This window comes from Pseudofrankia coriaricola, assembly GCF_032027725.1.
Classification (GTDB): domain Bacteria; phylum Actinomycetota; class Actinomycetes; order Frankiales; family Frankiaceae; genus Pseudofrankia.
Genome location: NZ_JASNFO010000073.1, coordinates 1 through 102,182 on the forward strand (window position 1 = coordinate 1; position 102,182 = coordinate 102,182).

Sequence of the window (102,182 nt, forward strand, 5' to 3'; positions counted from 1 at the left end):
CGGCACCGCCAGCTCCCCGCGGCCCGCCCTGGCCAGCCGCCCCGCTGTCATCCGCTGCCTAAGCAGGTGCAGCTCGACCTCGCTCATGGTGCCCTTCAACCCGAGCAGCAGCCGGTCGTTGTACTCATCCGGATCGTAGACCCCGTCGGTGTCGGCCAGCAGGACTCCCGCCAGCGAGCACAGCTCGACCAGCTGATGCCAGTCACGTCCAGCGCGGGCCAGCCGCGACATCTCCAGCCCCACCACCAGGCCCACATGCCCCATGCTGATCTCGGTAACCAGGCGGGCGAACCCCGGCCGCTCGACCACCCCGGCCGCCGAACGCCCCAGATCCTCGTCGATCACCAGCACCCGCGACGACGACCACCCCAGCGCCACCGCCCGCTCGACCAGCCCGTACTGCAACCGGGTCGACTCGCCGTGATCGAGCACCTGCTGACGGGAGGACTGGCGCACATACACCACCGCCAGGCGATCCCGATGCCGGCCCTGGACTTTCCCGATCTCACGCTCACACAGCAGCATCGACGTCACCGCCGTCCCGCCCGCCGCTGCCGACCGCCCGACCCGCCAGCCGCTCCACCAGCACGATCAGGACTGCGACTGCCTCCCGCCGGCTCGGCTCCGGCAGCAGCGCCCACGGCATGCCCGCCGGGATCTGGGGAGGCCGTCTGATCCGGTGCCGTCCACAACGCACCGCCTTCACACCGCTCACGGGCCCGTAGCTGATCGACCACTTCGACCAGCCGCAGCAACCCCTCCCCACCGATAATCGGCGCGTCAGCGCCACCCTGTCCAACTCTCCCTGCACCGCGGCAAGCCGACTGAGGGCGTCTGGTCCCAGCTCAAACGCACCACCCTGCCGAATCTCGCCGCCCGCAACCTCGACCAGGTCCTGCGGACCGTCAAACACGGCCTCAAACAGATCCAGTACCGGCCCGAGCTGATCCTCGGATTCCTCACCGCGACCGGGCTGACCTGGGAAGGCCTGCGATCAACATGACCCCACACATTAAAGATCAATATGCCGACGTGAGGTGACGAGCAATGCCGTCGATCTGCCGCTCGATGCGGAGCAGGACGGCGAGGATCTCGGCCTGGCCCTCGACCAGGGCAGCGAACGAGTCCTCAGCGGATGCGCTCGCCGCAGAGGCGGCTCCCGGCGCGGGTTGACCGAGCAAGATCGACAATAGATGGTCGGCTGGCCAGTCCAGCGCGCGGCAGACTGCCGCCAGTGTGGCGTCTTGGACGCGGCGGCGACCAGCTCCGTGCTGCAACACGCGCAGCGTCGCGACCGATACTCCGGCCTGGTCGGCAAGCTCCTGTTGACCGACTCTGCGGGCGGTCATCCGGGCGTTGAGCGCCTGGGCGACGGCCCGCCAGTCCTCGCGCGGCGTGCGTACCGGCCGCTCCCCGTTCTTTGCCACAAAGCAAACATTATCGTTTCCGGGCTCAGGCGAGAACATCGCGACCCTACTACCTGCATTTCATCCAAAGGCGCTATCCAACCATTGGATACCCGCTCGACGAGCGCTCGGCGAGCGGCGCATCGTAGTCACATACTCAATACGCCCGGATCGTCCGGGCGAGGGCCTTTCCCTTGGAGGTGTGGCGCGGTGGCGATTCCTCGCAGGATTCCGGTGGCGTTCGCGGATGTGTTCCCGAACGGTGCCTACGTGCTGGGTGTGGAGCCGTCGAACGACTTCGAGAAGATGCGCGCCAAGGCGCCGGATCCGCAGGAGCTCGACAAGGAGACCGGCGTGCGGCTGTGGGTGGTGCGGGTCATGGATGCGGATCCGACGGCGCGGTCGGCGGAGCTGAAGGTGAAGATCGCGGCGGAGGTGGCGCCGGTGCCGCCGGACCCGATCCCGGGTACGCCGTTTCGGCCGGTGGAGCTGGTCGGGGTGCTGGTGATTCCGTGGGTGGACACGAACGGGTCGCGTCCGCGGCAGATGTTCGCGCTGCGGGCCTCGGGCCTGCGGCCGGTCACGCCGTTGCCGGCTCGGCGCACCCAGGGAGCGGCGGCGTGAGCAGCAAGCGCCCCTCGCCCACCCGGCTGTCGGCGCACCTCGCGGTCTGCGCCGGGGCATCGGTACACGTCTACACCTATGACGACCGGTCGCCGATCCTGACGCTGTCGACCGGGGATGTCACGGTCACGATCGCGTTGTCGACGACCGATCTCGACTCGACCGCGATGCGGTTCGCGCGGGACCTGGCGGACGCGGCGGTGCGGTTCGTCGAGAACTGCCAGCTTTTCACCGCAACCCCTGGCACCACCGAGGCCGGCGAAACGTCCGGCCCGGTGTCGGCGGCGGTTCCGTCGGTCTCCCGCGCGGCCTGATAGCCGCGCTTTCTCACGGGTTTCCCGGGGCGCCGGCCTGAATCGGTGCCGGCGGCTCGGGGCCTGCCCTGTCTTTCTTTCACGTTTCCTTGCCCTGGCTTTGCCCTGCCGTGAAACGGGTGGTATTCGTCATGCCCAGAATCAACGGGGACCGCCGTATCCCGTCTCTACCCGCGCGACACGACACGATCCGCGTGCCGCTGTGGATGGTGCTCGTCGGCCTGGCGGCCCGGCTGTGCGGCCGGCTGGTGATGCTGCTCGTGCGGCACCCGTTCACCGTCGCCCTGCTGGTCCTCCTGACCGCGTTCTACCGGAGCACGGGTCTGCTCGGCCTGGGCGCGCTGGCCGGCGCCGTGCTGCTCGTTGCCGTCGTGTGGCGGCTGGTGCATCGGTGCTCGTTTGACCGGGCGGCCCGGTGGACCTGGGGTCGGGTCCGGCTCGTGGCCGTCTACCGCCGTAAGTGGCGGGCGGCGACGGTGCATTGCGGTCTGGCGATCCAGATTCCGGCGTCGAACGCGGAGCGGGTGACCTTTGACGAGTACTTCCCCCGCATCCGCGCCTTCCGCGCTTCGGCCGCGGTGGAGTCGCTGCGGGTGGAGCTGCTGCCTGGCCAGACGCCCGACGTCTGGGCGGAGCAGGCGGAAGCGCTGCGGCACATCTACCGGGCGCGGGCGTGCCGGGTCCGTGCGGAGCGGGTCGGGTTCGTCTGGGTCGACTTCTACCGCCGCGACCCGCTGGACACCGTCATACCTCCTGCGCCGGTCGACGGGTCGGACGGCACGGGCGATCTGGGGAACCTGCCTCTCGGCCGGCGGGAGGACGGTGCCCCGTGGCTGCTGCCGCTGCGCGGCTCGCACGTCCTGGTCGCCGGTGCCACCGGCTCGGGCAAGGGCTCGGTGCTCTGGTCGCTGATCCGCGCCCTCGGCCCAGCGGTCTCGGCGGGGCTCGCCGAGCTGTGGGTGTGTGACCCGAAGGGCGGCATGGAGATGGCGGCGGGCGCTCCGATGTTCACCCGGTTCGCCTACGACCTGCCCTCCATCGCCGATCTCCTCGACGACGCGGTAGCCCGCATGCAGACCCGCGCGGACGGGCTGCGGGGCGTGTCCCGGCTGCACGTCCCGACCGTGGGCGACCCGCTGATCGTGGTCGTCGTCGACGAGATCGCCGCGCTCACCGCCTACGTGACCGACCGCGATCTCAAGAAGCGGCTCTCGGCCTCGCTGCCACTGCTCCTGTCGCAGGGACGGGCGCCGGGCGTGGTCGTGGTGGCCGCGGTCCAGGACCCGCGCAAGGAGACCCTGCCATTCCGCGACCTGTTCCCAGTCCGCGTCGCGCTGCGCCTGGTCGAAGCCGACCAGGTCGACCTCGTCCTCGGCGCCGGTGCGCACGAGAAGGGCGCCCGCTGCGAGGACATCCCCATCGACCTCCAGGGCACGGGCTACGTCGCCGAGGATGGCGGCGCCGAACCGATCCGGGTCCGGGCGTCCTTTCCCGATGACGGCGAGATCCGCCGGACCGTCGACCGCTACCGCGTCCCTGCCACCGGCTGGATACCAGAACTCACGGCGATGCCGGCGCGTCCGCAGCTACCAGCGCCCGCCGTCTGGCCCGACGTGGTGGAGATCCTCCGGGCGCGTGGCTTCGGGGATGTCCTCGGCCTCGACCCGCCCGTCCGCCGGCGACGGCTCTCATGGCCACGACCCAAGACACGCGGCCGGCACCCCGCCGCCCGTGGTCGGGCGGACGGCTGGGTTCCCGACCTGACCGAGTACGGCGACCCGTGGACCGACAAGTGACCGCCGTGGACCAGGACGACGCCGACCTCGGCCCGGCCGATCCGGCCGCCGGGGAACCGCGGCCTGGGTCACGACTGGCCCGGATGCGCCAGCCACTCGCCCGCCACGTCGTCGAAGCGGTCGCCGTCGAAGAAGGCGTCTGCGTGCGGCCGATAGCGCTGCGCCGCGTCGACCTCGACACCGGCGAAACCACGATCATCCCGGCACCCTGCGGCGCCACCCTGGCGTCCAAGTGCCCACCGTGTGCCGAGCGGGCACGACGGCTACGGATGGCGCAATGCAAGAGCGGATGGCACCTCGACGACGAACCGCTACCCCCACCCGACCCACCGTCGGACGAAGCCAAGGACCTCGGCCGGTTCCGCGCCGACCTCGAAGCCCTCCGCAAAGAGTCCGAGCAGGCCGGCGACACGGCCAACGTCGCTGACATCGACGGGGTGATCGGCCATGTCGACGAAGCCCTCGCCGAGCTCGGCGTACGCGGGAAGGCCGCTCCGGACAACCGGGAACGACCACGGCGGACCCGCTCGACCCGACGGCGCCAGGACGCCGCGGACCTGCCCCGGCTACCCGTCGACAAGCGGACCGTCGGCCGGACGTACACCGCGCCGGACGGCACGGCCTGGCGGCCGTCGATGTTCCTCACCCTCACCTGCGACACCTACGGCCGCGTCCTGACCGACGGCACACCCGTCGATCCGGACTCGTATGACTACCAGCGGGCGGCGCGGGACGCGATCCACTTCCCGAAGCTGATCGACCGGTTCTGGCAGAACCTCCGCCGCGCTGTGGGCTGGGACGTCCAGTACTTCGCGGTCCTGGAACCACAGCGACGGCTCGCGCCGCACGTTCACGCCGCGTTCCGCGGAACCGTTCCCCGGATCGTGCTGCGCCAGGTCGCGGCCGCGACCTACCACCAGGTCTGGTGGCCACCCACCGACGCGCCCGTATACGCGCCGGACGGTCCCGATCTGCCTACGTGGGACGAGCAGACCGGCAGCTACGTCGATCCGGTCACTGGGGCGGAGCTGGTCCCGTGGGACGAGGCGCTCGACGCGATCGGCCCAGACGACGAACCGGCCCACGTCGTCCACTTCGGACCTCAGATCCGCGCGGACGGCATCACCGCCCACTCGGCCACGACCGGCAAGCTGATCGGCTACCTGACCAAGTATCTGACCAAGTCGTTGGACGGCTGCCATGCGAGCGAGACGGACCGCCAGCGGGCACACGTCGAGCGGCTGGCGGCGGCGCTGCGCTATGAGCCGTGCTCCCCGATCTGCGCGAACTGGCTCCTGCATGGGATCGCACCGAAGAACGCCCGGCCCGGCCTCGCTCCCGGACGGTGCAAGGGCAAGACCCACCGGCGGGAAACGCTCGGCTTCGGTGGCCGGCGGGTCCTGGTCTCTCGAAAGTGGTCCGGCAAGACCCTCGGCGATCACAAAGCCGACCGGATCGACTTCGTCCGCGCCCAACTCGAAGCCCTCGGCCACCGGCCCGACGGCGGCAGTCCGGCAGAGCAGCCGGTCGCCAACTCGGCGAACGCGCCACGGCTGGCCTGGGAACTGGTCAGGCCCGGCGACCAGGATGCGCCCCGACGCGAACATCTGATCTTGCATGCGATCGCGAACCGACAACGCTGGCGCGCGCAGTTGACACCCCCGGACGCGACCGGACCCCCGGGCCGAGACCGGCCATCCGCGGCCTGACCCGCCATCCGCTCCGACCCTCGCGCCCGGGAGAGACCGCCGTGACCAAGCTCCTACTGACCCCCGCAGAGGCAGCCGAACAACTCGGCCTCGGCCGCTCCACCGTCTACGAACTCCTCGCCACCGGCGAGCTGGAATCGATCTGCATCGGCCGCGCCCGGCGCATCCCACATGACGCGCTCGTGGCCTACGTCGGTCGGCTCCGCGGCGGCCGGGCCGGTGCCGCATGAGACCCGCACCATGCGGGCGTCCGCGCGGACCTCCCAGGCCGGGCAATGGGGGGTGGGGTATGGAATTCCTTCTTCGAAGTCCCGGAGCCGAAGCCCGGGGACCCCTACCTTTGACCCACCCCCCATGAGCCGCGGGCCCGTACCGGCACTCCGTCTGACTCCAGCGCCGGCAACGATACGGGCCACCACCGACAAAACGGCGACCGTCACTCGTCAGCAGGCGGCGCCAGGTCGGGGCGGTGCTCGGCAATCCAGCGCTCGACGTCCTCCGCGCGCCAGATCCGGCCGGCGGCAAGATCGGCGACCGGCTTCGGGAACGTCGGGTCACTGCCGGCGATCTGGCTCACGCGCTGCCGGCTCACACCCAGCCGCTTCCCGACCTCGGCGGCCCCCATGAGGTGATGCACACCAGAACCGTACTTGACGGTTGCCTACCCGGCATCCACACTCGATGACAAGGCACTAGGCAACCGTCAAGTGCCGAACGGAAAGGCGGTCCCGGCGGGTGCGCCAACACCCAACCGGGACCTGAGACCCCACCCCTTGCTGCACAAGGAGCGAAGCCCTATGCCCATTTTCTCTTCCGGCGGCTTCGGCGCGTGGCGCACCCCCGGTGACGACTCGCCGCTCGTCTCGACGCAGACGACCGACACCGGCCACGAGCTGACGATCCGCCCCGGCGCCGACATCGGCGACCTGGTGGCGATCCTCGCGGACCTCCCGCCCGACGCCTTCTTCACCGAGCACTTCGGCGACATCGACGTGGTCCTCGTCTTCCGGCACCTGCCCGGCGCCTCGGCGCTCGTCCCCGCGGGTGCGATGCCCTCGACGGACCCGACGGCGGCAGGCGTCTCCCGCCCGTAGCGGCACCCCTGCCTGCCCCACCCCCCATTTTCTTCCGTTCTCTGGCGGCATTTCCAGCTGTCGGGGTGTCGGACGGGTCCAGGGTCGGCCGAAGGCCGATCGCGTAGCGACGCGCAGCGCCCTGGACGCGGCCGGCACCCCGACAGACCATCCCTCCGCCCAGAGAACGGAACCCCCACCGACGCCCGGCAACGACACCCGCACCCGGCGCTCAATTCCGTTCTTTCCGGCAAGGAGCTTCGAATCGTCATGCCCGAAAACAGGCCCGACCCGTCTGCCAAGGACTCGGCGGACTACCGCCCCACTGCGGCCGAGTTGACCAAGGCGCGTGCCGAAGTGGCCCGCTACCCGCTCGACGCCCAGTACTCCTATGCCTGCGGCGCCCTGCGGTTCGTCGCGGAGGAAGTCGTCGCCGGACGCGCGGACGAATTCACCATCGTGGCCGCCCGCTACGCACTCGCCCTCGCCGAGGTGGCGCGGGAATCTCCCAGCGACCGACAGGAGATGGCCTGATGGCCGCGCGCAAGGCACGCCGCGGCGATGGCGACGAGACGACCAACCAGGACTCGGTAGCCAGCGTTGACGACGGCCAGACCTCAACCGAACGAACGCGACGCAACCGCCGTGCGCATGGCGAGGGTTCGGTGTTCTGGCGCGAGGACCGGAAGCGCTGGGTGGTCGAGATCGACTACGGCATCGTGAACGGCAGGCGCAAGAAGGTGCCGCGCTACTTCAAGACCCAAGAGGAAGCGATCGAAGCCCAGCGGGAGGCGCGGCAGGCTCAGGCCGACGGGATCGCGAGTCTCGATCGTCGCGCCCGGTTCGGTGACTTCCTGACATACTGGCTCGACGAGGTGGTCATGCCGTCCGAGCGGGCGTTGTCGACGAAGTCCAGCTACCGGGACAACGTCGAGAACCACGTCCGGCCCGGCCTCGGGAAGATCCGCGTCGTCGATCTCAAGCACGAAGACGTTCAGCGCTTCCTGAACGGCAAGGCGGCGGCCGGCTACAGCACCTCGACCATGCGCACCCTGCGAACGATCATCTCTCAGGCGCTCGACGAAGCGGTCATCACGGAGAAGGCGTCCCGCAACGTCGCGAAGACGGTCCGCGTACCCAAGGCACGCAAGCCACGCCGTCAGGTCTCGGCGCTGAACCGTGACGACGGCCTACGGCTGCTCGCGGCGGCTGAACCGACCCGGTTCTACGCGGTCTATGTCCTGCTCGCAATGGTCGGGCTACGTCGCGGAGAAGTGCTCGCGCTGCGCTGGCGCGACTTCAACGAGAGCGCGGGAACCCTCCGCGTCGAACTCCAGGTGACCCGCGTCCGCGGCGTGCAGGGCCTGATCGTCGGCCCGACCAAGAGCCGCGCCGGGCAACGCACGATCGCGCTGCCCGAGAAGTGCATCGACGTCCTGAAGTCGCATCGGTGCCGGCTCGCGGCCGATCGGCAGGCGGCCGGCAAGCGCTGGAAGGAGAACGGCCTGATCTTCCCGAACACCATCGGCCGTCACCAGGAGCCACGCGCGCTGAACACGCACCTGTCCGCGCTGTGCAAGGAGGCGGGCCTACGCCACCTCGGCCCGCACGCGCTCCGCCACACCGCCGCGACCATGGCCTACGCCCTGGGCGTCGACTGGAAGCAGATTCAGGCGATGCTCGGCCACACGATGCTCTCGACCACGATGGACATCTACGTGACATGGTCGAGGACGTCAGCCGCGACGCGGCGACCAAGCTCGATGCCTGGTTCGACACGGCGGACGACGCCGAGGACCAGGAGGACGACGAGCCGAGCGACCCGGACGACAGGGCGGAAGCGGGCTGACAGCCCCTAGCCTGTCAACTTGGCTGTCAAAGAGCAGAGCCCCGCGCTGCCTTGCGGCTGCTGCGGGGCTCTGACCTGTCTCGACCAGACGTGCGCTCGGAGGGACTCGAACCCCCAACCTTCTGATCCGTAGTCAGATGCTCTATCCGTTGAGCTACGAGCGCGTCCTACGAGTCTTGCGATGTCTGCCACCCCTGGCGGCTGACTGGTAGCAGCTTACAGCACGGACCGGGTGACGATCGAACCGGTACGGCGGGGCTGAGGCCTCGGCCCGCAGGGCATCGGCCAGGGCTGCTACCGGTGTCGGCGGACGACGACGAGGCCGGAGATCAGGCCGTCGGCCGCGATGGTGGCCGCGATGGCGACGTCCACCTTGCCCTGCGGGGCGGCTCTGGTGGTGCCGGCGACAGGGGTGGTCATGACGGCGGTGCCGACCAGCAGGCCCAGATTCCAACCGAGGCCGAGCAGGACAGGGCCGAGCAGGACAGGGGCGGTGGTGAGCACCACGACCCGGGCTTGCGGGGGCGAAGTGCGGGGGTATGGCGGTCCAGAGGGCTTGCTCTGGCCCGGCAGTCAGCAGGCTGACGGCCGCCACGGCAGTGGTTGAGACGGCAGCCGTGGAGATGGGAGATGGCGGCGGCACCAGTGGCGACGGCGGTCACAGGGCTTGCCTCGTCGAATGTGGCGGTCCGCCAGACCGGACGCGGGAGGGGCAGCCACCACGGTTGATCGAAATCCTCCGCCGCGGGTCGACCAAGGATCGACACAGCGACCGCGGAAAGATGCCCATCCGGCACCGCGCGTTGACCCAATGAGACAGGAAGCCGGCGGTGCGGGAGTTTCTTGCTTCCGGTTTTCGTCAGGCGACGACGTCCGTCCAACGATCATCTATTCGCGGCTGGATGATCCTCGTCGGGATTCGACGTGGGGACCGCACAATAGGTGAGGGTCTTCGTGGTCACGCGCCGGGTCGCCCGGCGAAGCCGTAATATCAGTCGCGGTCTGGCGTTTATGCCGACCTCGCGAGCGGGAAGGGAGCAGCGCACATGCCAGATCTGGGCGCCCCGGAATTGATCATCATCGCGGTTGTGGTGCTGGTCCTGTTTGGCTCGAAGAAGCTGCCTGAGGCCGCGCGCTCGCTCGGCCGTTCCATGCGCATCTTCAAGTCCGAGGTCAAGGCCATGGGCGACGAGGGCGGCGCGCCCGCCGCCCCGGCCGAGGCCGCCCCGGCCGCCGCCATCGCGGCACCCGCTGCGCCAACGCCCGCCGACAACACCGTCCCGGCGGCCACCGCCGCCACCGCCCACCCCGCCGAGGCCACCGTGGCCGCCGTGGTGACCGACAGGGCGGGCAGCGCCAGCTGACGTCCGCGCCCCCGAACGGCGGCGCCGAACGCGGCGGCGCGGCGCGGCGCCACCATCCCGCTCCGCGACTACCGCACGTTTCCGGCGACGTTTGCGCACCCGGCCCTCGCCGTTGAAGATCGCCAGGACTGTATCGAGATCCGAACCTGGGCCCTCGCCAGGTTCGTATCTCGATACAGTTCCGCTGATCAAGCTCACGGCGCGGCGATGACACTGCGCGGCCTTGGCCGGAATCGCGCCCCACAGCCCGGTAGCAGTTTTTGGTTAATGGTCACGTGCACCGCCGCGCCACCGGCGTTCGCCCGGCAGCATGCGACCGATAGATCACCTCCCATGTGTCGTCGCAGTCGCGGATCCCGCCAAATCACGACCGCGACGACACATCCACGGCGATCATGAATGATCGCGGGTGGGGAAGATCTTGGCTGCCGCGCGGAACCGCAACGCCGACGCCCGACCTTCCGGCGTCAGTGCTCGCCGCACCGAGATGGTCATCACCGGAGCGGCCGACCTCGGTCGGGATGGCGGAAAGATCGGCATCCAAGCCTGCCCAGGCGGCCACCGCACCCTGTTGCCAGGGCATCCGCTTCCCAGGGCATCCGCGTTGACGCAGCGCCCCCCATGGGGGAGAGAACTCCGTTGCAGGACAGAGCCCCAGCTGGGCCGTGGCATCCGGCGGCAGTCAGAGGCGCCAGCCAAGGTGGCCGAGGTCGCGCGCCCGCCGGCTGGCGTCTCCTTGACACGTCAGACTGAAACGACGTTCTATTATGCTACGTCCCATCGACCAGACCAGGGAGTGCCCGTGGCCGCCCGGTACACGATCATCTCGGCCGACACCCACGCCGGCGCGAACCATGAGACCTACCGCGAGTACCTCGACTCGGCGTTCAAGGAAGACTTCGACGCCTGGCGCGGAAAGTACAAGAACCCATGGAAGGATCTCCGCGACACCGACCTGCGGGTCCGTAACTGGGATGACGAGCGGCGCGACCGCGACCAGCTCTCCCAGGGCGTCGTCGGCGAAGTGATCTTCCCGAACACGGTGCCGCCGTTCTACCCGGGTTTCGTGCTGTTCGCCGGCCCGCCGACTGCCGAGGAGTACCGCCACCGCCGCGCCGGCATCCACGCGCACAACCGGTGGCTCGCGGATTTCTGCGCCCGCAAGCCGGCGCAGCGCGCCGGCGTCGGGCAGTTCTTCCTGAACGACATCGACGACGCCATCGAGGACATCACCTGGATCAAGGAGCACGGCCTGCGCGGCGGCGTGCTGCTGCCGAACGTCGCGCCCGACGTGAAGTGGGTGAAGCCGCTCTACGACCCGGAGTATGACCGGCTGTGGGCGACGATCCAGGACCTGGAGATCCCGCTCAACCTGCACGGCGGCACCGGCTCGCCCAACTACGGCCGCTACTCGGCCACGCCCGCGCTCATGATCAGCGAGGTGGGCTTCTACGGCATGCGGCCGTTCGTCCACCTGCTGCTCTCCGGCATGTTCGAGAAGTTCCCGCGGCTGAAGTTCGTCATCACCGAGTCGTCGGCGGCCGGCATCCCGCCGCTGCTCAAGCAGCTCGACGGCGTCCTGGAAAGCATCCGCGGTGGCGCGATCGGTGAGCTGAAGTACCGCAAGGAGGACGCGATCCCGCGCTCGGCGACCGAGTACTGGCAGCAGAGCTGCTGGTCGGGCGCGAGCTTCCCCCGTCCCGCCGACATCGCCGCCCGCGACGTGATCGGGCACGACCGCTTCATGTGGGGCAGCGACTACCCGCATGACGAGGGCACGTCGCCGTTCACTCTGGAGGCCATCCGCCAGGTGCTGCACCACCTGCCCGAGGCCCAGGTGCGCGACATCCTCGCCGGCAACGCCGCGAGGCTCTACGACTTCGACCTCGACGCCCTCGCCCCGCTGGCCGCCCAGTACGGCCCGACGGTCGAGGAGGTCGCCACGCCCCTCGGCGCCCTCCCCGAAAACGCGAACAAGGCCCTCCGCGACGCCCAGGCCCAGCTGGTAGCCGCTTAGACGGCCCTCGGGCCTCCCGGTCAACGGGCGAAGGCCCCGCGGCCCAGGTTCTCCTGGGCGGCGGGGCCTTCGACGTCCCCGGCCAGGCCCCGCACGGGCGCCGCTACCCGGCCCACCGCCACCGAGGCCCCCTCCAGCTTCACCCCATGATCATCAGCCGCCCTGCGCAGGTAGCCTCCATAACGGATGGTCCAACCAGTTCGACCGGCGGCGGAAAGCGCGGGAGACTCGGGGCGTGCAATCTCCCGAGCTACCCCGGTACGGCGAGGGTTCGCTGGCGGAGCTGGTGCCGGCACTCATGCGCGTGGTCGGGGCCGGGGGTTTCGCCGAGGCGCCTCGGCTCGGTCTGGGTGAGGCGCGTTCGGCCTGCCTGCTCCTCGTGGACGGGCTTGGGGACGAGCTCGTGGTCGCGAACGCCGATGTCGCGCCGACGCTGGCCGCTCACCGCGCCGCGGCCCTGACGACCTGCTATCCCTCGACGACCGCGACCAGCATCACCTCGATCGGCACCGGCCTCGCGCCGGGCGAGCACGGGGTGGTCGGCTATCTCTGGGAGCCCTATCCGGGCGCCGAGGGCCTGCTGAACGCGCTGCGCTGGCAGTTCCAGGGCCGAGACAGTTCGGCGCTGGACATCGTCGTGCCTGAGCGGACACAGCCCGAGCCGACTGCCTTCGAGCGGGCCACCGCGTCCGGGACCGCCGTCACGGTGGTCTCCTCGTCGCTCTACCGCGACTCGGGACTGAGCCGGATGGCGCTACGCGGCAGCCGGTTCTCCGGCGCGTCGACCTGGGGCACCCTGGTCGCGCGCGTCGTCGAGGCACTTCGTGAGCCGGGCTTCGTCTACGCGTACGTCAGCGACCTGGACACCACCGGGCACTCCCTGGGCCCGTCGTCACCGGGTTGGCGGGCGCAGTTGGCCCTGGTCGACAGGCTGGTCGCGACGCTCGCCGAGCAGCTTCCCGCCGGCTCGATGCTCGTCGTCACGGGCGATCATGGGATGGTCTCCGTCAACGAGGACGATCACGTGAGCCTGGATGGGCGGCCCGACATGCTGGCCGGGGTGCGCGCGATCGGCGGCGAACCGCGCGCCCGCTACGTCTACGCCCGGCCCGGCGCCGCGGGCGACGTCCTCGCCGCGTGGCGCGAGGCGCTCGGCGAGCGCGCGTGGGTGATTTCGGCGGAGCAGGCGGTCGCGGACGGCTGGTTCGGGCCAAAGATCACCGATCAGGCCATCCCCCGCCTGGGCGACGTCATCGCGGCGGCACGCGGCACCAGCGTCCTCGTCCGCCCCGACGCCGAACCCCGCCTGACCGCCATGCGAGGCCACCACGGCTCCCTCACTCCGGCCGAACAGCTCATCCCGCTGATCCACTTCTCCCACTGATCCTCCTCGGCGATGGGCCGTGCGCGACCGGAAGTGGATCGGAGTGCGTCACATCCGAGGTGAGCCGGCGTGCCGGGGCCGCTAGCGTCCTCGTCATGACCTTGGGAGAGAGCGGGCCGGCGGATGGCCGCGTCGCGCGTTGGCGGTCGCCGCTGTTCACCCCGGCGAACCGGCCCGACCTGATCGCCAAGCAGGCCCGGTTCGGTGCCGACATCGTGATCGTCGACCTCGAGGACGGGACGCCGCTGGGCGCCAAGCCCGAGGGCCGCGACGGCGCGGCCACCGCGGTGCCGAAGCTGCGGGCCGAGTTCGGTGGCGCGGTCATGCTGCGGGTGAACGGCGTCACCGACGCGGAGAACTTCGACGCCGACCTGGACTGCTACGCGGCGCTCGACCTTGACGGCATCGTCGTGCCAAAGATCGAGACGGTCGAGGACATCGATCGCCTCGACGAGGCGCTGCGCACGCGCGGGTTGACCGACCGGGCGGTGATGTACGGGCTGGAGTCGGTCGCCGGCGTGCACCGGGCGGCCGAGGTGCTCACCCATGCCGCCAGGAACGCCCGCGTCGACGCGGCGTACTTCGGCGCCGAGGACTTCATCGCCGACCTCGGCGGGCGGCGTACCCGGTCGAACGCCGAGGTGCTGTACGCCCGCTCGCAGGTGGCGATCGCCTGCCGGCTCGCCGGCGTCGTGGCGCTCGACCAGGTGACCACCGCGATCAACGACCGGGAGCGGTTCCTGGAGGAGGCTTCGTTCGCCCGGGACCTCGGCTACGGCGGAAAGCTGTGCATCCACCCGGGCCAGGTCGCGATGGCGCACGAGGCGTTCACCCCGTCGCCCGAGGAGTACGACCGGGCACGCCGGCTGCTCGACGCCTACGAGGAGGCGCAGCGCGAGGGGCGCGGCACGATCAACTTCGAGGGCGGCATGGTCGACGTCCCGCTCGTCCTGCAGGCCCGCCGCATTCTCGCCATCGGCGGCTAAGCGCCAGGCGGGAGGGGCCCAGGGGCCGAGCTCCGGAGATGGCCAGCGCCGGACGGCCGGCCCTCTCCCAGCCTTCGCCCGGGTCGGGCCGATGATCGCCGACCCGGCCCGGGGATCGAAGGGCCAGAGGACCCGCGGGATCCGTCAGCCCGCGGGATCCGTCAGTAGGACCGGGGCAGGCCGAGGACGTGTTCGGAGATGTAGTTCATGACCATCTCCTGTGAGACCGGTGCGATCTTCATCAGTCGTGACTCGGCCCAGAAGCGGCCGACCGGGTATTCCGTGGCGAAGGAGAAGCCGCCGTGGGTCTGCATCGCCCGGTCCGCGGCGAAGAAGGCCGCGTCGGAGGCGAGGAACTTCGCGGAGTTCGCGTGTTCCCCGCAGGGGCGGCCCTGGTCGTAGCGCCAGGAGGCCTGCCGGATGACAAGCTCGGCGGCGGCGAGGCGCATGTGTGCCTCCGCCAGCGGGAAGGCGATGCCCTGGTTCTTGCCGATCGGGCGGCCGAAGACGACCCGCTCGTTGGCGTACTGGGTGGCGACTCGCAGCGCGGCCTTGCCGATGCCGAGCGCCTCGGCGGCGATGAGAATGCGCTCCGGGTTCAGGCCGTCCAACAGGTACTTGAAGCCCTTCCCCTCCTCGCCGACCAGGTCGGACCCGTCGACGCGCAGGCCGTCGTAGCGCACCTCACAGGATCCGACGGCGTTACGGGCGATCTTGTCGATCTGGTGGATGTCGACCTCGGGCCGACGCAGGTCGGCGAGCAGCAGCGTCATGCCGTCCGTGCGCTTGCGGACCTCCTCCAGCGGGGTGGTCCGGACCAGTAGCAGCACCTTCTCGGCGACGTGGCCCTTGGTCGTCCACACCTTCTGGCCGTGCACGAGGTAGCCGTCGCCGTCGCGGACTGCCCGGGTGGTGATCGACGTCGTGTCGGTGCCGGCGTCCGGCTCGGTGACGCCGAAGGCGACCTGCAGCTCGCCGGTCGCGACCCGGGGCAGGTACTTCTCCTTCTGCGCCTGGGAGCCGTATTTCACGACCGGGTTCATGCCGAAGACGGAGATGTGCAGCGCGCTGGCGGCGTTCATCGCGCCGCCGGAGGCCGCGACCTCCTCCATCACGATGGAGGCCTCGGTGATGCCGCCACCGCCGCCGCCGAACTCCTCCGGGATGGCGGTGCCGATCCAGCCGGCCGCGGCCATCTCGTTGTGGAACTTCCAGGGGAACTCGTGGTTCTTCTCGTGCTGGCGCCAGTACTCGGCGTCGAACCCCTTGCAGATGTCCCGCACGGCCTCGCGGATGGCGGTGTGCTCGGGCGGTTCCTCGAACTCCATGGAGACTCCCTCACTCCGTCTCGGCCGCGGGGCGGCAGTGCATCATCGCGGACCGGAACGCGCGGCAGACCAGCTCGTCGTGCTGGTTGAAACCGTCGTGGCGGAACTCCACGATGCCGACGCCGGGGCGCGAGCTCGACAGCCGCGCTTTGGTCACCTCGGTGATGACGTGCAGGGTGTCGCCCGCGAACATCGGCTTGGGGAACTCGATCGAGCCGAAACCCAGGTTCGCGACCGTGGTCCCGAGCGTCAGCTCCGGCACGGCGAGCCCGACGACGGTCGCGACCGTCATCATCGAGTTCAGCAACGGCCGCCCGAACTCGGTCCTGGACGCGAACTCGTGGTCGAGGTGCAGCGGCTGCGGGTTCATCGACAGCGTCGTGAACAGCACGTTGTCGGTCTCGGTCAGCGTCCGGGTGATCGCGTGGTGGACGACCGTCCCGACCGGAAGCTCCTCGAACCAGGAACCCATCCTCCGGCTCAGCGCACTCGCCTCCTCAGGTCCGGTGCCGGGACGTTCCAGCACCCGAGACCACACATGGTTGTACGGGCCGGCCGGGACTGGCCTCGTCCCAGGCTGGCCCTGTCACGCCGTCGGAGGGCCATAGGACCCACTACAGCACGCCGACGGACCGTCGCGCCCCCGGAGAAGTCAGGCGTACCGCCGCGGGTCCGGTCGGGCTCCCTCTCCACATCCGATAATTATCATCTCGTGGTTCGGTAAGCACCATCTCGTGAGCCGGTAGTCACGTCCCAGGATCGGTCAGTCCCGCGCGCTTCTACGCGGCGGCTGTGAGGCCGCCATCGGCGGCGGACAGCGCCGCGATCTCGGCTGCCGAGGCGTTGCCGCCTGTGACGATGACCGCGACGCGCTGGCCGGCGAAGTCGCCCGGACGGGCGAGGATCGCGGCGAGCGACGCGGCCCCCGCCCCCTCGGCCAGCGTGTGCGCGTCGCTGGCGAGCAGGCGCTGGGCGTCGGTGATCTGGTCGTCGTCGACGAGGTGGAAGCCGGCGAGGCCGGTACGCAGGACCCGCTGCGGCAGCTCGTAGCCACGGCCAGTGGCGAGGCCGCAGGCGCTGGTGCGGATCGGGCGGCACACGCAGCCGCCGGACCGCCACGAGTCGTGCGCGGCCGGCGCGCCCGACGACTGGACGCCGATCACCCGGCATCGTGGCGCGAGCCGGGCGGTGACCAGGCTGGCGCCGGCGGCCCCGGTCCCGCTGCCGATCGGGACGATCACCGCGTCGAGGTCGGGCCGCGTCTCGATGACCTCGAGATAGGCGGTGCCGACGCCGGCGATGAGTTCGGGGGTGTCACCGGGGCTGACGAGCAGCTGGCCACTCTCGGCGGCGATCTCCTCGGCGCGGGTCTGAGCGGCGGCCATGTCCGGGCCGTGCAGCTCGACGCCGGCCCCGAGAGCGCGCAGCGCCCGGACCTTCGAGGCGGCGGTGCTCGCCGGCATGACGACGGTGCACGGGGCGTCGAAGGCGCCGCTGGCGTAGGCCATCGACTGGGCGTGGTTGCCGGTCGAGTAGGTGATCGTCCCGCGGGCGCGCCGCTCGCGCGACATGCTGGCGAGCAGCGTCAGACCCCCGCGCACCTTGAACGCCCCGGTTGGCTGGACGTTCTCGTGCTTGATGTAGATGGTCACGCCGATGGCGGCGTTGAGCGCCGGATAGGTCCACATCGGGGTGGCGGGCAGATGGCCGGCCAGCAGGTCCCGGGCAGCGGCGATGTCGGCGAAAGTCGGAAGGGCCCGGGAGGCAGGACGGTCGCTCATGTGGCCATGGTCAGCCGTCGTCTCCTATTGGTCCAATGCCAGATTTCGTCTAAAACTATCGATGACGTTGATACGTTGACCTCGTGTTGGACGTGACCAGGCTGCGGGTGCTGGTCGCGGTCGCTCGCCACGGCTCGGTCACCGCCGCGGCCCGAGCCCTCCGCTACGCCCAGCCATCGGTCAGCCACCACCTGGCCCGGCTGGAGGCGGAGACCGGCAGCCAGCTCGTCCAGCGCGTCGGCCGCGGGATTCGACTGACCGAGGCCGGCCTGGTGCTGGCGGAACGGGCGGAGGAGATCCTCGGCCGGCTGGCCGCGGCCGAGGCGGAGCTCGCCTCCTACACCGGTCTGCGGGCCGGCCGCGTCCGTCTGGCCGCGTTCCCATCGGCGCTCGGCACGTTCGTGCCCATGGCCGCCGCGGCGTTCGCCGCCGACCATCCCGACGCGGAGCTACGTCTTACCGAGGCCGAGCCGCCGGACGCCGTCCGCATGCTGCGAGCCGGTGAGGTGGACGTCGCCCTGCTCTTCAGCTACTGGGACCCGCCCGTGCGGCACGAACAGCCGGACGCACCGTCGCCCGGCGGGCGGGCACCGGGAACGCCGCCAGCGCGGCCGACGCTGCCAGGCCGGCCGACGGCGCAGGCGAGATCGACGTCGCCGACGCAACCAACACTGCTGACGTCGCTGGCGCCGAACGACCGGCCGTCGCCCGACCCGACGAGGATCGAGCCCGAGGACGACGGCCTACGCCGGATGATGCTGCTCACCGAGTCGACCTACCTGGTGACTCCGGCGGGCCTGTCGGGAGACCGGTTGGCCGACCATCGCGACCATCGCTGGATCGCGGGCTGCGAACGGTGCCGCACGGCGCTGCTGCGCTCCTGCGCCGCGGCGGGATTCAGCCCCGACATCGCCTTCACGACCGACGACTACCTGGCCGTCCAGGCACTCGTCGCCGCCGGCCTCGGCGTGACCACCCTGCCCGGCCTGGCCCTCCAGGCCCACCGCCACCCCGACGTCCGGGCGACCCTCCTGCCCGGCCTGACCCGCGCGGTCAGCGCCGCCGTTCACGGCGAGCCGCCCGACCCGCCGGCCACCGCCGCGCTCCTCGCCCATCTCAGGACCGCCGCCACCACCTGGGCGTCTCTGAACGTGGCCAAGGACTGACGCCGCCGCCGCGGACGTCCGCCCGGCGGCACGCGACCGGTTGATCATCACCAGTGGCCACCGCCGACGACGCTGGTACCGGCCGTGGGGCCGGTACCAGCGTCGGGCTTCCCGTGCCGGGCTCGACGGACGGGCCGGCTAGCTCGCCGGCTTCGTCAGGTCGTAGACGGTCTGACTCCCGACGGTGACGGAAGTGAACGTCTCCTGGACCCAGCTGGCGATCTGGGCGTTGGCACCGCCGCCGCCTCCGGGGCCGCCACCGAAGCCGCCCCCGCCACCACCGCCGAGGTAGTAGTGGATCTTGCCGTCGGCGACGTACTGCTTGAACTGGTCAAGGGTGAGGACCTCGTCGCTGCCGCTGAAGCCGCCCATCGCCATCACCGGAAGGCCGCCCGTGGCGAGCTCCAGCGACGCGGCGCTCTGCGCCGAGCCCACCGCGGCCACCCAGCGATACCCGTCGGACCCGCTGGTGAGCAGCTGAGTGACCGCGCCGTCAGCCTGCTCCTCCATGCCACCGCCGAAGCCAGCGCCACCACCGAAGCCACGTTCCTGACCGGTCAGGTCGCCCTCCTGGCCGCTCGTCGCGCTCCCCTGGCTGTTCGGGGCGCCTTCCTGGCCACTCGGCGGCGCACCCTCCTGACCGTTCGGGGCACCGCTTTGACCGCTCGAAGCACCCTCCTGGCCGTTCGTGGCGCCCTGCCCCGGCGCGCCGCCGCCACCGGGACCACCGCCCGAGCTGGGCCCGGCGAGCGGAATGGAGCCCGTGTGCGGCACCGAGGCCGTTTCGAGCGCGTAGGCGGTTGGCGCGCCCAGCGTCCCGAAGATCACCGCGGCCAGGGCGAGCACAGCCGCGGACCGGCGGACGGGTGACCTCCGCAGAACCGGCCAGAGCAGCAGCGCGACGGCGCCGACCAGGCCGACGACGAGGACGGGGATCCGCAGCCAGCTCTGCCAGTCGGTGCGGCCGAGCAGGACGTAGCTCCAGACCGAGGTCACACCGACGCTCAGGGCCAGCAGCACCCGGCTGACGATCTCGTTCCTGGTTCGCCACAGTTCACGGGCGCCTAGGGCGATCGTTCCGGCGAGGCCGGGGGCGAGCGCGACCGTGTAGTACTCGTGGATGGTGCCTTCCATATAGCTGAAGACAACGCCGGTCACGACCAGCCAGCCGCCCCAGAGAAGCAGCGCGGCACGTGCCCGGTCGGTGCGGGCGGCTCGCCGGGTCGCCCACAGCCCGCCGACCAGCAGGATCAGCGCGGCAGGAATGAGCCAGGAGATCTGGGCGCCGAAGTTCTCGTTGAACAGCCGGCCGAGGCCGGCCGTCCCACCGAAACCGCCCCCTCCGCCCGCGCCGGCACCGGGTGCCCCGCCGAAAACGCCACCCACCGCGTCGGACGCGGCCGAACCGTAGCCGGCCGCCCCGCCCGCGACGCCGAGGCCACCCGTGTACTGCTGGCCGGTTGATCCGAGCGCGGACAGCGCCTCCGAGGCCATCCCGCCCGGACCGCCACCGCCGCCGTTGCCATCACCGCCGAAGATCCGGCCGAGCCCGTTGTAGCCGAAGGCGAGGCCGAGCACGCTGTTGTTCCCGGAGCCGCCGATGAACGGCCGAGAGCTCGCCGGCCACAGCACGGTCGCGAGCACCCACCATCCGGCACCGACGATCACGCCCGCTGCGCCCGCGAGAACGTGCCCGATCCGAGCACGCAGCCGGGTCGGCGCGGCGATCAGGTAGACCAGCGCGAACACCGGCAGCACCAGGAAAGCCTGGAGCATCTTCGTCAGGAACCCGAACCCGACCGCTAGGCCCGCCAGCCCGAGCCACCGCCACGAGGCGACCTCCAGCGCTCGCGTCACGCAGTAGGCGCCGACGACGAGCAGCAGGACGAGGAGCGCGTCCGGGTTGTTGAACCGGAACATCAGCACCGCCACCGGCGTGAGCGCTAGCAGCGCCCCGGCGGCGAGCCCGACGGCCGGCCCGGCGACCCGCCGCACGGCCGCGTAGAGCAGGCCGACGCTCGCGACGCCGCACAGCGCGTTCGGCACGAGCATGCTCCAGCTCGAGAACCCGAACACCCGACCGGAAAGCGCCATCATCCACAGCGAGGCGGGCGGCTTGTCGACGGTGATGTAGTTCGACGAGTCGATCGAGCCGAAGAACAGTGCCTTCCAGCTCAGCGTGCCGGCCTGCACGGCGGCCGCGTAGAAGCTGTTGCCGTAGCCGGACGCGCCGAGGTCCCAGAGGTACAGCACCGCGGTCGCGGCGAGCAGGACGAGCAGCGCGGGCCGCGCCCACCGCGGGTCCTCCGGCCGGCCGCGCACGAGCCGGGTGAACCGCCCCGGCCGCCCGGCGGCCCCACCGGAGCGAGCACGCCGCGTCCCGCCACGACGTGGCGGCGCACCGGGAGGCGTCTCGCCGGGAGGCGGGTCCACGACGGGCGGCTCCGCGACGGCCGGGCCGGCGACGGGCGAGCCGGCGAGCCTGTGTCGTCCCGGCCAGGTGTCCACGACGGCGACCTGGCTCGGGTCCACGGGATAAGGGTGGTCGGCCACCGGGTTCTGGCCGGCGGAGTATCGAGGAGCGCCCCAGGCGCCCTGGTCGGAGGTCATGATTCCTGCTCTGGCTCGCGCGGACGGACGGGCTGGAAAAGGCTGCCGGGCATCGACTCGCTCGGCCGATCCACGTGACGGTGGGGGATGTCGGAGTGGCCGCCACGCCGCGGGTGGAACACCCAGGCGCGGAAGGCGACGAAGCGCAGCAGCGTGGCCGTGAGGTTGGCGCCGATCAGCACGGCAAGCTCGAGCGCCCGCCCCGCGTCGGGAGCGAACACCTTCAGGGCGCCGAGGGCGCCGCTGGTCAGTGCCAGGCCGAGGCCGAAGACGACCAGCCCTTCGACCTGGCTGCGGGCGCCGACACCGCGTATGCCGAACGTCACTCGACGGTTGGCCGCCGTGTTGGCGACCGCGGTGAGCAGCAGCGAGACAAGGTTCGCCCCCTGCGCGCCGAGCGGGGCGCGCAGCAGGACGAACAGGACCAGGTAGGCGGCGGTGCTCGCGACCCCGATGGTGCCGAACCGCGCGAGCTGCTGGATCAGCTGCCGCTGGCCGGACGTCTCGGGCGACTCCGCCGTCAGCGGCGCGCGGCCGAGCTGGGTACGCAGTTCCCGGATGGGCAGCCGCCCGGACGCCAGTGCCCGGCCAAGGCGCGCGATTCCACGCAGGTCGGTGAGCGCGGTGGCGACGATGTCGACGCGGCTGTCCGGGTCGTCGACCCAGTCCACCGGCACCTCGTGGATCCGCAGCCCGGACCGTTCCGCCAGCACCAGTAGCTCGGTGTCGAAGAACCAGCCGGTGTCCTGCACCAGCGGCAGCAGCGCATGGGCGACGTCACCGCGGATCGCCTTGAAACCGCACTGCGCGTCGGAGAACCGGGCCGACAGCGCCCGCCGCAGCAGCAGGTTGTAGCAACGGGAGATCACCTCGCGCTTCGGGCCACGCACCACGCGAGCACCCGGCGCGAGCCTCGTCCCGATCGCCAGGTCGGAATGCCCGGAGATCAGCGGCGCGACCAGCGGCAGCAGCGCGCCCAGGTCCGTCGACAGGTCGACGTCCATGTAGGCGAGCACCGGCGCCTGGGACAGGCCCCAGGCCGCGCGCAGCGCCAGGCCGCGGCCCTTCGCGTCGAGGTGGAGAACCGCTACCTCGGGAATCCGCGCCTCGAGCTCGTTCGCCACGGCCAGCGTCCTGTCGGTGCTGGCGTTGTCGGCGATCGTGATTCGAAAGGGGTATGGAAATGTTTCGACGAGGTGACGGCGCAGCCGGGTGACACACGGCTGTAGATCGGACTCCTCGTTGTACACCGGGATTACCACGTCCAGTAGGGGACGCGCCTCCGGATGAGGAGGTCGAGCCAGAATGTGCTCGACCATCGCGGTGGTGCCGCCTTGCGGATGCACTGTCGTGGCCATGGCCCCAGGTTCGGTGCCAGTCCTGTGTTCTCCATTGCGGCCACCTGTGCGCCGGCTGTGAATGCTCCACCGCACGGCCGTTCTCCTTTTCCTGAACCCCCGGAAGACGCATGGAAAACGTGACGAAACAACGCGGAGAGGAGGCCGGCGCCCGGTGTGGTGGACATACGGGCGGCGATGGCGAAAATATGACAGGAACCACCGGTCCGCACACAGAACGAGCAGCCCGCGACCGCCGGTCCGGGGCCGATGACCCGTGATGGGGGCCCACGGATCAGGTGGACTCACGGCAGGGCCGTGTCGTCAGCCGAGCATGGAGATCGGCGGATGGCCCCACTCGGCGCCCGCGGTCCCGGCGACGGCGGCCTCGGCCCCCGCGCCCCCGGCGTCAGCGGCGGCGCCGCCTGCGCGCCTCGGCGCCGGGGCCGAGCCCGGCGGCGCCCCCGACCGCCCCGCCGGGGCGACCAGGGTGGGCGCGATGCCCAGGTCCGAGGCCGAGGCCGAGGCACCAGCGGCGTCGACCGCGTCGACCGTCGTGCACATCGCGCCGGCTATGCCCGCGACCGCCGGCGGCAATGGCGCCTGGGTGGTCGGAAGGACGACGGTGAAGACCGTGCGGCCGGGGACGCTGGTGACGGCGATGCGTCCACGGTGGGCCTCCACGACGGCGGCGACGATCGCCAGTCCCAGCCCGGTGCTGCCGGCGGTGCGCGATCGCGACGAGTCGCCCCGCGCGAACCGTTCGAAGACGTTGGGCAGTAGCTCCGCCGGGATACCAGGCCCGTCGTCGGTCACCGAGAGCCGGATCTCGCCGGGCTCCGGGACGTCCGTGGCCGACCGCGCCGCGGGCACCGCGGAACCCGCGGCGGACCCCCTGGACCGCGCCGCCGATGCCCCGGACCGCTCCGCCGTCGGCGACCGGCTGCTGCCAGTGGGCGCCGAGGCGGGCGAGGACGACGCGGACACGGCGGCAGCGGGGCACAGTTCGAGGGCGACGGTGACGGATGTGCCCGGCGGGGTGTGGGTACGGGCGTTGGCCAGCAGGTTCGCGAGCACCTGGTGCAGGCGGGCCTGATCACCGCGGACCGTCACCGGCTCGGGCGGGAGGTCCAGGCGGAAACGATGCCCGGGCGCGGCGATGTGCGCGTCGCTGACGACGTCGACGACCAGAAGGGACAGGTCGACGCAGCCATGCTCCAGCGGGCGCCCCGAGTCCAGCCGGGCGAGCAGGAGCAGGTCCTCCACCAGGGCGGTCATCCGTTTCGTCTCGGACTCCACCCGGCTCATCGCGTACGCGATCTCCGGTGGCACCGAGGCTCTCGTCGGATCGGCGGAGCCAGGGTTCCGGTCGCCGATCCGCCGTGTGAGCTCGGCGTAGCCGCTGATCGCGGCAAGCGGCGTACGCAGCTCGTGGCTCGCGTCGGCGACGAACTGGCGGACCCTCGTCTCGCTGGCGTGCCGGGCGGCCAGCGCCGCGCCGACGTGGCCCAGCATGTGGTTCAGCGCCGCGCCGACCTGGCCGACCTCGGTCCAGGGATCGGTATGGACGTCCGGAACCCGGACACGCAGCGTGACCTCGCCGCGGTCCAGCGGAAGCTCCGCGACCTGGGCCGCGGTCGCGGCGACCCGGCGCAACGGCCGCAGCGTCCGCCGGACCGTCACCGCGCCGATCACCCCGAGGAGCAGCACCCCACCGACGGCGACACCACCGGCGACGATGAGCAGCTGGTTCACGGTGGCGTCGACCTCGGCGAGCGACTGGCCGCTCACGACCACGACGCTGCCGTCGGGCACCAGCCCGGCCGTCACCCGATAGTCGCCTAGGTCACCTAGCGTAACGGTCTGGACCGTCCTGTTCGCGGGAACGGCGGCGAGCCTGTTCGCGGGAACGGCGGCGAGCTTGTCCGCGACGTCGGCGGCGAGCTTGGTGATGACGTCGTCCTTCCCCAGGACGGCGGCGGTCTCGACCTTGCCGTTGACGACGAGGGCGGCGACGGTGCCGAACGTCTGGCCGCGCTGGCCGAGGAAGTCAGCGGCCGTGCCCTGCCAGGCCGGCGCGTTCGTCCCCCGCTCGAACAGCGTGCCGGCGCCGGGGTCCGTCGCGCCGGAGGCGGGATCGCTGGCACCCAGCCCGTCGCCGCCGGCCGGCGCCTGGTTCGGGTACCCCAGCACGTTGCCGGAAGGCAGCGGCCCAGTGGAGCCCGGCGGCGGCTTGCGCCACCTGTCGTCCACCGCCAGGAGACGGCCGTCGACCTGCTTGACGAGGTAGGACCGTAGTTCGAGGGCGGTTACTCCGACGATCGACGCCGAGACGGCCGTCAGCAGCAGGATCAGCAGCGCGAGCAGGCGCGCCCGCAGGGACCATCGCCAAGGCGCGAGCATCCGTCGCGGCGCACGCGGCGCACGTGCGGAACGTGATGATCGCCGCGGGCGGGACAACCACCGCGGGCGAGACGACTGCCGTTCGGCCGCGGCGACGTTCACTCCGACGTCGCCGCGGGCGTCCGGTTCGCCGGCGTGGCCGACGCGGCCGACACGGCCGACGCGACCGGTCGGAGCACGTAGCCCGCGCCGCGCATCGTGTGGATCATCGGCTGGCGGCCGGCGTCTATCTTCTTGCGCAGGTATGAGACGTAGAGCTCGACGACGTTTGCCTGGCCGCCGAAGTCGTAGTTCCACACCCGGTCGAGGATCTGCGCCTTGCTCAGCACGCGGCGCGGGTTGCGCATGAAGTAGCGGAGCAGCTCGAACTCGGTCGCGGTGAGGTGGATCTCCGTGCTTTCCCGGTAGACCTCTCGGCTGTCCTCGTCGAGGCTGAGGTCGCCGACGACGAGGACGTTGCGACGGGCCGCGACCTTTCCGTGCACCCGGCGCATCAGCCCGCGCAACCGGGCGGCGAGCTCCTCGATGCTGAAGGGCTTGGTCACATAGTCGTCGCCGCCGGCGGTGAGCCCGAGAACCCGGTCCTCGACCGCGTCCTTGGCGGTCAGGAACAGCACCGGGATATCGGGGCGGACCGACCGCATCGAGCGCAGCACCGCGAGCCCGTCCATGTCGGGCAGCATGATGTCGAGCACGACCGCGTCGGGCTGGAACTCGTCGACCATCCGCAGCGCTGTCTTCCCCGTGCCGGCGCCGGCGACGTCCCAGCCCTCGTAGCGCAGCGCCATCGTCAGCAGTTCGGTCAGCACGGCCTCGTCGTCGACGACCAGCACACGCAGCGCTCTGCCGTCGGCGGCCCGCGGCTCGAACGACGCCCCGCGCGCGCCGCGCGGCCCGGCGGGCTCCATCGACACCACCGCGGCGGAGGCGTACGGCGCCGATCCAGCCGCGAGCGCGGCGGCTGGATCGGCGGCGGGCGGGAGGCCCGGCTCCGCCTCGGGTGCGACGCCACTGCCAGCGCCCAGGACGGTGGTCGGAACCGGTTCGCGCCATGCCATACCCAGAGATTGGACCCACTGTCTGTGGACTTCCTGAGCCGTCCCTGTGAAAGACCTGTGGACCGGGCCAACCCACCCGAGCGTGGACGTTAAGGCGCCATCAAGGAGCCGCCGAGGGGCCATCGCCGACGACTGCCCTGAAGATCCGCCGTGGCCCCTCTAGTCGTGGACGGCGGCGGTGCCGATGGCGGGAGTGGTGGGTTGCTTGGAGCCGCCGGCCGGCTCGACGGTCACCTTCACCGACCTCACGTTGCGCTGGAGCTGGAGGAGGCGGGTCGCCCTGCCGGCGTTGCCATCGACGACGGCCGCGGACTTGACACCATCAGGTGTCGACATCCACAGCTGGTACACCCGGTTGTTTGGAAGCGGCGGCAGGTCGCGGACATCGACGTACGCCCGGTCACCGAACGGGATCACCGCGATGGTCCCGCCGCCAGTCATCGGCTGCGCCGAGCCGGCCGCGGCGGCGGCCACGACCGCGTCGAGGTCCGATACGCGCGCCCGCTCCGCGGCAAGCTGGTTGCGCTGGTCGACGGACACGGCGCCGACGACGCCGAGACCCACCAGCGCCACGACCGCCGCCGCGGCGGCGGCGACCGCGACCACCTTCAGCTGGCGGCGCTCGCGCCGCTGCCGCAGGTCGTCGCCGGGCACGACGGGCGGCAGCTGACGGGTCTGGTCGATCTCCCGGAGCAGCGACGTCCGCAGGGACGGCGGCGGCGTCTCCCGCACCGCCTCGCCGAGCATGGTCGCGACGGTGCGCAGCTCCGCGACCTCCCGGGCGCAGGTCACGCAGTCGTCGAGATGCGCCTCGACCTCGGCCCTGTCCCGCGTGTCCAGCGCATCCAGCGCGTAGGCGCCGGTCAGGAGGTGTGCCTCCGGCGACGGCGAGGTCATGCGCTCACCCCCAGGCAGTCGCGCAGGCGGATGAGACCGTCGCGCATACGGGTCTTCACGGTTGGTACCGGGGTCGAGAGCAGGTGCGCAACTTCCCGGTAGGTGTGGCCGCTGTAGTAGGCCAACATGATCGATTCACGCTGGAGGTCGGTGAGACCGCCCAGGCAGCGGCGAAGCCGCTCGTACTCGAGCCGCAGCTCGACCTGCTCGGTGACCTCGTCGTAGCCGGCGTCGCCCTCCGGCGTCGCCCACACGGCACCGACCCGCCGTTCCCGGTCGGTCGCCGCCTGGGCGGAACGCACCCGGTCGACGGCCCGGCGGTGCGCAAGCGCGCATGCCCAGCCGGCGGCGCTGCCCTTGGCCGGATCGAAGCGGCTCGCGAGCCGCCAGATTTCGACGAAGACCTCCTGGGTCACCTCCTCGGCCTGAGCCGGGTCGCGTACGACCCGCTTGACCAGGCCGAAGACCTGGGAGGACAACTGGTCGTAGAAGGCGGCGAAGGCGGCGTTGTCGCCCCGGCCGGAGCGCTGGAGCAACTGCTCCGGAGCTGCCAGGCCGCCGCTGGTGGTACTGGCGCCGTAGTCGGGCGCTGCAACGGCATGGAGCGCTCGGCCGTCGTCATCGTCCGCGCGTCGAGGCATGGGCCGGAACCTCCGGATCACGAGTGTGGCGTCACTGCCGGCCGCGCCCTCTCGTGGCGCGGTCACCAGTAGTTCGACGCGGCGGCCCTTCTGGATTGCCCAACCCTTGGATCGTCTCTGACTGTTTACCTGGACGAGAGATCACATGACGGGTTGGCCGGCGGTTGGGACGTCCGGCTGGCCGATCCCGATGTCCGGCCAGCCGACTCGGCCCCACCGCCGCCACCACCACCACCGCCACCGCCACCGCCACCACCGGCACCGGCACCGGCACCGCCGGCGACGCGGCGACGCGGCGACGCGGCGACGTCCGCGTCGCGCGTCCGCCCCGGCGAACGGCGAAGGTGCTGGAGAGTCCAGGACCGGTCGCCGGCGTGCCGTGGCCAGGGTTCCAGGCAGGTGACTCGTAAGGTCGGCGCCAGCGGCTGACCGAGTCGCCATGGAAGCCGGGTCGCATTTCACGGGGATAACCGCGGTCTAATAGAGTCGGTGACATTTTCGCTAACCGTGTCACGACATGCTTTTATCCAGCCGGCGCCACCTGGGCATGATCCCCGTAACGGCGCTTGCTTTGCGGTTCCCTAGACCCGCTGTTACAGTTCTGACGGCACGGTCGACCAGCTTCCCGCCGCCCAAAACCCTTCTGCCACGAGAGGATTGCGCGATGGCCGGTCCGCGCGATGAAATGTCGAGAAACCTTCATTCAGGAAACGGTCATGCGGGCCCCGGTACCAGCGGGCCACAGGGCTGTGAAATCAAGCTTCTACCCGATCGCCTGCACGAGGATGCCGCCGCCTTCGCGACCAGGGTGAATCCCGTCAACGCACCGCTGCGCATACCGATGGCAGCCGGCCTGAGCATCGAGCCGCAGGCGCTGACCATGGTTACCTCGAAGTACTGGGGGCCGGCCCAGCGCCGGCTCACGGTGAGCTTCACGGAGTCCCCTTCGGAAGACCTCCGGGCCCGGATCATAAGCCACCTGAACGCCTGGGCCAAGAGTACGTCGGTTTCCTTCTTCGAGACCGACAAGGCCGGCGACGTGCGGATCTCGCTGGGGCAGGGTGGCTACTATTCCTACTTGGGAACCGACATCAAGCTGGTTCCGCCGAACAGGCAGACCATGAACCTCGAGGGGTTCCACATGGGCATGCCGGAGTCGGAGTTCCGGCGGGTGGTCCGGCACGAGGCGGGGCACACGCTCGGATTCGCGCACGAGCACATGCGGAAGGAGCTCGTCAGCCGCATCGACCGCGAGAAGGCGTACGCGTACTTCCTCCGGACGCAGGGCTGGGACCCGGATACGGTCAACCAGCAGGTGCTGACGCCGCTCGACGACGCCGACATCATGGGGACGCCGGCGGACCAGGACTCCATCATGTGCTACCAGCTGCCCGGCGAGATCACCTCGGATGGTCTCCCGATCCGGGGCGGGGTGGACATCAACAAGTCGGACTTCACCTTCGCCGGGAAGGTGTACCCGAAGGCGCAGGCCGTTCTTGAGCACGAATGGCCGCCGTCCGAGGACGTCCTGCTCCCCACCTGATCTCGGGCCGTCCGATCCCAGCCAGACCGGGCTGACCGGGCTGACCGCGCACACGCGCGGGAAGGAGATGCCGGAGCGTGAGCCGGTTGATCGAAGCGCAGCCTGCCGCGTTGAACCCGGCGTTGCCGGTCACCCTCCAGGTTGGCGACGTGCTCAGGCTCGCCGCGTCCGGTGGCCGGGTCAGAGAGGGCTCTTCCGTCGAGCTCCTCGGAATCTTCACGGAAGGGCTCGTGGGAACGGACGGGACCGTCCTCACTCCCCTGGGCGCGCCGAACACTGTGCTATTTCGTGCCCGTGTGCCGGGACAGAGCACGGTCGACGTCGTCACCGGTGACCCGTGGAGGTCGACACGGTCCAACAGCGTGACGGTCGTCGTCACGTGACGTCCCCTATAACCGGCCTCAGGTGGCAGAAGGTCCACATGATGATGGCCATTGTCTGAAGCACGCGAAGCGCGTCTCGATGGTTCGTGCGTGGCTCTGGGCAGGGTTCTGCCCCGCCCAGAGCCACGTTTCGCGCGTTTGTGAATATCGAGGTGGCACCCCGGAGGGACCGCCGCACGCCTACCTCGACTGGCGGCACGGCACGAGTGTGGAACGCGGCCATCCGGGGTGCTTCCCGCTTCCCCCAGCTCAGGCAGGTTCCCTCCGGCTCAGGGCAGGGCGGGTTCGGGGATCGCCGGTCTTGACTCCAGGTGACGGAGAGCCGGTGGGAGCGCGCTGGTGTGCAGGACGCCGAGGGAGCGGGTGGCTCGGGTCAGGGCGACGTAGAGGTCGTTCAGGCCGCGGGGAGACTCGGCGATGATCCGGTCCGGGTCGACGACCAGGACCGTGTCGAACTCGAGGCCCTTGGACTGGCGGACCGTGAGGACCGCGACCGGGGATTCCAGGTCCGGGTCCTCGCTGACGGTGGTGGCGACCGGGAGAACAGCCTCAAGGTCGCGACTCAGGTCGTCGAGAAGGTCCGCAGGGACGAGGACCGCCATACGGCCCCCGTCGGGGCCGTCGCCCAGCGCCGCCCGCAGGTCGGCGACCTCGCGGGCCGTGACAGCGGCCAGCTCGACCGCGAGCGCGTCCGGCTCGACGGCGAGGCTCCACGGGGAGGCGCCAGTCTCCCGGACGGAACGCGGCAGTTCCAGCTCCGGGTCGATCGCGCCGAGCACGCCCGCGGCAACCGACATGATCTCGGCCGGCGTGCGGTAGTTGACCGTAAGTCGTTCCAGCCGCCAGCGATCGCCCAGATGCGGCCCGAGGACGCGGCGCCACGATGAGGCGCCGGCAAGGTCACCGGTCTGGGCGACGTCGCCGACCAGTGTCATGGAACGGCTCGGGCAGCGGCGCATCACCATGCGCCAGGCCATGTCCGAAAGCTCCTGAGCTTCGTCCACGATGACGTGCCCGTAGGCCCAGGTCCGGTCGGCGGCGGCGCGTTCCGCCGTCGAACGGTCGTCGTCGTCCTCGTGCCGTTCCGCGAGCCGCTCGGCGTCGAGCAGGTCGGAGACCATGAGGATGTCCGGGTCGTCGTCCATGTCCCGAGTGAGGATGTCGACGACGCCCTGTGCGTAGGCGATCCGCTGGCGGCGGCGCCGTTCGGCGGCGGCCAGCGCCTCGGTCTCGTCCTCGCCCAGAAACTCGGCGGCCTCGTCGAGCAGCGGGACGTCCGCCGCGGTCCACATCCCGTCAGCCGCCCGGCCGCCATGCGGGTCGGGCCGGCAGAGGAGCAGCCGCTCGCCGTCGGTGAAACCGGCCGCCCCCGCGGCCGATGCGAGCAGGTCCTCGTCGGCGAACAGGTCGGACAGCAGCCACTGGGGCGTGAGGACGGGCCACAGATCGTCAAGCGCGACCAGCACCCCGTCGTCCTGGCGCAGCTCGCGGCGGATGTCGTCGATGATCTCATCGCCGAGCAGACTGGTGCCGGCGCCCGGCGCGTCGTCCTCGCCGAGCGGGTCCTCGGCGTACGGGTCGGCGCCCAGCCGGTCGGCGTACTGCTGAGCCAGCGCGTCGATGACCGCGCGGACGAATACCGGGCGGGCCTGGTTGTGCGCGCGCAGGGTGGCACGCGCCTGGTCACGGGCCGCCTCACAGATGGCCGGGTCAAGCAGCAGGACGTCATCCTCGAACGGGATTTCCAGCGCTTCGTCGGGCACCCGCTGCCGGTCGCGCACCGCGGCTTCGATCAGTGCCACCATCCGGGCACTGCCCTTGATCTGCGCGGCTTCACGCGGCTCGGTCCGTTCGGCGCGAACGCCCGGGAACAGGTCGCCGACAGTGGACAGCACCACGCTGGTCTCGCCGAGAGCGGGCAGAACATGGGATATGTATCGCAGGAAGGTCGTGTTCGGACCGATGACCAGCACGCCACGCTTCGACAGTTGTTCGCGATAGGTATAGAGCAGGTAGGCGGCGCGATGCAGCGCGACGGCCGTCTTGCCAGTGCCAGGTCCGCCCTGGACGACGAGCACCCCGGAATGCTCACCCCTGATGATCCGGTCCTGCTCGGCCTGGATGGTCTCGACGATGTCGCCCATCCGGCCCGTCCGGCCGGCGGACAGCGCGGCGAGCAACCGCGCCTCGCCGGTCAGCGTCTCGTGGCCGGAACGGCCCTCCGCGGCACTCGCGTCAAGGTCGAGCACCTCATCGTCGATCTGGGACACCTGCCGGCGCGACGTGCGGATGTGGCGACGGCGGCGGACGCCCTCCGGGGAGGCGGCGGTGGCGAGATAGAAGGGACGGGCCGCCGGTGCCCGCCAGTCGATCAGCAGCGGGGCGTAGTCGTCGGACTCCTCGAAAATGCCCAGACGGCCGACATAGCGGGTCTCGCCGTCGTGGAAGTCGAGCCGGCCGAAGCACAGCCCGTCCTCGGCCGCGTCGAACCGGGCGAGCTGACGGGTGTACATCGCGGCCGTCGCCTGCCGCTCGGTGTGCGCCTGCGGCCGGCCGCCCGGCCGCTCCCGCAGGGCATCGGCGAGCCGGGAGGACGCCTGTTCCCGGAAGTCGTCAAGACGCTCGTAGAGCATCGAGACATACTCCTGCTCTCGCCCCGCTTCCTCGTTTGACAATTCAACTCCCCGGCCAGTAAAATGCGCCCCGCGGCATTCCTCGCATCCCCACATCGACCTTTAAATTCTAGCCCTCGGAAGACGCGAGCCGGATAACGATCCAACGAGTCCTGTTCGTCGGCGACCGGTACGCCCACCGCGGACCTGATCTCGCGGACCGCCGGTCGAAATCAATCAAGCGCCGCTTCCGAGGTCGCGTCGGGCCGTGGCGGTAGACGGTCAGCTACTGACGGGAGCGCGGTGGCGGCGGCTTCTCCCGCCTGGCCGAAGCGCGCGGCGACGGACCGCCGGCCTGGCCCGGCTGACCGCGGAACCCGGCCGAACTGTCCACCCCGCCGGCGGAGTCGACGGTAAGCCACTCCCAACCGTCGCCGACGAGGTCGTTCAGGAGTTCCGGTGCGCTCCGGCCCGCGGCCAGGCCGGCGGTGGCGTAGGCGTCGGCCATGGCCAGGTCTGGCCCGACGACGGTGACGGAGGCGAGATCGGTCGCGGGTGCCCCGGTCCGCGGGTTGAGGACGTGGCTGCCTTGTTCGGCGGCGCCGGAGGTGGCGACGGCCAGGTCCGTGCCCTCGACGACGGCGACGACCCGGTCCCGGTGGAACGGGTCCGCGATCCCGACCCGCCAGGACCGCCCCGGGCCCGGCGTGCCGCGCAGGCGCAAGTCGCCGGCCGCGTTCACACAGTGATCGGTGACGCCGGCCGTGGTCAGCGCCGCGGAGGCGACATCCGCCGCCCAGCCCTTGACCAGGCCGGTCGGGTCCAGAGTGCCGTCACCGCGCCAGGCCGGGTCGAACCAGCCGCCGCTGCGCCCCCGGCAGGCGTCGGCCAGCCGGTAGACCTCCCGGACGTGCCCAGGGCAGTCCTCCAGGCCGATCTCGCCGCGGCGCAGCCGGGAGACCCAGGACCCGGCCCTGAAGGTGCTGAAGTCCTCGTCCGCCCGGTGCAGCCGCGCGGTCGCGGCCGCGACCGCCGCGTCCAGGACCGGCGCCGCCCACGCCACCCGGCCCGGTCGTGGGTCGTGGGAACCGGTCCGGGGCGGCCGCCGGATCGCGAGGCGATCCGGCGGGAGCACGATCGACGGCGGCCGGACGGCGATGCTGACGACCGTCCCCATCACCTGTTCCGCGTGCACGCGGACCGGCCGCTCGTCCGTCATCGGCTACAGCCCCGCCTTGTCGATCGCGGACTGGACGGACCACGCATACCCGCTGCTGGTGTAGGACGCCCCGGAGACCTGGTCGATCCTGGCGCTCTGGATGTCAAGGACCTCCTGCCTCAGGATCGGCACGGCCTCGTTGTTGATCTGGATGTCGCGCCACAACCGGTTCGGGAGCACCAGGGCGATCACATCTGTGATCTTGTTGTCGGTGACGACGAGCTGGACCTGCACCGGTCCGTATTTCGTGTCGATCGCGTCGCCGATGACGGTCCTCGGGCTACTCGGGCCAGACGCGCTCGGCGAGCCCGGGCCGGCGCCCGCGGTGGCGCCGGCGGTGGATTCCGCGCCGCCGGAGCCGGTTCGATCGGGGCCCGTCGATGGGGTCGGGGTGGCCGGCGCCGCGCCGTCGGCGGCGGATCCGGTGAGGGGCCGATCGGTCTCGGACGCTCCGGGCATTCCGGACGGCGTGGCGAGCGCGGCGGGCTGGTCGCCGTGGGCGGCCAGGGCCTTGCCGCCCACGGCGAGAACGACGGTTCCCAGTAGTCCGGCGAAGCCAAGCCGCGCCCGATAGGCCTTGCCGGCGTTGAGGTTCATGTCAGGTCGCGGCATCCGCTCCCGGCCGCTGGGGGCCCGCGGGCGGCACCGCCACCTCCCTTCGTGTCGCGTCTTCGTTCAGTTCCCGCCCGCCGTTGCGCTCGCCAACCCTGGCGTCGCGCAGCGAGAAGTCCTCGGTGTGGATCTGGTCGTCGGCGAGGCCGAGAGCGCGCAGTGAGCGGACAAGTCCGTGGGTCAGCCCGGTGGGGCCGCAGATGAAGACATCGCGCTCGATCACGTCCGGCACCGAGCCGGCGAGCAGGTCGGCCGTCATCGGGTCGTAGCCGAGCTCACGCCGCGACCCGACCATGCTATGGACCGTCAGCCGATGCCTGCTCGCGATGGTCCGTAGCTCCCTCCACAGCGCGAGATCGTGCGCCTTGCGCACCCGGTGGATGACGACGACGTCGTCGCCGCGATTGGCGAGTTCCTCCGCGAGCGCCCGGATCGGCCCGATCCCACCGCCACCGGCGACGAGCAGCGACTTGCCTCGGGTCGCCCGCTCGGCGGTGAACAGCCCGAACGGGCCATCGGCGACCACGAACGTGCCGGGACGGAGGCCGGCCATCGCCCGGGAATGATCGCCCGCGGCCTTGACGGTGATGCGCAGCCGGTCCGGCCGGGGCGGTGCGGACAACGAGTAGGGATGCGCGCTGAGCCAGTGCCCCGGGGCGAGGAACCGCCACCGCAGGAACTGTCCGGGCCGTGCCCCGAGCCGGTCCACGTTCCGGCCGCGGATCCACACCGAGACGATCCCCGGCGCCTCCTCGACGACACGCTCCACGCGCAGTCGATGCCGGGCGGTCGCGACAAGCGGGAGGACCAGCCGCCCGATGACCAGGCAGGCGAACACAGCCACGTACATCGCCCGCCAGAGCCGCTGGTTGACCGGGTGGCCGACGAACTCGGCACCGGTGGACACCTGGTGCCCGTAGACCAGAAGCACGGCCGCGTAGGAGGTCAGGTGCAGGAGGTACCAGACCTCGTAGGAGATCCGTGGGCGCAGCGTACGGGCGCTGGCCACCCCGACGGTGACGAACAGCAACACGCCGATCGTCGCCTTCCACATCTCCGGATAGGTCGTGATCACGGTAAACAGCTCGGACACCGGCTGCCGGTGATCGGCAAGCCCATAGCCCCAGACCGTCAGCAGCACATGCAGGACCATCAGCAGCACGATGTTAGTGCCCAGCCCCCGGTGCCAGGCCGCCAGCCGTCCCAGCCCGACGGCCCGCTCGAGCACCGGAATCCTCGCCATGAGCAGCAGCTCGACCAGCATCAGGTAGGCCGCGAGCAGCCCGCAGACCCGGCCGAACGAGGTCATCACCGCCGCGCCGCCCCGCAGACTGGTCGCCGGGGTGCCCAACCACCACAGCCCCACGACCAGGACGCCCCAGGCCACCAGCCCCGCCCGCACCGCGAGCCGCCCCCGCCACCCCGCGGACCGCGACGACCGTGGGCCCGACGCCCGCCCGACCGACCGCCCGCCGGCCGAGGGGGCCGCCTCGGCGACCGCCCGGCGCGGAACACCGCCACCGGCCCGCTCAGCATCTCCAGCGCCGCCGGCGTCCGGGGCGTCCTCGCCGGCACCGGCATCCCTACCGCCGTCGGTATCCCTGGCGTTGTCATCCCTGGCGTTGTCGACGGCGGCGGTGCCGCGGCTCGGGTCGGACCAGGACCCCGGACTCGGCATCATTTCTGCCGGCAACGCGAGTTCAAGGCGGTAACCCGGCATGGTCGCCGGCACGTCGGTCGAGTCGACAGCACCGAGGTCGACCACCGGACCCCCATCACCCACCGACGCGGGTTCAAGGCGGTAACCCGGCATGGTCGCCGGCACGTCGGTCGAGTCGACAGCACCGAGGTCGACCACCGGACCCCCGTCACCCACCGACGCGGGTTCAAGGCGGTAACCCGGCATGGTCGCCGGCACGTCGGTCGAGTCGACGGGATCGAGATCGGCCGCCGAAGCCTCGTCACCCGGCACCCGAGTGGAGTCCATGAGGATAGAGCGTGTCCGCTCGGCCGGAGAATTCCCTGGGAGAGTCCTGCGGACGACTCGTGAATCTGGAACCGGTGCCTGGACCACACGGCCCGTTCCAGTAGATCAGCGTTCGGTCAGCACCATGCGCCACCGAGCGGAGACTGGACGCAGTCTCCCGGGTCGCGGCGCGGAGCACCGGACGGTGTAGGGCCAATGCGTTCGTGGTACGGCGGCCCCAAGCCCTGATGCTGGCCTACGCCCGGCGAGCCGGCAAACGGACCGACCGACCGCCGGCCTCCTCAAGCGAGTCATCTGGCCACGATCTCCGGGGATCGAGACCAATCGAGCACCGCCACGGTAACTGTCGCCGGGCCATGCGGCCGATGACCGAGGTCAGCGGCAGGGCACGATGAGACGGAAGGTCGCACCGCCGCCGAGTGTGGGCTGGTAGTCGACATGGCCGCCATGGGCGGCGGCGACAGCCGCGACGATGGACAGGCCCAGCCCGGTGCCGCCGGCGTCGCGGGAGCGGCCCGGGTCGGCACGGTAGAAGCGTTCGAAAATGTGGGCGACGGCGTCTTCGGGGATGCCCGCACCATGATCGATAACCGAAATCACTACGTCGGCTGCCTCCGAAGCCAGGTGCTTCCCTGGCCCCATGGCTCGCTTGCCCGAGGAATTCACGCTCGTCGAGGAGCCAGGCGTGGCGATCGACTCTGGATTCAGGTCCGCGCCGATCTCGGCCGCCTTGACGGCTTTGGCCAGGTTCGGAGCGGCGTCGGTGACGGCGGTCGTCGCGGCACTTGTGACGGTGGTGGCGACGGTCACGGCGATCGGAGTGTCCGGCGGGGTATGGACGAGCGCATTGCGGACGAGGTTCCCGATCGCCTGCCGTAGCCGGCCCTCATCGCCGGTGATCTCCAGGAACGGAGGTGTGCCGGTCTCGATGAGCCTGTTCGGTGCGACGACGCGGGCATCGGTCACGATGTCGCGGACCATGGCGGCGACATCGACCGGCTCGCGTTCGGTCGTCGGCCCCTGGTCCAGCCGGGCAAGCAGCAGCAGATCATCCACCAGACCGGTCATCCTGGTGGACTCCTCCTCGATGCGGCGCATGACCATGGCCAGGTCCTCGGGCCGTTCGGCGGCGCCCCGGTGGAACATCTCGGCATAGCCGCGAATCGAGGTGAGCGGGGTTCGCAGTTCGTGGCTGGCGTCCGCGACGAAGCGACGCAATCGCTGTTCGGATGCCTCCCTGGCGCGGAAGGCCGCCTCTATCTGGGTGAGCATGGCGTTGAACGCCAGACCGAGCCGTCCGACCTCCGTACGCCGGCTTGTGTCCGCGACCCGTTTCGCCAGGTCGCCCCCGGCGATCTCGTCGGCCGTAAGCTCGATCCGGGTCAGCGGGCGCAGCCCGACCCGGATGAGGAGGTAGGCCAGCGCTACCAGTGCAGCCATCACCACCGAACTCGCGATAATCTCGATCTTGGCCACGCGTTCGAGGGTGGCGTCCATCTCCGCGTAGGGGACGGCAACGACGAGCACGTCCCCGTTGTCGAAACGCTCAGCGAGCATCCGGAACCGGTCGTCGTGCCCCTCGGCGGGCACGGTCCACAGCGGGGCGGTCGCCAGGTTCGGGCGAACCTCGGCCGCGGCGAGCAGCCAGGCCTCGATGACCGGGCGCTCGGTCGGCGTCCGGGCACCACTCGGGCCCGGGCTGGACTCCAGCAGCCGATGGCCGCCGCCGTCGTACAGCGCTCCGTAGGTTCCAACCAGGAACGCGCTGCCAAATCGCGGGTCCCGATCGTCACCGTCGGCGCTACCCCACCTACCTTGACCGCTGTTATCGCTGTCGTTGTCGCCATAGCCAGTGCCGCGCAGCAGGGTCTGCTCCATCACCGGGTGGGCGTCACGCACCTGCTGGTCCAGGCGTCTCATCAGGTAGGACTGCAAGGCGAAATGGGTTCCGACCGCGCCGAGCGTCAGGCCGACCGCGAGCAGTCCCACCAGGGCGAGCAACAACCTGGCACGCAACGACATACCAGCTCCCGCCGAGATCAGCGCGGTAGGCGCAGCACGTAGCCGACCCCGCGCACCGTGTGAATCAGCGGCGGCTGAACATCGTCGATCTTTCGCCGCAGGTAGCTGATGTAGGTCTCCAGGACGCTGGCTTCCCCGCTGAAGTCATGGCCCCAGACGTGGTCGAGGATCTGGGCCCGGGTCAGGACGGCGCGGGCATTGGTGAGCAGGTAGTGCAAAAGGCGGTACTCCGTCACGGTCAGCTCGACAAGACGCCCGGCGCGGCGGACATCCCTGGTCCGTGGGTCGAGTTCCAGGTCGGCGAAGCGCAGCGGCGCGGGCCCGTCATCGCCGGGCGCGGCGGTACCGGCGCGCCGCAGGACCGCGCGGACTCGGGCCACCAGTTCGGAGACCGCGAACGGCTTGGTCACGTAGTCATCGCCGCCGAGGGTCAGCCCGCGCACCTTGTCCTCGGTGGTGTCGCGGGCCGTGAGGAACAGAGTCGGAACGCCATGCCCCGCGTGGCGCAACCGCTCGCAGACGGCGAACCCGTCGATGTCCGGGAGCATGACGTCGAGCACGAGCAGATCCGGCGGGTCCAGCGCGACCCGGGTCAGCGCGGCCTGGCCCGAGTGCACGGCGGCTATCTCGAAGCCCTCATACCGCAGCGCCATGGCGACAAGATCGGTGATCGCCTCCTCGTCGTCGACGACCAGGACCCTGACCCGCGGGCCGCCCGCGCCACCTGTCGAGGTGCGGGCCGAGTCCCCCGCCGATGGACTCACCGATGCCGTCACAAACCCAGTCTCGCCCTTGGCAGGTCCGGCCCGATGACCGATGGAAGTGTGGCGGCGGCGGCGACCTGTCCCACGTAGCTGAAGCACGCCGCGACCGCCAGGCCGGACTGGCCAGGCTGACCGCGGAAACCAGCCGAGTAGGCCACCCCACCGGTCGAGTCGACAGTGAGCCACTCCCAGCCGTCACGGGCGAGGTCGTTCAAAAGTTCCGGTGCGTTCCGGCCCGCGGCAAGACCCGCGGTCGCGTAGGCATCGGCCAACGCCAGATCCGGCCCAACAACCGTGACGGAGGCGAGACCCGACGCGGGCTCTCTCGTCCACGGATCGACGACATGGCCACCCTGCTCGGCGATGCCAGAAGTGGCCACAGCCAGATTCGTGCCCTCGACGACAGCGACGATCCGATCCCGGTGAAACGGGTCCGCGATCCCCACCCGCCACGGCGCCGGTGCGCCACGCAGACGCAGATCCCCGGCCGCGTTCACACAATAGTCGGCAACTCCAGCCAGGGACAGCGCCGCCGAAGCGACGTCCGCCGCCCAGCCCTTCACCAGACCAGTCGGATCCAAAGTGCCGTCACCACGCCACGCCGGATCGAACCAGCCGCCGCTGCGGTCCCGGCAGGCCTCGGCAAGCCGGTAGACCTCCCGAACATGCCCAGGGCAGTCCTCCAGACCGATCTCGCCGCGCCGCAGCCGGGAGACCCACGACCCCGCCCTGAAGGTACTGAAATCCTCATCCGTTTGCCGCAGTGCCGCCACCGCCACCGCGATCGCCGCGTCCACACCCAGCGCCGCGGGACCCGCCCCATCCGATGGCGGGCCGTGGAGACCGGCCGTTCTCGACGGCGACCGGACGGCGATGCTCACGACCGTCCCCATCACCGGCTCCACATGCACATGGCCCGGCCGCCCGTCCGCCATCACGTCAGCCCCGCCTTGTCGATCGCGGACTGCACGGACCACGCATACCCACTGCTGGTGTAAGAGGCGCCGGAAACGACATCGATCTTGGCGCTCTGGGCCGTGAGGACCTCCTGCCGCAGGATCGGCACAGCCTGGCTGTTGATCTCGATGTCGCGTCGCTCCCGGTCCGGTACCTGGAGAGTGATCACATCGGTGATCTTGTTACCGCTGATGACGAGTTGTACTTGTACTGCCCCATACCTCGTGTCCGTCGGGTCGCCGGTGACAGTCCTCGTGCCCGATGTAGTGCCCGACGTACCGCTGGAGGAGCCCGAGCCTGACGTGCCCGAGGCGGTCGAGCCGGAACCGCCGGTGGATCCAGCGCTGCTGGAACCGGTTGAGCCGGCGCTGGCGGATGGGGTCGGGGTGGCCGTCACCGTGCCGTCGTTCCCTGAGGCCTCGTCGCCAGACGACGCCTCGTCTCCGCTACTGCTGGAGGACCCCGTGGAGGACTGACCCGTCCCGGACGTGCTCGGCATGGCGAGCGCGGCGGGTTGGTCTCCCTGGGTGGCCATGGCCTTGCCGCCGACGACGAGAACGACGGTTCCCAGTAGTCCGGCGAAGCCAAGCCGCGCCCGATAGGGCTTCCCGGCGTTGAGGTTCATGTCAAGTCGCGGCGCCTGCTTCCGGCCCAGGGACCGGGTGAAGGCACCGCCACCTCCTTTCTTCTTCGGTCTTCGGTTCCGGTCCCGCACGTCAGCGGAGCGGTCAGCGCAGCGAGAAGTCCTCGGTGTGGATCTGGTCGTCGGCGAGGCCGAGAGCGCGCAGTGAGCGGACAAGCCCGTGGGTCAGCCCGGCGGGCCCGCAGATGAAGACGTCGCGCTCGATCACGTCCGGCACCGACTCGGCAAGCAGGTCGGCCGACATCGGGTCATACCCAAGCTCACGCCGCGACCCGACGACGCCGTGCACCAGCAGCCGCTGGTTGCTCGAGATACGCCGCAGCTCCCGCCCCAGTGCGAGATCGTGCGTTCTACGCACCCGATGGACGACGATGACATCGTCGCCGCGACCTGCGAGATCCTCCGCGAGCGCCCGGACCGGCCCGATCCCACTGCCGCCCGCGACGAGCAACGATTTGCCGCAGGTGGCCTGCTGGGCGGTGAACCGCCCGAACGGGCCCTCGGCGACGACAAACGTGCCGGGTCGAAGGCGGGCGATCGTGCTCGAGTGGTCACCGGCGGCCTTGATCGTGATACGTAGCTGGTTCGGCTGGGGCGGGGCGGACAGCGAATAGGGATGAGCGCTGATCCAATGCCCAGGCGCGAGGAACCGCCACAGCAAGAACTGCCCGGATCGCGCACCGAGCCGGTCCAACTGCCGGCCGTGGAGCCACACCGAAACGACCCCGGGTGCTTCTTCGACGACGCGCTCCACCCGCAGCCGATGCCGGACAATCGCGGCGAGTGGCAGGACCAGCCGCCAGATGACGAGGCAGGCGGCGACGGCCACGTACATCGCCTGCCAGATGCGCTGGTTGACCGGATGGCCAACGAACTCGGCACCGGTCGCCGTCTGGTGCCCGAAGACCAGAAGTACAGCTACATAGCTCGTCAGGTGCAGGAGGTACCAGGCCTCGTAGGAGATCCGCGGGCGCAGCGCACGGGCGCTGGCCACCCCGACCGCGACGAACAGCAACACACCGATCGTCGCCTTCCACATCTCCGGATAGGTCGTGATCACCGTGAACAACTCGGACACCGGCTGGTTATGGTCAGCAAGCGCGTAGCCCCAGACGGTCAGCAGGACATGCAGAACCATCAGCAACACGACGTTGGTACCCAGCCCCCGGTGCCAGGCCGCCAGCCGGTCCAGGCCGACAGCCCGTTCAAATGCCGGAACCCGCGCCATCAGCAGCAGCTCGATCAACATCAGATAGGCCGCGAGCAGCCCGCAGACCCGGCCGAACGCCGTCATCACGGCCGCGCCCCCGCGCACACCGGTCCCTGAGGTGCCCAACCACCACAGCGCCACGACCAGGACGCCCCAGGCCACCAGCCCAGCCCTCACCGCGAGCCGCCCCCGCCACCCCGCCGACCGCCGCGCACCCCAGCGCGACGACCGGACGACTGCCCGATCACTGCCCCGGTTCGCGGCCTCGGCCGCCGTCCGGTGGCGGCCCGCGGCACCGCCGGAGCCGAACCGGTACTCCCGGCCGGGCGACGTCTCCACCGTCGGCACGGACTCGTGCCGCTGACCGGACATCGTCCGCCTCGCGCCGGTCGAGTCGGGGGGACCGAGTTCGGTCGCCGTAGTCCCGTCGTCTGGGGCCCGCGTGGAGTTCATGGCGCCAAGCGTGTCCACCCAACCTGGGAATTCCCTGGGAGATTCCTGGGAGCGCCCCGGGATTCAAAGCCCGCGCCGAGGCCTTTTAGGCAATTTTCAGCCATTAAGATTCTTGTCAGCCGTGCACGTCCGAGTGGACGACTGGCCGCAAGTCTGCCCGGCCAGGCACGAGCCGTGGAACGTCGCGACTGTAACCCTGCCGTACGGCGCTCCAATGCACCCGGGCGGTTCAGCGGCCCGCGGTGACGGCGGACGCGGCGTAGACGCCGGGTGGAACGCCGACGGCCTCCCGGAAGTCGCGGTTGAAGTGGGCCTGGTCGAACCAGCCGAGGCTGGCGGCAAGCTCCGCGAGATTGATGCCGGCCGGGTCACCGGCCGCCGCCGCGGCGTCGAGGGCGGCCTGGGCGTCGTGCAGGCGGAAGCGGCGCAGCACCCACTTCGGGCCGACGCCGACGTAGTGGCGGAAGAGGCGCTGCAGCGTGCGGAGCTCGATGTCGTGCCGCTCGGCGACGGCCTGGACGGCGGTGAGCGCGCGGTCGGCCAGCATGTCGGCGGCGATCGCCAGCACCTGCTCATATCGCGGGTCGGGGGCGGGCCTCCTGGCCAGGAGGAACTCGTCCATCAGGGCGACTCGTTCCTCGTCCTCCGTCGCGGCGAGGATCGCCGCCTGCAGGTCATGGGCGTCCTTGGCCAGCGCCGCCGGCCGGCCGGCGAAGTCACCCGCGTTCTCACCCGGGCGCTCCCGCGCGGCGTCGGCGTCGGCGACCCCGTCGTCGGCGTCGGCCGCGTCGGCCGCGTCGGCGGGTCCGGCCCGGGTGGTGAGTGCGTCCGCCAGCGGAACGGCGCGGTCGGTGTAGGCGGCGACGTCGGCACCCAGGAACGCGGCGAAGCCACCCGGGCGGAACTTCACCCCGAAAACCCGGCCCTCACCGTGGAGAAGGATGTCGAAGCGCCTGGTCACCACGCCGTGTACGAGTGTCCCTGGCATCGCGTACCCGTGCCGTGGGCCGGCGCCGGACTCCACCGACAGGTGCACCGCCGGGTGGCTCAGCACCGACGAGAGATACGACGTACCGGGCGGCAGGTCCCAGCGAACTGTCCAGTACCGCTCGACCCAGAGCCCGAGATCCGGATGCGCCGCCGGACGGCCCAACGTGAAGTGCCGCAGCCCCTCACCGGGACGCAGCACGCCGGCGAGCGACGCCGTCGGCGGCCGCGGCAGCTCGGGCGGCAGTGACCGGGGCGCCGCGCCCGCACCCGGCCACGACGACGGCGTCCCGGGTGGCCGCGCTCCCGGATCTTCCGATGCCGCTGGCGGTGTCGCGTTCGTCCAAGGCCGCACCCCGCCAGCGTAGGCACGATCGCGGCCATGACCACAGACACCAGCCACCGCGGCGACACCACTGCCACCACCACCGGGCCGACGCCGGCCGTAAGCCCGGTGCCCGCCGGATACACAACGCTGACGCCGTTCTTCGTCGTCAACGGCGCCGAGCAGGCGATCGCGTTCTACGAGGCGGTGCTCGGCGCCCGGGTCGTCGGCCGCAACGACACCCCCGACGGCAAGGTCGCTCACTGCGAGCTCGAGGTCGCCAACGGCCGGATGCAGCTCTCCGACCCCGCCCCCGACCACCACCTGGTCGCGGCGTCCGGCGGCGACGACGTCAGCCGCTCCACCGTCGCCTACCTGCCGGACGTCGACGCGGCCTATGCGCGGGCCGTCCAGCTCGGCGCGAAGGGGTATGGCGAGCCGTCGACCTTCGTCACCGGCGACCGCTTCGCCGCGTTCCTCGACCCGTGGGGCCACCGCTGGGCCGTCATGACCCGGGTCGAGGACGTCGACCCGGCCGAGGCCCAGCGCCGCGTCGACGCCTGGCTCGCCGAATCCGCTGACGCCGACGGGACCGGCCCGGAGAACTGAGAACACCTGGCCGCGGGGCACAGCCCCCGATAAGGCGGAAGGGCCTGATGCCCAGATCGGCGAGCCTCCGGGCACGCGCGGCTCCGCCACTGTCGCGCGCCCTTGAGCCTGACGCCCGAGGCCCCACCGCCGGGACCTGATCCCAAGACGCCTGGCCCGGAAACGCGAACGGCGCTTCAGGGCCGGCGCTTCAGGGCCGGCGTTTCAGGGCCGGCGTTTCAGGGCCGGCGTTTCAGGCTGTCTGCGGGCGAGGGCGCGCGTGTTGCGCCTGACACGGATCGCCTGCGTCATCCGGGTCTGTTCGCCCACCCGGCCATCGCGATGTTCGGGTTCGAGCAGGCGCCTGATCGCCTCGTTGTCCCGGTTCAGCTCGGCGGCGATTCCGCTCAGCGCGTCGATCATGCGTTTGCGCTGCTCCGGCGTAAGTGTCGGTTTGGCCCCGAGCCAGACGGTCCGGGTGAGCCGGGTCGCGCCCGGGCCGAAGGCCCGCAGCAGCGTCTCGGCGCGCAGGGAATGGTGGCCGCCACTGCGCACGATCACCCGGCGCGGCGGCTCGAACGCGATGATCTCCGTCTCCTGGGCGGGACCCTCCGCGCCGGGAACATCGGGGCGGCGCTCGGTGACGATGATCCGCCCGATGCCGGCCGGCGTGCCCGGTTTCCGGTAGGCCCGTATGACGGCGGGGTCGTAGCGGGGCATGTTCTCGGGGTTGTCGAGGAACTCCCACACCTGCGCCCGCGGCCGGTCGACGACGACGGACGACTCGGCGACCTGGATCCATTCCACCAGGTGCCGCGCATGGACCAGGTTCAGAATGTGTTTCGCGTCGGTGACCGTGCCCGAGGCGAGGACACGCGGCCAGAGGTTCGTCGTCGCCTGGAAGATGTTGATGCCACAGAACAAGATCGAGATGGCGCCGACATACGCGACCAGGTCCCGCTCGGCGAGCATTCCGCTCGCCGGCAGCGGCCCGTTCCCGATCCTGGCCGCGCACGACTGCGCGGTGAGGCCGCAACGGGCGAAGCCCAGCCCGTCGGGCAGCGCCAGCGCGATGGCCACGAAGTTCATCGCGATGCCACCGCCATAGGCGACGATCCCGCGCCACCCCGATACCCAGCCGTGCCTGGGAGAGACGAGCGCGGTGGCCTTGCCGAACTTGCGGCCGAACTGCAGGAACCTGCCGGACCTCGTGAAGTCGGCGCCGGTCCCGCCAAGGACGAAGCCGCGGACTCGGTAACCGACGGAGAGCGCCGCCAGGGCGTGCCCGATCTCATGGATCACATTGCTGACCAGCACCACCAAGGGCACGGTGGCCACGATCGCGACCAGAGACAGCCACTGCTGTGCCACTCGTCTCCCATCCGCGCCATCCCGCCCTCCGCAGACATCGTTTATCAGACGGCGTCGAAGACCGGCGGAGGGCCCCGTGGCACGGCACTCCCGGGTAGCGGCTCGTGGACACTTCGTTGGCCGGGTGGTGCGGGGTGCGTCGGGTTACACCGCCATCGCCTCGTCGCGAGCGCCAGGAATGGCGGCGAGGGCCGCGGCGTGCGCCGCGAAGACGTCGGTGAAGGTGGGGACGGGCATACCGGCGCTGCGCTGCTCCGCGCGCCGCAGGCCCGCGGCGAAGAACCCGTTGTCGAACCAGGTCGGGAAGTCGCGCGCCAGCTCCACCGGACCGTGCACCTCGGCTTGGCCGGCGTCCAGCAACGAACGGAACGAGGCACGGCCGAGAAGCCACCGGTGCATCTCACGGGTGCTGGCGGTGATCGAAAGCTCGGCGTCCTGCCCCGGGCCGTCCTTGCAGACGGTGATCACGGGACGTTCCATCTCCAGCCAGCCCTCGGCCGCGCCGGGACCGGTGAGGACGATGTGGGCGAACGTCCGTCGCCGAGGCAGCCGGTCGATGACCGCATGCTGGTGCATGCGCCAGATCAGCGACAGTCCGTCGCAGTCCTCATCCTCCGGGTCATTGAAGATCCATTCGGCGGCCCACTGGCCCATCGCCCAGATGATGGGCGTAATCGACCAACCCGCTGCCGTCAGGTCATAGCGACCGGGACGTCCCCGCTCAGCCGACTCCCGGATGACGAGACCCTGACGCTCCAGCTGCCGGAGCCGTTGCGCGAGCAGCGTCCGGCTCATCCTGGACACACCGCGGTGAATCTCGTTGAAGCCGCTCGCTCCGATCATGAGCTCACGAATGATCAGCGGCGTCCAGCGGTCGCCGAGTACCTCGACACACAGCGCGATCGGACAGTAGTCCGAATGGATTGCCATTCGATCATGAGACCATGGCCACACAGCTACGGGGTAGTCCAGATCCTGTACCGAAGCTGACAACCAGCGGACACCCACCAGTACAGGAACGCGACTGGTCGCCGGCCCGGCGCCCGACCGAACCTCCTTCCAGGGACAACGAGCAGGCGTCGACCGGCCCACCGAAGGCGGCGGCGCCCGCGACAGTCCGCCCCGGGACAACGACCGACCCGGGCAACCTCGAAGGAGAAGAGCAATGACGCTCACCCCCGCCACCCCCACCGCGACCGCGACCGGGCCGGACCTGGCCGCGGTCAAGGCGAAGCAGCAGAAGACGTGGTCCAGCGGCGATTTCGCCGTCGTGGGCGCACGCATCGTGCTGCAGAGTGAGCTGCTGGCGGAGGCGGCCGATCTACGCGCCGGCTGGCGGGTACTGGACGTGGCCTGCGGATCCGGCAACGCGGCGATCGCGGCCGCCCGGTCGGGTACCCAGGCCGTCGGCGTCGACTACGTTCCCGGCCTGTTGGAGACCGCCCGGGAGCGCGCCGCCGTCGAGGGGCTCGACGTCGAGTTCCGCGTCGGCGACGCGGAGGACCTGCCCGTCCCCGACGGCTCGTTCGACGCGGTGCTGTCGGTCTTCGGGTCGATGTTCGCGCCGGACCACCGCAGGGCCGCCGCCGAGCTGGTCCGCGCCGCCCGGCCGGGCGGCGTGATCGGCCTGGTGTCCTGGACGCCGTCCGGCTTCATCGGCGAGATGTTCCGGACGATCACGAAGCACGTCCCCGGGCCGAAGGGGGTCCCGTCCCCGATGCTGTGGGGCACCGATACGCACCTGGCCGAGCTGTTCGGCGACGCCGCGGCCGAGATCCGGTCCGTGGAACGGACCTGCGTGTTCCGGTTCGCCTCGCCCGAGGAGTTCGTCGGCTTCTTCCGCCGCTGGTACGGACCGACCCTCAAGGCGTTCGAGGCGCTCGACGACGACGGCCGTGGGGACCTCGGAACCGACCTGGCCGACCTGGCGCGCCGTTGGGATCGTCACCAGGACGGCGGCAGCGTGGCGCTCCCGTCCACCTACCTCGAGACGATCATCTCCCTGCGGTAGGCGTCTCCCCGCGGTGGCAGCAATCTGCGCTCGGCGTCAGGTCTCGGACACGTTACGTCAACATGACATTGCCACCATGGGTCGCCGACCACGTTCGCCGCCGAGAAAAATGGCGGCATGGAACTCATACAGCGGGCCGACGCGCCGCCGGCCACGGAATCCCAGATCGTGATCAGGCCGGCGGTGGGTCGGGCCGACGCCGCCATCATTCGGGAGATCTACGCACCCTGGATCCTGGAGACGGCGATCTCGTTCGAGGAGGTCGTTCCCAGCGTGGACGAGATGCTGGGACGGATGGACGCACGTCCGCGGATGCCGTGGCTGATCGCCGAGGTCGACGGCGAGCCTGCCGGATACGCCTACGCCTGCAAGCACGCGGCGCGCGCGGCCTACCGCTGGTCGGCCGACGTCTCCGTCTATCTGAAGGCAGGGCAGCGCGGCCGCGGGCTGGGCCGCCGGCTATACGCCCAGCTCATTCCCCAGGTCCGCGCGCTCGGCTATGTGACGCTGTTCGCCGGGGTCACCCATCCGAACCCGGCCAGCGTCGGCCTGCACAGCGCGGTCGGCTTCGAGCTCGTCGGCGTCCACCCGAACACCGGCCACAAGTTCGGCCGCTGGCACGACGTCGGCTGGTACGCCCTCTCCCCGGCCGGCGACCCGCCCCCCGCCCCGGCGGAACCACTCGAATGGGATCCGTCCGGCCCACCCTCACCCGAGGCCGCGACGGACTGAGCCGCGACCGGCCGCGCCGGCGGCCGGATCGCTGGGCCTCGCCGCGCGCCACGGCTGGCCACCGGACGGCGTCGGCGCTGAGCCGGAAAGGCCTGCGGAGCACCAGCGAAACGAAAGATCAACGCGGGCCGGCGGACATAGGGTGAGATTGTGCCGGAGTCCGTCAATTTTGACCGGATCGCTGACCGTTACGACGAGACCCGCGGCGGTGAGGCACGAGGCCGCTCGGTCGCCACGCAGGTCGGACCGCACCTGCCGGACGGCAGACTGCTGGAGATCGGCGTCGGGACAGGGCTGATCGCCGCCGCTTTCGCCTCCCTCGGCCGGGAGGTCATCGGCATCGACCTGTCGGAGCAGATGCTCGCCTACGCGACGGAACGGGTTCCGGGACGGGTCATCCGCGCGGACGCGAGCGCCATCCCGCTCCAGGACGCCAGCGTCGACGCCTGCGCCGCCATCCACGTGCTGCACCTGGTCGCCGACACATCCGCCGTACTGGGCGACGTGGCCAGAGTGCTGCGGTCCGGCGGGCGCCTCGCGGTCGTAGGCGGGGGCAGTCACGACACGGTCTCCGACGTCGACCACCTCATGGACGCGATGAGCGCCAGGTTGGACAGTTACCGGTTGCGGGCCGCCCGATCCCAGCCCGAGGCGGTCATCGAGGCGGCCGAGCGACACGGGCTGCGCCTGGTCGAGAGATTCCCGATCGCGCAGGAAGAGGGCGCCGCGACGCCCGAGCAGGCCGCCGCGGAGATCGAGGCCCGGCTCTGGTCCCGGCTGTGGGACCTGCCGGACGACATCTGGGCCTCCGTGGTCGAACCGACGATCAAACAGCTACGTCAGCTCCCCGGCCAGGACCGGCCGCGACCCGTCGTGGCCCACTCACCGGTGCTCATCTTCGAGGCCACCGCTGGCGTTCCCGAGGGCCGCGCCGACTGATCGAGGCGCCGGCCGGCGCCGAATGGTTCTGGTCCGGGCCAGGTGGCCTTTGCCGGACCGGGACCGGGCCTCGACCAGAACCCGGACCCGGACCCGGACCGGAGCGCCATTCCGTCAGCCCGTCGGCGCGACGTTCGGGTCGTTGTTCGGGCCGACCAGTTTGAAGACCGCGCCGGTGACGTCGACGGCGGTGGCGAGGCGGCCGTACGGGGTGTCCATGGGCGGGTTGACGGTCTTGCCGCCGAGCTCGGCGGCCGTCGCGAGGGTCGCGTCGACGTCCTCGGTCGCGAAGTACACCGACCAGTGCGCCGGCTCCCCGGCCGGCAAGAAGGTGGAGGCGTCCATGATTCCGGCGAGCGGCTCGCCGGCGGCGTTCACCAGGATCGTGTAGCGGAACTCGTCGGTGTCACCCACCGTCTTGGTGTTCCAGCCGAAGACGTCGCGGTAGAAGCCGACGGCCGCCTGGTGGTCGCGGGTGAACAGTTCGAAGTGGGCGGGTGCGCCGGGCTCGGCGGTCACGGCGAAGCCGGTGTGCTGCCCGGGCTGCCAGATGCCGATCATCGCGCCGGTCGGGTCGCCGACGACCGCCATCACGCCGAGATCGCCGACGACCATCGCCGGGGCGATCACCTGACCGCCCTTCTCGGCCACGGCGGCGACGGTCTTCTCGGCGTCGTCGGTGCGCAGGTAGACCGACCAGACGTCGGGCACACCCTGGTCCGGCTGGGACTGCATGCCGCCGGCGATGGGCTGGTCCGCCCGCAGGAAGTTGAAGTAGCCGCCGAACTCCTCGCTCGGCTCCTGCGCCGTCCAGCCGAACAGCTCGCCATAGAACGTCCGGGCAGCGGCCGGGTCGGTCGTCATCAGGTCAACCCAGACGGGGGCGCCAACAACGGTGGTGTCGAGCGGAGGCATCGAGGGCTCCCTCTTGCTTGTGAAATCAACGGACGTTCAGGTAGACCCACCACCCCTCGCGAACTCATCGGTGCGGCGGAAATCCTTCCGCCGCGGTCCGGCCCGGCACGCCGACCGCACGCGGACCGCGTTCGCCCGTCGGCCTCGCCCCGCTGGCCGGCGCCCTCAGCGCAGCGTCGGAGCCCGACCGTCTGGGTCGGAGTCGTGGTGCAGCGCGTGCAGCGTGGCGGCGGTCGACGGGTCGGCTGGGAAGAACGACTCCAGAGCAAGCTCGGCGACGGTGACGTCGACGGGGGTGCCGAAGACCGATGTCGTGCTGAGGAAGGTCAGCGTCGTTCCCTCGTGCTGGAACCGCAGCGGGACGATGACGTCGCCGGGCCCGGGCAGCTCCACGAGAGGTTCCGCCTGGTCGCACGGGTACGTCGTGAGCTCGTCGAGCAGCGCGAGAAGCTCCGGGTCGGCGCTCGCGCGCACCTGCCGGCGCAGCCGGCCAAGGATATGCGCCCGCCACTCCCCCAGGTTCGCGATGTGCGGCGCCAGCCCGTCCGGGTGCAGGCTCAGGCGCAGCACGTTCACCGGCGGCTCCAGCAGCCGCGGGTGGGCCTTGCTGGTGAAGACACCCAGGCTGGCGTTCGACTCGACCAGGTCCCAGCATCGGTCGACGAGCAGCGCGGGGTAGGGCTCGTGGCCGCGCAGCAGCTGCCGGGCGGCGGCCAGCACCGGGGCGAGCGGCGCCGCGCCGAGCGGCGTCTCGCGGTAGGCGGGCGCGTGGCCGGCGGCAAGCAGCAGCTCGTTGCGCCGCCTCAGCGGGACGTCAAGGTGCTCGGCCAGCCGCAGCACCATCTCGGCGCTCGGCCGTGACCGCCCGGTCTCGATGAAGCTGAGGTGCCGAGTGGAGATGTCGGCCCCCAGCGCCAGCTCCAACTGGCTGAGCCGGCGCATCTCCCGCCACCGCCGCACCAGCATCCCGACCGGTTCGTCAGCGGAACCGCCCGCGGTGGCACCGACCCCGGCCCGGACATTTCTCGTCACGGTCCGCGCCGGCGGCATCGTCGCGGCCGAGCCGGTACCGGTCGAGCTGGCGCCAGCTGAGGTCGCCGTTCGCGCGTGGACGCCGCGATGCGACGAGTTCATGGATCCGGACGGTACGGGCATGCCCGCCGCGGCGCCACTACGTCCGACGTCATGGATCCACAGCCGATCGTCGCCATCGGTGCTGGTGCCGTCGCCCGGTGACGGCACCAGCACCAGCCGTGGGGGGGGGGGGCCCCCGCCCCCCCCCCGGGGGGGCCCCGCCCCCCCCCCCCCCCCGCGGTGGCCGAGGGCGCCGCCCCCGCCCCTCAGGGGGTCCCGCGCCAGCCAGCAGGCACCGAGGAAGGGGTGTCCGGGGCGGACGGACGCGGGGTGGCGGCACCCTGGTCCGGGATTGGCCGGCGGGGAGCGCCCGTTTCGGCGTCGCTTCGGCGGGCGGCTGGCAGGAGCATGAGCAGGGCGGCGCTCGTGACCGAAGCCGCGGCGAGGTAGCCGATCGACAGGACCAGGGCGTGCGGGTACGCCTCGGAGCTGTCGGCTCCGGCGGGGCCGCCTGGGCGGCTGAGTGCGCCAAAGAAGATGACCCCGACGATCGCGACGCCGAGCGCGTTGCCCACCTGCTGCGCCGTCGCGAGCATCCCGGAAGCGGTACCGGCGTGCCGTGGCGCGACGCCGGCCAGGATGACCCCGATCAGCGGTGCCATCACCATGCCCATCCCCGCGCCGATGATCAGCAACGGAGGCGTGAGCAGGCCGATCGGGCCTCCGGTCCCGACATGATGGGCGACCAGCGCCAGCAGCCCCAGACCGGCCGCCATCTCCAGCGCGCCAGCGGCGAGCGCCGCCCGGCCGAACCGGCGGACCAGCGGGCCGCCGGCGAACGACGTCACGAGGTAGCCGACGGCGAGCTGGGTGAACACCAGGCCGGCGCGCAGCGCGTCGAGTCCCAGCCCGTTTTGCAGGTAGAGGGCGAGGACGAGGAAGAGAGACGCGATGCCGGTGAAGAACACCAGGCCCGCGAGGAGGCCCACCGTGAAAGCGCGCTCGCGGAACAGGGCCGGGTCGACGAGTGGCATCCGCCCGTGCCGCGCCATCCACCGCTGATGAACTCCGAAGGCGGCGAGCAGTACGGCGGCGCCGGCGAAGCACAGCCAGGTCCACAGGGGCCAGCCGGCGTCCCGCCCCTGCACCAGCGGGAGCACGGCCGCGACCAGCGCCACCGTCGCCAGCGTCGCTCCGACGAGATCCAGGCCCGCGCCTCCGCGTCCATCACCATCACGGCCGCCATCACCATCACGGCCGCCATCGCCATCACCGCCGCCATCGTCATCACCGTCACCACCGGCCACGGCCTTCCGTCCGGCGACGCGGGCCGGCCCGTCCAGGCGGGACTCGCGGACCGCCCTGGGAGCGAGTACGACGACGGCGACACCGATCGGAACATTGATCAGGAAGCAGGCCCGCCAGCCCAGGCCCGCGACGTCCGCCTGCGTCAGCGCGCCGCCGATGAGCTGGCCGCACGCCGCCGCCATGCCCATGGTCGTCCCGTAGGCGGCGACCGCCCGCGCCCGCCGCGCGCCAACCCGGCTCACGCTGATGATCGAGAGGATCTGCGGGCTCATCAGCGCCGCCGCCAGGCCCTGGGCGACCCGGCCGACGATCAGCGTCTCGCTGCTGTCCGCGAGTCCGCAGACCGCCGACGCGACGGTGAACAGCGCCATCCCGAGCGTGAACAGCCGACGGCGCCCATAGGAGTCACCGAGCCGTCCACCGATGATCTGGCCGCAGCCCAGCGCCAGCCCGAAGCCCGCGACCGCCCACTGGATGGCGGTCTGGCTCGCGCCAAGGTCCGCCTGCATCGACGGAATCGCCACGTTCACGATGAAGAAGTCCAGAATGATCATAAAGATCCCGGCGAGCAGCACAGGCAGCTCCAGCAGCCGGGCGAGCCCTGGCTCACGGCCGTGCCGCGGTTCCGCCAGCCCTGCCGCCTGGCCCGGTCGCGCGGCCGGGACGGACGGCGGTCGCGCCCCCTGCTGTCGCTCGTGCGGGTTCCCCGGCCGAACCCCGATGGGCGGCGAGGCTGGCGTCAGGGCGAGCTCATCCCTGGTCGCTGTCAACGGTGCCTCCGAACCTCGAACGGTCAGTGGCACCTACCGTCATCGCCGCGCCGATTCCGGTCGATTACGCGTGGCGTAAGCGAGCACCACGAGGTGGCCGGGACGCGGCTCGCCGCCGCGCGCCCGGCCGGGGTTCCGCGGAACCCCTCGGCCCCGCGGCGCCGCCACACGCGCGGGCATGCCCACGCGGGGCCGCCGGCAGACTGGTGTCACCGGGGGGCGGCGCGGCCCCGGTTGGGAATGCCGGCGAGCCGCCCGTGCTTGAGTGGGGCGAGGCAAACCGACGGAGGAAGGCCGGCGATGGCGACAGTGGAATTGACCAAGGAGAACTTCGACGAGGTGGTCGGCGGTGAGTCCGATCTCGTTCTGGTCGATTTCTGGGCGTCCTGGTGCGGGCCCTGCCGGACGTTCGGCCCGGTGTACGAGCGGGCGTCCGAGAAGTACCCGGACGCGGTGTTCGGCAAGGTCGACACCGAGGCGCAGCCGGAGCTCGCGGCCCATTTCGGCATCTCGTCGATCCCCACGCTGATGATCGTGCGCGACCAGGTCGTGCTCTACTCCCAGCCCGGCGCCCTTCCGGCGGCGACGCTCGAGGACCTCATCAAGCAGGCGAAGGATGTCGACATGGACAAGGTCCGTGCCGAGGTCGCCGCCGAGCAGGCCGGCGACACGGTCGCCGGCTGAGACGACGAGGCATCGGCATCGACCGCGTCGCGGATGGCCCGAGGGCCGGCCCGGTCTCGGGCCGGCCCCCGGGCCCTCGGGCCGCCGGGCGGGAACGTGCTATCGGCTACTCCGACCCGAATCCCGCCTCGGCGGTGTGATCGTCGGCTAGCGTCCGGGGACGTGGCGAAAACTCCGAGAATTCGGCCTATCGCACTGGCCGCGGTGCGGCGCGGGGACGATCTGCTGGTGTACGAGGGGAAGGACCGCGCCACCGGCGACCGGATCTTTCGCCCGCTGGGCGGTGGGGTCGAGTTCGGGGAGACGGCCGCGGAGGCCGTGCACCGCGAGCTGCGTGAGGAGCTGGACGCCGAGCTCACGAACGTCGAACTGCTCGGCGTGCTGGAGAACATCTTCAGGTGGGAGGGCCGGCCGCACCACGAGATCGCCTTCGTCTTCGGCGCGGATCTCGTCGACCGTTCGTTCTATGAACGCGACGACCTGGGCAAGGTCCTGGACGCCGATGACGAGGTGAGCTGGCGGCCCCTTTCCCATTTCTCCCAGCCGGCGCCGCCCGTGCCACTGCTGCCACCGGGCCTGCTCGGCCTGCTCGGCCGCTGAGAATCGCGGCCGGGCGCCCCCGCCCTGGTTGGTGGCCGAGGTCCGGTGCCCGACGTCTTGACGTCCGAGGTCCTGGGCAGAAACGCCGCTCCCGTCAGGGGCGCAGTACCCGCCAGACGGTGAAGTCGACCGGGATGGAGGTGGCGTGGTCGGGGCGCGAGGTCTCGCGTTCCTCCCAGAACGGCAACGAGGTGACGATGCGCCGCGCGGCGACGAGACCGACGCCCGGGATGCGCGGTCTGTCGGCACCGGAGCCGATGACGAACACGGGCGAATCCGGGAAGCCGCGGAAGAAGTCCGCGACATAGTCGGGCCAGTCCGACTCGTCACCGGGCAGCAACGCTGACAGCTGGCCCCGGCCAAGCCACAACGCCGCCGGGAAGAGGTCGCTCTCCGTGAGGCAGCAGGGCTCGCGCGGCCAGAGGTAGACGCCCTCGCGGCCGTCCGCCAGCGCGGCGAGCTCGGCGGTCACGGCGAAGCTGCCGCCCATCTCGTGGTGGTGCCGCAGCGGAAGCGACTGCGGCAGGGCGAAGGCGAGCAGGCCACCGAGCGCCGTGGCCGCGGGCAGGCCGACCACGAGCCGCGGCGGCAGCCGGCGGACGGTGAGCGCCGCCAGCGCCACCCCGAGCGCGATCCCGGCCAGGGCGAGCAGCCCCGGGAGCGCCACCGGCACATAGCGGCGCGCCCACCACATCAGCCGTACCGAGTTGTGGGTATGCCAGGCGTAGACGGCCAGCAGCGGCAGGGTCGACAGGACGACGGCCCACAGCATGGCGTTCCAGCGACGCAGCGCGACCACGGCCAGGCCCGCGAACGCCAGCAGGAACGCCGGCCGGGACACGAACCAAGCCAGCCGGTCGAGAGACTGCTCGTCATAGGTCCGCTGGCGGCCGAGGCCCTCGAAGTCCTTGTAGTCCGCGCCGAACAGCCGTCCGCGCAGCACACCGAGCGCGAACAACCCCGCCACGACCAGCAGCACGCCCAGGCCCGTGACCAGCTGGATCCGTCGGTTCCGCTCCGCCTGGCTGACGGTGTGGCGTTGGCGGGCGGCACGGCTGGTGATCATCCGTCCGACGACCGGGCGCGCCAGCAGGCCGGCCGCGAACAGCGTCCCGACGATGCCCGCGATGACGGGCAGATCGGGAATGCCGTTGATGAGGGTGTAGTCACGGTTCGCGTCCGGCGAGTAGGCCTGCCAGAGCGCGTGCGGCAGTACGGCGCCCAACCCGGCGGCGAAGGCCACCGCGCGCCGGTCGAACCGGCGGACCGCGACGAGCACGGCCCCGGCCGCCGCCGCGAGCAGCAACGTCAGCATCCCGTCGGCGCGGTCGAGGAAGCCGATACCGGCGAGAACACCGGCCATGACCGCGGGAGGCCAGGAACCGGTCGCCAAGGCCAGCACAACCCCGAACAGCGCCCCGACGAAGAGCATCTGGGCGCTGATCTCCGACGATGGGTACTTGGCCTGCCAGACCTGCAGCATGTTCGTCGCGAGCAGCGCGCCGGTGGCGGCGCCGGCGAACAGCCCGGCCGCGCCCGCGTACCGGCTGGACGTCCGGCCGACCAGCCGGAACCAGGCCCATGTTCGTTCCGCTCGCCCGCACCGGCTGGTCATCTGTTCCGCGGCGGCGGCTCCCGTGGTCGCTGCCGCACGGTCGGCTGCCGCGCGGTCGGCGCCCCCGGCGGCGCTCCCGACGCGGGCTGCGCCCGGTGGCGCCGCGCCGCCGAGCGCACCGGTGACCGCGCGTCGCACGACGAGCGCCAGCGTGCACACCGCGAGCAGGCCGCACAGCGGCGCGACCTGGGTGAGGGCGTGCTCGCCGCCGATGTCCGCGGCCGTCGCCAGCAGCGCTGGCCACAGCGCGTAGAACTGTGGCACGACCACGTCGTCATGGGATATCCACACTCCCGGGAATCGCGCCCCGGGAGAGGCCATTTCCACGTCGGGCACCCGGGATGGGTCGGACGCCGGATCGCGCAGGGAATATCCCCCTGTCCGGGCGATTTCCATGCCGTGCGCCACGTAACCGCCGGGGTCCTTGTCCGCGGCGCCATAGGCGAACCCAGGGAAGAAGAAAAAGCCCGCGAGCGCGGCGATCCCGGCGATCATCACGAGCCCCGCGGGATCGACACGGATCCGCACCCGCCGCCGGCTGCTGCCAGGAACCTCACCGGAGGCGACAGTCTCCCCGCGTTCCTCGGCCTCCCCGGGCTCGTCGGCGGCCGGCTCCCGGGGAGGGCGGCGGCGCGCGGCGCTCAGCGCCCGCAGGCCGAGGACCGCACCGGCCACCGCCACCGCCAGGCAGGCCGTGGTGGCCGCGACCGCCGCCAGGCTGTGCGCGCCAAGGTCGGCCAGCGCCAGCGAGACCCAGGCGACCAGCGACACGACCAGCACCAGGCCGCCAACGATCGCCTCGGACAGCCATACCGTTGCGGGCCGGGCCTCGCCCCGATCATCCGACGGCACAGAGACGCCCCCGTCAGCCTCCGGCACAACCAAAGCGGCCATATCGGCACATTAACGCGCCTATAGACCGACTAACCTATGTCTTCTGTTAAGAGCGCCCTCTCATCCGCGGACGGCGGTTCGACACGGCACCCGAAGGCCGGGATATCGCGCGACACCGACAACCGACGGACATGACCACCGGCCGTAATGCCGGCGCCACTCCCTCAATACCCGCGGACGCGACCCGCCAGCCACAGACGACTACGGAAAGTAGTCGACCGGCGGATACCGGCGCCGATCGCGGAGAAGGCGGAAACCGTCAGTAGATCAGTAGGTCAGCGGGCCGACGGTGACGCCGGCTTCGCGGGCGGCGTGCCCGACGCGGGCGTGCAGCTCGGCGCTCGCCGTCGTCGCGAGCTCGGACGGCGGTTGCGACGCGTCGTAGACGGACCGTCCACCGACATAGACCTGCTTGAGGTTGCGCAGGCCGCAGGCGAACACATAGGTCGCGTAGACGTCCCAGATCGGGCCGGTATCCGGCTGGCGCGGGTCGACGACGAGAAAGTCCGCCTGCTTGCCGACCTCCAGGCTGCCGACCCGGTCGGCGACGCCGAGCACCTCGGCCGAGCCGAGGGTGTGCATCCGCAGCATCTCGCGCGGCATGAGCACCTTGGCGTCGGAATGCAGGGCACGCAGGGTGTAGATACCGATCCGCATGTTCTGGAACGGGTCGGAGATGTCGGTGCAGGACTGGTCGTCAAGACCGACACCGATCCGGATCCCGGCGGCGCGCAGCCGGGGGATGTCGGCGATTCCAGAGCCGAGCCGGCCGTTCGACGTCGGTTGCCAGACCATCCCGGCGCCCGTCGCCGCCGCCTTGTCGACCATTTCATCCGTCGGGTGGACGAAATGACCGAACAGGAAACGCGGCCCCAGCGCCCCGGCCTCGTCGTACCAGGCGAACTTGGCCCGCTGCTGCTCGATCGCCTCCGCCGTCTCGACGAAGTGGGCCTGGTTGATGACGGTGTGGCGGCGCATCAGCTCGGCCTCCAGCGCGGCGGTGCGCGGCGAGCTGGCCCACTGCACCGCGCCGAACACCGCCGTGCCGAGGTTGAGCGGGGCGGGGACCTTGGCGTCGGCGTAGCCGGCGATCTGGGCGAAGGTGTCGAGCACCTGCGCCTCGTCGAACGCCTCGTCGTCGAGACGGACCGCGGACATCACCCGGATCCCGGCGTCGGCGCCCGCGTCGACCTGGCGGGTGACGAAGTCGACCGGCTGGATCCGGCCGGGCAGCGCCTTGTTCGCGTGCTGGTCGTACTCCCAGAGCACCCGGCTCTGGGTGAAGTTGAACGCGGATGTGATGCCGTTCTCGGCGAAGTCCAGGCAGCCGTGCAGCGTGAACCAGTACAGGTCCTCGACGCCGGCGCCGGCCAGCACGGCCATGTTCTCCGCCAGCCAGCCGTACAGCGTCTCGCCGACGCCGAGGCCGCGCAGCCCCGACATGAACAGGTGGCTGTGCGCCGAGATGAACCCGGGCGCGACGATCGCGCCGCCCGCGTCAAGCACGGTCCCGCCGCCGGCGGAGCCAGCCGCCTCGTTGGCGGCGGAGCCGGCCGCCGCGTCGGCGTCGCCGCTCGGGCCGTCCGACGGCGCCCCGGCCGACGGGTCGCCCGGCCCGATCGCGGTGATCGTGCCGCCGTCGTCGACGGTGAACCACCCGCGGAACGGCTCCTGCCCGTCCGCCATGGTCACCAGCAACGCGTTGATGACCGTCAACGCAGCCGCCCCCGCGACGCTGTCCGCCTTCATGCCGCCTCCTCGGGCTCTCGCGACCCGGCAGGACCGGCCCGACCACCGACCACCGACCAGCGGACCGCGCCCATCCCGCTCCGACGGGACGGGACGCTACCCAGCCGGTGTTACAGCGCCCGGCCAGTTGTTACGGCCGGCCACGGAACACCGCGCCGACGCCACGGAAGTCGCCGACGGCACGGATCTGGGCATCGTCACTGGTCATCTGTCCAGGGGACGCCCGGCTCCGGCCGAGCGGTCCGACGCTTTTCCCGGACGGGTTGCCTCTCTACCCCTGCTGCCCCTGCTCGACGGTGCGGGCGAGGATGCCGAGGGTGGCTCGAAGGCCGGCCTCGGGGATGATCGGGAAGATCCCCTTGCCGCGATAGGCCTCGTGGATCCTGCTCCAGTCGTAGTACGAGGTCACCAGGGTGCCCGTCTCCTTGGGCTCCAGCCGGTAGCCGTAGAGGTGGCCGATCGGCGGCTGGATCACACCGGAGATCGTCCACTCGATGAGCGCGTCCTGCTCGTACTCGGTGATGATGACCGTGACGTCGTACTTGCCGAGCGGGATGTCGTTCAGCGACTCGCGGTCCATGTGCACGACGAACGTGTCCCCGACCTCGTCCACCGGCGCACCGTTGCTGGACTGCAGCATCCCGGAGCTGTCGATGGCCACATGGCCCTTCGGGTCGCGCAGCACCTCGAAGATCTTCGAGGCTGGCGCCTCGATCTGGCGCGCCACCTCGAAACGTTCCTGCTCGGTCTCGGCCACGTCGGTCTCCGTCACGTTCGGCACCCTTCCCATCTCCGCGCCCCGCGATGAGGGCCCGGCCCCGCGAGAACGCGCGGCACCGCGAAAAGGTCCTAACACCCGCAAACCGATGCCGTCCACCGAAGCCGACCGCCGAAGCCGGACCCGCGTCGCCGGCCCATTCGCGCGACCATCCACCTGGTCCGTCGCTCTGGCCGGTCAGCGCAGTTCCTTGCGCCAGACGAGCTTCAGGCCGGACCAGTCGGTGTCGAGGGCCGCGACCTTGACGTCCACCAGGCCACGCGGGAGTGCGACCTCGCGGATGAGGTTCTCCGTGACGTCGCTGTGGTGCCCGGCCGCGCGGTGAGGCCAGGCGATCCACAGCGCGCCCGCCGGGTGGATCGCCCGAGCGAACCCCGAGACAGCGGCGGTCAGGTCTGTGGGCGCCCGGCAGAAAGCGACGACGAGGTCGGCCTGCCCGGCCGCCGTGGGCGGCTCAGCCGGAGGCGGCTGGGCCAGGTCTGACGTCGTCACCCCGGCTGGCAGGTCCGGGATCGCCCAGCCATCCGGCGCGGCGCACAGCACGACCCGGTGTCCAGCCTTCACCCCGACCTTGCGGACAAGCGGCGTACCCGAGTAACCGGCCTGAGGACCACTCACGCAGCCAGTCTGATCCAGGCCTGGTACGGGCTTCCCGCCGGCCGTCGACGTGACGCGACGGAGTTGGCCGGTTCTGGCGCCCTGGCGAGGTGGACTGGCCCGGTCACCCCCACCCGGGGTGGGGTTGTCCCGACCGTGGCGGGCGGTCTGGGCCCATGGTGCGGATCCGGGGCGGCAAGGCAGGCTGGTAGGCGTGGAAGTCGATCGTGCGCAAGACGAGACCCCGACGCCTGGTGGGCTGGAGCCGGGCGCCTCAGAGCACAGTGATGTCATACCCGCCGGTTCCGAGCCTCGCGGCCAGGCAACCCCCGAAGCGGCCAGCATCGAACTCGAACCCATCGATGACGACCCCGACGATGTCGATGACGACCTTGACGACTCGGGTGACGGCCTCGACGACTCGGGTGCCGACGTTGGCGCTGACGACAGCCTTCCTCGGCTCGACGCGGAGAGTCCGGCGGCGGTGGCCATGCCGAAGACGCCGGTGCGCGGCACCGCCCTCACGGACGCGCGGCCCACGGACGCGCCGCACGCGCCCGCTGCCGCCCACCCGGCCGCCGCGGCGCCCGCTCGGACCGCCGAGGCACCCGCGCCCGCTCCGGCGGGCGAGCGGATTCCGCTCATGGGGCTCGGGGCACGCGCGTGGAAGCAGGTCACGTTCGAGCTGCTGAACCTGCCGCTCGGGATCGCCGGGTTCGTCTGCATGGTGGTGCTGCTCAGCGTCGGCAGCGGGTTGGCGATCACGATCATCGGATTGCCGCTCCTGGCCATCGCCCTGGCGGTCTGCCGGGCATGGGGGCGGGTCGACCGGGCACGGGCGCGGGCGCTGCTCGGCCTCCAGATCGCGTCGCCGTCGAAGATGCCCGTACGCGAAAGTGGGTTCTTCGGCTGGCTCTGGACTCGGCTGGCCGACCCGGTCGGCTGGCGCAGCGCCTTGTATCTGCTCATCCGGCTGCCCTGGGGGATCCTCAGTTTTACCGTGACGCTCACCCTGCTGGTCGCCTTCTGGCCGGTGGTTCCGTACGTCGTGTACGGCTTCGCCGCGGTCGACCGGGCGATGATCTCGGCCTTGCTGTCACCGTCCAGCGCGACGGAGCGGCGGATCCGGGAGCTGGAGGCGCGCAGGGAGACGATGGTTGGCGCGGCCGCTGACGACCGCCGCCGAATCGAGCGAGACCTGCATGACGGCGCCCAGGCCCGGCTCGTCGCCCTCGCCATGGATCTCGGCCTCACCAAGGAACGGATGGCCCAGGATCCCGAAGTGGCGGCCCAGATGATCGAGCAGGCGCATGGCGAGGTCAAGGTCGCCCTGCGCGAGCTGCGCGACCTTGCCCGCGGCATCCACCCCGCGATCCTCACCGAGCGCGGTCTCGGCGCGGCGCTCACGAACGTGGCCGGGCGGTGCACCGTGCCGGTGACGGTGAGTGTCGACCTGCCGACCCACCGCCCGTCGGCGGCCGTCGAGGGCCTTGTCTACTTCACCGCGTCCGAGCTGCTCACCAACATCAGCAAGCACAGTGGCGCCCGGGCCGCGTCCATACGGTTGATACGTGCCGGCGACCGGCTCCAGCTCACCGTCACCGACGACGGCCGCGGCGGCGCCACGATCGCTCCCGGCGGTGGGCTCGCGGGCCTCGCCGAGCGCGTCGGCGCGATGGACGGCAGGTTCACGCTGACCAGCCCACCCGGCGGCCCGACCGTCGCGACCGCTCGCCTTCCCTGGCAGGACGTGGGCGCAGGTCCCAGCTCGTCCGGGAAGGAGGCCAGGCGGGCGGCCCACGAAGCCAGGCACGAACGCCAGCACGAACGCCAGGATGCGCGACGCGCGGCCCAGGAGGCGCGCCACGTGCAACGAGACGCCGAGCGGGACGCCGCTCAGCGCGGAGACGCCTGATGGTCACCGTCAGGCGTCCGGGACGCGAGCGGCGAGTATTCACGGTCCGTTGACTCGCGCGGCCGGAAAAGGTGCCGCGGGGGCCTATCGTCCGTCCGGGTGACCGGAGCACGGCACGGCCTGCTGGCGGCCCGGACGATCAGCGCGCTGAACAGGGAGATCTACGCCCGGCTCGCGGAAGGTCCTGGGCGCTGCCGCCGGTCGCGCGACCGCTGCTCGCGGAGGCCATCGACGAGTTCGAGCAGGTTCGGAACCTGGCCGACGTCCAGCGCGAGTACCTGCAGGGCGTGATCGAGTTCTACCGCACCCGGATCGAGACGAAGATGACGATCGCGGCCGAGCGCCTCGCCGTCATCGCCGCGATCACGCTTCCGGTCACCGCCGTCTCGTCGGTCTACGGGATGAACATCATCGTCAACGACCACACCCGGTATCCGCAGCTGGCCATCGTCCTGGTCGCGATCGTGGCGATGTCCGCCACCCTGCTGCGCTGGGCCCGCCGCCGCGGCTGGTGGGGCACCCTCGACCGGCACGACCGGCGAGTGGACACCTCGAACGTCCGTGGACGGCGCGACGAGGACCCTGGCCCGCCTCCGCTGTGACCCGGTCAGCGATCCGGTCAGCCGCGCCAGGCGTTCGCCAAGGCCGGCGGCGGGCCCGCGGCGGGGGGGGGGGGGGGGGGCCCGGCCGCCCCCCGCCCCGGGGGGGGCCCCCGGCGGCGGGGGGGGGGGGGGGGGGGGGGGGGGCGGGCCCCCCCCCCCCCCCCCCCCCCCCCCCCCCGCGCCCCCCCCCCCGGCCGGGTAGCCGCGTATACGGGGCGTTGAGATCGGGCGAAGACGCGTCAACGTCTCGTGCACGGCCGGGCGAACGGGGTGCGGGCGGAGAAATGGTGGACGGAGCCTGGCTGGGCGGATCGCAGACTGGCACAGCCCGGATCCCCCCGCGCGGCCGACCGGCCAGGTGACGACAGCGCCGCGCCGTGCGCGGCCGGCGGCGCCCGGGCATCGGAGGCGGTCATGCGGTCACGAGCAGCTTCTTGTCCGGCTCCCGAGGCGGCGTCGGCCGGGCACGGCGCGGCCGACGTCGAAGTGATCTCGGCCGAGGCCGTGCCGACAGCCGCGGTGCTCGCGATCACCTTCATCGGCGTTCTCGTGCTCGCCGCCGTGTTCGTCTGGGTTCCGGCGGCCCGTCACGTCGGGTTGGCGGTGCTCTGCTGCTTCGTGGCGTTGGTGGCCTGGCGCGCGACCATCTCGGGGGCGGCACTGGCGGGCGTGCTTGCCTGGCCCTTCTATCTCGGGATGGTCGTCCGCGACGACGGCCAGCTGGCCGCGCCCGGCCGTTCCGGGCTCATCGCCCTGGCGCTCCTGGCCGGCGCGGCCGTCACGCCCACGATGACGCGCCGAGTGGTGACCTGGCCCGCTCGCCGCCGCGCCCGGCTGGCCTCCGCCGCCGATGGCCTCGCCACCCTCCTTTACGCCACCCGTCACCGTTCCATCGAGCTACCTCGATCTTCTTCCACGTTATCTGACAATGGATGTTTTTCGGCCACGGTCCCCGCCGAACACCGGCAGTGGCCCGGGACACATGGTCAGGCCGGGTCGTAAAAGCGGTGTAGAAACCCCGGTGGAGGCCGTCAACAGGGCGTCAACAGGGATCACGCTCCTCCGGGCCCGCCCCATGATGTGACAGCGGTTCCGAGACCGGGACGATTCATTCCGGCAAGGGTGGATCTCGCCCTGGCCACACCGTTCCAGTGGGTCTGTCCTCTACGGAAGGTAGACCCAGAAAGTGGGCTGTAAGCCATGTCCGACCTGGTCTTCGTCGCGGTGGTGATCGCGTCTTTCGTCGTGCTCGCGGTCATTGCCCGCGGGGTGGAGAAACTATGAGCGCCGCGAATCTCGCCGGCCTCATCCTCGTCGTGGCCGTCGCCGGCTACCTGGTGGCCGCGCTGCTCTTCCCGGAAAGGTTCTAAATGAGCGCCGGCTGGGCCGGGGTCCTCTTCGTCGCCACGTTGGTGGCGGCACTCTGCCTCGTCTACCGCCCGTTCGGGGACTACCTCGCCCACGTGTACACGAGCCCGCGTGACACTCGGGCGGAACGCGTCGTCTACCGCCTCGTCGGCGTCAGTCCCCGCTCCGAGCAGCGGTGGCCGGTGTACCTGCGCTCCGTGCTGGCGTTCTCGGCCGTCGGCGTCCTGTTCCTCTACGGGTTCCTGCGGCTGCAGAACCACCTGCTGCTCAGCCTCGGCATGCCGGCGATGGAGCAGGGCCAGGCGTTCAACACCGCGGTCAGCTTCGTCACGAACACGAACTGGCAGTCGTACTCGGGTGAGTCGGCCGTCGGGCACCTCGTCCAGATGGCGGGGCTCGCGGTACAGAACTTCGTGTCGGCCGCGGTCGGCATGGCGGTCGCGGTGGCGCTGGTGCGGGGGTTCGCCCGGTCCCGCCCAAGGCCGAAGGAGGTGCGAGAGTCTCCTTCCTCCGCGCCTCTGGAGGCCTCGGACAGCGACATTGCGACGCTCGGGAACTTCTGGGTGGACCTGACCCGCGGCACGCTGCGGGTACTGCTGCCGGTCAGCTTCGTCTTCGCGATCGTGCTGGTCGCCGGCGGCGCGATCCAGAACCTGCACGGCAACCGGACGTTCGCCACCGTCGTCGGCGGCCAGCAGACGATCACAGGCGGGCCGGTCGCGAGCCAGGAGGCCATCAAGGAGCTCGGCACGAACGGCGGCGGGTTCTACAACGCGAACTCGGCCCACCCCTTCGAGAACCCGACCTCGTGGACGAACTGGATCGAGATCTTCCTGATTCTGGTAATCCCGTTCAGCCTGCCCCGGATGTTCGGGAAGATGGTCGGCAACGTCCGCCAGGGCCTGGCGATCGTCGCGGTCATGGCGGTGCTGGCCATCGGCAGCCTCGCGATCAACGCGGGATTCCAGATGGCCCACCACGGCACCGTCCCGCAGGCCGTCGGCGCGTCCACCGAGGGTCTGGAGAGCAGATTCGGGGTGCCGCAGTCGGCGACGTTCGCCTCGGCGACGACCCTGACGTCGACGGGCGCGGTCGACTCCTTCCACGACTCGTACACCAGCATTTCCGGCGCGACACTCATCCTGAACATGGCGCTCGGGGAGGTCGCGCCCGGCGGCGTCGGCTCCGGCCTCTACGGAATGCTCATGCTCGCCGTGGTCGCGGTGTTCATCGCGGGGCTGATGATCGGCCGAACACCGGAGTATCTCCAGAAGAAGATCGGTGCGCGAGAAATCAAGTTCGCCGCTCTCTACCTGCTGGCGACGCCCACGGTCGTGCTGATCGGCACCGCGGTGGCGATGGCGCTGCCCGGCGAGCGCGCGTCGATGCTCAACTCCGGGCCGCATGGCCTCTCCGAGGTGCTGTACGCCTTCACCTCCGCCGGCAACAACAACGGCTCGGCGTTCGCCGGCATCTCGGTGAACACCACCTGGTACAACACGGCGCTCGGCCTCGCGATGCTGTTCGGCCGGTTCCTGCCGATCGTGCTGGTACTGGGGCTGGCCGGCTCGCTGGCCGCGCAGCGCCCGGTGCCGGTCTCGGCGGGGACGCTGCCCACGCACCGTCCGCAGTTCGTCGGGATGCTCGCCGGTGTCGCGCTGATCCTCGTCGCGCTCACCTACTTCCCGGCGCTCGCGCTCGGCCCGCTCGCCGAAGGAATCCACCAGTGAGCCAGACCTCCCAGATCGACTCCCGGACCTCCCAGATCACGACCTCCCAGATCGGCTTCGCCGATCCGGCAGGAACCCCGTCCGCAAGCTCCGTCGATCCGGCAGGAACCCCGGATCCGGCAGGAACCCCGGGCGGTGCCGGGTCCAGGCCCGATGGGACCACGTCGACTCCTCAGACGACCGCGATGGAAAAGGCCATGAAGACAGGTGACACGCCCGCCAGCGGCGGTGGCGGCGTACGCGGCGCGACCGGCCCGCACGGGGTGGACGGCTCGCACAGGCCGGCACGACGGGCCGGCGGGATGTTTGACCCGGCGCAGCTGATCCGCTCGCTGCCGGAGGCGGCCAGCAAGCTGGACCCGCGGACGCTGTGGCGCAACCCGGTGATGTTCGTCGTCGAGGTCGGCGCCGTGTTCTCGACGGTGCTGGCGATCGCCGACTCGACGGTGTTCGCCTGGCTCACCGTCGCCTGGCTCTGGCTGACCGTGCTGTTCGCGAACCTCGCCGAGGCCGTCGCCGAGGGCCGCGGCCGGGCGCAGGCCGACACCCTGCGCCGCACCCGGACCGACACGGTGGCCCACCGGCTGGCCGGCTGGCGCGTGGGCGCCCCGGTAGACCCGGGCCAGGCCGAGCGGGTGCCCGCGCCCGATCTGCTGCTCGGCGACCACGTCGTCGTCGTGGCCGGCGAGGTCATCCCCGGCGACGGGGACGTCGTCGCCGGCGTCGCGAGCGTGGACGAGTCGGCGATCACCGGCGAGTCGGCGCCCGTCATCCGCGAGTCCGGCGGCGACCGGTCGTCGGTCACCGGCGGCACGAAGGTCCTCTCCGACCAGATCGTCGTGCGGATCACCCAGAAGCCAGGCCAGAGCTTCATCGACCGGATGATTCGGCTCGTCGAGGGCGCCAGCCGGCAGAAGACGCCGAACGAGATCGCGCTGAACATCCTGCTGGCGAGCCTGACCATCGTGTTCCTACTGGCGGTGGCCACGCTGCAGCCGCTGGCGATCTTCTCCCGCGCCCAGCATCCGGGCGTCGGCGACACGGGCGCGCTGGACGCCCACGGCGTCACCGGGATCGTGCTGGTCGCGCTGGTGGTCTGCCTGATCCCGACGACAATCGGCGCGCTGCTCTCGGCGATCGGCATCGCCGGCATGGACCGGCTGGTACAGCGCAACGTGCTGGCCATGTCCGGCCGGGCCGTCGAGGCCGCCGGCGACGTCAACACCCTCCTGTTGGACAAGACCGGCACGATCACCCTCGGAAACCGGCAGGCGTCGGAGTTCCTCCCGTTCGGAGGGATCACGCCCGACCTGCTGGCGGATGCGGCGCAGTTGTCGTCACTGGCCGACGAGACGCCCGAAGGCCGCTCCATCGTCGTCCTGGCCAAGGAACGGCACGGACTGCGCGAGCGCAGCCCCGGCGAGCTCGGACACGCCCGGTTCGTCCCCTTCACCGCGCAGACCCGGATGTCCGGCGTCGATCTGACCGACAGCACCGGCGACGGCGCCAGTGACGGTGCCGGTGCCGGTGACCACGGCGGTCACGGCAGCGGTGACGGTCCCGTCACCGGTGACGGGGCGGACGGGGTGTACGTGCGCCGATCGATCCGCAAGGGCGCCGCCGCGGCCGTGCTGCACTGGGTGCACGAGGAGGGCGGCACGGTCCCGGGTGGTGTCCGGGAGGCCGTCGACGAGATCTCGGCGACCGGGGGCACGCCGCTGGTGGTCGCCGAACGGGTCGCACCGGCGCCAGGCGTCGCCGGCGAGCCGCGGACCCGCGTCCTCGGCATCATCCAGCTGAAGGACATCGTCAAGCAGGGAATGCGCGAGCGATTCGACGAGCTGCGGGCCATGGGCATCCGGACCGTGATGATCACGGGTGACAACCCGCTGACCGCGAGGGCCATCGCAAACGAGGCCGGCGTCGACGACTTTCTCGCCGAGGCCACGCCCGAGGACAAGATGGCCCTGATCAAGCGGGAGCAGGCGGGCGGCAAGCTGGTCGCGATGACCGGCGACGGCACGAACGACGCCCCGGCGCTCGCCCAGGCCGACGTCGGCGTCGCCATGAACACCGGCACCTCCGCCGCCAAGGAGGCCGGGAACATGGTCGACCTCGACTCGAACCCGACGAAGCTCATCGAGATCGTCGAGATCGGCAAGCAGCTGCTCATCACCCGCGGCGCCCTGACCACCTTCTCGATCGCCAACGACGTCGCCAAGTACTTCGCGATCATCCCCGCGATGTTCGCCGCGATCTACCCGGGCCTCGACAAGCTCAACATCATGCGGCTGGCGAGCCCGGAGTCCGCGATCCTGTCCGCCGTCATCTTCAACGCGCTGATCATCATCGCGCTGGTCCCGCTCGCCCTGCGCGGCGTGCGCTACCGGCCAGCCAGCGCGTCGTCGATGCTGCGCCGCAACCTGCTCGTCTACGGAGTCGGCGGCCTCGCCGCCCCCTTCCTCGGCATCAAGATCGTCGACCTGATCATCCAGTTCATCCCGGGGATTTGACATGGTCATCCGGCTTCCGAGCTGGGCCCGCCAGCACCTCGCCGCGCTGCGCGCCCTGCTCGTACTCACCGTCATCTGTGGACTCGCCTACCCGTTCGCGCTCCTCGCCGTGGCCCAGATTCCCGGGCTGCACGGCAGGGCCGAAGGCTCGCTCATCAAGGCGGCGGACGGCACCGTCGTCGGCTCGCGGCTCATCGGCCAGCTGACCACCGACGCCGACGGCAACCCGCTGCCCGGCTACTTCCAGCCGCGGCCGTCCGCCGCCGGCGACGGCTACGACCCGACGTCGACCAGCGCGTCGAACCTCGGCCCCGAGGACATCGTCGACACCCCGGACGACCCGGCGACCGCGGACGACGAGAGCCGCCAGAGCCTGCTCACCCAGGTCTGCGCGCGCAGCAAGGCGGTCGGCGAGGCGGACGGGGTCGACGGCTCGCGGCCGTACTGCGCGCCGTCCGGCGTCGGCGCGGTACTCGCCGTGTTCTACGCCGAGCAGGGCTATCAGGGCGCGGTCACCCGGGTCGTCAGTGTCAACGAGGTCTGCCCGGCCACGCCGTTCCAGGCCACCTACGACGGCGTCGCGGTGAGCTGCCGCGAACCGGGCAAGGACATCGCGGCCGGCAAGATCGTGCCCATCCGGGGCGACGCCCCGGCGACGCCCGCCGTACCGGCCGACGCCGTCACCGCCAGTGGCAGCGGCCTCGACCCGGGCATCTCGCCGGCCTACGCCCGCCTCCAGGTCGCGCGGGTCGCCCACGACCGCGGCCTCGACCCGGCCGTCGTCGCGAAACTGGTCGACGAGCACACCACCGGCCGTGCCCTGGGGTTCATGGGTGAGCCGACAGTCAACGTCGTCGAGCTGAACTCCGCCCTCGACCGCGTCAGCAAGCCCTCCGCCCCCGCGGCCGGCTGACCAGGGACGGGTAGAGCCTGGGCCGCCCCCACGATGGCGACCCAGGTCCTGGCCTGCCCAATTTGTCCCATATGGGCACGCCTGGACCGAGATCATGGGCATCTCGGCGCGCACGGACGAATAGATGATCGTCGCGAGGGTATGCGGGCCGGCGTGGCAGTTCCCACGGGTGCCGCCCCCGGCGCGGCGCGCGGCGGCGAGGCGGCCGTCGGGTGAGCGTAGAGGCCGTGCATCCGGCTCGGGGGTGTCGGGGGTGTCAAGAAACCGTCAACAAGGATCTTCGGAGGCACCTGCCGACCCCACGATGTGGCACGGTCAGGACCACAGCGCCGGACGGGCCGGCCCAGCTCGCCCGGCGGCCGGGGTCGCCGGGCGATGACGTGCGACGGAGGTACCGGTGACGGCGCGGCCGAGGGTTCCTGGAAGCGCGCCAGACAAGGTGGGCACACCTCCCCCGGGGACCGCGGGCGGCCATGCGGACGGAGGGCCGGCACCGGACGGCGCGCCTACGCCCGCGCCTTCGCCCGCGCCCGCGAACGGGCAGGTAGAGGCAGGCGCACGTCCCGAGGCCGCGCAGGCGGCCGAACGCACGAATGCGACGCACTCCGGCTCTTCCTCGGAGGTAGCCGGGCCATCGGACGCCTCCACGCAGACCGAGTCCGCACCCCTTGAGCCACCCCTTGAGCCGCGGGCCCAGGCTGGGTCCGCCGCGATGGTGCCGCCCGAGGGATGGGACTCGTGGCGGCCGCCCGGACGGGCGCGGGCGGGCCAGCCGCCGACCCGGGCCGCCCGCTACCGGCAGGACCTGCGGAACTGGCTGTTGCAGGGGCTGGCGGACCAGTCGAAGCAGCATGCGGGCCCGCACACCCAGCCGGCCGAGGAACACCGGCGGCACCGGTGGTGGCGGGTCATGTGCCTGACCGGCGTCGACTACTTCTCCACGCTCGGCTACCAGCCGGGCATCGCGGTGCTCGCCGCCGGCGCGGTCAGCCCGATCGCGACGCTGGTGCTCGTGCTGCTCACCCTGTTCGGGGCGTTGCCGGTGTACCGGCGGGTGGCGCACGAAAGCCCGCACGGCGAGGGCTCGATCGCCATGTTGGAGCGCTTCCTGCCGTGGTGGGCCGGCAAGCTGCTGGTGCTGGCGCTGCTCGGCTTCGCCGCCACCGACTTCATCATCACGATGACCCTGTCGGCGGCGGACGCGACCGCCCACATCGTCGAGAACCCGTACACCCCGAGCGTCCTGCACGGGGAGTCGATGATCATCACGCTGGTGCTGCTCGCCTTGCTGGGAGCGGTGTTCCTGCGCGGCTTCACCGAGGCGGTGGGGATCGCGGTCATCCTCGTCGTGATCTACCTGTCATTGAACGCCGTGGTCGTGGCCGTGTCCCTCGCCAAGGTCGTGGGCGAGCCGCACGTCATCAGCGACTGGCACCAGCTGCTCGTCAACGAACATCCCAACCCGTTCCTGCTCGTCGGGTTCGCGCTGATCGTGTTTCCCAAGCTGGCGTTGGGCCTGTCCGGCTTCGAGACCGGCGTCGCCGTGATGCCGCTGATCAAGGGTGATCCCGAGGACACCGAGGCGCACCCGCGCGGCCGCATCCGGGACGCCCGCCGGCTGCTCACCACCGCCGCCGTGATCATGAGCGTGTTCCTGCTGAGCACCAGCCTGGTGACGGTGTGGCTGATCCCGGAGAAGGACTTCGACACCGGTGGGCCGGCCAACGGCCGCGCGCTCGCCTACCTGGCCCACGACCTGCTCGGCGGCGCGTTCGGCACCGTCTACGACGTCAGCACCATCTCGATCCTCTGGTTCGCCGGCGCGTCCGCGATGGCCGGCCTGCTCAACCTGGTCCCGCGCTACCTGCCCCGGTACGGCATGGCCCCGCGCTGGACCCGGGCCGTCCGCCCGCTGGTGCTGATATTCGTCGGGATCGGTTTTCTCGTCACCTGGGTGTTCGACGCGAGCGTCGACAAGCAGGGCGGGGCGTACGCGACCGGCGTGCTGGTGCTCATCACGTCGGCCTCGCTCGCCGTCACGCTGTCGTGCATGCGGCGCGACGCGGATGGGCGGCGCTCGACCCGACGGATGGTCACCTTCGGGATGATCACGGCGGTCTTCATCTACACGACGATCGCGAACGTCTTCGAACGGCCAGACGGTCTGATCATCGCGTCGATCTTCATCATCACGATCCTGCTCGTCTCGTTCGCCTCCCGTTCGGTGCGCGCGTTCGAGCTGCGGGTGACCGACATCCGAATGGACGACATCGCCCGCCGCTTCGTGGCCGAGGCCTGCTGCCTCGGCCACGACGGCGAGCCGGGCGGGCACCTGCGGCTGGTCGCGAACGAGCCCGACTCCGGGGACGAGGCCGAGTACCGCGACAAGGAGGCTCAGGTCCGCCGGGACGCCCACGTGCCGGCCGGCGACCCGCTGCTGTACGTCGAGGTCTCGATCACGGACGCGTCCGAGTTCGAGGGCGCGCTGTCGGTCATGGGCGTCGACCGGCACGGCTACCGGGTGCTGCGGCTGACCAGCGCGTCGGTCCCGAACGCCATCGCCGCGCTGATGCTTTACCTGCGCGACCTGACGGGCGCGCGCCCGCACATCTACTTCGAGTGGACGGAGGGGAACCCGTTCACGAACCTGCTGCGCTTCCTGTTCTTCGGCGTCGGCGAGGTCGCCCCGATCACTCGTGAGGTGCTGCGCGAGGCCGAGCCGGACCGTTCGCGCCGCCCCGCCGTCCACGTCGGTTGACACCCGCCCATGGACGGTTCAAGCCCCCGCCAACGGCGATGAAGTCCACCGGACGCCGAGGCGCCACCCATCTCCATGACCTACTACCTCCGCCCCCACGACCCATCGCCCACCACACCGAGACAGCCAGACATGCCTGAACAACCAGGCAGAGACGAGCAGTTGATGACGACGGGCGCCGCCGACGGTCCGCGCCGGGGAAGGCTACGTATCTACCTGGGCGCGGCGCCCGGGGTCGGCAAGACCTACGCGATGCTCTCCGAGGGGCACCGGCGGGCCGGGCGCGGGACCGACACCGTGATCGGCCTGGTGGAGGCACACGGCCGCCCGCTCACCGCCGACATGTCCGAGGGCTTCGAGACCGTCCCCCGGCGGGTCCTGCGGCACCGGGGCAGCGAGTTCACGGAGATGGACGTCGACGCGGTGGTCGCCCGCCGGCCGGCACTCGCGCTCGTCGACGAGTACGCGCACACCAACGTTCCCGGCGCCCGCAACACCAAGCGCTGGCAGGACGTCGAGGAGCTGCTCGCCGCCGGCATCGACGTCGTCACCACGCTCAACATCCAGCACCTGGAGTCACTGAACGACGTCGTCACGAAGATCACCGGGGTGCCGCAGCGAGAGACGGTCCCCGACGCCGTCGCCCGGGCCGCCGACCAGGTCGAGCTGGTCGACATGGCCCCCGAGGCACTGCGCCGCCGGATGGCGCACGGCAACGTCTACGCCGCCGACAAGGTCGACGCCGCGCTGTCGAACTACTTCCGGGTCGGGAACCTCACCGCGCTGCGCGAGCTCGCCCTGCTCTGGGTCGCCGGCCAGGTCGAGGAACAGCTCGACAGGTACCGCGCCGACCATGGCATCACCGCGACCTGGGAGGCCAGGGAGCGGGTCGTCGTCGCACTCACCGGCGGACCCGAGGGCGACACCCTGATCCGGCGCGCGGCCCGCATCGCCGCGCGCTTCCCCGGCGGCGGCGACCTGCTGGCCGTCCACGTCAGCCGCCCGGACGGCCTGGTCAGCGGCGCGGACCCGGCGGCGCTGGCCCGCCAGCGCGACCTGGTCGAAAGCCTCGGCGGCAGCTACCACCAGGTTCTCGGCGACGACGTCCCGGCCGCGCTGCTCGACTTCGCCAGGGCCGAGAACGCCACCCAGCTCGTCCTGGGCGCGAGCCGGCGCGGCCGGCTCGCCCAGGTGCTCAGCCGCGGCGTCGGCGTCACGACGACCGCCCGCTCGGGCTCGATCGACGTCCACCTCGTCACCCACGAACGGTCGAGCGCCGCCAGCGGCCGCGGGCGGCCCACCGGCGAGGAGCCGGCGGGCGGTCGCCGGCCTCACCGGCCCGGCGCGCCCGGCCACGGCCCCGGCCCCGGCCCCGGCCACAGTGGCGACCACAGGGTCGTGTACCGGCGCCAGCTGGCCGGGTTCGCGCTGGCGGCGGCCACGCTCGTGCCGCTCACGGCGGTGGCGGCGGCGACCCGCTCCGCCCTGAACCTGACGTCCGACATACTGCTCTACCTGCTGGTCGTGGTGGCGGTGGCGGTCGTCGGCGGGATCTGGCCGGCGCTGGCCGCGGCGGTCGCCTCGTCGCTGCTGCTGAACTACTACTTCGCTCCGCCGCTGCACCACTGGACGGTCGCCGAGCACAACAACACGTTCGCGCTGGTGGTGTTCGTCGCGGTCGGGGTCGCGGTCAGCCGGGTCGTCGACCTGGCCCGCCGGCGCTCTGGCCAGGCCGCTCGGGCGAGCGCCGAGGCGGAGACCCTGGCCACCCTCGCCGGCACCGTGCTGCGCAGCGAGCACCCATTGCCCGCGATCCTCGAACGGGCGCGTGAGAGCTTCGGGATGACGTCCGTGGCGCTGCTCGAGTCCTACTCACCCGACGAGGACGCCCGGACCGGACCGGCGACGCCGTCGACGACGGCCGGCGCGGCCGCGGAGCCGGCGAAGGCGAGGACGGGACGGGAGCGCTGGCGGGTCGTCGCGTCGGTGGGGCACCGGCCGTGCACGCGGCCGTCGGAGGGCGAGGTCGAGGTGCCGGCCGGTCACCGGTTCACCCTGGCGCTGCGCGGCCGTCCGCTCCCGGCCGCCGACCGGCGGCTGCTCGCCGCGTTCGCCGCCCAGGCGGCGACCGCCACCGAACGCCTCCGGCTCGCCGAGGAGGCGGCGAGCGCCAGGCCGCTCGCGGAGGCCGACCGGGTGCGCTCCGCGCTGCTCACCGCCGTCGGGCATGACCTGCGGGCGCCGCTGGCCGCCGCGAAGGCGGCCGTCACGGGGCTGCGTGCCCAGGATGTGGCCTGGTCGGACGAGGAGCGCGCCGAGCTGGTCGCGACGGCGGACGAGTCGCTCGACCGGCTGACGGCGCTGGTGGAGAACCTGCTGGACATGAGCCGGCTGCAGGCCGGGGTGCTGTCGGTGTTCCCGCGGGCGGTCCATGCCGAGGACGTCGTCGCGCTCGCGCTCGACGGCATCGGCCCGGACGCGACCGGAGTCCGTATCGGCACCGAGCCCGCGGATCATGGTCGTGACGAGATCGGCGACGTCGGCGACGTGTCTGAGGTGCCCGCGATCCGGGCCGACCCGGTGCTGCTGGAACGGGTGGTCGCGAACGTCGTCGCGAACGCGATCCGGTTCTCGCCGGCCGGAACTCCGCCGCTGATCACCACGAGCACGCTCGGCGGGCGGGTGCAGATCCGCGTCGTCGACCGCGGCCCCGGCGTGCCGGAAGCCGACCGGGACGCCATCTTCCAGCCGTTCCAGCGCCTCGGCGACACCGACAACACCACCGGCACCGGCCTCGGCCTCGCGCTCTCCCGGGGCCTGATCGAGGCGATGGACGGCACGCTCACCCCGGAGGACACCCCCGGCGGCGGCCTCACGATGGTCATCGACCTCCCCGCCGACGCGGACGGCGAACCCCGGATCGAACACGGGCCCGGGCCGGATGACGGGCCCGGGCGGGATGACGGGCCCGGGCGGGATGACGGGCCCGGCGCGGCGGCGGGCGGCGGAGACGCCGGGAGCGTCCGATGACGCGGGTGCTGATCGTCGACGACGAACCGCAGATCCTGCGCGCGATGCGGATCAACCTGCGGGCGCGCGGCTACGAGGTGGTCGTCGCCGACACCGGCGCGGGTGCCCTCTCCGCCGCCGCGTCGGCCCTCCCGGACATCGTCATCCTGGACCTCGGCCTGCCGGACATGGACGGCGTCGAGGTCATCCACGGCCTGCGCGGCTGGACCCGGGTGCCGATCGTGGTCCTGTCCGGCCGCGCCGAGAGCCGCGACAAGGTCGGCGCCCTGGACGCCGGCGCCGACGACTACATCACCAAGCCGTTCGGCATCGACGAGCTGCTCGCCCGGCTGCGCGCGGTCGGCCGCCGCGGCGGCGAGCAGGGGGCGAGCCCGATCGTCCGCTTCGGCCACATCACCGTCGACCTCGCCGCCCACCGCGTCACCCGCGCCTGGCCTTCCGCCGACGGCACGGGCGGCACGGGCGGCGCGGGCGGCGCGAACGGCACGGGCCATGCGGACGACGACGCGGACGGCCCTGACGGCACCGCCGGGCGCGTCTCGCCCGACGGCGGTGCCGGTGGTGACGTGGGCGACGGTGCCGCCGGCGAGGAGCGGGCCGACGAGATCCACCTGACGAAGACCGAATGGGGTCTGCTCAGGGTGCTGGTCAGCCATCCGGGCAAGCTCGTCACCCAGCGCCAGCTGCTCACCGAGGTCTGGGGCGCGAGGTACGAGACCGAGACCCACTACCTGCGCACCTACCTCAACCGCCTGCGCCAGAAGCTCGAGGACGACCCGGCCCGCCCCCGCCACCTGCTCACCGAACCCGGCATGGGCTACCGCTTCCAGCCTTGAGCCGGGCGGGGGATCAGCGGCGGGTGGCGCAGAGGGTGGCCATGAGGTTCTTGTCGCGGTCGACGCACGGGGTGAAGCCCTCGCCGCGGAGCAGGTTCTTGGCCGTGTCGGTGCTGACGTACTCCAGGAGGGCCGACAGCAGGCTGTCGCCAGGCGGGGTGCCGTACGTGTAGAGGTAATCGCCATCAGCCGCCTCCGGTGTGTTCAGGAAATGGCCCGCACGAACGCACTCCTCGACGGCCGACGAGCCCAGGTCACCCGCTGTGACCTCAACCACGGCGACCCAACGACCGGAACACGCCGCGACAGGCGATTGCTCGACCAGAGGGAAGTCCGGCCAGGCATTACGCGGCGCATCTGATCTGCGCCGCTCGCGGCGGGCCACAAGCGGGACAAGTGACCACCAAAAGCCGCTCCGCGACAATGATTCGCGCGGCAACCAGCTCTTGTTCCCCGAATTTCGCGTCAATTACTGTGACGCTGGTCACAATTAGCTACCAGTAAGCGCACTGCCACAAGGTATTGCACGCTGCGTGACAGACCTGCCGGACATCTGCCCAGTTCACCAGCTTGTGACTACAGCGGGTAGCTAGTTACGGTTGCTCCGCTCGCTGCAAGCACCGGTCCGGACGCCGAGTTCTGCCCCCGGCCCAGTGCCCCCTCCGAGAGATCGCCAGGGCAGAAATGGGGGAACCACGTTCCTCCGGGCTGGCGCCACGTGGCGCCAGCCCTCGGGGTTAAGTCGGCCATTCAAGGCGCTTGTTCAACGCGCCCGAAAATGACCGGCCGGGCTTCCCGGCCCGAACCCGACAGCTAACCTCACAGGCGTGCGGGAAAGATATCTCGAACAATGCGCAAGGGTCGTCATCGTAAGAAGAATGTTGTCCGCCGCCGCGGCTCCGCTGTTGTCGCCGCCGGTGTCATGACGGCCACCGCCGGCGCCGCCGTCTTCGCCGGCGCCTCTCCGGCCAGCGCCGCCTCCACCATCGTCTCGGATTCTCAGATCGCCGCCTACGCGCATTCCGCGGGCCTCGACAGCTGCCGCGTCGGCCTCGCCACCTGGGTCGCGATCGCACTCGCCGAGTCCAGCGGCAACCGCTACGCGCACGCCACCGTCGGCGAGGACTCGCGCGGCCTGTGGCAGATCAACATGCGGGCGCACGCCGGCTGGGTCGGCAGCCGCGACCTCTACGACCCGGCGACCAACGCATGGGCCGCCACCCAGGTCTGCAAGGGCTCCGGCCCCAGCGCCTGGACCACCTACACCAAGGGTGCCTACCGCGCCTACCTGGCGCGCGGCAATGCCGCCGCGAACGCCGTCGGCAGCGGCGCTGTCCTCGCCGCCCCGGTCTCCCTGGCCAAGGCCCCGGCGATCCCGGCGAATGCCTGGTACCTGTCACAGGCGGCGAACCACGCCACCTACCTGGACGCGGTCCGCCAGCTGCAGCAGAAGCTCGCGAGCCTCGGCTACACGGTCGGGGTCGACGGCTACTTCGGCCCGCAGACCAACGGTGTCGTGCGCGCCTACCAGGCCTCCCACGGCCTGCTGGTCGACGGCGTCGTCGGGCCGCAGACCCACAAGGCTCTGTTCGGCTAGTCAAGGCCCCGACCGTCGTCGGACGGTCGGAATCCCGCCGGTGGGTGAGCAATGCGGCCAGCCCGCCGGCACTCACGCCCTCCCGCGCCTCTTCCCCCTCCGGGCGCGGGAGCCCAGGAACCGCCCTGACCTTTCCCTCCTGTCGAGGTCAGGGCGGTTTCGCTGTTCAGCTCCCGTCCGCCCCGACCGACGGTCAGGTCGCCCTGCCTCCGCCGTTTCGCGTCAGGATGACCGTCCCATCCGGGTCACTTCCCGCATGCGACTCATAGTGCAGGCTCAACCGACCCGACCCCTGGAGCATCAGGGTGATGTCCTCGTCGGTGCAGACCTCGTCGCCCGGCTGCGCCGCCTCGTGAACGCGGACTGACGAGTCGTCGCCGACCTCGAGCAGCGTCACCGTCTCGGTGCAGGCGCCCGCGTACGTCGTCGCGCCGACGATGTCGCCGACCTTGCCGTCCTTGAGGTCCAGGGACATCTCGGCGCCGCCGACCGTGCCGTACCAGGTTCCGACGAAGGCGCTCGGCACCGTGGTCTCGCCCGAGCCACCGTCATGGCCGACCAGTCTCAGCACGCCGAGGACAACGCCGGCGACAACGACCAGCCCACCGACGACCAGCACGGGCAGCAGCCAGGGCCGCCTAGGGGACGGCGACGGCTGGCGGCCGGCCGACTGGTACCAGGGGTTCTGGCCAGCCGGCGGGACCTGCCCTTCCGGCGGAGCCCACTGGTATCCGGTCGCCGGCTGGTACTGCGGCGCGTACGGCTGCTGGTTCTGCTGCTCGTACGGAGGCTGGTATGGCGGCTGGTACTGCTGCTGATACGGCTGGTTCTGGCCCGCCTGCGGGTAGCCCTGGTACCAGCCCGTCGGCTGATATTGGCCCGAGTACTCCCCGGAGGGCTCCCCTGTACCCATGCGGCCCAGTCTGCCCCGGCTGCCGCCGGACGGTTCGACCGGATCGCGGAATTGTCCCCGGTATGGCCGCGCATTGGGACCACGGGCCCGCGCCGGGAACCTCGCCTAGATGGGCAGGGTGATGTGCCGGCTGGCGACATGGGCAAGCAGGGCGGCGAGGGCAGTGGCGGCGAGCGCGGCGAGCAGGCCGAGCGTGAGGGGAGGCTGCGGCAGACTGTCCAGGCCCAGCCGGCCTGCCAGCGGCGGCCCTGTGACGCCGCGCCTCAGCACCAGCTCCGCCACGGCCGCCGGAAGCAGGGCCGGCACGACCAGGGGCACGAACGCCTCCCGGCCAAGGACCCCCCGAGCGACGCCGATCAGCCATCCGGAGGCGAAGTAGCAGGCGAACAGCGCCGCGTAGGCGGCGCCCACCCGGACCAGCCCGCCGCCGCCGGACAGCCGCCGGCCGCCGGACAGCTCGTGGCGCCAGCCGAGCGTGTGGAAGGCGAGCCCCTCCAAGCCATACCCGAGAGCGATGAACAAGCCACCGGCCACCGCGATGACGACCAGCGTCACGGTGGCCGCCGAGGCGACCCGGGCGCGGGTGACACCGTTGCCGACCAGCATCGGCGCGAACGTCGACGTCATCGACAGTCCCGCGGCGAGCGGCACGAACCGCTGCCAGCCGGAGAACCCGTGCTGCCAGAGACTGTGGTCGGTCGAGCCCGCCCCGGCCACGATCCCGAGCACGATCCCGAACACGGCGGCGATCGCCAGCCACAGCAGGCCGACCCAGATCATGGTTCCGGCCGTCGTGATGGCGGCGGCGTTCGGCAGCGACGGCCGTCCGTTCCCCGCCGGGGCCGGGGACGGGGACGCGGTCGTGGTCACCGCGGTCGCCAGGTCGTCGGCGTGCTGGTCGGGGTCGGTCATGACATGCGCTCCCGCTGGTCGCCGGACTGGGGTCGGTCATTGGTCAGATAGGTGACGAGCGCGCGCAGCCCCACCGGGCCGACGCTGATCCCGGCCCGTTCCGCCGTGGTGAGCCCTTCGGGCGGCATCGGGCCGGTGAGCACGACCGAGCGGAGCCGGCCCAGGTGGCGATCGGCCACAACGGCCGTGGCATCACCGACCACGGCGCGCAGGAAATCGGCGACGGTGCCGGCCTCGCCGGTGAGCTCACGGCCGAGCGCGCGCAGCTCGGCGGGCCGCCCGGCCGCCAGCACCCGCCCGCGGCCGAGGAGGACGACATCGTCGAGCAGCCCGCCGCCGCCGTTACCCGTGCCGCCGCTGTCCTCGCGGCCGCCGTCCCCACCGGGGCTGTCGCCGCCGTGACTGTCCGTGCTGTGGCTATCCATACCGCCGCGGCCGTCCATGCCGCCGCCGTCATCGCTATCGCTATCGCCATCGCCATCGCCTTCGCCGACGGTGGCACCAGCCAGGATGATCGTGCGTGGGTGTGCGGCCTGGTCGGCGCGCAGCTCCTGATGGAACGCGGACAGGTAGTCGGGCTCCAGGTCCAGGTGCGCCTCGTCGACCATCGTCAGCGGCGCCCGGCTCGCCAGGCCGATCGTCACCGCGAGCGCCGCCCGCCGGCCGCGGGCCAGGGTGCCGACCTTCGCGCCGACGGCGACCTCGAACCGGTCGAGCAGCCTGTTCGCGAAGGCCTGGTCCCAGCGGGGACGCAGCAGGGCGACGATCTCGAGAACCTCGCGGACCGTCGTCGACTCGTCGACCCCGATCCCGCCCCGGCCGTCGACCAGACAGATCCCGCTCATCAGCCGCGCGTTCTCGTAGGGATCCTCACCGTCGACGCGCACCGTGCCGCCAGACGGGCGACGGTAGGCGGCCAGGCACGCGAGCAAGGTCGACTTCCCGGCTCCCTCACGGCCGAACAGCCCACAGACGCGGCCCGGCTCCACGGAGAACGAGACGTCGTCCAGCGTCGGTGGCGCCGTGCCACCGCCCCGATGACGGACCGCGAGCCGCTCAACGTCAACTCGATAGCTCATGCCACCAAGCTGTTCCAGCCGCCCGGTCACCGCCTACGGCCGCAGGGCTATGGCGCGGGCGACCTCGGTCGATTCCGCTGGCCGCCGCCACACGGCCCGGTCGGGCCGGGCCGGCGGGTACGGGCGGTGGCGTCTGTCTGGTGCCGCTTCGGCGAACGTTCGCCCCGTCGCCTGCGCCAGCAGGTCGAAGATCCGTCAGACGCTACGCGTCACCCTTGGCGCGCAACGTCTGACGGATCTCCAGAACTCGCGCCGTGGAGGACCGACGTTGCTTGCCACGGCCTGGCGGGTGGAGCGAGGCTACCCGGCCTCGAGGTCGGCGTCGTGGACGAGCAGGGCGATCTGCACGCGGTTGTCGAGACCGAGGCGGGTGAACAGCTTCGAGACGTAGGACTTGACGGTCGCGACGCTCATGTACAGCTCGGCGGCGATCTGGGCGTTGGACAGCCCGCGCCCGACGGCGAGCGCCACCTCGTGTTCCCGCTCGCTGAGCAGGTCGAGCGATGCGCGGGCGCGCTGGGCAGCCGCCGACCCCCGCCCCGAAACGGGGGCCGTCGCCCGTGCGGAAGCCGACGGCGACGTTTCGCCGCGCGGTGGGAAGGCCGTGGCGGCGTGCGCCATGAGGCGGCGGAGCACCGCCGGCGAAAGGATCGGGTCGCCGGCGGCGACCCGCTGGACAGCGCGGACGATCTCCGCCGGCGGGGTGTCCTTGAGCAGGAAGCCACTCGCTCCGGCCCGCAGCGCGCGCAGCGCATGCTCGTCCGTGTCGAAGGTGGTCAGGACGATGACCTCGGGCGGGTCGGCCCTGGCACGCAGCGCCTCGGTCGCCGCAAAGCCGTCGACCCGTGGCATCCGGATGTCCATGAGCACCACGTCCGGGCCGTGCGCGTCGACCGCGGCCCCCACCTCGTCACCGTCGCCCGCCTCGCCGACGACCAGCACGCCGTCCGCGCCGCCGAACACCATGGCGAGCGCCGTCCGGACCAGCGGGTCGTCGTCGACGACCAGCACCCGTACCGGCGCGGCCTGGTCGAGCCTGTCGGTCGTGCCGGGCACGGCTGGCCGCTGAGGACCTGTCACCCGTCACTCCCGCCAAGCCCGCGCACGGCACCGGCACCGGCACCGGCACTGTGACCGTCGCCGTGACCGTCACCAGAACCGCTGCCAGCGCCCTCGCCGACGACGTCACTTCCACCGTCACCGGCGTTGGCATTGACGCCGCCGATGTCGCCGTCCTCAATGGGCACCCAGGACAGCCAGGCACACAGGCGGAACTCACCGTCCGAGGTCACCTCGTGCCGGAGCGTCCCGCCGGCCTGTGCTGCCCGCTCAGCCAACCCGACCAGCCCTGTCCCTCCGACCAGCCCTGTCCCTCCGACTGGCCCCGCCCCTTCGACTGGCCCTGCCCCTCCGACCAGCCCGGGCCGGGCAGCCGTCTCGGTGCCTGTGGAGCGGTCCGTTGGGTTACGAGCCTCGATGCGCAGCCCGCTGGCGGCCGAGCCGTCGACCAGCACCGTGACCGGCTGCCCAGGCGCGTGCTTACGGGCATTGGTCAGCGCTTCCTGCACGATCCGGTATCCGCCGCGGCCAGCGACCGGCCACACCGTGTGCGGCTCGGTCAGATAGTAGGAGGCCAGGACGGTGGTACCCGCGCGGCGGGACTCGTCGACGAGGCCCGCCAGGTCCGAGAGACCAGGGGCGGCCGGAACCGCTGGAACCGGCGCGTGATCCCCAGTACGTCCAGCACCCTCGCCGTCGTCCGCCCGCTCGTCCTGGCGCGCCAGGAGTACGGGCCCGGCGTCGCCCTGGCGCGGCAGCGGCTCGGGCTTGAGCCCGGGCTCGGCGTCGTCCCGCCGGAGCAGGCCGATCACCTGGCGCAGCTCGACGAGGGCCTGCCGGGCGCTGGCCCGGACCACGCCGGCGGCCTGGGCGACCTGCTCGGGCGGCGCGTTCGGCCGGAACTCGAGCGCGCCCGCGTGCAGGCTCAGCAACGACAGCCGGTGGCCGAGCACGTCGTGCATCTCGCGGGCGATCCGGAGCCGCTCCAGCCGGCGGGCGTCGGCTATCCGATGGTGCTGCTCGGCCTCGGCGAGCGCCGCCCGCTCCCGCCAGGAGACCACCAGCTGCCGCCGGGCGCGCACGAACATCCCCCACCCGGTCACCCCGGCCGTCACCCCGAACCCGAGCAGCACCTCGCCCGCGTACGGCAGCTGGGGGTCGGGCCAGACCAGCGGATAGACGAAGCTGGGCAGCCAGAAGACGCCGGCCACCGCGGCGGTCACCGACGGCCGTCGGTGCACGGCGACGCTGAACATCAGGACCAGAGCGCCAATGGACGACGACGCGGAGAACGTCCCGAAGACGGTGGCCGCGAGCGTGAGCGGCACCGGCCAGCGCCGCCGCCACCACAGCGCCCCGCAGGTCACCAGCCCCGCCGCCAGGTCGGCGGCGCGCAGCCCCCGCGGCACGTTGGGCACCTGCTCGATAAGCGGCGCCCACACCGCGAGCCCGCCCCAGACAGCGACCACGAAAAGGACCACATCCACGGCCCAGTCCCGCGCGGACCGGGGTGCCGGCCGGCCGTCACCCCGCGTAGCGGTGATCTCCTGGGTGAGCAGGGCCGGCAGCAGCCAGCGGTACTCCACTCGGCGCACCCCGACGCGCCCGCCGGTGCCCACCGCGCCCATGTGCGGCAGCGTACGGGGTCGTCACATCGTCCGGAACCACCCGAAGGGTGCTACCAAAGTCGACGCCCGGCCGTCGACGCCCGGCCGTCGGCGCTCGGCCGCCAACACTGGTCGTCGACATTCGTCAGGCGACATTCGGGCCCGCCTTGGCGGGAGGTCATCAGAGCTGGTCGACGGCGGTGACGGTGAGCGCGGCGGCACCGAGCTCGTCGGAGGCGGCGAGGTCGACCTCCGCGCTGATGCCCCAGTCATGGTCGCCGGCCGGGTCGTCGAAGATCTGGCGCAGCAGCCATTTCCCGCGCTCGGTGGCCGTGTCGACGATGAGCATCTTCGGGCCGCGGGCATCGGCGCCGGTGCCGATCTCGCGGTGCTCCTCGAAATACGGCTCGAGCGCGTCCTCCCAGGCCCCGGCGTTCCAGCCGGATTCGGCGTCCAGCTCGCCGAGGTCGTAGTAACGGCGCAGCGCCGCCAGCTCCACCCGGCGGAACAGCGCGTTGCGGACGAGGACGCGGAAGGCGCGGACGTTCTTCGTGACGGCCGGAGGCTTGTCGGTGAGGCGGTCGCCGTGCTCGATCGCCGCGGCGGCGGCGAGGTCGCCCTGGGTGGGGTTGCGCAGCCGTTCCCACTCGTCGAGCAGGCTCGAGTCGACCTGGCGGACCAGCTCGCCGAGCCATTCGATGAGGTCCGTGAGCTCCTCGGTGCGGGCCGCGTCCGGAACCGTCTGGCGCACCGCCTTGTACGCGTCGGCGAGATAACGCAGCAGCAGGCCTTCGGAGCGGGCCAGACCGTAGAACTGGATGTACTCGGCGAACGTCATCGCCCGCTCGTACATGTCGCGCACGACCGTCTTCGGCGAGAGCTCGTAGTCGTCGACCCACGGGTGGCCGCGCCGGTAGATCTCCAACGCGCCCGTGAGCAGCTCGTCGAGCGGCTTCGGGTAGGTGACCTCCTGCAGGGCCTCCATCCGGTCGTCGTACTCCATGCCCTCGGCCTTCATCGCCGCGACGGCCTCGCCACGCGCCTTGAACTGCTGCGAGGACAGCACCTGGCGCGGGTTGTCGAGCGTCGACTCGATGACGGACAGCGCGTCGAGCGGATAGTCGGGCGCCTCCTTGTCGAGCAGTTCGAGGGCGCCGAGCGCGAACGGCGAGAGCGGCTGGTTGAGCGCGAAGTCGAACTGCAGGTCGACGGTGAGCCGGATCGTGCGGCCCTCCGCGTCCGGCTCGTCGAGCTTCTCGACGACGCCGGCGGCGAGCAGCGCCCGGTAGATCGCGATCGCCCGGCGGATGTGCTTCCGCTGTGTGGCCCGGTCCTCGTCGTTGTCGGTGAGCAGGTGGCGCATCGCGGTGAACGCGTCGCCGGGCCGGGAGATGACGTTCAGCAGCATCGAGTGGGTGACCCGGAAATGCGAGGTCAGCGGCTCCGGCTCGGCGGCGACGAGCCGCTCGTAGGTCGGCTGGCCCCAGCCGGCCTGGCCCTCCGGCGGCTTCCTGCGGACGACCTTGCGGCGCTTCTTCGGGTCGTCGCCGGCCTTCGCCAGCGCCTTCTCGTTCTCGATGACATGCTCGGGCGCCTGCACGACGACGTAGCCGGCGGTGTCGTAGCCGGCCCGGCCGGCCCGGCCGGCGATCTGGTGGAACTCGCGGGCGGTCAGGACCCGGTTCCTCGTCCCGTCGTATTTCGAGAGCGACGTGAACATGACCGAGCGGATCGGGACGTTGATGCCGACACCGAGGGTGTCCGTCCCGCAGATGACCTTCAGTAGGCCGGCCTGGGCGAGGATCTCCACCAGCCGGCGGTACTTCGGCAGCATCCCGGCGTGGTGCACGCCGATCCCGTGGCGAACGAGGCGGGACAGCGTCTTGCCGAACCCGGAGGTGAACCGGAAGCCCCCGATCGCCGCCGCGATCTGCTCCTTCTCGGCCTTCGTCGCGACGTTGATGCTGGTCAGCGCCTGGGCGCGCTCCAGCGCCGCCGCCTGGGTGAAGTGGACGATGTAGACGGGAGCCTGGTGGGTGGAGAGGAGCTCCTCGATCGTCTCCTGCAGCGGCGTGACGACGTACTTGAAGTACAGCGGGACCGGCCGGTGCACGGAACGGACGACGGCGGTCGGGCGATCGGTGCGCCGGGTCAGGTCCTCGTCGAACCGGGTGACGTCGCCCAGCGTCGCCGACATGAGGATGAACTGCGCCCGCGACAGCTCGATCAACGGAACCTGCCAGGCCCAGCCGCGGTCCGGGTCGGCGTAGAAGTGGAACTCGTCCATCACGACCTGGCCGACGTCCGCCGCCGAGCCCTCCCGCAACGCCAGGTTCGCCAGGATCTCCGCCGTGCAGCAGATGATCGGCGCCTTCTCGTTGACGCCCGCGTCACCGGTGATCATGCCGACGTTCTCGGCGCCGAAGATCTCGATCAGCGCGAAGAACTTCTCGGAGACCAGCGCCTTGATGGGCGCGGTATAGAAGGAGCGCCGCCCCGTCGCGAGCGCCGCGAAGTGCGCCCCCGCCGCCACCATGCTCTTCCCCGAGCCCGTCGGGGTGGACAGGATGACGTGCGCGCCGGAGACGATCTCGATCAGCGCCTCCTGCTGGTGCGGGTAGAGGCTCAGGCCCTGTTCCCCGGCCCATTCCTCGAAGGTCGCGTAGATCGCGTCCTCACCGAGCGGGTCCGCGCGGGCAGCGGCCAGGCCGCCCGGCGGCAGGGCATCAACGAGATCGGTCGTCGCAAGCGTCATGGTGCTTCCGATCGTGCCTGACATTCCGGCCCGCTGGCCGGCTACCCGATGATCCTCCTACCCCGACGATCCTCCGCCACCCCAGTCGCCGCCGGCCAGCGAGGGTCCGCGGCCAGCCGGTAGGGCCGCTCGCCGGTACCGATCGTTCGCCAGGCGTTCCCGAGGGCGGACGCCGGCCGGGCGAGAATCGAGCCGTGCGTGCCCGTTTGAGCCGTCCGCGTCCATCGCCACCGCTGTCACCGTGGCCGCTGTCACGACGGCCGCTGCCACCGCGGCCACCGCGGCCACCGCGGCCGTCGCGGCCGCCGCGGTGGCCGTCGTCGCCACGGCTGCTGTCGATATGTGGGTGACGCTCCTCGCGGTGATCGCTGGAGCTGTCGCGCTCGTGGGCCTGGTGATCGGCGCGGCCGAGCTCCCGCACTGGGCCGCGTCCCGCCGGCATCTCGGACGACGCGCGGGGTGCCAGGCGCAAGCCGGCGCGACGGCGCCCGAGCCACCGGCCGAGGCCCGGGGAATCAGGGAGACCCTGCTCGTTCTCGGGTATCCGACGGCCCGCGACGGACGGATACACCCCCTGCAGCGATGGCGTACCGAGATCGCGGTCCGGTCGATGAGCAGCGATGGCGACGAGGTCGGCCGCGATGTGGACGTGCCCGTGGGCGCGGTCGACACTCTGCTGGTCTTCAGCGGGGCCGCCACGCGGGGCGCGGCAGCCGCGGAGGCCGAGGTGATGGCCCACTATGCGCGCGAGGTGCTCGGAGTCCCCGCGGAACAGATCGCCTTGGAGACACGGGCGCACACCACCAAGCAGAATCTCGCGTTCGCGATGGCCTACCTGGAATCGGCGACAACCATCAAGATTGTCTCCGACCCGCTGCACGCTGCCCGAGCCCGCCTTTACCTCCGCCAACTCCGCCCCGACCTGGCATCCCGCCTCATTCCCGCCGACGACTACCGTCCTCTGGAAAATCTCCACCTAAAACTCGGCACTGTCGCCTACGAAGTAACCCGCCCCCTCCTCCGCCACGTCATGCCACCGCTGCGCGCCTGGCACCGTCGGCACTTCTCCTGACCCCCTCGACGCCCACGGCGGCGGAGTGGCCGCGAAGACCGGGAGCCGCTCCGCGGCGACGCCCTCTGGAGGGCCTCAACAGGCGGATACCGTCGGCTATGCGCCCACGCCCGAAGATGATCGTCCTGGTGGGAGTTGACGGGTCGGGGAAGTCGACGGCGGCGAAATGGCTGGCCCGGGAGTTGACGGCGTCTGGGACTCCGGCGCGGTACTTCGAGAACGGGGGCGGCCGGCCAGTCATCGATCCCCTGGCCCGGCGGCTCGGCCGCCGGGACGGGCGACATCTGCTCGGGCCGCGCGGCTACCTGGCGGTCGAGGCGCTCATCCGCTGGATCGCGATGTCCCTGGCGGTCACGACGTCCATGCTGGCCCGTCGGGTCGCTGTCATGGATCGCTACGCCTACTGCCAGTACGCCATCATGCGGGCGCGCGGCGACAGCGCGCGCCGCGAAGGTGACGAGGGCGACGAGGCCGGCGGCCGTGCGGAGCGCCTGGTGCGCGCCCTCTACTCCGTGTTCCCTCGCCCCGACGTCACCTTCTATTTGGCGGTCCCGGCGGACGAGGCCGCCCGCCGGGTCGAGGCCCGAGGCCGCGATCTCGAGGACCCGGCCTACCTGGCCGCCTTCGACGCCGCCTACCGCTCCCTTCCCGAATTCCCCACGTTCACCGAGATCGACGCGTCCGTCGGCGTCGACCCGGTCGCCGCCGCGCTCCGAGATCACCTGGCGACCCTCCGATGACCACCAGCCGCGGGGGCAGATCGAGAAGTTCCGCATCCCGCGCGGGATGTCTCAGGGGCCGCAGACGGCGGGGTCGGGCTCGAACATGAGCTGCTCGGGAAGGTGGCGCAGGATGATGCCGTCGGCGTTGACGTCGTAGATGTCGTGCAGGTTGCCGATCTCGCCGGTGGGGAGGAGGACTCGGTCGTCCCGGCGGACGGGGTCGGCCCGTACCCAGCTGTCGAACACCGCCAGGTCGAGGTGGCCGTCCTGGAAGTAGTTCACCAGTCGCCGGTACAGCTTCGGGAACATGATCAGGGTGGACAGGTCGGTGACGCCGCGCGGCCGGACCCGGCTGGTCATGGTCAGATCCTCCTTGGGCCAGAACCCGCCTCCGTCGGCGCGGGCCGTGGTCACCAGCCGGCGCAGCCGTTCGATCAGCGGGAGCGGCATGGTCGAGTAGGGCTCGACGTAGGCGAGGCCGGCGCGGACCTGGCCGGCGTTCACGCTGGCCTCCAGCAGCTCCTCGTTGACGAATACCCGGTCGCCGTTCTGGGCGTCCATGGTCGGCTCCCCGGCGTACACCAGGCCGAGCACCCTCCCGTTGCTCTCGATCCCGTTGGCCAGCACGTATCCGCGGATCGGGTGGTTCTGGGCCGAGCGCACCTTGTTCGGCTGCGTGTCCCAGAACTCCGCCTCGCCGAACCCGAGTTCGTCGAGCATCTGGTCGCGGGCGGCACGCCCGAAGGTCAGATCCTGGTGCGCGCCCGCGAAGTGGGTCTCCAGGGTGTCGATCCCCTCGAAGCGGACGGGGTAGGTGCCCAGGTGGCGGCGGTCCGGCCCGACGTTGCTGAAGCGCTGCAGCGCGCGGACGAGCGCGTCGGTGTCCGGCAGGAAGTTGACCGTGTCGCCGTCCGGCTCGGGCCCGTTCCGGGGCAGATCGGGGTAAAGGATGTAGAAATCACCGGTGATCAGCGTGTAACGCGGACCTGGCATCAGCGGAATCCTTCCAGGAGAACAGGACGAGATCTGAAATCCGCGATCGCGCGAGGCGGCGGAGGGAACGTGTGAGGCGGCGGAGGGAACGACACGAGACGACGCGGGTAAGACTTTCCGTCCTCCAGAAGGCATACAACGATGGCGGGAATGAGCCGGGACAGAACAGGGCCGCCGGCGCCGGAACCACCGTGTCTTCGCTCTAGTTTCGCCGGCCCGTCGAGCGGATGCCAGACCGGCGAGCCGAGTCTCACGACGGAGAAGTTTGACGCGAAGGCGACCTCGGCGCGGATGACCTCTTTGCATTGAAGGCCCCGTTTAGGAAGTATCTGTCCAGATATTTCCAGATACTTTCGGAGATAACTCCGCCGCCCCGGCGGCTCCGCGCCGACGTCAGCGGTAGCCACCGCCTGGCGGTCCGCCCAGGGCGCCGTCCGCCCGCCCGTTGACGGGCCCTCGCCGCTCGGATACCCGTCTGGCCTGCCGCCCGGCGATCCGCCCCTGTTCCGGCCTGGGCTTGGGGCGTCCGTCCGCCTGTCCGTCTGGGGCCTGTGGGTACGGCCGACAGTGACGCTCGGTAGCGATAGTCACCATCCGAGTCGAATCCACTGACTTAGGCGAACCTGTGGTGCCGTGCCCGTATCGGGGTATGCGACAGTCTGTCGGAACTTGGCGAGGCGGTAGCCCCACAACTCCACGAACAGGACCGGTCGCTTCTGTGGCCGTACCCCTCCGGAAGCGGCGGCCCGCGTCGACGCGGGGGTGGCTTTCGCGGGCGCGCGCCAGACGGCGAGGACGACAGCGAGGGGCGGCGCATGAGAGCGACGATCATTCGCCACGGCCAGTGGGGCGGGCCGGGTGAGGAGGCCACCGCCTGCTACCTGCGCGACCACCTGGACGAGCAGTGGACTGTCGTCTGCGGCCGGCAGTTGGTGCACACCTCGGGAACACGCGACACAGACTTCATCGTCATAGGGCCGAACAGCGTCACCGTGATCGAGGAGAAGGCCTGGCACGGCGACCTCACCGGCAACGATGTCTTCTGGTATGACCGCGAGACCCGCGAAGAGCGCGGTAACCCGATCAACCAGGCGGTAGGCGCTGCCCGCATCCTCGCCGGCAGCCTGACGCAGCACAACCGTGCGCTGCGCAACGCGCTCAAGCAGGCGGTCCCACTCGGGGAGGCTCCGCTTCACCTGGTCTACGCCTTGGTCGTGCTCTCGTCCCCCGATGTCCGGGCCAACGTCGACGACCCGCGTGTCAGGCGCTATGTGGTCCCCCTGGATGGCTGCGAGCAGGCCCTCTACGAAATCGACAACTTCGTCGCCCGTCATTTCAACTTCGCGCCGTTCCGCAAACGCGTCGAGGACCTCGTCACCGGGCTGTCCAAGCGCCCGGCGACCCCGAAGAAGCTCGGACCCTACGAGATCGTGACCGGACTCGACCCGACGCCGCGCGGGCGCCGCTACGTCGGCCGGCACCACGACGGCTCGATAAGGGTGCTGCTCGCCCTCGAGCGCCAGGGCCTCACCGAGGACGAGCTCCGGAAGAACGACAACCCGCTGCTACGCGAGTACAACGCGATGCGGCGGCTGGCACCGCTGCGCAGGGTCTTCGCCGTCGACCCGTACTTCGGCGTCGACTACGAGCGGATGTGGGTCATACCGATGCACCCGCCCGAGCCAACCCTGCTCACGCTGGGGAACCTGATCCGGGCCGGCGTGAGGCCGTCGATCGAGACCTTCGTGGCTGTAGCCGCCGACTCCTACGCCGGGCTCGCCGACATCCACGCCGAGGGCATTACTCACCGCGCATTACACCCGAGCCGGGTGTGGATGGACCCGGAAACGAACCGGGTCACGTTCTCCGACTTCCTCATCGCCAAGATCGCCGACATCGATGCCGGCACCGTGCACGACGCCGACGACGCCGACCACGAGGGCCAGGCGTTCCGGGCGCCGGAATGCCGCCGCACCGCGCATGCCGCCGGGAACCCGTCGGACGTCTACTCGCTCGCGCTGTGCCTGCTCTCCTGGTGGGGGCTGAACCAGTCCGACCCGCCGACGTCGTCGATGTCAACGGCCACGCCAACGCCGCCCGCATCGCCCCACGCGCTCGATTCGCTGCCGGACGAAGTCCGCGACGCGCTGGCCGCCGCTCTCGCCGCGAACCCTGATGAACGCCCCAAGGCCAGGCAGCTCGCCGGTCTGCTAACCGCTTCCCTCACGGCGCGAACGCAGCCGGTGACGAACAGTTCCGAACTCACCCCCGGGCCTGAATCGCCGCTCGACGCTGAGCCGCGGCCTCCCGAACCGCGGTCCCCCGGACCTCACCCCCCCGAGCCACGCTCCGCCGAACCACGACGCGCGGCCACGCCCGGGCCGAGGTGGGCGGCGGGCATGCCGATACACGGGCACGGCCTGCTGGCCGACAGATCCGAGACCGTACGCCGACTCGGCGGCAGCGCCGTGGCTACCACCCGCCAGGCCGTCGACCGCGCCCTCGCCAGCTATCAGACCCTCAAGATCACCAGGGCACCCGCCCTCCTCACCAGACTCCGCCGTGGCCTCGCCGATCCTGACGCCGCCCCTGATCCCGTCGACCGTCTGCGCACCTACTTCCGCCACAGGTCCCACCGCCAGCCCTGATCAGCTCCGGTCGCGGCAAAGCGCCCTCCCAGGGAGCCGGCCGGTCTGTGGCGCGCAGTCCGTGGCTGCTGGCGCCCGAGCCGGAGCACGCCCAGTCAAGTATGTGAATCTGACGCCGCCGTAGCGCTAGGCAGACAGACCTCCAACCCGTAGGTCATCCCTGAGAGAGGCGGGGCCAGCGGTCGCACGTCGGACGAGGACCGGTCGCGCGCCAGCCCGGATCGTCGGATGCACGCTCGTCGATCAGGCTGTTGATCGGCGGGGTGTACCCGAATCCAAACTGGGTGCGGCAGGGACGCCAAGCCCTCTGGTCCTGAACGCCGAACCCAGCGCGATCCGACGGCTACAGCCCGTCTCCGAACGGCTCGGACAAGACACCTTCCCCTCCGCACCACACCTGGAAGCCCAAGCTTGGGCGCCAAGTGCAGCCCAGGTGGCGCGACATTGGATAGGCTCGGATACGCAAAGATCCAGAAAGTCGGGGGCAGACGAGTTCAATCGGCCGACAACGTTCTCGTAAGGGCAATGACACACGGGAAAGTTGTCGATCTAAGAACACGCCGGTACAGGGGGCAGATTTGACGGCAGCCACCAGCGAGGCGGCTGCGGTGGACCGGCATGAGCACCACAGGCGCAGCCCGTTCCGCACCGCACGGTCATCGGGTCAGCGGTACGTCGGAGAGCTGACCCGATGAGGAGCGTCGCCTACGAGATCGTCAATCCCGACGCCGCCGGGACGGTTGCCTCGCTCGCTTCGTTCGGCTACAGCGTCGAAGCTTCAATCGCCGACCTCGTCGACAACAGCATCGCCGCGAAGGCGCGCCATGTTGATGTCTACTTCACCTGGGACGGCAGGGACTCCTGGGTGGCGGTAGTCGACGACGGCGAGGGCATGACGGCGTCCCAGTTGGTGACAGCCATGACCGTCGCTGCTGGAGCCTTCCGGAGCGACCGCGCGCGCACGGATCTCGGGCGCTTCGGCATGGGGCTGAAGTCCGCGTCCTTCTCCCAGGCACACCAGTTGACCGTGACCAGTACGGCCGCCAACGGCGAGTGGAGCACCCGAACCTGGGACCTTGCCACGGTCACCGGCTCGGGCGAGTGGCGGCTGGTCATCGGCTCAGACGAGGCCACCGAGGAGATCCTGGCCAAGCTCCGCGCACAATATGGCAGCGGAACGGTCGTCCTGTGGCGCCAGCTTCGCCGCTACTGCTCCGCGCCCGCGACCGACGAGACCCAGAAGCAGCTCTACGCCGAGCAGGATCGTGTGCGCGCCCATCTCGGGATGGTCTTTGCGCGCTTCCTCCAGAGCAGGGTGCGCCTGACGGTCGCTGATGACCCTGTCCGGCCCTGGGATCCCTTCCTCCTTGACCATCCGTCCGTGACCCGGCTGGCCCCCGAACGGCTTCCCATCGGCGACCACGTCATCAAGATCGAACCGTTCGTACTCCCGCATCCCAAGCGTCTGAGCCCAACCCAGTCCGAGGCCGCCTCGGGGCCAGGTGGCTGGCTGGACCAACAGGGCTTCTATATCTACCGACGTGACCGGCTGATCGTCTCCGGAGATTGGCTGGGCCTGCGCGGGCTTCGCCGTGACGAGAGGTTCAACCTGGCGCGGATCGCGATCGACGTGCCTGCGGAGCTCGACGCCGACTGGCACGTGGACGTCCGCAAGTCGTCCGTCGTGCCGCCTGTCGCGATCCGCAGGCAACTACGAAGGATCGCGGACGCCAGCCGGGAGTCCGCGTCAAAGATGCTGCACCATCGGGGCCTGATCGCACGGCGGCAGCACGGCGCGGAGTTCGCCTTCGCGTGGCGGGTCGACCGGCAGGACGGCCAGATCACCTGCCGCGTCAACCGTCAGCATCCTCTGGTCCAGCATCTGCTGCGTTCGAACAGCGCTGACAGTGGCGACGTGAGAGCTCTGCTCCGCCTCCTCGAGGAGACAGTCCCGATCGCCGCGCTTCGCACCCTGCACGAGCCTGGCACCGCTGACGACGCCGAGCCCTTCGCGGACGCCGCATCCGACGAACTGGCAGAGATTGCCGAACGCATCTACCAGGCCGATCTGCGCGGTGGCCGGACTCACGAGGATGCACTCCACCGAATCCGGCATATGCCGCCATTCGACAAGCTGAGCGGCTTCTGGAACGCCAGCTAGTCCAAAACCGTCAGATCAGGTCCGTACTCTCCGGAAGTCATCCGATCCGCAGGAGGCGCCGTGACGAACCTCGACCCCGCGAAGGAAGATCCTCTCGAGAAGGCTCTTCGGGTAGTGCTCGCCGCCCTCCCCCAAGACCGGGCCGCGAGTGCCGAGGAGATCGCGCAGAATGTCGGCATCATGGCCACGGCGTTCTCGGTGGACCACGACCACCTTCTCCGCGTGGTCGAGGCCGCTGTGTCGGTGACCCAGGAGATCTCGGTCGGTCTCGACGACCCGGGCGGTCACGTGGAGTGGCTCGGGGACGCCCGAGCTCACCGGAATTGGGAGTTCTGGGACCGCTACCGGCGGTACCTGCAGGACGCGAAGCTTCTGCCCCCGAAGGTCGTCGGCCGTCTTGACGACTCGACGAACGAGATCCTCGGGCATCTCGAGGATCCGCAACGCCCAGGACCGTGGCGCCGTACCGGCCTAGTCGTCGGTCAGGTGCAGTCGGGGAAGACCGGCAACTACATCGGCCTCGCCTGCAAGGCCGCTGACGCGGGTTACAAGCTGATCGTCATTCTTGCGGGCAGCTGGGACAACCTCCGCAGCCAGACCCAGCTTCGCGTTGACGAGGGCATCCTGGGGTTCGACACCCAGTACCAGATCCGGTATGACCAGGACAGTTCCGCGAAGATCGGCGTCGGGGTGATCCCCGGCAGCCGGTGGCTCCGTGTCGCCTCCCTCACGACGAGCGCGGCCAAGGGAGACTTCAAGCGGACGACGGCGAACAGCACCAACATCCCGATCGGCGACTACCCGGTAGTCCTTGTGATCAAAAAGAACCGCAGCATCCTGACCAACCTCAAGAAGTGGTTCGAGGCAGCAGACAAGATCCAGACTGTCCGGCCCTACCCGTTCCTCGTGATCGACGACGAGGCGGACAACGCGTCGATCAACACCAGGAACTCGGAAACCGAGCCGTCGGCCGTCAACAAGGCCATCCGGGAGCTGATGGCGCTCTTCGAGCGGAGCGCGTACGTCGGCTACACGGCCACGCCCTTCGCGAACATCTACATCGACCCCTCCGACAGCTACGGCGAGTTCGGCAACGATCTCTTTCCCGAGAGCTTTATCGAGAGCCTCGCGGCGCCCTCCAACTACCTGGGCCCTGAGCGCGTGTTCGGGCTACGGACCGCCGACCCGGACGAGGACGATGTCGAGGCCCTTCCGATCTTCCGCGAGGTGGCCGACTACGCGGCCTGGATGCCCGACGGACACAAGATCGACTGGATGCCACCCGACGAGCTTCCCCAGTCGCTCAAGAACGCCGTCAACTCCTTCGTCCTGACCTGCGCCGCCCGACGCGCCCGCGGGCAGGAGAAGGAGCACAACTCCATGCTCGTCCATGTGACCCGCTTCCAGCGGGTCCAGGACCACATCGCCGACCAGTTGAAGGAGCACGTACGGCGGCTCCTAGACAGGATCCGTGACGCCCACAGCACCGCGTCAACGGCGATGCTCGACGAGTTCAAGGAACTGTGGGAGAAGGACTTCGTCACCACGAGCAGCCAGTTTCCCGAGGATGCCGCGTCACCTCTGACCTGGGAGGCCGTCAGGGGCGAGATTCGAGCCGCGCTCGCGAAGATCCGCGTGCACCCGATCAACGGGAGCTCCAAGGACGCGCTCGAGTACTACGAGAACCGGCGGACCGGGCTGTCGGTCATCGCGGTCGGCGGTGACAAGCTCTCCCGAGGGCTCACGCTTGAGGGCCTGAGCGTCAGCTACTACCTCCGCGCCTCGAAAGCCTACGACACCCTTCTCCAGATGGGCCGCTGGTTCGGCTACCGGCCTGGCTACGAGGACCTCTGCCGCCTCTACACCACGACCACTCTCCGCGACGCCTACTACGAGATCACGTCCGCGAACGACGAACTGCGGCGCGAGTTCGAGGAGATGAGTCTCATCGGCGCCACGCCGCGAGACTTCGGACTCCGGGTCCGAGCCTCGCCGGCCGGGTTGGTGGTCACCGCGCCGAACAAGATGCGGCGCGGGATCAAGGTTCGCCTGAGTTACTCCGGCCAACTCGAGGAGACGACGACGTTCGATCTTCGCGAGGACACGCTCACCGGGAACTTCTCCAATCTGGAGAGCTTCGTGAAGCTGTTGGACATGGGCGACCACGACTCCCCGATCAAGAAGCCCGGCAGCGTCATCTGGCAGAGGGTAAGCCCGGACGCGATCATTGAGGGTTTTCTCTCGGGCTACATTGCCGACAAGCGAGCGCACCGCGTCCGACCCGCATTGATCAGTAAGTACATCCAGGGCTGCGTCCCGTATGACGAACTGACCGACTGGACGGTCTGCCTCGTAGGCCGTTCGGATCGTCCACGCTCGGCTGAGGTCGCCGGGCATAAGATCGCTCCGATCACGCGTAACCCGTTTCCTGACCGCCCTGACAGGAGCCGGTACACGATCCGTCGTGTCCTCAGCCCCAAGGACGAGTCCGTCGATCTCGACGACGACCAGGAGCGGCGCGCGCGCGATCAGACGAGGAAGGCCGCAGCCGCGACTGGCAAGACCAAGAAGGACGGGACACCTCTCGATCCGCAGGTCGCCACCGGCCCTCCGCTGCGTGGAGTTCGTCGGCCAGGCCAGGCTCTGCTCCTCATCTATCCGCTGCAACACCCTTTCTCCGTAAAGGGAGGGCCCGCGCTACCGTTGGTCGTCGGGTTCGCGATCAGTTTCCCGGGCTCGGAGTACGCCCTCGAGACCGAGTACGTGGTCAACGAGATCTGGGCTCAGGAGCACATGGACCTCGACTACGACGAGGACGAAGACGAGTGACCGTCAGCGAGGACGACTGGACTACACTCGAAACTGATCACAGACCGGGCCAACTCACCTGGACACGGATCCATCCGGAGTCTGAGCACGACCTGTACCTACAGATCGTCGACCCGGGTGCACACCGCACATTCGCGCTCCGGATGCGCGAACGGCCCTCCTCGGAGCTGGTGCACCTGCTCCGCGAGCTGCGGCAGACCCACGGCATCGCCGTGCAGGTCGCCCCGGCTGGAGAGGGCCGCCGGGATCTGCAGGTCCAGTTGCTGGATGCCGGGCTCGGAGAGGTCTTCAATCCGCTGGTCGCCGACATCGCGCAGACCGTCGTCGCCACCGCCGGTACCGGTGACGCGCCTGTCGCTGCCATTGAGCGGTTCGAGCACTGGCGGAGACTTCTGCAGAGCGTAGTCGATGTCGGACTCAGCACCGAAAAGCGCCGCGGCCTGTTCGGAGAGTTGACGATCCTGTTCGACCACGTCATCCCCGCCGTGGGCCAGCAGGAGGCCGTCTCGGGCTGGACCGGCCCGTTGGGCCGGCACCAGGACTTCCAGTTGCCCACCTCGGCCATCGAGGTCAAGACCACCGCGGCCAAACAGCCTCAGGCCATCGAGATCACCAGCGAACGGGAACTCGACGACCAAGGGATAGCCGGCCGGCTTCTCCTCACCGTGTTATCCATCGACGAGCGGCAGGGGGGTACTGGTCGCAGTCTCAACGCGCTGGTGGACACAATCCGCGCGACGCTCGGAGCCACCGCCAGATCGCGGTTCGAGGAGATGCTTGTGAGGGTCGGCTACCTGCCGCATCAGAAGGACCTCTACCACGAACCGCGCTACACCGTCCGTTCCCTCGGATGCTGGCGCGTGACCGGGGACTTTCCCCGGATCGTCGAGAAGGATCTTCGCCCGGGCGTAGGAGACTGCCACTACCGGATCACGGTCACGGGCTTGGACTCCTACAGCCTGGAGCCATCCGGGATCACCGATTTCCTCAGGGGAAGTGCATTATGAACGAAGGACTCGCCTCCTTCGCGGCATCCCTCGTCGCGGACGTCGAAGCCACCGCCGACGCCGAGGGTGGGTCAGCTCCGCACACTTTCACGCGGCGTGTGCTCGACGATCTGGAGAACGCTGGCGAGACCGAGGAGACGTTCGTCGCGTTTCACAAGGCACGGGTCGGTCGCGCTACCATCGAGGTCAGCGGTTTCGGTTTCAACCACTCACTGGAGAGTCTCGACCTATTTGTGACGTCGTACCGACTCCCAGGCGACAACCCACGTCTCACCGGCAGTGATGCCGACGTCCTTTTCCGGCGGCTGGAGAACTTCCTCGCACGCTGCGACTCGGGGCTCGCCAAATCCTTCGACGAGTCCTCGGACATCTTTGACATGTGCACTGGTATCGCCAAGTCCCTCGGCGAGGTCAGCAGGATCAGATTGTTCCTGATCACCAACCAGGAGAGCTCCGCATCTGCCTCATTCCCGCCTGGCAGGCTCGGTGACATCCCTATCAGCTACCACGTCTGGGACATCACCAGACTTTACCGGCTAGCCAACTCCGGCACCCTGAGCGAGCCGATCAGCGTAATCTTCGACGAGCCAGTCGCCTGCCTCCAGAACGAGGCCACCGATGACTACTCCATCGTTCTCGCCGTCGTACCCGGGAAGCAACTCTCGGCGTTGTACGGCAGGTACGGCTCCAGACTCCTCGAGTTGAACGTCCGCTCCTTCCTGCAGACAAGAGGCGAAGTTAACAGCGGGATCCGTACAACGATCAATCGTACCCCAGAGCGATTCCTCGCGTACAACAACGGCCTCACAACTACGGGATCTGCGGTCCGTTTCGTGACGCTTGACAGCGGTGGCCTAGGGATCTCCCGGATCGACGACTTCCAGATCGTCAACGGCGGGCAGACGACAGCGTCGCTTCATTATGCCGAGACCCGGGACCGGGCGAACCTCGACAAGGTCCTAGTTCAGATGAAGCTTGTGGTTGTCAGGAACGACGAACTCGGCAGCATCGTTCCCGAGATCTCTCGTTACTCGAACAACCAGAACAAGGTCACGCTCGTTGACTTCAGCTCAAACAAGCCGTTCCACGTCGCGCTCGAGAAGGTGAGCAGATCCCTCTGGGCACCCGCGAAGGACGGTAGCAGCCAGCAGACCCAGTGGTTCTACGAGCGGGCGCGGGGACAGTATGTCGACGCATTGGCAAACGAGCGCACTCCAGCAGCCCAGAGCAAATTCAAGGCAATTCATCCCACAACCCAGAAGTTTGGAAAATCAGACGTCGCCAAGTACTTCTACTGCTGGAACCAGCGACCGCACTCGGTCACGAAGGGAGCCCAGAAGAACTTCAACGAGTTCACCATCGACGAGCTCGACGGCGAGGTTCAACCAGTCGTCGATGCCCAATACTGCACACGCCTGCTAGCCGCCGCCATTCTTTTCAAGGCCATCGACAAGATCGTCGGTACACACGGTTACGGAAGCCACAAGAGCTACGTGACGGCCTACACCATGTCGCGGCTCTCCCTTGCCACTGACAAGCGGATCGACCTCGACCGGATCTGGCGCACCCAGCGAATCAGCAGCGCACTGCATGCAGCTGTCGAGGACCTCTGTGACCGCGTCGGCGCGGTCGTGGAGCAGGCTCAACGTGGCAAGCACGTCGGGGAGTGGGCCAAGCACGCAGAATGCTGGGCCGAAGTAGCCCGAGTGCGGTGGGGCGTGCCAGCCGATCTCGCCGGTGAACTCGTCGCATCGCCGGTAGAGATCGTGGGCGAAGCGGCCGCCGACGCGCCGAACGAGGACGTTGAGGCGGTCGTGGCGATACCGGCGAGGGTATGGTTCACCTTGGCCCTCTGGGCCAACGAGTCCAAGCTGCTCGAGCCTTACCAGCGCCAGTTGGCATTTACCTTGGGAACCCTGCTCAGGAGAGGAGAACACCCAAACCCAACGCAGGCCGGTCAGGCTCGACGGACCCTTCTGGAAGCACGCGATCTTGGCTTCAGGACAGCTCACGACTAGGTCCACGAGCCGATCCACTACTACCCTCGTAATTGCGTTCGATGAGGCGGGTAGATTCAAGGCCAGCGGTGGACCGATGTGACATGGTGGAGGTAGGGGAATGGCTGGCGGAGCGCTCAGAAGGCCAGCTCGCCGGCCCCACGGCGCCGCCGTTGTGCCACGTGGCTCAGGCTACGGCGTCAAGCTCGTCCGTGGGCCGTTTGTCCGGTTGAGACCGCACGCGGATAGCTGCGCGGACGGACGCGAGCTGGCCGGGCTGGTCGCACGGCTCCGAGCCGAGAGCCCTGGTCAGTTGCTGGCGGCGGATCTGTTCTGCGGCGCGGGCGGACTGAGCCTTGGGCTGGAGCAGGCAGGGCTGCGGATGGTGCTTGGCGTCGACCATGATCTAGAGGCCGGGGAGACGCACGGGCATCACTTCGGCGGGCTCACGCTCGTCGAGGACATGTCGGACCCGAGCAAGGTCGACGAGATTGCGAAGCTAATCCGGTCGCTGAAGTTGGACGTCGTCGTCGGCGGGCCGCCATGCCAGCCGTTCTCGCGGGCGGGCCGGTCGAAGATCCGGCACCGGGTCCGTGTAGGGCTGGTCGAGGCGCACGACCGACGCCGGGACCTGTGGGAGTCGTTCCTATCGATCGTGCGCCAAGCGGAGCCGGCCTGCGTGCTGATGGAGAACGTGCCGGACATGGCGCTGGACCGGGAGATGTTCATTTTCCGGACCATCGTCCACACGTTTGAAAGCCTCGGGTACTCCGTCGAGGCACGGCTCGTCGACACATCCCGCTACGGTGTCCCCCAGTTCCGGCAGCGGCTGATCATTGCGGCGATACGCGGACCCGCCCGTTTCAGGTGGCCGGACGAGGCGCTGGAGCGCGCCACGGTCTGGAACGCGATCGGCGATCTTCCGGAGGTCGAGGGCGGCTGGCGGCCACCTGGCGGCGCGGCCGGCTGGTCGGAGTATGCCCCGGCCGACCAGACCGTCTTCCAGCGTGCGATGCGTGCCAAGGTCCCGCCAGGCGAGTCCGGCCGCGTGTACGACCACATCACCCGCCCGGTCCGGCCCGACGACCGGGCGGCGTTCGAGCTCATGGACGAGACGACGCTCTACTCGGACCTGCCACCCGAGATGAAGCGTTACCGCGATGACATCTTCGACGACAAGTACAAGAAGCTCAACGAGAACGATCTCTCTCGCACGATCACGGCTCACATCGCCAAGGACGGCTACTGGTACATCCACCCGCGACAGAGCCGGACCCTGACCGTCCGGGAGGCCGCGCGTCTGCAGACCTTCCCGGACCACATACGGTTCGCCGGCCCACCCTCGGCCGCGTTTCGGCAGATCGGGAACGCGGTGCCGCCGCGTCTGGGTGAGCACCTCGGCGCGGCTCTGCTTGGCAGCCTCGCCACGCTGACGGAGCAGCAGGAGTCGACGACCGAACTCGCGCACCGGCTTACGACATGGTTCATCGAGAAGAAGGACGCGGCGCTCCCGGTCCCCTGGCTGGCGGCCAGGACTCGCTGGCAGGTCGTTGTCGCCGAGATGCTGTTCGATCGGACGACCGTCGACCAGATCCGCCTGTTGTGGCCGCTCGTCTCGCGCTGGGACACGCCGGCAGCCACGGTCGAGGCCGCCGCGGACCTGCTGCGTTCCTCGGAGTGGATCGGTCGTCGGCACCGCGCCGAGAAGTTGCTGGAGGCGGCGCGTTGGCTGGTCGACCATCCGAATGCGCTGGACGAGCCCGACCCTGCTGTGAAGATCCCGCACATAGCCGCGTCGATCGTCGATCTGGCGGTGCTCGCGGTGCGGATGACGGACATCGACGGCAGCCCGGAGCCGGTCCTCGTCGGCAAGGGAGTGCTGCGGCTGGCCGCCCGGCACGAAGGCAGCGGGGTTGACTACCGCAACCGAATGTCCGACGGACGTCTTGCCATCGCCCGGCTCATCGGCGGACCCGGCACCGCTCGCGAGGCGCATCTCGCTCTGGTAGCGCTGGCCAGCTCCCTGTGTCGCCCCCACGACCCGGCCTGTTCGGACTGCCCACTGTCCACGAGCTGTCAGTACGCCCAGAAGCAGACGACCGTCAAGACCACGCCCGTCTCGGTGACGGCGTCTGCTTAGGATCGCGGTCCCGCCAGGCACGGTCAGCCGCCGCCTCCCGGGCCTTGGTCCGGGCTGAGCCGGGCCTGGTCGGTACACCCGCCGGCGTGGCGGGTCTCAGGCCCGCTGGGAGACTCGAGGCGTGACCGAAGAGGGTCCTAGCCCGACGAACGACCATGCCGTCAAGACCAAGCCGACGTGGGTACCAACCGAGGCTGGTAGCCACCTGCGGGGGCGCAAGGCACAGAACACGAAGCCCGAGGTTGCGCTCCGGAAGGCCGTTCACGGTCTTGGCCTGCGCTTCCGCGTCCACCAGACAGTTGCGCCACGCTGCACGCCCGACTTCGTGCTCCCCCGCTGGCGGCTCGCGGTCTTCGTGGACGGCTGCTTCTGGCATGGCTGCCCGGTACATGGCATGAAGCAGTACCGCGGGCCAAACGCCGAGCTGTGGCGTCAGAAGATGGAGACAAACCGCAACCGGGACCGCCGTAACGACGCCGTGCTTGACGAGGCTGGATGGGCAGTCCTGCGGGTCTGGGAGTGCCAGGTCCGCAGGAGCGTCAACGATGCAGCGACGCTGGTGCGGGAAGCCGCTCAGGCAAACAAGCCGACCCTCATGGCCGCCTCCCGTTCGGCCGCCAAGCGCGCGCCTTCCTCCTCAGCTCGCACGGCCACCTCACGCGGGTAGGCGCAGCCGGCCTCCGCAAGCGGACAGGAGCCGCACTTGGGCACACCGGGCCCACAGTCCGTCATCCCCAGGTACCGGATGGCCGCCATTCGCAGCGGTGCCTCGTCTCCGGTACCAACCAGACGGGCGAGGTCGATACGGCCGTCGGTCAGCTGGTTCCGTTCGTGAGACCTGGTCCCGCGGAACCGTGCGGCGACCCGGACGGCGCTCATGCCGGCAGCGAGCACGTCATAGCCGAGCAGCATCTTGAAGACCTTCTCGTCTGCCGGCCCCA

The 102,182-nt window shown here is 70.7% G+C and carries 83 protein-coding genes, 1 tRNA gene, 2 pseudogenes and 1 riboswitch; of the genes and pseudogenes, 42 read left to right on the forward strand and 44 right to left on the reverse strand.

The features are described from left to right. The 3 genes from QOZ89_RS32405 to QOZ89_RS32415 form a co-directional block, all read right to left on the reverse strand. Positions 1-525 (reverse strand): recombinase family protein (locus QOZ89_RS32405; protein WP_312627463.1); only part of this gene is annotated, 525 nt, incomplete at its 3' end. Then, positions 512-715, reverse strand: coding sequence for a hypothetical protein (locus QOZ89_RS32410; RefSeq protein WP_157910458.1), 204 nt, complete (start codon positions 713-715; stop codon positions 512-514). The genes QOZ89_RS32410 and QOZ89_RS32405, both read right to left, overlap by 14 nt. A 304-nt stretch (positions 716-1,019) precedes the next feature. After that, positions 1,020-1,427, reverse strand: coding sequence for a helix-turn-helix domain-containing protein (locus tag QOZ89_RS32415; protein WP_312627465.1), 408 nt, complete (start codon positions 1,425-1,427; stop codon positions 1,020-1,022). 189 nt (positions 1,428-1,616) lie between these two features. Here QOZ89_RS32415 and QOZ89_RS32420 point away from each other — a divergent pair, with 189 nt between their 5' ends. The 5 genes from QOZ89_RS32420 (at position 1,617) to QOZ89_RS32440 (ending at position 6,079) form a co-directional block, all read left to right on the forward strand. Continuing rightward, positions 1,617-2,030: a plasmid replication, integration and excision activator gene (locus QOZ89_RS32420; RefSeq protein WP_312627467.1), complete on the forward strand. Its 414-nt coding sequence runs from the start codon at positions 1,617-1,619 to the stop codon at positions 2,028-2,030. Further along, positions 2,027-2,344: a hypothetical protein gene (locus tag QOZ89_RS32425; RefSeq protein ID WP_312627469.1), complete on the forward strand. Its 318-nt coding sequence runs from the start codon at positions 2,027-2,029 to the stop codon at positions 2,342-2,344. The genes QOZ89_RS32420 and QOZ89_RS32425 overlap by 4 nt, the downstream gene beginning before the upstream one ends. Before the next feature lie 131 nt (positions 2,345-2,475). Beyond that, complete coding sequence (locus QOZ89_RS32430) at positions 2,476-4,140, forward strand: FtsK/SpoIIIE domain-containing protein (protein ID WP_312627470.1); 1,665 nt, start codon at positions 2,476-2,478, stop codon at positions 4,138-4,140. Continuing rightward, positions 4,137-5,849, forward strand: a complete 1,713-nt coding sequence (locus tag QOZ89_RS32435; RefSeq protein ID WP_312627472.1) for a replication initiator — start codon at positions 4,137-4,139, stop codon at positions 5,847-5,849. The genes QOZ89_RS32430 and QOZ89_RS32435 overlap by 4 nt, the downstream gene beginning before the upstream one ends. A 41-nt stretch (positions 5,850-5,890) precedes the next feature. Further along, entirely contained in the window at positions 5,891-6,079 is a 189-nt protein-coding gene (locus QOZ89_RS32440) for a helix-turn-helix domain-containing protein (protein ID WP_312627474.1), read from the forward strand. 206 nt (positions 6,080-6,285) lie between these two features. On the opposite strand, the gene QOZ89_RS32445 is transcribed toward QOZ89_RS32440, so the two are convergent. Further along, a complete protein-coding gene (locus QOZ89_RS32445) occupies positions 6,286-6,486 on the reverse strand; it encodes a helix-turn-helix transcriptional regulator (protein WP_491723679.1) in 201 nt (66 codons plus the stop codon). A 160-nt stretch (positions 6,487-6,646) separates the two neighbouring features. Between QOZ89_RS32445 and QOZ89_RS32450 the strand changes: the two genes are divergently transcribed. The 3 genes from QOZ89_RS32450 to QOZ89_RS32460 all read left to right on the forward strand — a co-directional run bounded on the left by QOZ89_RS32450 (position 6,647) and on the right by QOZ89_RS32460 (position 8,781). After that, positions 6,647-6,943: a hypothetical protein gene (locus QOZ89_RS32450; protein ID WP_312627476.1), complete on the forward strand. Its 297-nt coding sequence runs from the start codon at positions 6,647-6,649 to the stop codon at positions 6,941-6,943. Between the two features lie 249 nt (positions 6,944-7,192). Next, positions 7,193-7,456: a hypothetical protein gene (locus QOZ89_RS32455; RefSeq protein ID WP_312627478.1), complete on the forward strand. Its 264-nt coding sequence runs from the start codon at positions 7,193-7,195 to the stop codon at positions 7,454-7,456. Continuing rightward, a complete protein-coding gene (locus QOZ89_RS32460) occupies positions 7,456-8,781 on the forward strand; it encodes a tyrosine-type recombinase/integrase (protein WP_312627480.1) in 1,326 nt (441 codons plus the stop codon). The genes QOZ89_RS32455 and QOZ89_RS32460 overlap by 1 nt, the downstream gene beginning before the upstream one ends. A gap of 81 nt (positions 8,782-8,862) precedes the next feature. Here the strand turns inward: QOZ89_RS32460 and QOZ89_RS32465 are convergent. Next, positions 8,863-8,935, reverse strand: a tRNA-Arg gene (locus tag QOZ89_RS32465). Positions 8,936-9,065: 130 nt separating this feature from the next. Continuing rightward, complete coding sequence (locus QOZ89_RS32470; protein WP_131804230.1) at positions 9,066-9,278, reverse strand: hypothetical protein; 213 nt, start codon at positions 9,276-9,278, stop codon at positions 9,066-9,068. 539 nt (positions 9,279-9,817) lie between these two features. Between QOZ89_RS32470 and tatA the strand changes: the two genes are divergently transcribed. Both tatA and QOZ89_RS32480 read left to right on the forward strand, forming a co-directional pair. Beyond that, positions 9,818-10,135, forward strand: coding sequence for a Sec-independent protein translocase subunit TatA (gene tatA, locus QOZ89_RS32475; protein WP_071054061.1), 318 nt, complete (start codon positions 9,818-9,820; stop codon positions 10,133-10,135). 802 nt (positions 10,136-10,937) lie between these two features. After that, positions 10,938-12,152 (forward strand): amidohydrolase family protein, encoded by a 1,215-nt coding sequence (locus QOZ89_RS32480; RefSeq protein ID WP_312627485.1) that lies wholly within the window; start codon positions 10,938-10,940, stop codon positions 12,150-12,152. Positions 12,153-12,172: 20 nt separating this feature from the next. Here QOZ89_RS32480 and QOZ89_RS32485 read toward each other — a convergent pair whose 3' ends face one another. Continuing rightward, positions 12,173-12,295, reverse strand: a complete 123-nt coding sequence (locus QOZ89_RS32485) for a hypothetical protein (protein ID WP_312627487.1) — start codon at positions 12,293-12,295, stop codon at positions 12,173-12,175. A gap of 92 nt (positions 12,296-12,387) precedes the next feature. On the opposite strand from QOZ89_RS32485, the gene QOZ89_RS32490 reads away from it, so the two are divergent. Further along, positions 12,388-13,536, forward strand: coding sequence for an alkaline phosphatase family protein (locus QOZ89_RS32490; RefSeq protein ID WP_071054059.1), 1,149 nt, complete (start codon positions 12,388-12,390; stop codon positions 13,534-13,536). A 95-nt stretch (positions 13,537-13,631) separates the two neighbouring features. Beyond that, positions 13,632-14,522 (forward strand): HpcH/HpaI aldolase/citrate lyase family protein, encoded by an 891-nt coding sequence (locus tag QOZ89_RS32495; protein ID WP_312627489.1) that lies wholly within the window; start codon positions 13,632-13,634, stop codon positions 14,520-14,522. Between the two features lie 161 nt (positions 14,523-14,683). On the opposite strand, the gene QOZ89_RS32500 is transcribed toward QOZ89_RS32495, so the two are convergent. The 3 genes from QOZ89_RS32500 to QOZ89_RS32510 form a co-directional block, all read right to left on the reverse strand. Next, on the reverse strand, positions 14,684-15,850 hold the full coding sequence (locus QOZ89_RS32500) for an acyl-CoA dehydrogenase family protein (RefSeq protein WP_071054055.1): 1,167 nt from the start codon (positions 15,848-15,850) through the stop codon (positions 14,684-14,686). 10 nt (positions 15,851-15,860) lie between these two features. Continuing rightward, on the reverse strand, positions 15,861-16,322 hold the full coding sequence (locus tag QOZ89_RS32505) for a MaoC family dehydratase (protein WP_071054053.1): 462 nt from the start codon (positions 16,320-16,322) through the stop codon (positions 15,861-15,863). A 307-nt stretch (positions 16,323-16,629) separates the two neighbouring features. Next, entirely contained in the window at positions 16,630-17,631 is a 1,002-nt protein-coding gene (locus QOZ89_RS32510) for a threonine ammonia-lyase (protein ID WP_071054051.1), read from the reverse strand. Between the two features lie 83 nt (positions 17,632-17,714). Between QOZ89_RS32510 and QOZ89_RS32515 the strand changes: the two genes are divergently transcribed. Then, on the forward strand, positions 17,715-18,797 hold the full coding sequence (locus tag QOZ89_RS32515) for a LysR family transcriptional regulator (protein ID WP_241842409.1): 1,083 nt from the start codon (positions 17,715-17,717) through the stop codon (positions 18,795-18,797). A 138-nt stretch (positions 18,798-18,935) separates the two neighbouring features. On the opposite strand, the gene QOZ89_RS32520 is transcribed toward QOZ89_RS32515, so the two are convergent. The 6 genes from QOZ89_RS32520 to sigK form a co-directional block, all read right to left on the reverse strand. Beyond that, positions 18,936-21,407, reverse strand: a complete 2,472-nt coding sequence (locus tag QOZ89_RS32520; RefSeq protein WP_312627492.1) for a glycosyltransferase family 39 protein — start codon at positions 21,405-21,407, stop codon at positions 18,936-18,938. Continuing rightward, the gene (locus QOZ89_RS32525; protein WP_241842408.1) at positions 21,404-22,765 is read right to left on the reverse strand and encodes a bifunctional glycosyltransferase family 2/GtrA family protein; all 1,362 of its coding nucleotides are present in this window, start codon (positions 22,763-22,765) and stop codon (positions 21,404-21,406) included. Before QOZ89_RS32525 ends, QOZ89_RS32520 begins: the two co-directional genes overlap by 4 nt. A gap of 303 nt (positions 22,766-23,068) precedes the next feature. Next, positions 23,069-25,147, reverse strand: a complete 2,079-nt coding sequence (locus QOZ89_RS32530) for a sensor histidine kinase (RefSeq protein WP_241842407.1) — start codon at positions 25,145-25,147, stop codon at positions 23,069-23,071. A gap of 98 nt (positions 25,148-25,245) precedes the next feature. Beyond that, positions 25,246-26,055, reverse strand: a complete 810-nt coding sequence (locus QOZ89_RS32535; protein WP_312627569.1) for a response regulator — start codon at positions 26,053-26,055, stop codon at positions 25,246-25,248. 309 nt (positions 26,056-26,364) lie between these two features. Continuing rightward, positions 26,365-27,102, reverse strand: coding sequence for an anti-sigma factor (locus tag QOZ89_RS32540; protein ID WP_071054047.1), 738 nt, complete (start codon positions 27,100-27,102; stop codon positions 26,365-26,367). Continuing rightward, the gene (gene sigK, locus QOZ89_RS32545; protein WP_241842406.1) at positions 27,099-27,743 is read right to left on the reverse strand and encodes an ECF RNA polymerase sigma factor SigK; all 645 of its coding nucleotides are present in this window, start codon (positions 27,741-27,743) and stop codon (positions 27,099-27,101) included. Before sigK ends, QOZ89_RS32540 begins: the two co-directional genes overlap by 4 nt. Before the next feature lie 664 nt (positions 27,744-28,407). Here sigK and QOZ89_RS32550 point away from each other — a divergent pair. After that, a complete protein-coding gene (locus tag QOZ89_RS32550; RefSeq protein WP_083420048.1) occupies positions 28,408-29,286 on the forward strand; it encodes a M12 family metallopeptidase in 879 nt (292 codons plus the stop codon). 77 nt (positions 29,287-29,363) lie between these two features. Beyond that, positions 29,364-29,669 carry a hypothetical protein gene (locus QOZ89_RS32555; RefSeq protein ID WP_071054044.1) on the forward strand — a complete coding sequence of 102 codons (306 nt, stop codon included), beginning with the start codon at positions 29,364-29,366 and terminating at the stop codon, positions 29,667-29,669. A 269-nt stretch (positions 29,670-29,938) separates the two neighbouring features. On the opposite strand, the gene QOZ89_RS32560 is transcribed toward QOZ89_RS32555, so the two are convergent. The 8 genes and pseudogenes from QOZ89_RS32560 to QOZ89_RS32595 all read right to left on the reverse strand — a co-directional run. Next, positions 29,939-32,344 (reverse strand): HelD family protein, encoded by a 2,406-nt coding sequence (locus QOZ89_RS32560; RefSeq protein ID WP_491723680.1) that lies wholly within the window; start codon positions 32,342-32,344, stop codon positions 29,939-29,941. 223 nt (positions 32,345-32,567) lie between these two features. Continuing rightward, the gene (locus QOZ89_RS32565) at positions 32,568-33,500 is read right to left on the reverse strand and encodes an FAD:protein FMN transferase (RefSeq protein ID WP_312627499.1); all 933 of its coding nucleotides are present in this window, start codon (positions 33,498-33,500) and stop codon (positions 32,568-32,570) included. 3 nt (positions 33,501-33,503) lie between these two features. Continuing rightward, positions 33,504-34,112, reverse strand: a complete 609-nt coding sequence (locus QOZ89_RS32570) for an FMN-binding protein (protein WP_312627501.1) — start codon at positions 34,110-34,112, stop codon at positions 33,504-33,506. Beyond that, positions 34,099-36,084, reverse strand: a complete 1,986-nt coding sequence (locus tag QOZ89_RS32575) for a ferredoxin reductase family protein (protein ID WP_312627503.1) — start codon at positions 36,082-36,084, stop codon at positions 34,099-34,101. The genes QOZ89_RS32570 and QOZ89_RS32575 overlap by 14 nt, the downstream gene beginning before the upstream one ends. Positions 36,085-36,474: 390 nt before the next feature. Next, a complete protein-coding gene (locus tag QOZ89_RS32580; protein ID WP_312627505.1) occupies positions 36,475-38,121 on the reverse strand; it encodes a sensor histidine kinase in 1,647 nt (548 codons plus the stop codon). Positions 38,122-38,138: 17 nt separating this feature from the next. Further along, entirely contained in the window at positions 38,139-38,816 is a 678-nt protein-coding gene (locus tag QOZ89_RS32585; protein ID WP_071054106.1) for a response regulator transcription factor, read from the reverse strand. A gap of 77 nt (positions 38,817-38,893) precedes the next feature. Next, positions 38,894-39,820 carry an FAD:protein FMN transferase gene (locus QOZ89_RS32590; protein ID WP_312627573.1) on the reverse strand — a complete coding sequence of 309 codons (927 nt, stop codon included), beginning with the start codon at positions 39,818-39,820 and terminating at the stop codon, positions 38,894-38,896. Next, positions 39,820-40,047, reverse strand: a pseudogene (locus QOZ89_RS32595) (FMN-binding protein); the annotation flags it as partial. The pseudogene QOZ89_RS32595 and the gene QOZ89_RS32590, both read right to left, overlap by 1 nt. Positions 40,048-40,096: 49 nt before the next feature. Here QOZ89_RS32595 and QOZ89_RS32600 point away from each other — a divergent pair. Beyond that, on the forward strand, positions 40,097-40,318 hold the full coding sequence (locus QOZ89_RS32600) for a hypothetical protein (RefSeq protein ID WP_312627582.1): 222 nt from the start codon (positions 40,097-40,099) through the stop codon (positions 40,316-40,318). Between the two features lie 252 nt (positions 40,319-40,570). Here QOZ89_RS32600 and QOZ89_RS32605 read toward each other — a convergent pair whose 3' ends face one another. Beyond that, a complete protein-coding gene (locus tag QOZ89_RS32605) occupies positions 40,571-42,067 on the reverse strand; it encodes a ferredoxin reductase family protein (RefSeq protein ID WP_312627575.1) in 1,497 nt (498 codons plus the stop codon). 310 nt (positions 42,068-42,377) lie between these two features. Next, on the reverse strand, positions 42,378-43,490 hold the full coding sequence (locus QOZ89_RS32610; protein ID WP_312627507.1) for a DUF6597 domain-containing transcriptional factor: 1,113 nt from the start codon (positions 43,488-43,490) through the stop codon (positions 42,378-42,380). Positions 43,491-43,517: 27 nt separating this feature from the next. Between QOZ89_RS32610 and QOZ89_RS32615 the strand changes: the two genes are divergently transcribed. Further along, entirely contained in the window at positions 43,518-44,069 is a 552-nt protein-coding gene (locus tag QOZ89_RS32615) for a VOC family protein (RefSeq protein ID WP_071054034.1), read from the forward strand. Positions 44,070-44,273: 204 nt separating this feature from the next. Here the strand turns inward: QOZ89_RS32615 and QOZ89_RS32620 are convergent, their stop codons facing one another. Both QOZ89_RS32620 and QOZ89_RS32625 read right to left on the reverse strand, forming a co-directional pair. Then, positions 44,274-45,419: an SRPBCC family protein gene (locus tag QOZ89_RS32620; RefSeq protein WP_071054032.1), complete on the reverse strand. Its 1,146-nt coding sequence runs from the start codon at positions 45,417-45,419 to the stop codon at positions 44,274-44,276. 144 nt (positions 45,420-45,563) lie between these two features. Next, the gene (locus tag QOZ89_RS32625; protein WP_083420043.1) at positions 45,564-46,349 is read right to left on the reverse strand and encodes a winged helix-turn-helix transcriptional regulator; all 786 of its coding nucleotides are present in this window, start codon (positions 46,347-46,349) and stop codon (positions 45,564-45,566) included. Between the two features lie 235 nt (positions 46,350-46,584). On the opposite strand from QOZ89_RS32625, the gene QOZ89_RS32630 reads away from it, so the two are divergent. From QOZ89_RS32630 to QOZ89_RS32640, 3 genes are all read left to right on the forward strand, one after another. Then, positions 46,585-47,430, forward strand: coding sequence for a class I SAM-dependent methyltransferase (locus QOZ89_RS32630; protein WP_071054030.1), 846 nt, complete (start codon positions 46,585-46,587; stop codon positions 47,428-47,430). Positions 47,431-47,547: 117 nt separating this feature from the next. Next, positions 47,548-48,162, forward strand: coding sequence for a GNAT family N-acetyltransferase (locus QOZ89_RS32635; protein ID WP_071054028.1), 615 nt, complete (start codon positions 47,548-47,550; stop codon positions 48,160-48,162). A gap of 150 nt (positions 48,163-48,312) precedes the next feature. Beyond that, positions 48,313-49,101, forward strand: a complete 789-nt coding sequence (locus QOZ89_RS32640; protein WP_312627511.1) for a methyltransferase domain-containing protein — start codon at positions 48,313-48,315, stop codon at positions 49,099-49,101. A 114-nt stretch (positions 49,102-49,215) separates the two neighbouring features. On the opposite strand, the gene QOZ89_RS32645 is transcribed toward QOZ89_RS32640, so the two are convergent. The 3 genes from QOZ89_RS32645 to QOZ89_RS32655 all read right to left on the reverse strand — a co-directional run bounded on the left by QOZ89_RS32645 (position 49,216) and on the right by QOZ89_RS32655 (position 53,168). Then, complete coding sequence (locus QOZ89_RS32645; protein WP_071054025.1) at positions 49,216-50,016, reverse strand: VOC family protein; 801 nt, start codon at positions 50,014-50,016, stop codon at positions 49,216-49,218. Positions 50,017-50,181: 165 nt separating this feature from the next. Then, a complete protein-coding gene (locus tag QOZ89_RS32650) occupies positions 50,182-51,048 on the reverse strand; it encodes a helix-turn-helix domain-containing protein (protein ID WP_491677207.1) in 867 nt (288 codons plus the stop codon). 308 nt (positions 51,049-51,356) lie between these two features. Continuing rightward, on the reverse strand, positions 51,357-53,168 hold the full coding sequence (locus QOZ89_RS32655) for an MFS transporter (RefSeq protein ID WP_312627513.1): 1,812 nt from the start codon (positions 53,166-53,168) through the stop codon (positions 51,357-51,359). Positions 53,169-53,468: 300 nt separating this feature from the next. Here QOZ89_RS32655 and trxA point away from each other — a divergent pair, with 300 nt between their 5' ends. Both trxA and QOZ89_RS32665 read left to right on the forward strand, forming a co-directional pair. Next, complete coding sequence (gene trxA, locus QOZ89_RS32660; protein WP_071054022.1) at positions 53,469-53,852, forward strand: thioredoxin; 384 nt, start codon at positions 53,469-53,471, stop codon at positions 53,850-53,852. A gap of 162 nt (positions 53,853-54,014) precedes the next feature. After that, the gene (locus tag QOZ89_RS32665; RefSeq protein WP_071054020.1) at positions 54,015-54,452 is read left to right on the forward strand and encodes an NUDIX hydrolase; all 438 of its coding nucleotides are present in this window, start codon (positions 54,015-54,017) and stop codon (positions 54,450-54,452) included. 94 nt (positions 54,453-54,546) lie between these two features. On the opposite strand, the gene QOZ89_RS32670 is transcribed toward QOZ89_RS32665, so the two are convergent. The 4 genes from QOZ89_RS32670 to QOZ89_RS32685 all read right to left on the reverse strand — a co-directional run bounded on the left by QOZ89_RS32670 (position 54,547) and on the right by QOZ89_RS32685 (position 60,106). After that, the gene (locus QOZ89_RS32670; RefSeq protein ID WP_312627515.1) at positions 54,547-56,961 is read right to left on the reverse strand and encodes a hypothetical protein; all 2,415 of its coding nucleotides are present in this window, start codon (positions 56,959-56,961) and stop codon (positions 54,547-54,549) included. Between the two features lie 267 nt (positions 56,962-57,228). Beyond that, positions 57,229-58,710 (reverse strand): amidohydrolase family protein, encoded by a 1,482-nt coding sequence (locus tag QOZ89_RS32675; protein WP_312627517.1) that lies wholly within the window; start codon positions 58,708-58,710, stop codon positions 57,229-57,231. 271 nt (positions 58,711-58,981) lie between these two features. Then, a complete protein-coding gene (locus QOZ89_RS32680; protein ID WP_312627519.1) occupies positions 58,982-59,482 on the reverse strand; it encodes an SRPBCC family protein in 501 nt (166 codons plus the stop codon). A 183-nt stretch (positions 59,483-59,665) separates the two neighbouring features. Then, positions 59,666-60,106 (reverse strand): DUF3052 family protein, encoded by a 441-nt coding sequence (locus tag QOZ89_RS32685; RefSeq protein ID WP_312627521.1) that lies wholly within the window; start codon positions 60,104-60,106, stop codon positions 59,666-59,668. Between the two features lie 193 nt (positions 60,107-60,299). Here QOZ89_RS32685 and QOZ89_RS32690 point away from each other — a divergent pair, with 193 nt between their 5' ends. The 10 genes from QOZ89_RS32690 (at position 60,300) to QOZ89_RS32735 (ending at position 75,750) form a co-directional block, all read left to right on the forward strand. After that, complete coding sequence (locus tag QOZ89_RS32690; RefSeq protein WP_312627523.1) at positions 60,300-62,000, forward strand: sensor histidine kinase; 1,701 nt, start codon at positions 60,300-60,302, stop codon at positions 61,998-62,000. A gap of 71 nt (positions 62,001-62,071) precedes the next feature. Further along, positions 62,072-62,602: a CorA family divalent cation transporter gene (locus tag QOZ89_RS32695; RefSeq protein ID WP_312627524.1), complete on the forward strand. Its 531-nt coding sequence runs from the start codon at positions 62,072-62,074 to the stop codon at positions 62,600-62,602. A gap of 414 nt (positions 62,603-63,016) precedes the next feature. Beyond that, on the forward strand, positions 63,017-63,604 hold the full coding sequence (locus QOZ89_RS32700) for a hypothetical protein (RefSeq protein WP_131804228.1): 588 nt from the start codon (positions 63,017-63,019) through the stop codon (positions 63,602-63,604). Positions 63,605-63,882: 278 nt separating this feature from the next. Continuing rightward, positions 63,883-63,972 carry a K(+)-transporting ATPase subunit F gene (gene kdpF, locus QOZ89_RS32705; RefSeq protein ID WP_071054013.1) on the forward strand — a complete coding sequence of 30 codons (90 nt, stop codon included), beginning with the start codon at positions 63,883-63,885 and terminating at the stop codon, positions 63,970-63,972. Continuing rightward, positions 63,973-65,700 (forward strand): potassium-transporting ATPase subunit KdpA, encoded by a 1,728-nt coding sequence (gene kdpA, locus QOZ89_RS32710; RefSeq protein ID WP_071054012.1) that lies wholly within the window; start codon positions 63,973-63,975, stop codon positions 65,698-65,700. 302 nt (positions 65,701-66,002) lie between these two features. Further along, a complete protein-coding gene (kdpB, locus tag QOZ89_RS32715; RefSeq protein WP_312627580.1) occupies positions 66,003-68,213 on the forward strand; it encodes a potassium-transporting ATPase subunit KdpB in 2,211 nt (736 codons plus the stop codon). Between the two features lies 1 nt (position 68,214). Then, on the forward strand, positions 68,215-69,126 hold the full coding sequence (locus QOZ89_RS32720) for a potassium-transporting ATPase subunit C (protein WP_312627527.1): 912 nt from the start codon (positions 68,215-68,217) through the stop codon (positions 69,124-69,126). Between the two features lie 712 nt (positions 69,127-69,838). Next, on the forward strand, positions 69,839-71,884 hold the full coding sequence (locus QOZ89_RS32725) for an amino acid permease (protein WP_241842400.1): 2,046 nt from the start codon (positions 69,839-69,841) through the stop codon (positions 71,882-71,884). A gap of 165 nt (positions 71,885-72,049) precedes the next feature. Then, the gene (locus tag QOZ89_RS32730; RefSeq protein ID WP_312627529.1) at positions 72,050-74,914 is read left to right on the forward strand and encodes a sensor histidine kinase; all 2,865 of its coding nucleotides are present in this window, start codon (positions 72,050-72,052) and stop codon (positions 74,912-74,914) included. Beyond that, the gene (locus QOZ89_RS32735; protein ID WP_312627531.1) at positions 74,911-75,750 is read left to right on the forward strand and encodes a response regulator; all 840 of its coding nucleotides are present in this window, start codon (positions 74,911-74,913) and stop codon (positions 75,748-75,750) included. Before QOZ89_RS32730 ends, QOZ89_RS32735 begins: the two co-directional genes overlap by 4 nt. A gap of 13 nt (positions 75,751-75,763) precedes the next feature. Here the strand turns inward: QOZ89_RS32735 and QOZ89_RS32740 are convergent, their stop codons facing one another. After that, entirely contained in the window at positions 75,764-76,027 is a 264-nt protein-coding gene (locus QOZ89_RS32740; RefSeq protein WP_312627533.1) for a hypothetical protein, read from the reverse strand. A 384-nt stretch (positions 76,028-76,411) separates the two neighbouring features. Next, a riboswitch (cyclic di-AMP (ydaO/yuaA leader) is annotated at positions 76,412-76,593 on the forward strand. A gap of 7 nt (positions 76,594-76,600) precedes the next feature. Here QOZ89_RS32740 and QOZ89_RS32745 point away from each other — a divergent pair. Continuing rightward, positions 76,601-77,347, forward strand: a complete 747-nt coding sequence (locus tag QOZ89_RS32745; protein WP_071054008.1) for a peptidoglycan-binding protein — start codon at positions 76,601-76,603, stop codon at positions 77,345-77,347. Between the two features lie 193 nt (positions 77,348-77,540). On the opposite strand, the gene QOZ89_RS32750 is transcribed toward QOZ89_RS32745, so the two are convergent. The 6 genes from QOZ89_RS32750 to QOZ89_RS32775 form a co-directional block, all read right to left on the reverse strand. Continuing rightward, positions 77,541-78,260: a hypothetical protein gene (locus QOZ89_RS32750; protein ID WP_071054007.1), complete on the reverse strand. Its 720-nt coding sequence runs from the start codon at positions 78,258-78,260 to the stop codon at positions 77,541-77,543. 105 nt (positions 78,261-78,365) lie between these two features. After that, entirely contained in the window at positions 78,366-79,172 is an 807-nt protein-coding gene (locus QOZ89_RS32755; RefSeq protein WP_312627536.1) for a hypothetical protein, read from the reverse strand. Then, positions 79,169-80,251, reverse strand: a complete 1,083-nt coding sequence (locus QOZ89_RS32760; protein ID WP_312627538.1) for an ATP-binding cassette domain-containing protein — start codon at positions 80,249-80,251, stop codon at positions 79,169-79,171. Before QOZ89_RS32760 ends, QOZ89_RS32755 begins: the two co-directional genes overlap by 4 nt. 300 nt (positions 80,252-80,551) lie before the next feature. Next, entirely contained in the window at positions 80,552-81,331 is a 780-nt protein-coding gene (locus QOZ89_RS32765; protein ID WP_312627540.1) for a response regulator, read from the reverse strand. After that, positions 81,328-82,938: a sensor histidine kinase gene (locus QOZ89_RS32770; protein WP_312627542.1), complete on the reverse strand. Its 1,611-nt coding sequence runs from the start codon at positions 82,936-82,938 to the stop codon at positions 81,328-81,330. Before QOZ89_RS32770 ends, QOZ89_RS32765 begins: the two co-directional genes overlap by 4 nt. Before the next feature lie 160 nt (positions 82,939-83,098). Then, on the reverse strand, positions 83,099-85,672 hold the full coding sequence (locus QOZ89_RS32775; protein WP_116271847.1) for a DEAD/DEAH box helicase: 2,574 nt from the start codon (positions 85,670-85,672) through the stop codon (positions 83,099-83,101). Between the two features lie 241 nt (positions 85,673-85,913). Here QOZ89_RS32775 and QOZ89_RS32780 point away from each other — a divergent pair, with 241 nt between their 5' ends. Then, the gene (locus tag QOZ89_RS32780) at positions 85,914-86,744 is read left to right on the forward strand and encodes a YdcF family protein (protein WP_312627545.1); all 831 of its coding nucleotides are present in this window, start codon (positions 85,914-85,916) and stop codon (positions 86,742-86,744) included. A gap of 98 nt (positions 86,745-86,842) precedes the next feature. After that, entirely contained in the window at positions 86,843-87,484 is a 642-nt protein-coding gene (locus QOZ89_RS32785; RefSeq protein WP_312627547.1) for a dTMP kinase, read from the forward strand. Positions 87,485-87,535: 51 nt separating this feature from the next. Here the strand turns inward: QOZ89_RS32785 and QOZ89_RS32790 are convergent, their stop codons facing one another. Beyond that, positions 87,536-88,459, reverse strand: a complete 924-nt coding sequence (locus QOZ89_RS32790; RefSeq protein ID WP_312627549.1) for a thermonuclease family protein — start codon at positions 88,457-88,459, stop codon at positions 87,536-87,538. An 815-nt stretch (positions 88,460-89,274) separates the two neighbouring features. Here QOZ89_RS32790 and QOZ89_RS32795 point away from each other — a divergent pair. The 7 genes from QOZ89_RS32795 to QOZ89_RS32825 all read left to right on the forward strand — a co-directional run bounded on the left by QOZ89_RS32795 (position 89,275) and on the right by QOZ89_RS32825 (position 101,908). After that, positions 89,275-91,107: an NERD domain-containing protein gene (locus tag QOZ89_RS32795; RefSeq protein WP_312627551.1), complete on the forward strand. Its 1,833-nt coding sequence runs from the start codon at positions 89,275-89,277 to the stop codon at positions 91,105-91,107. Positions 91,108-91,798: 691 nt separating this feature from the next. Continuing rightward, the gene (locus QOZ89_RS32800) at positions 91,799-93,268 is read left to right on the forward strand and encodes an ATP-binding protein (RefSeq protein WP_312627553.1); all 1,470 of its coding nucleotides are present in this window, start codon (positions 91,799-91,801) and stop codon (positions 93,266-93,268) included. Between the two features lie 60 nt (positions 93,269-93,328). Next, entirely contained in the window at positions 93,329-96,097 is a 2,769-nt protein-coding gene (locus QOZ89_RS32805; RefSeq protein ID WP_312627555.1) for a Z1 domain-containing protein, read from the forward strand. After that, positions 96,094-97,104 (forward strand): PD-(D/E)XK motif protein, encoded by a 1,011-nt coding sequence (locus QOZ89_RS32810; RefSeq protein WP_312627557.1) that lies wholly within the window; start codon positions 96,094-96,096, stop codon positions 97,102-97,104. The genes QOZ89_RS32805 and QOZ89_RS32810 overlap by 4 nt, the downstream gene beginning before the upstream one ends. Further along, positions 97,101-99,122 (forward strand): AIPR family protein, encoded by a 2,022-nt coding sequence (locus tag QOZ89_RS32815; RefSeq protein ID WP_312627560.1) that lies wholly within the window; start codon positions 97,101-97,103, stop codon positions 99,120-99,122. The genes QOZ89_RS32810 and QOZ89_RS32815 overlap by 4 nt, the downstream gene beginning before the upstream one ends. 292 nt (positions 99,123-99,414) lie before the next feature. Next, positions 99,415-101,241, forward strand: coding sequence for a DNA (cytosine-5-)-methyltransferase (gene dcm / locus QOZ89_RS32820; RefSeq protein ID WP_312627562.1), 1,827 nt, complete (start codon positions 99,415-99,417; stop codon positions 101,239-101,241). 121 nt (positions 101,242-101,362) lie between these two features. Beyond that, entirely contained in the window at positions 101,363-101,908 is a 546-nt protein-coding gene (locus QOZ89_RS32825) for a very short patch repair endonuclease (RefSeq protein WP_312627564.1), read from the forward strand. Here the strand turns inward: QOZ89_RS32825 and QOZ89_RS32830 are convergent. Beyond that, positions 101,815-102,182 (reverse strand): annotated as a pseudogene (locus QOZ89_RS32830) (DNA cytosine methyltransferase); the annotation flags it as partial. The gene QOZ89_RS32825 and the pseudogene QOZ89_RS32830 overlap by 94 nt on opposite strands.

Coding starts and splice junctions, on each gene's coding strand:
- QOZ89_RS32430 (WP_312627470.1), top strand. CDS start 2,476: ATGCCCAGAATCAACGGGGACCGCCGTATCCCGTCTCTACCCGCGCGA.
- QOZ89_RS32450 (WP_312627476.1), top strand. CDS start 6,647: ATGCCCATTTTCTCTTCCGGCGGCTTCGGCGCGTGGCGCACCCCCGGT.
- QOZ89_RS32455 (WP_312627478.1), top strand. CDS start 7,193: ATGCCCGAAAACAGGCCCGACCCGTCTGCCAAGGACTCGGCGGACTAC.
- QOZ89_RS32460 (WP_312627480.1), top strand. CDS start 7,456: ATGGCCGCGCGCAAGGCACGCCGCGGCGATGGCGACGAGACGACCAAC.
- tatA (WP_071054061.1), top strand. CDS start 9,818: ATGCCAGATCTGGGCGCCCCGGAATTGATCATCATCGCGGTTGTGGTG.
- QOZ89_RS32495 (WP_312627489.1), top strand. CDS start 13,632: ATGACCTTGGGAGAGAGCGGGCCGGCGGATGGCCGCGTCGCGCGTTGG.
- QOZ89_RS32500 (WP_071054055.1), bottom strand. CDS start 15,850: ATGGAGTTCGAGGAACCGCCCGAGCACACCGCCATCCGCGAGGCCGTG.
- QOZ89_RS32505 (WP_071054053.1), bottom strand. CDS start 16,322: ATGGGTTCCTGGTTCGAGGAGCTTCCGGTCGGGACGGTCGTCCACCAC.
- QOZ89_RS32510 (WP_071054051.1), bottom strand. CDS start 17,631: ATGAGCGACCGTCCTGCCTCCCGGGCCCTTCCGACTTTCGCCGACATC.
- QOZ89_RS32520 (WP_312627492.1), bottom strand. CDS start 21,407: ATGACCTCCGACCAGGGCGCCTGGGGCGCTCCTCGATACTCCGCCGGC.
- QOZ89_RS32525 (WP_241842408.1), bottom strand. CDS start 22,765: ATGGCCACGACAGTGCATCCGCAAGGCGGCACCACCGCGATGGTCGAG.
- QOZ89_RS32530 (WP_241842407.1), bottom strand. CDS start 25,147: ATGCTCGCGCCTTGGCGATGGTCCCTGCGGGCGCGCCTGCTCGCGCTG.
- QOZ89_RS32535 (WP_312627569.1), bottom strand. CDS start 26,055: ATGGAGCCCGCCGGGCCGCGCGGCGCGCGCGGGGCGTCGTTCGAGCCG.
- QOZ89_RS32540 (WP_071054047.1), bottom strand. CDS start 27,102: ATGACCTCGCCGTCGCCGGAGGCACACCTCCTGACCGGCGCCTACGCG.
- sigK (WP_241842406.1), bottom strand. CDS start 27,743: ATGCCTCGACGCGCGGACGATGACGACGGCCGAGCGCTCCATGCCGTT.
- QOZ89_RS32550 (WP_083420048.1), top strand. CDS start 28,408: ATGGCCGGTCCGCGCGATGAAATGTCGAGAAACCTTCATTCAGGAAAC.
- QOZ89_RS32565 (WP_312627499.1), bottom strand. CDS start 33,500: ATGACGGACGAGCGGCCGGTCCGCGTGCACGCGGAACAGGTGATGGGG.
- QOZ89_RS32570 (WP_312627501.1), bottom strand. CDS start 34,112: ATGCCGCGACCTGACATGAACCTCAACGCCGGCAAGGCCTATCGGGCG.
- QOZ89_RS32580 (WP_312627505.1), bottom strand. CDS start 38,121: ATGTCGTTGCGTGCCAGGTTGTTGCTCGCCCTGGTGGGACTGCTCGCG.
- QOZ89_RS32590 (WP_312627573.1), bottom strand. CDS start 39,820: ATGGCGGACGGGCGGCCGGGCCATGTGCATGTGGAGCCGGTGATGGGG.
- QOZ89_RS32605 (WP_312627575.1), bottom strand. CDS start 42,067: ATGTCCGGTCAGCGGCACGAGTCCGTGCCGACGGTGGAGACGTCGCCC.
- QOZ89_RS32615 (WP_071054034.1), top strand. CDS start 43,518: ATGACCACAGACACCAGCCACCGCGGCGACACCACTGCCACCACCACC.
- QOZ89_RS32625 (WP_083420043.1), bottom strand. CDS start 46,349: ATGGCAATCCATTCGGACTACTGTCCGATCGCGCTGTGTGTCGAGGTA.
- QOZ89_RS32630 (WP_071054030.1), top strand. CDS start 46,585: ATGACGCTCACCCCCGCCACCCCCACCGCGACCGCGACCGGGCCGGAC.
- QOZ89_RS32635 (WP_071054028.1), top strand. CDS start 47,548: ATGGAACTCATACAGCGGGCCGACGCGCCGCCGGCCACGGAATCCCAG.
- QOZ89_RS32645 (WP_071054025.1), bottom strand. CDS start 50,016: ATGCCTCCGCTCGACACCACCGTTGTTGGCGCCCCCGTCTGGGTTGAC.
- trxA (WP_071054022.1), top strand. CDS start 53,469: ATGGCGACAGTGGAATTGACCAAGGAGAACTTCGACGAGGTGGTCGGC.
- QOZ89_RS32670 (WP_312627515.1), bottom strand. CDS start 56,961: ATGGCCGCTTTGGTTGTGCCGGAGGCTGACGGGGGCGTCTCTGTGCCG.
- QOZ89_RS32675 (WP_312627517.1), bottom strand. CDS start 58,710: ATGAAGGCGGACAGCGTCGCGGGGGCGGCTGCGTTGACGGTCATCAAC.
- QOZ89_RS32700 (WP_131804228.1), top strand. CDS start 63,017: ATGCGGTCACGAGCAGCTTCTTGTCCGGCTCCCGAGGCGGCGTCGGCC.
- kdpF (WP_071054013.1), top strand. CDS start 63,883: ATGAGCGCCGCGAATCTCGCCGGCCTCATCCTCGTCGTGGCCGTCGCC.
- kdpA (WP_071054012.1), top strand. CDS start 63,973: ATGAGCGCCGGCTGGGCCGGGGTCCTCTTCGTCGCCACGTTGGTGGCG.
- kdpB (WP_312627580.1), top strand. CDS start 66,003: ATGTTTGACCCGGCGCAGCTGATCCGCTCGCTGCCGGAGGCGGCCAGC.
- QOZ89_RS32720 (WP_312627527.1), top strand. CDS start 68,215: ATGGTCATCCGGCTTCCGAGCTGGGCCCGCCAGCACCTCGCCGCGCTG.
- QOZ89_RS32725 (WP_241842400.1), top strand. CDS start 69,839: ATGGTGCCGCCCGAGGGATGGGACTCGTGGCGGCCGCCCGGACGGGCG.
- QOZ89_RS32730 (WP_312627529.1), top strand. CDS start 72,050: ATGACGACGGGCGCCGCCGACGGTCCGCGCCGGGGAAGGCTACGTATC.
- QOZ89_RS32735 (WP_312627531.1), top strand. CDS start 74,911: ATGACGCGGGTGCTGATCGTCGACGACGAACCGCAGATCCTGCGCGCG.
- QOZ89_RS32745 (WP_071054008.1), top strand. CDS start 76,601: ATGCGCAAGGGTCGTCATCGTAAGAAGAATGTTGTCCGCCGCCGCGGC.
- QOZ89_RS32750 (WP_071054007.1), bottom strand. CDS start 78,260: ATGGGTACAGGGGAGCCCTCCGGGGAGTACTCGGGCCAATATCAGCCG.
- QOZ89_RS32755 (WP_312627536.1), bottom strand. CDS start 79,172: ATGACCGACCCCGACCAGCACGCCGACGACCTGGCGACCGCGGTGACC.
- QOZ89_RS32760 (WP_312627538.1), bottom strand. CDS start 80,251: ATGAGCTATCGAGTTGACGTTGAGCGGCTCGCGGTCCGTCATCGGGGC.
- QOZ89_RS32770 (WP_312627542.1), bottom strand. CDS start 82,938: ATGGGCGCGGTGGGCACCGGCGGGCGCGTCGGGGTGCGCCGAGTGGAG.
- QOZ89_RS32775 (WP_116271847.1), bottom strand. CDS start 85,672: ATGACGCTTGCGACGACCGATCTCGTTGATGCCCTGCCGCCGGGCGGC.
- QOZ89_RS32785 (WP_312627547.1), top strand. CDS start 86,843: ATGCGCCCACGCCCGAAGATGATCGTCCTGGTGGGAGTTGACGGGTCG.
- QOZ89_RS32790 (WP_312627549.1), bottom strand. CDS start 88,459: ATGCCAGGTCCGCGTTACACGCTGATCACCGGTGATTTCTACATCCTT.
- QOZ89_RS32795 (WP_312627551.1), top strand. CDS start 89,275: ATGAGAGCGACGATCATTCGCCACGGCCAGTGGGGCGGGCCGGGTGAG.
- QOZ89_RS32800 (WP_312627553.1), top strand. CDS start 91,799: ATGAGGAGCGTCGCCTACGAGATCGTCAATCCCGACGCCGCCGGGACG.
- QOZ89_RS32815 (WP_312627560.1), top strand. CDS start 97,101: ATGAACGAAGGACTCGCCTCCTTCGCGGCATCCCTCGTCGCGGACGTC.